This window comes from Paenibacillus oryzisoli (assembly GCF_001653565.1).
Taxonomy (GTDB): Bacteria; Bacillota; Bacilli; order Paenibacillales; family NBRC-103111; genus Paenibacillus_E; species Paenibacillus_E oryzisoli.
Genome location: NZ_LYPB01000091.1, coordinates 74,518 through 189,860, shown reverse-complemented (window position 1 = coordinate 189,860; position 115,343 = coordinate 74,518). Strand labels below are relative to the sequence as shown.

General features: G+C 44.4%; 91 protein-coding genes (1 of these 91 running past the window's edge). 69 read left to right on the top strand and 22 right to left on the bottom strand.

Features of this window, described 5'->3' with window-relative positions:
- From bshA to A8708_RS30910, 9 genes are all read left to right on the top strand, one after another.
- Positions 1–216 carry the final stretch of an N-acetyl-alpha-D-glucosaminyl L-malate synthase BshA gene (gene bshA / locus A8708_RS30950; protein ID WP_068670283.1) on the top strand. 957 nt of this gene lie to the left of the window's left edge, so the window shows 216 of its 1,173 coding nt (coding positions 958–1,173); its start codon lies off the left edge, out of view; the stop codon is at positions 214–216.
- A 21-nt stretch (positions 217–237) separates the two neighbouring features.
- Positions 238–1,530: a CCA tRNA nucleotidyltransferase gene (locus A8708_RS30945; protein ID WP_068670276.1), complete on the top strand. Its 1,293-nt coding sequence runs from the start codon at positions 238–240 to the stop codon at positions 1,528–1,530.
- 702 nt (positions 1,531–2,232) lie between these two features.
- Positions 2,233–3,201 carry a biotin--[acetyl-CoA-carboxylase] ligase gene (locus tag A8708_RS30940; RefSeq protein ID WP_068670274.1) on the top strand — a complete coding sequence of 323 codons (969 nt, stop codon included), beginning with the start codon at positions 2,233–2,235 and terminating at the stop codon, positions 3,199–3,201.
- Positions 3,202–3,491: 290 nt separating this feature from the next.
- Complete coding sequence (gene panB, locus A8708_RS30935) at positions 3,492–4,346, top strand: 3-methyl-2-oxobutanoate hydroxymethyltransferase (RefSeq protein WP_082927922.1); 855 nt, start codon at positions 3,492–3,494, stop codon at positions 4,344–4,346.
- A 24-nt stretch (positions 4,347–4,370) separates the two neighbouring features.
- Entirely contained in the window at positions 4,371–5,240 is an 870-nt protein-coding gene (gene panC, locus A8708_RS30930) for a pantoate--beta-alanine ligase (RefSeq protein ID WP_068670452.1), read from the top strand.
- A gap of 6 nt (positions 5,241–5,246) precedes the next feature.
- On the top strand, positions 5,247–5,630 hold the full coding sequence (gene panD, locus A8708_RS30925; protein ID WP_068670272.1) for an aspartate 1-decarboxylase: 384 nt from the start codon (positions 5,247–5,249) through the stop codon (positions 5,628–5,630).
- Positions 5,631–5,718: 88 nt separating this feature from the next.
- Entirely contained in the window at positions 5,719–6,315 is a 597-nt protein-coding gene (locus A8708_RS30920) for a tetratricopeptide repeat protein (RefSeq protein WP_068670270.1), read from the top strand.
- A gap of 90 nt (positions 6,316–6,405) precedes the next feature.
- The gene (gene dinG, locus A8708_RS30915) at positions 6,406–9,264 is read left to right on the top strand and encodes an ATP-dependent DNA helicase DinG (RefSeq protein WP_068670268.1); all 2,859 of its coding nucleotides are present in this window, start codon (positions 6,406–6,408) and stop codon (positions 9,262–9,264) included.
- 3 nt (positions 9,265–9,267) lie between these two features.
- Positions 9,268–9,888 (top strand): redox-sensing transcriptional repressor Rex, encoded by a 621-nt coding sequence (locus A8708_RS30910; protein ID WP_068670266.1) that lies wholly within the window; start codon positions 9,268–9,270, stop codon positions 9,886–9,888.
- A gap of 59 nt (positions 9,889–9,947) precedes the next feature.
- Here the strand turns inward: A8708_RS30910 and A8708_RS30905 are convergent, their stop codons facing one another.
- Together A8708_RS30905 and A8708_RS30900 are read right to left on the bottom strand one after the other, a co-directional pair.
- Positions 9,948–10,949: an inorganic phosphate transporter gene (locus A8708_RS30905; RefSeq protein ID WP_068670264.1), complete on the bottom strand. Its 1,002-nt coding sequence runs from the start codon at positions 10,947–10,949 to the stop codon at positions 9,948–9,950.
- Positions 10,950–11,008: 59 nt separating this feature from the next.
- Positions 11,009–11,635 carry a DUF47 domain-containing protein gene (locus A8708_RS30900; protein ID WP_068670262.1) on the bottom strand — a complete coding sequence of 209 codons (627 nt, stop codon included), beginning with the start codon at positions 11,633–11,635 and terminating at the stop codon, positions 11,009–11,011.
- Between the two features lie 258 nt (positions 11,636–11,893).
- Here A8708_RS30900 and A8708_RS30895 point away from each other — a divergent pair, with 258 nt between their 5' ends.
- The 8 genes from A8708_RS30895 (at position 11,894) to A8708_RS30860 (ending at position 20,275) form a co-directional block, all read left to right on the top strand.
- On the top strand, positions 11,894–13,189 hold the full coding sequence (locus tag A8708_RS30895; RefSeq protein ID WP_068670260.1) for an amidohydrolase: 1,296 nt from the start codon (positions 11,894–11,896) through the stop codon (positions 13,187–13,189).
- Positions 13,190–13,231: 42 nt separating this feature from the next.
- The gene (locus A8708_RS30890; protein WP_068670258.1) at positions 13,232–13,720 is read left to right on the top strand and encodes a cell wall elongation regulator TseB-like domain-containing protein; all 489 of its coding nucleotides are present in this window, start codon (positions 13,232–13,234) and stop codon (positions 13,718–13,720) included.
- A 156-nt stretch (positions 13,721–13,876) separates the two neighbouring features.
- Positions 13,877–14,413 carry a hypothetical protein gene (locus A8708_RS30885; protein WP_239696910.1) on the top strand — a complete coding sequence of 179 codons (537 nt, stop codon included), beginning with the start codon at positions 13,877–13,879 and terminating at the stop codon, positions 14,411–14,413.
- The gene (locus A8708_RS30880) at positions 14,406–15,911 is read left to right on the top strand and encodes an AAA family ATPase (RefSeq protein ID WP_068670256.1); all 1,506 of its coding nucleotides are present in this window, start codon (positions 14,406–14,408) and stop codon (positions 15,909–15,911) included. Before A8708_RS30885 ends, A8708_RS30880 begins: the two co-directional genes overlap by 8 nt.
- 200 nt (positions 15,912–16,111) lie before the next feature.
- Positions 16,112–16,984: a 3-hydroxyacyl-CoA dehydrogenase family protein gene (locus tag A8708_RS30875; RefSeq protein WP_068670254.1), complete on the top strand. Its 873-nt coding sequence runs from the start codon at positions 16,112–16,114 to the stop codon at positions 16,982–16,984.
- Positions 16,981–18,189, top strand: coding sequence for an acetate kinase (locus A8708_RS30870; protein ID WP_068670248.1), 1,209 nt, complete (start codon positions 16,981–16,983; stop codon positions 18,187–18,189). Before A8708_RS30875 ends, A8708_RS30870 begins: the two co-directional genes overlap by 4 nt.
- Before the next feature lie 65 nt (positions 18,190–18,254).
- Positions 18,255–19,550: an asparagine--tRNA ligase gene (gene asnS, locus A8708_RS30865; RefSeq protein ID WP_239696912.1), complete on the top strand. Its 1,296-nt coding sequence runs from the start codon at positions 18,255–18,257 to the stop codon at positions 19,548–19,550.
- A 38-nt stretch (positions 19,551–19,588) separates the two neighbouring features.
- Positions 19,589–20,275, top strand: a complete 687-nt coding sequence (locus A8708_RS30860; RefSeq protein ID WP_068670246.1) for a DnaD domain protein — start codon at positions 19,589–19,591, stop codon at positions 20,273–20,275.
- 14 nt (positions 20,276–20,289) lie between these two features.
- Here the strand turns inward: A8708_RS30860 and A8708_RS36265 are convergent, their stop codons facing one another.
- From A8708_RS36265 to A8708_RS30820, 10 genes are all read right to left on the bottom strand, one after another.
- On the bottom strand, positions 20,290–20,451 hold the full coding sequence (locus tag A8708_RS36265) for a hypothetical protein (RefSeq protein ID WP_204787680.1): 162 nt from the start codon (positions 20,449–20,451) through the stop codon (positions 20,290–20,292).
- A 128-nt stretch (positions 20,452–20,579) separates the two neighbouring features.
- Entirely contained in the window at positions 20,580–20,804 is a 225-nt protein-coding gene (locus A8708_RS36260) for a hypothetical protein (protein ID WP_204787679.1), read from the bottom strand.
- 332 nt (positions 20,805–21,136) lie between these two features.
- Positions 21,137–21,772 carry a methylthioribulose 1-phosphate dehydratase gene (mtnB, locus tag A8708_RS30855; RefSeq protein ID WP_068670245.1) on the bottom strand — a complete coding sequence of 212 codons (636 nt, stop codon included), beginning with the start codon at positions 21,770–21,772 and terminating at the stop codon, positions 21,137–21,139.
- Positions 21,769–22,431: a 2-hydroxy-3-keto-5-methylthiopentenyl-1-phosphate phosphatase gene (locus tag A8708_RS30850; RefSeq protein WP_068670244.1), complete on the bottom strand. Its 663-nt coding sequence runs from the start codon at positions 22,429–22,431 to the stop codon at positions 21,769–21,771. The genes mtnB and A8708_RS30850 overlap by 4 nt, the downstream gene beginning before the upstream one ends.
- Positions 22,428–23,696: a 2,3-diketo-5-methylthiopentyl-1-phosphate enolase gene (locus A8708_RS30845; RefSeq protein ID WP_068670242.1), complete on the bottom strand. Its 1,269-nt coding sequence runs from the start codon at positions 23,694–23,696 to the stop codon at positions 22,428–22,430. The genes A8708_RS30850 and A8708_RS30845 overlap by 4 nt, the downstream gene beginning before the upstream one ends.
- A gap of 54 nt (positions 23,697–23,750) precedes the next feature.
- Entirely contained in the window at positions 23,751–24,620 is an 870-nt protein-coding gene (proC, locus tag A8708_RS30840) for a pyrroline-5-carboxylate reductase (protein ID WP_068670240.1), read from the bottom strand.
- Positions 24,621–24,642: 22 nt separating this feature from the next.
- Positions 24,643–25,890: a glutamate-5-semialdehyde dehydrogenase gene (locus A8708_RS30835; protein ID WP_068670238.1), complete on the bottom strand. Its 1,248-nt coding sequence runs from the start codon at positions 25,888–25,890 to the stop codon at positions 24,643–24,645.
- 11 nt (positions 25,891–25,901) lie between these two features.
- Positions 25,902–27,605, bottom strand: a complete 1,704-nt coding sequence (locus A8708_RS30830) for a proline--tRNA ligase (protein ID WP_068670234.1) — start codon at positions 27,603–27,605, stop codon at positions 25,902–25,904.
- A 40-nt stretch (positions 27,606–27,645) separates the two neighbouring features.
- Entirely contained in the window at positions 27,646–28,746 is a 1,101-nt protein-coding gene (gene proB, locus A8708_RS30825; protein ID WP_068670232.1) for a glutamate 5-kinase, read from the bottom strand.
- A gap of 372 nt (positions 28,747–29,118) precedes the next feature.
- Positions 29,119–30,318 (bottom strand): pyridoxal phosphate-dependent aminotransferase, encoded by a 1,200-nt coding sequence (locus A8708_RS30820; RefSeq protein ID WP_275667946.1) that lies wholly within the window; start codon positions 30,316–30,318, stop codon positions 29,119–29,121.
- 155 nt (positions 30,319–30,473) lie between these two features.
- Between A8708_RS30820 and A8708_RS30815 the strand changes: the two genes are divergently transcribed.
- The 3 genes from A8708_RS30815 (at position 30,474) to A8708_RS30805 (ending at position 33,643) form a co-directional block, all read left to right on the top strand.
- A complete protein-coding gene (locus A8708_RS30815; RefSeq protein ID WP_068670230.1) occupies positions 30,474–31,004 on the top strand; it encodes a DUF1572 family protein in 531 nt (176 codons plus the stop codon).
- A gap of 109 nt (positions 31,005–31,113) precedes the next feature.
- The gene (locus A8708_RS30810; RefSeq protein WP_068670228.1) at positions 31,114–31,914 is read left to right on the top strand and encodes a carbon-nitrogen family hydrolase; all 801 of its coding nucleotides are present in this window, start codon (positions 31,114–31,116) and stop codon (positions 31,912–31,914) included.
- Positions 31,915–32,260: 346 nt separating this feature from the next.
- Entirely contained in the window at positions 32,261–33,643 is a 1,383-nt protein-coding gene (locus A8708_RS30805) for a glycine--tRNA ligase (protein WP_068670222.1), read from the top strand.
- Between the two features lie 77 nt (positions 33,644–33,720).
- On the opposite strand, the gene A8708_RS30800 is transcribed toward A8708_RS30805, so the two are convergent.
- From A8708_RS30800 to A8708_RS30785, 4 genes are all read right to left on the bottom strand, one after another.
- Positions 33,721–34,212 (bottom strand): cysteine dioxygenase, encoded by a 492-nt coding sequence (locus A8708_RS30800; RefSeq protein WP_068670221.1) that lies wholly within the window; start codon positions 34,210–34,212, stop codon positions 33,721–33,723.
- Positions 34,213–34,403: 191 nt separating this feature from the next.
- A complete protein-coding gene (locus A8708_RS30795; protein WP_068670220.1) occupies positions 34,404–35,297 on the bottom strand; it encodes a LysR family transcriptional regulator in 894 nt (297 codons plus the stop codon).
- A gap of 155 nt (positions 35,298–35,452) precedes the next feature.
- Positions 35,453–37,498 carry a Fe(3+)-hydroxamate ABC transporter permease FhuB gene (fhuB, locus tag A8708_RS30790; protein WP_068670446.1) on the bottom strand — a complete coding sequence of 682 codons (2,046 nt, stop codon included), beginning with the start codon at positions 37,496–37,498 and terminating at the stop codon, positions 35,453–35,455.
- Between the two features lie 11 nt (positions 37,499–37,509).
- Positions 37,510–38,526, bottom strand: coding sequence for an ABC transporter substrate-binding protein (locus A8708_RS30785; protein WP_239696909.1), 1,017 nt, complete (start codon positions 38,524–38,526; stop codon positions 37,510–37,512).
- 260 nt (positions 38,527–38,786) lie between these two features.
- On the opposite strand from A8708_RS30785, the gene leuC reads away from it, so the two are divergent.
- The 15 genes from leuC (at position 38,787) to gyrA (ending at position 63,014) form a co-directional block, all read left to right on the top strand.
- Positions 38,787–40,208 carry a 3-isopropylmalate dehydratase large subunit gene (leuC, locus tag A8708_RS30780; RefSeq protein WP_068670219.1) on the top strand — a complete coding sequence of 474 codons (1,422 nt, stop codon included), beginning with the start codon at positions 38,787–38,789 and terminating at the stop codon, positions 40,206–40,208.
- A gap of 69 nt (positions 40,209–40,277) precedes the next feature.
- On the top strand, positions 40,278–40,883 hold the full coding sequence (gene leuD, locus A8708_RS30775) for a 3-isopropylmalate dehydratase small subunit (protein ID WP_028554372.1): 606 nt from the start codon (positions 40,278–40,280) through the stop codon (positions 40,881–40,883).
- 263 nt (positions 40,884–41,146) lie between these two features.
- A complete protein-coding gene (locus A8708_RS30770) occupies positions 41,147–42,643 on the top strand; it encodes an N-acetylmuramoyl-L-alanine amidase family protein (protein ID WP_068670218.1) in 1,497 nt (498 codons plus the stop codon).
- Positions 42,644–42,711: 68 nt separating this feature from the next.
- Positions 42,712–43,299 carry a GerMN domain-containing protein gene (locus tag A8708_RS30765; protein WP_068670214.1) on the top strand — a complete coding sequence of 196 codons (588 nt, stop codon included), beginning with the start codon at positions 42,712–42,714 and terminating at the stop codon, positions 43,297–43,299.
- A gap of 26 nt (positions 43,300–43,325) precedes the next feature.
- Positions 43,326–46,064 carry an S-layer homology domain-containing protein gene (locus A8708_RS30760; protein ID WP_068670212.1) on the top strand — a complete coding sequence of 913 codons (2,739 nt, stop codon included), beginning with the start codon at positions 43,326–43,328 and terminating at the stop codon, positions 46,062–46,064.
- A 193-nt stretch (positions 46,065–46,257) separates the two neighbouring features.
- Complete coding sequence (gene nth, locus A8708_RS30755) at positions 46,258–46,929, top strand: endonuclease III (RefSeq protein ID WP_068670211.1); 672 nt, start codon at positions 46,258–46,260, stop codon at positions 46,927–46,929.
- A 25-nt stretch (positions 46,930–46,954) separates the two neighbouring features.
- A complete protein-coding gene (locus tag A8708_RS30750) occupies positions 46,955–47,230 on the top strand; it encodes a hypothetical protein (RefSeq protein WP_028554377.1) in 276 nt (91 codons plus the stop codon).
- Between the two features lie 87 nt (positions 47,231–47,317).
- Entirely contained in the window at positions 47,318–51,022 is a 3,705-nt protein-coding gene (locus A8708_RS30745; RefSeq protein WP_068670210.1) for a dynamin family protein, read from the top strand.
- A 263-nt stretch (positions 51,023–51,285) separates the two neighbouring features.
- Positions 51,286–53,136, top strand: a complete 1,851-nt coding sequence (locus A8708_RS30740; RefSeq protein ID WP_082927917.1) for an ABC transporter ATP-binding protein — start codon at positions 51,286–51,288, stop codon at positions 53,134–53,136.
- Positions 53,133–54,980, top strand: coding sequence for an ABC transporter ATP-binding protein (locus A8708_RS30735; protein ID WP_068670202.1), 1,848 nt, complete (start codon positions 53,133–53,135; stop codon positions 54,978–54,980). Before A8708_RS30740 ends, A8708_RS30735 begins: the two co-directional genes overlap by 4 nt.
- A gap of 675 nt (positions 54,981–55,655) precedes the next feature.
- Positions 55,656–56,471 carry a GDSL-type esterase/lipase family protein gene (locus A8708_RS30730; RefSeq protein WP_068670200.1) on the top strand — a complete coding sequence of 272 codons (816 nt, stop codon included), beginning with the start codon at positions 55,656–55,658 and terminating at the stop codon, positions 56,469–56,471.
- Between the two features lie 14 nt (positions 56,472–56,485).
- On the top strand, positions 56,486–57,448 hold the full coding sequence (locus A8708_RS30725; protein ID WP_204787678.1) for an ABC transporter ATP-binding protein: 963 nt from the start codon (positions 56,486–56,488) through the stop codon (positions 57,446–57,448).
- Positions 57,449–57,463: 15 nt separating this feature from the next.
- Positions 57,464–58,456 (top strand): ABC transporter permease subunit, encoded by a 993-nt coding sequence (locus A8708_RS30720; protein ID WP_082927916.1) that lies wholly within the window; start codon positions 57,464–57,466, stop codon positions 58,454–58,456.
- A 27-nt stretch (positions 58,457–58,483) separates the two neighbouring features.
- Positions 58,484–60,457 (top strand): DNA topoisomerase IV subunit B, encoded by a 1,974-nt coding sequence (gene parE, locus A8708_RS30715; RefSeq protein WP_068670199.1) that lies wholly within the window; start codon positions 58,484–58,486, stop codon positions 60,455–60,457.
- A 115-nt stretch (positions 60,458–60,572) separates the two neighbouring features.
- Positions 60,573–63,014, top strand: a complete 2,442-nt coding sequence (gene gyrA / locus A8708_RS30710; protein WP_068670198.1) for a DNA gyrase subunit A — start codon at positions 60,573–60,575, stop codon at positions 63,012–63,014.
- Here gyrA and A8708_RS35695 read toward each other — a convergent pair.
- Complete coding sequence (locus A8708_RS35695) at positions 63,005–63,172, bottom strand: hypothetical protein (RefSeq protein WP_157265131.1); 168 nt, start codon at positions 63,170–63,172, stop codon at positions 63,005–63,007. The two genes, gyrA and A8708_RS35695, sit on opposite strands and share 10 nt — an antisense overlap.
- 330 nt (positions 63,173–63,502) lie before the next feature.
- On the opposite strand from A8708_RS35695, the gene A8708_RS30705 reads away from it, so the two are divergent.
- Entirely contained in the window at positions 63,503–63,907 is a 405-nt protein-coding gene (locus A8708_RS30705; RefSeq protein WP_068670441.1) for a MarR family winged helix-turn-helix transcriptional regulator, read from the top strand.
- A 19-nt stretch (positions 63,908–63,926) separates the two neighbouring features.
- On the opposite strand, the gene A8708_RS30700 is transcribed toward A8708_RS30705, so the two are convergent.
- From A8708_RS30700 to A8708_RS30690, 3 genes are all read right to left on the bottom strand, one after another.
- The gene (locus tag A8708_RS30700) at positions 63,927–64,550 is read right to left on the bottom strand and encodes an RluA family pseudouridine synthase (protein ID WP_082927930.1); all 624 of its coding nucleotides are present in this window, start codon (positions 64,548–64,550) and stop codon (positions 63,927–63,929) included.
- Positions 64,551–64,640: 90 nt separating this feature from the next.
- On the bottom strand, positions 64,641–65,507 hold the full coding sequence (locus A8708_RS30695; RefSeq protein ID WP_068670196.1) for a class I SAM-dependent methyltransferase: 867 nt from the start codon (positions 65,505–65,507) through the stop codon (positions 64,641–64,643).
- A gap of 54 nt (positions 65,508–65,561) precedes the next feature.
- Positions 65,562–66,683 carry a peptidylprolyl isomerase gene (locus A8708_RS30690; protein ID WP_068670195.1) on the bottom strand — a complete coding sequence of 374 codons (1,122 nt, stop codon included), beginning with the start codon at positions 66,681–66,683 and terminating at the stop codon, positions 65,562–65,564.
- 182 nt (positions 66,684–66,865) lie between these two features.
- On the opposite strand from A8708_RS30690, the gene glgB reads away from it, so the two are divergent.
- From glgB to cls, 5 genes are all read left to right on the top strand, one after another.
- On the top strand, positions 66,866–68,872 hold the full coding sequence (gene glgB / locus A8708_RS30685) for a 1,4-alpha-glucan branching protein GlgB (protein ID WP_068670194.1): 2,007 nt from the start codon (positions 66,866–66,868) through the stop codon (positions 68,870–68,872).
- Entirely contained in the window at positions 68,815–69,963 is a 1,149-nt protein-coding gene (locus A8708_RS30680) for a glucose-1-phosphate adenylyltransferase (RefSeq protein WP_068670193.1), read from the top strand. Before glgB ends, A8708_RS30680 begins: the two co-directional genes overlap by 58 nt.
- Before the next feature lie 6 nt (positions 69,964–69,969).
- Positions 69,970–71,082, top strand: coding sequence for a glucose-1-phosphate adenylyltransferase subunit GlgD (gene glgD / locus A8708_RS30675; protein WP_068670192.1), 1,113 nt, complete (start codon positions 69,970–69,972; stop codon positions 71,080–71,082).
- Between the two features lie 50 nt (positions 71,083–71,132).
- Positions 71,133–72,569 (top strand): glycogen synthase GlgA, encoded by a 1,437-nt coding sequence (gene glgA, locus A8708_RS30670; protein ID WP_068670190.1) that lies wholly within the window; start codon positions 71,133–71,135, stop codon positions 72,567–72,569.
- 109 nt (positions 72,570–72,678) lie between these two features.
- Entirely contained in the window at positions 72,679–74,133 is a 1,455-nt protein-coding gene (cls, locus tag A8708_RS30665) for a cardiolipin synthase (RefSeq protein WP_068670439.1), read from the top strand.
- A 90-nt stretch (positions 74,134–74,223) separates the two neighbouring features.
- On the opposite strand, the gene A8708_RS30660 is transcribed toward cls, so the two are convergent.
- Positions 74,224–74,649: a VOC family protein gene (locus A8708_RS30660; protein ID WP_056620783.1), complete on the bottom strand. Its 426-nt coding sequence runs from the start codon at positions 74,647–74,649 to the stop codon at positions 74,224–74,226.
- Positions 74,650–75,057: 408 nt separating this feature from the next.
- Here A8708_RS30660 and A8708_RS30655 point away from each other — a divergent pair, with 408 nt between their 5' ends.
- From A8708_RS30655 to speD, 19 genes are all read left to right on the top strand, one after another.
- Positions 75,058–81,045, top strand: coding sequence for a polysaccharide lyase family 8 super-sandwich domain-containing protein (locus A8708_RS30655; RefSeq protein ID WP_068670188.1), 5,988 nt, complete (start codon positions 75,058–75,060; stop codon positions 81,043–81,045).
- A 216-nt stretch (positions 81,046–81,261) separates the two neighbouring features.
- Positions 81,262–82,230 carry an N-acetylglucosamine kinase gene (locus A8708_RS30650; protein WP_068670187.1) on the top strand — a complete coding sequence of 323 codons (969 nt, stop codon included), beginning with the start codon at positions 81,262–81,264 and terminating at the stop codon, positions 82,228–82,230.
- A gap of 12 nt (positions 82,231–82,242) precedes the next feature.
- On the top strand, positions 82,243–83,124 hold the full coding sequence (locus tag A8708_RS30645) for a MurR/RpiR family transcriptional regulator (protein WP_068670185.1): 882 nt from the start codon (positions 82,243–82,245) through the stop codon (positions 83,122–83,124).
- Positions 83,125–83,268: 144 nt separating this feature from the next.
- Positions 83,269–84,633: an extracellular solute-binding protein gene (locus tag A8708_RS30640; RefSeq protein ID WP_157265129.1), complete on the top strand. Its 1,365-nt coding sequence runs from the start codon at positions 83,269–83,271 to the stop codon at positions 84,631–84,633.
- A gap of 100 nt (positions 84,634–84,733) precedes the next feature.
- Positions 84,734–85,633: a carbohydrate ABC transporter permease gene (locus A8708_RS30635; RefSeq protein WP_068670183.1), complete on the top strand. Its 900-nt coding sequence runs from the start codon at positions 84,734–84,736 to the stop codon at positions 85,631–85,633.
- Positions 85,634–85,656: 23 nt separating this feature from the next.
- Positions 85,657–86,493 carry a carbohydrate ABC transporter permease gene (locus A8708_RS30630; protein ID WP_068670182.1) on the top strand — a complete coding sequence of 279 codons (837 nt, stop codon included), beginning with the start codon at positions 85,657–85,659 and terminating at the stop codon, positions 86,491–86,493.
- A 30-nt stretch (positions 86,494–86,523) separates the two neighbouring features.
- Positions 86,524–87,429 carry an N-acetylmuramic acid 6-phosphate etherase gene (gene murQ / locus A8708_RS30625; RefSeq protein WP_082927914.1) on the top strand — a complete coding sequence of 302 codons (906 nt, stop codon included), beginning with the start codon at positions 86,524–86,526 and terminating at the stop codon, positions 87,427–87,429.
- A gap of 158 nt (positions 87,430–87,587) precedes the next feature.
- A complete protein-coding gene (locus tag A8708_RS30620; RefSeq protein ID WP_338044250.1) occupies positions 87,588–88,487 on the top strand; it encodes a MurR/RpiR family transcriptional regulator in 900 nt (299 codons plus the stop codon).
- 173 nt (positions 88,488–88,660) lie between these two features.
- Positions 88,661–89,632 carry an ABC transporter substrate-binding protein gene (locus A8708_RS30615; protein WP_068670176.1) on the top strand — a complete coding sequence of 324 codons (972 nt, stop codon included), beginning with the start codon at positions 88,661–88,663 and terminating at the stop codon, positions 89,630–89,632.
- Between the two features lie 68 nt (positions 89,633–89,700).
- Positions 89,701–91,341: an AraC family transcriptional regulator gene (locus tag A8708_RS30610; protein WP_068670174.1), complete on the top strand. Its 1,641-nt coding sequence runs from the start codon at positions 89,701–89,703 to the stop codon at positions 91,339–91,341.
- Positions 91,342–91,428: 87 nt separating this feature from the next.
- Complete coding sequence (locus A8708_RS30605) at positions 91,429–92,412, top strand: sugar ABC transporter substrate-binding protein (protein WP_068670172.1); 984 nt, start codon at positions 91,429–91,431, stop codon at positions 92,410–92,412.
- 17 nt (positions 92,413–92,429) lie between these two features.
- Positions 92,430–93,848 (top strand): sensor histidine kinase, encoded by a 1,419-nt coding sequence (locus A8708_RS30600; protein ID WP_068670170.1) that lies wholly within the window; start codon positions 92,430–92,432, stop codon positions 93,846–93,848.
- On the top strand, positions 93,845–95,425 hold the full coding sequence (locus A8708_RS30595) for a response regulator (protein ID WP_068670168.1): 1,581 nt from the start codon (positions 93,845–93,847) through the stop codon (positions 95,423–95,425). The genes A8708_RS30600 and A8708_RS30595 overlap by 4 nt, the downstream gene beginning before the upstream one ends.
- Positions 95,426–95,520: 95 nt before the next feature.
- The gene (xylF, locus tag A8708_RS30590) at positions 95,521–96,597 is read left to right on the top strand and encodes a D-xylose ABC transporter substrate-binding protein (RefSeq protein WP_082927928.1); all 1,077 of its coding nucleotides are present in this window, start codon (positions 95,521–95,523) and stop codon (positions 96,595–96,597) included.
- A 112-nt stretch (positions 96,598–96,709) separates the two neighbouring features.
- The gene (locus tag A8708_RS30585) at positions 96,710–97,810 is read left to right on the top strand and encodes a sugar ABC transporter substrate-binding protein (protein ID WP_068670166.1); all 1,101 of its coding nucleotides are present in this window, start codon (positions 96,710–96,712) and stop codon (positions 97,808–97,810) included.
- A 93-nt stretch (positions 97,811–97,903) separates the two neighbouring features.
- Entirely contained in the window at positions 97,904–99,424 is a 1,521-nt protein-coding gene (locus tag A8708_RS30580; protein WP_068670164.1) for an ATP-binding cassette domain-containing protein, read from the top strand.
- A gap of 11 nt (positions 99,425–99,435) precedes the next feature.
- Positions 99,436–100,611 (top strand): sugar ABC transporter permease, encoded by a 1,176-nt coding sequence (locus A8708_RS30575; RefSeq protein WP_068670162.1) that lies wholly within the window; start codon positions 99,436–99,438, stop codon positions 100,609–100,611.
- 36 nt (positions 100,612–100,647) lie between these two features.
- Positions 100,648–100,974, top strand: a complete 327-nt coding sequence (locus tag A8708_RS30570) for a hypothetical protein (RefSeq protein ID WP_068670160.1) — start codon at positions 100,648–100,650, stop codon at positions 100,972–100,974.
- Positions 100,975–101,080: 106 nt separating this feature from the next.
- Complete coding sequence (gene speD, locus A8708_RS30565; protein WP_068670158.1) at positions 101,081–101,893, top strand: adenosylmethionine decarboxylase; 813 nt, start codon at positions 101,081–101,083, stop codon at positions 101,891–101,893.
- A gap of 93 nt (positions 101,894–101,986) precedes the next feature.
- Here the strand turns inward: speD and A8708_RS30560 are convergent, their stop codons facing one another.
- Positions 101,987–102,940, bottom strand: a complete 954-nt coding sequence (locus tag A8708_RS30560) for a serine hydrolase domain-containing protein (protein ID WP_068670156.1) — start codon at positions 102,938–102,940, stop codon at positions 101,987–101,989.
- A 230-nt stretch (positions 102,941–103,170) separates the two neighbouring features.
- On the opposite strand from A8708_RS30560, the gene A8708_RS30555 reads away from it, so the two are divergent.
- From A8708_RS30555 to A8708_RS30515, 9 genes are all read left to right on the top strand, one after another.
- A complete protein-coding gene (locus A8708_RS30555; RefSeq protein ID WP_068670434.1) occupies positions 103,171–104,295 on the top strand; it encodes a hypothetical protein in 1,125 nt (374 codons plus the stop codon).
- 20 nt (positions 104,296–104,315) lie between these two features.
- Positions 104,316–105,824: a glycan biosynthesis hexose transferase WsfD gene (gene wsfD / locus A8708_RS30550; RefSeq protein WP_068670154.1), complete on the top strand. Its 1,509-nt coding sequence runs from the start codon at positions 104,316–104,318 to the stop codon at positions 105,822–105,824.
- Positions 105,817–107,382, top strand: a complete 1,566-nt coding sequence (locus A8708_RS30545; RefSeq protein ID WP_068670153.1) for a hypothetical protein — start codon at positions 105,817–105,819, stop codon at positions 107,380–107,382. Before wsfD ends, A8708_RS30545 begins: the two co-directional genes overlap by 8 nt.
- Positions 107,379–108,629 (top strand): glycosyltransferase family 2 protein, encoded by a 1,251-nt coding sequence (locus A8708_RS30540; RefSeq protein WP_068670151.1) that lies wholly within the window; start codon positions 107,379–107,381, stop codon positions 108,627–108,629. The genes A8708_RS30545 and A8708_RS30540 overlap by 4 nt, the downstream gene beginning before the upstream one ends.
- Before the next feature lie 14 nt (positions 108,630–108,643).
- On the top strand, positions 108,644–110,734 hold the full coding sequence (locus tag A8708_RS30535) for a cellulose biosynthesis cyclic di-GMP-binding regulatory protein BcsB (RefSeq protein ID WP_068670149.1): 2,091 nt from the start codon (positions 108,644–108,646) through the stop codon (positions 110,732–110,734).
- Positions 110,731–111,585 (top strand): GGDEF domain-containing protein, encoded by an 855-nt coding sequence (locus A8708_RS30530; RefSeq protein ID WP_068670147.1) that lies wholly within the window; start codon positions 110,731–110,733, stop codon positions 111,583–111,585. Before A8708_RS30535 ends, A8708_RS30530 begins: the two co-directional genes overlap by 4 nt.
- 176 nt (positions 111,586–111,761) lie before the next feature.
- The gene (locus A8708_RS30525; RefSeq protein WP_068670145.1) at positions 111,762–113,081 is read left to right on the top strand and encodes a spore germination protein; all 1,320 of its coding nucleotides are present in this window, start codon (positions 111,762–111,764) and stop codon (positions 113,079–113,081) included.
- Between the two features lies 1 nt (position 113,082).
- Positions 113,083–114,171: a GerAB/ArcD/ProY family transporter gene (locus tag A8708_RS30520; protein WP_068670143.1), complete on the top strand. Its 1,089-nt coding sequence runs from the start codon at positions 113,083–113,085 to the stop codon at positions 114,169–114,171.
- A gap of 4 nt (positions 114,172–114,175) precedes the next feature.
- Positions 114,176–115,228 (top strand): Ger(x)C family spore germination protein, encoded by a 1,053-nt coding sequence (locus tag A8708_RS30515; RefSeq protein WP_068670141.1) that lies wholly within the window; start codon positions 114,176–114,178, stop codon positions 115,226–115,228.
- Positions 115,229–115,343: the final 115 nt, after the last annotated feature.

The following is a 115,343-nucleotide window of genomic DNA, read 5'->3' as shown; positions in this document are numbered from 1 at the left end:
GCTGAAGTCGGCGATACGAACCAAATGGCTAGTTATGCAATTAATCTGTTGAAAAATCAAGTGATGTATGAACAAATGGCACAGAATTGTTTGAATCGTGCGCGGTATACGTTCTGTAACGATATTACCACCGTTCAATATGAGGAGATTTACTATCGGGTGTTAGGACGGGAACTCCCGGAATCACATCGCATTGCAGCATCTTCGTGTCAATAAGGGTGCTAACTGGATAGGAGAATGAAGTTGGATGCAAGCAAGGGTATAAAAGATCCAGGTGCTGCGGAGGTATTGGGTAGGTTAGCGGAAGCAGGGTATGAGGCCTATCTGGTTGGCGGCTGTGTTCGAGATGCTGTCCTTGGTCGGTCGATCAAGGATATTGATATCGCTACTTCTGCTTTGCCTGAACAAGTGATGGAGATTTTCCATCGAACTGTACCAACGGGTCTTCAGCATGGCACTGTGACGGTATTGATGCCTCAGGGTATGTATGAGGTAACGACTTTCCGTAAGGAGGCAGCGTACGAGGGCTTTCGTCGTCCTGCCTCTGTTGCTTATATTTCGGATTTAACTGAAGATTTAAAGCGAAGGGATTTCACAATGAACGCGATGGCTATGAATGTAGCTGGTGTTCTGCAGGATCCTTATGGTGGACAAGCTGACCTGGCCGCTGGACTGCTCCGCTGCGTAGGTATTGCTGAGGAACGTTTTGGGGAAGATGCGTTACGCATGCTTCGCTGTATTCGGTTCGCCTCGACGTACGATTTGGAGATTGAGGCGAGTACTTGGCAGGCTCTGCTGGCGAATGCGCCACTGCTGCGCCATATCGCGATGGAGCGGGTGCGCAGCGAGCTGCAGCGCATGGTAGAAGGCCCCGCCCCTGCGCGGGCTGTGCGGTTATTACTGGCGAGCGGTCTGCTGGCCAACCTCAAAAAGCAGCTGCCGCTGCCTTATGAGGCCTGGCTCGCCTGGGACGACGCGCTGGACGTTGTCAGCGCGCTGGAGGAGCAGCATGACCGCTGGGCTATGCTGCTCATGCTTCTGGAGGTGCCATCGGACGTAGTCCGCGCGGCGCTCCAGGACTTGACCTTCTCCCGCGCCGATGGTACAGCGGTCGCGGAGGTGCTTGCCCTGCGCGAGGCGATTGCCGCGCAGGTGGCGGTGGAAGACCCGGCTCCGCTGGAGCGGGTCTGGAAGCTTGGCGCAGTGCGCCGCGGCGAAGCCGCAGCCCGCGCGTTATTGCGGCTGCTGCGCGAGCTGCCGCAGGTAGAGGGGAAGCGCGGCCGCTTGGCGCGCTTCTTGGAAGAGACCGCGCCGGCGCTGCTGCGGCGCGGGGAGGCATGGCTGAAGGAGGTCCCCTGCTTCAGCCTGAAGGAACTCGCCATATCCGGCCAGGATGTGGCGGTGGCTCTTGATCGGCAGCCAGGCCCATGGATGGGCAGGCTGCTGCAGGATCTGCTCGAGCGAGCGGCTCTCGGGGAAATCCCGAATGAGCGCGAGGCTCTGATTGACGCCGCGCAGGCTGCGAAGTAGCAGCGCTGTGCGGTTTTTCTTTTGAATGGCGGCTAGGATGGCCATGAAGTCATTCTTGAAACCGAATAACTGTTAAAACTACAGTTATTTTCATGGTTTTTCCATTATAATTGCATTTAACTGGAAAACCTCCAGTTAAATAGTGGAATTATTGAGGAAAAGGTAAGAAATAACCAAAATACCTACAGAAAATCCAGTTATTTTCGATTTTAATGCTTTTTCACTCAAAATACCTACAGAAAATTCAGTTAATTGAAAAGTATGGTGAACGTGAGGAAGTTAGGCATGTGTTTCTGAAGCAGCTAGTTAGTTTGGTTATAGTTAGAGGTAACTTGTATGCTGAAGCAGCAAGTATATCGAGTTTGAGGCATCTTGACATTGAAGTAGCTAGTATGTCGAGTAAGAGGTTTCTTGCACGCTGAAGTAGCTAGTATATCGAGCTAGAGGCATCTTGCACATTGAAGTAGCTAGAGTATATCGAGTGAGAATTTTCTTACACGCTGTGTAGCTAGTATCTCGAGTCAGAAATAACTGGACCTTTATAGATTCTTGGAAATTGAGTTATAAGTATCTGAAAGCTAGTCAGTCTAGATAGTTCAGTCAGGAATAGCTTCCTCGCTGAAGCAGCTGCAAAATTGAGTTAGAAATCAAGCGCACCCTGCGCTGCTATAGATTAAATTATAAGATTGCGAGTGAAATCGTATGAATGAACGAATTTTAGAGCTTTTTGAGGAAGCTCCGGAAACCTACGTATCGGGAGCGGAAATTAGTCGGCGGATCGGTGTGAGTCGAACGGCAATTTGGAAGCACATTGAGGAGCTTCGTGCGGAGGGATATGCTTTTGAAGCAGCTCCACGTAAGGGGTATCGTCTCATAAGCAGACCAGCGAAGTGGCAGCTCAGCAAATTAATGAGCGGGATGAAAACGAAGGTACTCGGTCAAAAAGTACATATTTATGATGAAGTCGACTCTACACAAACGATTGCACATCGACTGGTTGCCTCAGGAGCACCTGAGGGAACGATTGTACTTGCGGAGAGACAGACAGCAGGCAGAGGCAGAATGGGGCGCAGCTGGCATTCTCCTTCGGGCAAGGGGATCTGGTTGAGTCTTATTCTGACACCACGAATTCCGGTGTACTTCATGCCACAGTTAACGCTGCTTAGTGCGGTTGCGCTATGTCGTGCTATTCAAAAAGTGTGCCAAGTTGATATTGGCATCAAATGGCCAAATGATCTTCTGATTCATGGGAAGAAGGTTAGTGGTATTTTGCTGGAAAGCAGTGGCGAGGATGAGCGCCTTAAGTATGTGATTGCAGGAATTGGCATCAGCGTTAATTTGCTAGAAGAAGACTACCCCGAGGAGCTGCGCGCAAAGGCAACTTCTTTAGCAATTGAGTCTGGCGGCGAGGTTTCGCGCGAAGGTTTGGTACAAGCCTTTTTGTTGGAATTCGAGGAAATGTACGCGTTATATTTGGAGAAGGGTTTTGCCCCAATTCGGTTGCTGTGGGAGGCGTTGAGCGTCACCTTGAAGAGACCGATTCGGACATCAACACAGTCAGGCTTCATTGAAGGTATCGCAGATTCGTTGGATGATACGGGTGCTTTAACCGTGATAACCTCAGATGGTGAAAGGGTAAAAATTTATTCCGGAGACATTGAATTAAAGTAGTGGGAGTTATAGGGTATCCGCCAGAAGCAAGCTTTGGTATAATAGAACCATAAGGCGGTATCCTTATAGGAACTGCACTTGTAAGTTGACCTTGTACTTGTTCTTGCAACGACCTTGTACTTGTCTATGCAACGATCTTGCACTAACATGAAATAACTGAAACAAGATGTTGGATTCTGCTCTGAGCCTTACAGGACCGAGACAGAGGGATCATTGATTCTTTCTGCATGCGCTCCTTTTAGCTCTTAGCTAAAAGGTTTTTTATTTTATATGAGGAAGCTGGGATACCTGTGGAACAACGTAAAGCGCTAACGACAGCAAAGATGAGAAAAATGAAGGAAGACGGCGTACCGATTACGATGGTTACGGCCTATGATTATCCCTCAGCACGTTTGTCGGAGGAAGCTGGTATTGATGTCATTCTAGTCGGAGATTCACTAGGGAATGTCGTGCTAGGCTACGATTCTACGCTGCCAGTGACACTGGATGATATGGTTTATCATACACGTGCGGCAGTACGTGGTGCCGCGAACACGTTTGTGGTCGCTGATATGCCTTTTTTAACGTACCATGGCAGCTTGGATGCAACTTTACAAGGTGTTGGACGGTTGATGCGTGAAGGCGGCGCTAAGGCGGTTAAATTAGAAGGTGGGGCAGAGATCGCATCGACCGTCAAAGCGATTACGGAGGCGGGCGTTCCTGTCGTTGGTCACTTGGGATTAACACCGCAGTCGGTTCACCAACTCGGAGGTTTCCGTGTACAAGGGCGCAACTCAGAGCAAGCAGAGAAGCTGCTCAGTGATGCCAAGGCCATTGAAGAAGCAGGTGCGTTCGCAATCGTATTGGAACTCGTGACGGATGAATTGGCAGCATGGGTAACGAAGCAACTTTCTATCCCCACAATTGGCATAGGCTCTGGTGTGCATTGTGATGGGCAAGTGCTTGTATATCATGATTTGCTGCAGTATGGTTCTGACAGTGCTCCCAGAAAGTTTGTTAAAGCCTATGCCAATATCGGGGAAACTATCCGTGCAGGGATTGGCGAATATGTGAAAGAAGTGAAAGCGCGGACGTTCCCAGCGCAAGAAAATACATTTCATATGGACAACGATGTTGTTCAATATCTATACGGCGATAAGGAGTGATTGGTCATGGCAGCGATCCATACGATGGAAGTGGTTCAGACAATTGCCGAATTACGAGCTCGGATTAAAACCTATCGACGAAATAATGATCAGACGGTTGGATTTGTTCCGACGATGGGCTTTCTGCACGATGGACATGCGAGTCTTCTCCAAAAGGCTCGTTCACAAAGTGGATTAGTCGTGTTAAGCATTTTTGTGAATCCCTTGCAGTTTGGTCCAGGAGAAGATTTTGAACGATATCCACGCAATGAGGAACAGGACTTGGCGGTAGCTGAAGCGGCAGGTGTGGATATCGTATTTATGCCATCTGTAGACGAAATGTACCCAACGCCAACGCGCACGACCGTAAGTGTGTCGGAAGTGACGACAAGACTCTGTGGAGCTTCAAGACCCGGCCATTTTGATGGTGTCGCTACGGTTGTTAGCAAGTTATTCCATATGGTTCAGCCGGACCAAGCATTCTTTGGTTTGAAGGATGCCCAACAAGTGGCTGTGATTGAGCAGATGGTTCAAGATCTAAACCTACCCGTTGAGATCGTACCTTGCCCGACCTTGCGTGAGAAGGATGGTTTGGCGATGAGCTCACGTAATGTGTATTTGTCAGTAGAAGAGCGTCAGCAGGCGCTGGTTTTGTCACAGTCGTTACAGCAAGCGAAGACCTTCATCGACAATAACGTCTCAGGTTCCTTCACATCAGAAGAGCTGCAGAGACTTGTTAGCAAGCATATCCAAACGGCGCCACTAGCCGTAATTGATTATGTTGAAGTGTTGTCTTACCCTACTTTAGAGCCTTTTGAACATAGCCATTCTATTACTACTCTTATTGTTGCGCTGGCTGTGAAGTTTGGAAAAACCCGCTTAATTGATAATCTTATTCTACAAGTCAGGAAGTGACGTCTTATGTTCCGCACAATGATGAAAGCGAAGATTCACCGCGCCACTGTTACAGAGGCCAATTTAAATTATATCGGGAGTATCACGATCGATGAGGACTTGATTGATCTTGTGGATATGCTGCCCAATGAGAAAGTGCAAATCGTGAATAACAACAACGGTGCACGTTTGGAGACATACATTATTCCAGGGCCACGCGGCACAGGCGTGATTTGCTTGAATGGTGCGGCAGCTAGACTCGTTCAAACAGGGGATACGGTTATTATTGTTTCTTATGCCATGATGAGCGATGAAGAGGCGAAAAAGCATCATCCAACCATTGCCATTATGGGACCAAACAATACAGTTGCCCAATTGCTGAAGGAAGAAGAACATTCAACAGTTCTCTAAACGTGGCTGACTTCCCCTCCCATGCATGAAAACGTCCCTGTTTACAAAGAATGAGGGTAAGCTTTCGAAGCAAAGGTGGGGATGCCAAATGTTTAAGCATTTATTTTCCACAATGAATGAGGTTTTGGAAGAAATTCAAAAAGAATATCCGAACAGCGATGTGGAGAAAAAGGCCGAACTAGACGAACAATTGCAAGTATTAAAGACGATGAGTGATGAATTCATCGAGGCGTGGCTGCTTTTTGAGGAGAAACTGGGAAAGTTTTATGGGGCGGCGCCGATCAGCCCTACTCAAACCTTACATGATGAACTGCTGGAGCTCGACATGTCGGGCAAACAAACAGAAGAATTCATGCGCGGGCAAGGGTATTATAAGCTGTTCATGTATGATCAAGCGATCAAAGAATTCGAGGTCCTGATACAGCGGCAGCCAGATTTCTTACTAGCACGAGTGTACTTAGCAATGGGGCATTTGCGAAAAGGAGAGTTTGGCGATGCGTATCAGCACTTCAAATTCCTGCTGCCACTGACGGAAAATTCAAAGATGAAAGCTATTTCTTATAACGCTATGGGCTGTATTCAAGTGCAAAATCAGAACCTAGAGAAGGCTTTCGAATATTTTCAAAAGGCGTATCATACCGATCCCTCTTTCATGGAGCCACTAATCAATCTCGATGAGTCCTAAACCGAAACGGTAAAACAAGGTATTCCCTTTTCCTAATGGAGTTTGGTATGCTAGGAGAAGTGTAGGACGAAGGGATTGAAGATAGACGTTATGAAATTTGCAGTTTTGGATTTTGAAACGACAGGAAGTCAGCCTGGGGACGAAATCATACAGGTTGGACTCGTCATCATAGATCAATTTGAAATTACAGACAGGTATACTTCTCTGGTGAACCCAGGGATTAGTATACCTTCTTCGATTACAACGCTAACAGGGATTACCAATGAGATGGTGGCGGATGCACCGTCGCTCGATCAGGTGATGTCGGACATGTTTCCGCGCTTGTTTGATTGTGTACTTGTGGCGCATCAAGCCGCCTTTGATTTGTCTTTCTTGCAGCGTGGGCTAACGAGAACGGGGTATCCCCCTTTCTCGGGACGTGTTCTTGATACCATGGATATGCTCCGTATTCTGTTTCCGTCCATATCTAGTTTACAACTAAGCATGGTGGCGGCGTTGTTTGGTATTGACCATGAAAGACCGCATCAAGCCGATAGTGACGCAGAAGTTACGGCATTGATTTGGATCCACTGCTTGGATCGGTTACTGGGATTGCCTCTCTTAACAGTACAACGTTTAAATCAAATTTTCGAAAACGGTAACACGGATTTGGGCTGGTTTTTGGACGAAATATGCTTATATAAAGAATCAGTAACGAGTGTCGATATGGATACGAATCGCTACTTCCGTCAATTTACATTGAATGTGACGGATTGGGGCGAGGAAGATGAATTGCGCTCAGAATATCAGGTAACAGAAGCGTTGGGCGCTTCCTTTCAAGCATTTCAGCAAGGATTGAAGTCTGCACTTCAACAACGATTTGAAGTATACGAAGATCGTGAATCACAGGATCAAATGATTCTGGAAGTGGAGCGGTCACTAGAGGCTGATCAGCATCTGATGATCGAAGCGGGAACCGGTACAGGCAAATCTTTAGGATACTTGATTCCTGCTATTTATTACGGTTTGAAATACGAGAAGAAGGTCGTCGTTTCGACGCATACGATTAATTTGCAGGAGCAATTGCGTGAGCGGGATATTCCTTTGTTGAAAGAAATATTTCCTGTCCCGTTCAAAGCAGCTGTGCTCAAAGGACGAAGCCACTATCTGTGCCTTCGCAAATTTGAAACAAAGCTCACAACTAGAGACTATGAGAATGGCAGGGAAGATCCCATAACGGCCGCGCAAATGGTTGTATGGCTAAGTGAAACCGAGCACGGGGATGAGGAAGAAATCCATTTTGGCAATAAAGGAGCCCAGTTCTGGTACTCGGTTGCAAGTGATACGGATTCCTGTTTAAATCGGATGTGTCCTTGGTATAAGAAGTGCTTCTATCACAGAGCTCGTAATGACGCCAATACGGCTGATGTAATCATTACGAACCATTCCCTCCTCTTTACAGATATGAAGGCAGAGAACCGTCTTCTACCGTCTTACAAGCACCTTGTGATTGATGAGGCACATCACTTCGAAGAAGTGGCAAGTAAACACCTTGGGATTGAGCTGCATGCTTCAGCTTTTTACCATTCCTTATTATGGCTATATAAAGATAATCGAAGTGGGCAACTTCCGATGCTTCGTTTCCGATTGCAGAAATCGGATGAGGCTGGGGAGCGCGCAGCGGCATGGAGCCAAACGATTGATGGTCTGTTTCCGAAAATTATTTCAATCAAAGAGGACTGGGAACGTTTAAGTGAAGCGCTGTATGAATTGGTTTCCTCCAAAAGCGATCCTTCCCAATCCGAAACTTCGCAATATGTTCTGCGATTGAAGCCGGAGACACTGCCATCGAATTGGCGCGAGATGTTGATTATGGAGGATAACATTTATCTGAATGCCAACGAATTATTACGAACATTAGATAAATTGTTGAATGAGTTAAAAGAGCAGCAGGATGGACTTGGCGTGCAAGGGCTAGTCACCGATCTGAATGGGACTGTGAAAGAACTGTATGCCCATCGGGATGCGCTTCACTTCTTTATGAAAATGGCAGATGAAGGGTACGTGTATTGGGTTGAAGCCGGTACGTATGCCAAAGCGAAATCGGTTCAGTTGAATTCCGTGCCCACGGATGTCAGCGGGTTGCTGCAACAACATTTCTTTGAAACGAAAGACAGTATTATTCTGACGTCGGCTACGCTATCAGTGAATAAGTCGTTTCAATACTCAGCTGAGCAATTAGGATTATCTATTCCAGAGGACGAAGAGTCAGGTAAGTTGAAAACAGTACAGTTGCCATCTCCGTTTAACTATCGGGAGCAGGCACTGGTCGTCATTCCGAGGAATTTCCCTACGATTAAGGGAGCGGGAGATCCTGTTTTCATTGAAGCATTGATCAATTCTCTGAGTGATGTGGCTCTGGTGACGAAGGGAAGAATGCTGGTTCTATGTACCTCGAATCGGATGTTGAAACTTGTTCATGCTGGGATGAAAGAAAAGCTAAGCCCTCATGGGATCACAGTGCTTGGACAGGGTGTAGACAGCGGCAATCGCAGTAAACTGACCCGCATGTTCCAAGATAACAAAATGTGCGTGTTACTGGGCACCAGTTCGTTCTGGGAGGGTGTAGATATTCCAGGAGACGCGCTAAGTTGTCTCGCCATTATTCGACTCCCGTTCCAACCTCCGAATCACCCGCTTGTCGAAGCGAAGTGCGAGAATATTAAGAAGCGCAATGAGAATCCATTTATGAAGTTTTCTGTACCTCAGGCAGTTATTCGATTTAAACAAGGATTCGGTCGATTAGTTCGGAGAGCGTCTGACAAAGGGATCGTCATTATCTATGATACACGTGTTATTGAAACGTATTATGGCAAGCACTTCCTCTACTCGTTGCCTGGTCCGAAGATTGAACACATGACCTGCGAACAAATGCTGCCGAGGATCGAGGAATGGATGGGAGGGGCTTAATACGTGAAAACACAAAAAATTTCGGAAGCTGTTGTCCGCAGATTACCCATTTACTTACGCTATCTGAACGAGTTGCAAATGAATAATGTTTCCACGGTTTCCTCTCAGGATTTAGGTCAAAAGTTAGATCTGAATCCTGCTCAAATCCGGAAGGACTTAGCCTATTTTGGTGAGTTTGGCAAAAAAGGAATTGGCTATGATATCAATTATTTGATTGAGAAGATTCGCCAGATTCTTAAATTAGATCGACATATTCAAGTTGCGCTCGTTGGGGCAGGTAACTTAGGACGAGCACTTTGCAATTATAATACGTACTTACGTAATGATATGAAAATCGTGGCTGTATTCGATGCCATGCCTTCTAAGTCTGGCGAAGTGATTAATAACTTAGTTGTGCTTCCTATGGATAAAATGAAAACGGTCATGTCTGAGCTCGGTGTGCGGATCGGTATTATTACCGTTCCCGCGGCCGAAGCACAGAATGTCGCGAATGAATTCGTTGCTTGTGGCATCGAAGCGATCTTGAACTTCGCGCCAGTCATCATCAAGGTGCCAGCCGATGTGCGTGTACATTATGCAGATTTCACGACAGAGCTCCAAAGCTTGGCCTATTACCTGGATTAGCAATCAAAAAGGCACGACCCGCGCAGCTTCAGCGGGTCGTGCCTTTTTGTTATTTTCCATTACATGATTAGTCGGAATATCGCAAAGTACAGCGTGTAAGCAAGAATCATCGAGATTGGAATCGTAATTACCCAAGTAATCAACATGCGGCCTACAGTACCCCATTGTACATCATGGAAACGCATGACACTGCCTGTCCCGATAATCGCGGAAGAAATGACATGAGTTGTAGATAATGGTTTACCGATGAAAGTTGAGATTTGAATGACAATCGATGACGTTAAGTCTGAGGCAAAACCATTAATCGGCTCGATTTTAACAATTTTACCGGAGACAGTTTTGATAATGCGCCATCCGCCAATGGATGTTCCAAGGCCCATCGCAAGCGCGGCAGCAATCTTAACCCAAATCGGTACGTTCAAATCATCTTGTACGCCAGCAGCCACGAGACCAAAGACGATAATCCCCATCGCTTTTTGTGCATCGTTACCACCATGGGAATAGGAGAGTAATCCGGCAGAAATAATTTGCAGCGTACGAAACCCACGATTGAGTTTGGATCTAGAGGTATTACCTGTCCAAATTACAATATATTTGATCAAAACCATGATGAGATAACCTAGAGCGAAAGCGATAATTGGCGATAGAATAAGAATGATGATAATTTGTGTGAAACCACTCCAGTTAACACCACCAAAGCCTGCTCCAGCAATTACAGCACCAGCTAAGGCACCAAGCAATGTATGGGAGGAGGAAGACGGAATGGACAAGTACCATGTAAGCAAGTTCCAGATGATAGCTGCAAGTAAGGCAGCTATAACGATTTCAACCCCATTTTCGATCTTCGCCGGATTGGCAATACTTCCGCCTACCGTTTTGGCAACCTCAGAAGATACCATGGCACCAACGAAATTAAGTGAAGCCGCCATAAATATCGCGACTCGAGGGCTTAATGCTCGTGTAGAAATCGAAGTTGCAATCGCATTAGCTGTATCGTGAAATCCGTTGATGAAGTCGAATAGCAGGGCTAGTGCAACGATGATAATCAAATAAGTTAACATGATTTCCTCCTAGCGTTTTCCATTCGGAAAACTTTCTTCGTACGCACAGACATCCTGTCTTAAGAGTAACGAAGTACTACGCTGTCTAGAATGTTAGCAACATCTTCACAAGCATCGGTTGTTTCTTCCAAACGCTCGTAAATTTCCTTGAGTTTGAAATCTTCGTACGGGTCTTTGCGCGTGATGAAAATTTGTCGAATGCCTTCGCGCATCAAACGATCTCCATCATTCTCTAATTTATTAATAGCCACGGTGTGCTCCGGAATTTGCATATACTTTTTCTTAGCCAAAAGCTTAAAAGCGTCTAACATATGTTGACAGGAATCGACAATCACTCCTGAGAAATCTTGCATGTATGCATCCGTATGAGAAACACTCAAATAGTCGAAACGAGCAATTGTTGCCTCGATTCCGTCTGTGACATCATCCACTTTGGAAGCAAGAACCATAATATCTTCCCGATCAATCGGCGTGATAAATACTTTGTTCAAACCTCTGAAAATGTCGTGTGTGATGGAGTCTCCTGCATGCTCAAGATCATGAATCGCTTTGACATACTCAATTGGGGGCTTATCGCCCATCATAGCCGTACGGAACAATTGAGCTGTTTGCAAAGCGTTCTCTGCCGCACGAATGAGAAGTTGCAAGAAATCGACTTCGTTCTTTCTGGTGAATAACGTTGTCATAGAATCCTCCTAAATTTTACTATATGTACAAGTTTTTGAACGAATTTGCGTATCGAAATTGACCAAATTGTAGAAAAAACTCACAATGTTTAAAATAGCATACTCGTTAGGCTTAAAGCAACGAAAATTCCGTGACAATTTACAATTTCTTAACATCATATAATATGTGCAGAGCTTCCTTGATTTTACAAGCTTGAAGATGTAAAGTTTATGGAGCAAGGGCTGTTTATAGAATGAGCATAGAGAGGGTTTTTTACTATGAAAAAAACATTAATTTCAAATGGTATTTTTATTGCTAATAAGGAAGACAAAACATCGATTAAAGGCTGCATGGTTATTGAAGGCAGTCAAATTACATACATCGGAACAGAAGTGCCTGAGCCCTTAGAAAGCTATGACGAAGTGATTGACGGAACGAATAAATTGTATATGCCTGGACTTGTTAATACGCATGGACATGCCGCGATGTCCTTGCTTCGCGGTTATGGCGATGATCTTGCGCTGCAAGTATGGTTAGAGGAAAAAATGTGGCCGATGGAGGGGAAATTCACCTCGCAGGATGTTAAATGGGGAACGCGGTTGTCGATCCTTGAAATGATCAAAGGCGGGACAACGACTTTTGTCGATATGTACGACCATATGAATGAAGTTGCCTTGGCGGTAGAGGAGTCGGGTATGCGCGGAGTTTTGACTCGCGGTGTGATCGGACTATGTCCGCCTGATGTACAAACAGCTAAGCTGAATGAAGCCACTGAATTTGCTAAGAACTGGCATGGTAAGGCTGACGGACGCATTACTACGATGATGTCACCGCACGCTCCATACACATGTCCGCCAGATTACATCGAGCGTATCGTGCAAGCGGCACATGATCTCAATCTTCCTATTCATACTCACATGTCCGAAACACGACGTGAAGTCGAAGGTAATGTAGAACAGTATGGAGTTAGACCCGTGGCTCACTTGGAGAAGCTAGGCGTATTCTCACGCCCAACACTCGTTGCGCATGGTGTCCACTTGAATGATGAAGAGATAGCAATCCTCAAACAATATGATGTACGTGTCTCCCACAATCCTGGCAGTAATCTCAAGCTTGCGAGTGGTGTTGCCCGTCTGCCTGAGTTGTTGCGTTCAGGTGTTAAAGTTTCATTAGGAACCGATGGTGCGGCATCCAACAACAATTTGGACATGTTCGAGGAAATGCGATTGGCAGCTCTTATTCATAAAGGTGTAACGGGTGATCCATTAGCAATCCCTGCGAAGGAAGCCTTGTTGCTTGGAACTCGAATGGGAGCAGAATCCATTTGGTTAGAGGATGTTGGTTTACTCGAAATTGGCATGAAAGCCGATTTTATTGCGCTAGACATCGATCAACCTCATTTCCTTCCGAAAACGGACTTTGTTTCCCACATTGTGTACTCTGCTTGTGCGAAAGATGTTGTGGATGTCTGCGTGGATGGCACGTGGATTGTCCGTAAAGGTGAATGCCTAACGTTAGATGAAGAGAAAATTAAACGCGAATTTGAAATATGCTTCGATCGCCTCAAAGGCTAATGGGCAGGCGAGTATGTGGTTTTGGGGAGGTGCGCGGCGATTATGAATGCGAAGCGATCGATCACACTTGGCGTTTTCATCGTGGCAACACTAGGTGTTGTGCTTAGTCGATTCTATCTGAATGTGCAGAACGAGCATTGGGAAGAGAAACGTGTAGCTGTTGAGAAAGCTTTTAATGGAAGTATGATGACGAAAGCATCCAAGGTAGATTTTTTCTACGGAGATGAACCTCTTCAGATTGTATATGGGGAGAACAAGCTAGGACAAAGTCTAATTACTTGGGTATCCGCCGAAAATGTTCATTCCGAAATGACGGACGAAGCCTTCCCGGAAGAGCAAGTCCGCGCAGCTGTATTGAAAAAGGCGCCAAGCAGTGAGATTGAGCGAGTCATACCTGGCAAATTAGGAAATGACTATGTTTGGGAAGTATTTTATAAGTCGAAAGACGATAGAGGTACGCGGTATTTCTACGATTATTATAAATTCAAAGATGGTACTTATCTGGATACGTATCGGCTCAGCCTTCATTAAAAAGGTTGAGTTTTTTTATGTGAAAGGCTCTGAATAGATGACTTCTGTCTATTTCCACTGTTTACATAAGGCATATCGTATATATGTGGTGATATACTTATCGTATTGCTTTTGAGCCATACAAATACTTCACTACAGAAAGGTGGACGCCAAACGATGAAGATGAAACTGCGCGTTTTACCTGTTATTATGAGCGTCATTATTTCGGCAGGGGTACTGTTTGGGGGCTGGTTTGCCTATACAAGCTTTGCGATGGAAAATCCATTATCACATATAATTGATACTGCACCTGGTGTAACGAATTCAACGATGAAACTTTCTTCCAATCAAGTAGATATAGAATTGGCATTGAAGCCGGAAGCTAATTTAAGAGAAGTTGTACGATTGATTAAAGACGAAGGTGGATCGATTATCGGGAAACGAACGATGAATATTACCGTTAAGAATCAATCCTCAGACAAGCTGGATCAATGGTGGTCTAAAGCGTTATTTGAGGTAGCTCAAGCCATGGAAACGAAACATTATGCAGATATTCCTACAACGTTAGAGAAATATGCAAATGGTGTGCCAACGATGAACGTTGACAGCGAAATGGATGAGCACTATGTTTACATTCGATTAACAGATGGTAATGCGACGAAATTTATCATGCTGCCAAGAGTCTCCCAGATCGGAGTGTGGCCGAATGAGTAAAATATACAAAGAAATCGGCATTGGATTTATTCCTGTTCTATTGGTCTTCTTAGTTTTCCAAGGTATAAATGTGATTCCAATCTTATTTGTGAGTGTGCTAGGTGTTTCCTTATTCTATATGTTGAAAACCCGCGGCGGTATCGGAGCTGCTGCTGGCGGTGGAGATCGTAAGAGTAAGAATCGGACGCCGTCTTTTCTCACATTTGATGAAATTGGCGGGCAAGATCGGGCTAAGAAAGAATTGATGGAAGCACTCGATTTCTTGATTAAGCATGAGGAAATTAAGAAGTTGGGTATTCGTCCCCTTAAGGGGTTGCTGTTGACAGGGCCTCCTGGTACGGGGAAAACGTTGATGGCGAAAGCCGCTGCACATTATACGAATTCTGTTTATATGGCTGCTTCAGGTAGTGAATTTGTTGAGATGTATGTCGGTGTCGGAGCAAGCCGAGTCCGTGATCTTTTTAAAGAAGCTAGGGCTCGGGCACTTAAAGAGGGCAGGGATAACGCCATTATTTTCATAGATGAGATTGACGTGATCGGTGGTAAGCGGGATGGCGGTCAGCAGCGTGAGTATGACCAGACATTAAACCAATTGTTGACGGAGATGGATGGGATTCATACGAATGACGCGCCTCGTATTCTTATTATTGCCGCGACGAACCGTAAGGAAATGCTGGATAGTGCATTGTTGCGACCAGGGCGTTTTGACCGCCATATCGAGGTTGATCTGCCAGATAAAAAAGGTCGTTTGGCTATCCTGCATATCCATGCAAAAAACAAACCTTTAGGGGATGGCGTTACGCTGGATCAAACGGCTGATCAAACCTTTGGTTTCTCCGGTGCGCAGCTCGAAGGCGTATTGAATGAAGCCGCGATCTATGCCATGCGTGAAGATAAACCAGCGATTGAACAGTCTCATCTGGCTTCTGCCATTGATAAGGTGATGATGGGAGAACGCACAGATAAAGAAACGGCGAATGACGAGAAGGAACGAGTCGCTTATCATGAATTAGGTCATGCTATTATTGCTGAGCTTGTTCGGCCAGGTTCTGTTTCCCAAGTGACAGTAAGCCCACGTGGCAAAGCGTTAGGTTATGTGCGTCATAATCCGCCGCAGGATCATTATTTATATACGAAAGATTATATCGAAGATCAGATCATGATTGCCCTAGGTGGGGCTGCTGCGGAAGAGATGATTTACGGCGGACGAAGTACCGGTTCTCGCAACGATTTCGAACAATCGCTTTCTATGGTTCGTAACATGATGGATGCTGGACTTACCAGCTTAGGTATTATTGACCGTGAGATGGTGACGAAAGAACAACTGATGAAAGAAAATGCGGCCATACTAGACGCCCTAATGCTGCGTACGAAGAAAATGTTAGATGAGCAACGAAGTGTGTTTGAACATTCGTTCGCTATTCTGATGAAGGAAGAAGTACTTTCAGGGGATACTTTCCGTACATTATTTGACGCTTCTGTGTCACAAAGTGCATAATAATGACCGTTGGCCAATTAGGTCAGCGGTTCTTGGCTTTACTTCGGGTATGCAGGATACATATACTAATAATAAGATGATAATAAAATTCGATTGAAGCATCGACAAGATAAATACATGCTTAAGAATCAATAGCTAACATACTGGTAGCTGTGTGAGATACAGTAAGACAGACGTTCGGATGAAGGAGAAGACAAGCTATGATATTTAGAACAATAGGTGTAATTGGCGGAGGGACGATGGGGCAGGGCATTGCTGAAATGCTGGCAGCTCGTGGACTTGATGTTATTATTGCCGAGAAATCTACAGAAAAGCTTGATCGTGCTATTGAACTTATTACGGTCAGCTTAGATAAGCAAATTGAGCGTTGGGCCTTGACAGGAGCGGAGAAGAAATCCATCCTTTCGAAGATTAAGGGAGCCAATTCAATTCAGGACATGGCCTCCTGTGAGCTTGTCATCGAAACAATCTCAGAAGATTTGAATGCGAAGAAGCATGTCTTTTTTCAGCTTAATCAAATATGTTCACCTCACATCATCCTAGCAACGAATACTTCCACATTAAGTGTAACGGAGATTGCAGCCATCACAACGCATCCAGAGCGAGTCATCGGCATGCATTTTCTACATCCTGTTGCGAAGGTGAATCTTGTTGAAATTGTACGAGCGATGAAAACGTCGGATGAAACATATGATCGCACACGACAGTTCGTTGACGATATCCTCACCAAAAAAAGTATAAAAGTGAATGAATCGCCGGGTTATATTACGACGCGATTGATTTGTACGCTCATTAATGAGGCGCTGCATACCTTATCCGAAGGTGTAGCTTCTGCGGAAGATATCGATCAGGCAATGCGTATTGGCTATGAATTCAAGCATGGTCCACTTGAGATGTGTGATCGATTTGGACTAGATGCGGTATTGGCTGCACTTGAGGGAATGTTCCGTGAGTATGGAGATATTAAATATCGGCCATCGTATCTGCTGAAGCAAATGGTGCGTGCAGGTCATCTTGGGGCTAAGACGGGAGAAGGCTTCTTCCGTTATGACAAGGATGGTGATCGACTATGAACATTCTCGTGATTAATGCCGGCTCTTCTTCTGTCAAATATCAGCTCTATGATATGGAGAATGCGATTGTGCTTGCCAAGGGGAGAGTTGAGCGAATTGGCATGGATACCGCCATTCTGATGCACGAACCAGCCAATAAACCTGAATTTCATAAGGTAGATGAAATTTTGGAGCATACAACAGCTATCCGCAGAGTGCTAGATGTTCTCGTACATCCAGAGCATGGCGTGTTGAGCGCCATCTCGCAGATCGATGCCGTAGGCCACCGTGTCGTCCACGGCGGCGAATCGTTCAAGAGCTCCGTCCTCGTCACCGACGAGGTGAAGAAGGAGATCAGGCGTCTCTTCGATCTGGCGCCGCTGCACAACCCGGCGCATATGCTGGGCATCTCCGCGGTAGAAGCGAACATGCCTGGTGTTCCCCAGGCTGTCGTCTTCGACACCGCCTTCCATCAGACGATGCCGGCGAAGGCCTACCTATATCCGGTGCCTATGGCACTCTACCGGAAGCACAAAGTGCGGCGCTACGGTTTCCATGGTACGTCGCACAAGTACGTGAGCGAACGTGCCGCTGCCTTTCTAGGACGCCCGCTAGAGCGGCTGAAGCTCATTACCTGTCACATTGGTAATGGGGCTTCCTGCGCCGCAGTATGGGGCGGCCAGTCCGTTGATACGAGCATGGGGATGACCCCGCTCGAAGGTCTCATGATGGGCACGCGCAGCGGCGATCTCGACCCGGCCATCGTGCCTTACGTGATGGGCAAGGAGGATTTGACGATCGGCGAAGTGAGCTCCATGCTGAACAAGCATAGCGGTCTGCAGGCGATCTCGGGGATCTCCAGCGATATGCGGGAGATCGTGGAGGCAGTGGAAGCGGGCGATAAGAACGCTATCTTGGCTTTTGAGATGTATACATATCGGCTGCGCAAATATATCGGGGCTTATGCCGCGGCGATGAATGGCGTGGATGCGATTGTGTTTACTGCAGGTGTAGGCGAGAATTCCGCACCGCTGCGCAAAGCGGTATGCGAAGGCTTAAGCTTCCTTGGGGTCGATTTTGATGAAGGGGCGAATGGGCTTGGAAGAGGGATAGAAAAGCGAATAACCAAGCTAGGTTCCAAGGTTGAAGCACTTGTTATTCCAACGAATGAAGAATGGGTTATCGCGCAGGATACTTACAGTCTCTTGCAAGAACAGCCCGACTGACATTTTCGTGGAATTTATAAAATAGTGTACAATAGTAATGATCTTCAGTTCTAGGGAGGAAGGATATCCATATGAAAAGTACAATAGGTGAAGTTAAACATCATGTCGGCGAATCCGTAACCATTGGCTGTTGGCTAAACAAGAAACGTTCAAGTGGTAAAATTCAGTTTTTGCAGCTGCGTGACGGTTCAGGCTATATACAAGGTGTTGTTGTCAAAAGTGAAGTGAGTGAAGAAGCATGGGAAGCAGCATCGAAGCTCACCCAAGAAAGCTCTTTATACATAACGGGGAAAGTAAAAGAAGACACACGTTCCAAAGGCGGTTTCGAGCTCGATGTGACTGGCGTAGAAATCATTCAAATTACGGAAGAGTATCCGATTACACCGAAAGAGCATGGCGTAGATTTTCTTATGGACAATCGCCATCTGTGGATTCGGAGCCCCCGTCAGCGTGCAGTGCTTGTGATTCGTGCAGAAATTATCAAAGCGGTTCAAGGATTCTTCAATGACAGAGGGTTTCATTTGGTGGATCCACCTATATTGACGCCATCTTCTTGTGAGGGTACGACGAACTTGTTTCATACGAAATATTTTGATGAGGATGCCTTTTTGACACAGAGCGGGCAGTTGTACATGGAAGCAGCAGCGATGGCACTAGGCCGCGTATATTCCTTCGGTCCTACCTTCCGTGCAGAGAAATCGAAGACACGCCGTCACCTCATCGAGTTCTGGATGATTGAGCCAGAGATGGCGTTCGTAGATCATGTTGAAAACCTTGAAGTGCAGGAACAATTCGTATCCCATATCGTGCAAACCGTGCTGCAGAACTGTCAAGCTGAGCTTGAAACGTTGGAGCGGGATACTTCCAAATTGGAGAAAATTAAAGGCAGTTTCCCTCGTATCACTTACGATGAGGCTGTCGACTATTTGCAAAAGAATGGGCATGAATTCGCATGGGGAGAAGATTTCGGAGCTCCACATGAGACAGCGATTGCCGCTCAATACGAAACGCCTGTGTTTATCACCCACTGGCCAACGGAGATTAAGGCTTTTTATATGAAACCAGATCCTAGTCGTCCAGAAGTCGTTCTATGTGCCGATATGATTGCCCCAGAGGGCTATGGTGAGATTATTGGGGGAAGTCAACGTATTGATGACCCGGAACTTATGGAGCAGCGTTTCAAGGAACATGAGCTTTCGCAAGAGGCGTATCAATGGTACTTGGATCTTCGCAAATATGGAACTGTGCCGCATTCTGGCTTTGGATTAGGCCTAGAACGTACGGTGGCTTGGATATGTGGTTTGGATCATGTGCGTGAAACGATTCCATTCCCACGCTTGTTATACCGTCTATACCCTTAAATAATGGGATTGTCCATGGGGAGAAAGGGGAGAGACGTATGAGTACGCAATCGAATACACAGATGAAAGTCGAAGCAATTCTGTTGAACAGCTTTCTGGAGGGGAGTGTCGCGGTACCGAGTTTATTACTCAAGCATTATCGCGCACTGCTTTTGAGTGAAGTTGATGTCATGACACTGATACATTTCATTTCCTTTGTTGAAAAGGAAGGGAACACATTCCCGACGCTTGATGAAATTCAGGAACGGATGTCAGCTTCACAAGATGTCGTTATAGCCAGTGTGCAGAAGCTGATTCGGGAAAAGTTTATCGCGATCGATGAGGATACCCACGAAACAACTGGATTTCGAAGTGAGCAGTACAATCTAACGCCGCTCTATAAGAAGTTAGCCAAACATGTGGCTGAGCAGCAGCTAAGAGAGTTAGCAGAGTTGGCGACCAGTACGCAAGCGCCTAGCGATGATCGAGTTAAGAATATTTATACTACGATCGAAAATGAATTCGCAAGACCTCTAACGCCAATGGAGCTGGAAACGATTAGCAATTGGTTGGACAAAGATATGTACAAAGAAGAGCTGATCATGACCGCTTTGAAGGAAGCAGTGTTTGCCGGGAAAGTCCATTTCCGGTATATTGATCGGATTTTACTGGATTGGAGTCGCAATCGCGTCTCCACAGTGGATCAAGCGAAGGAATATTCGCAGCGGTTTAGGCAGTCGCGGTAAGATGAAGCCCATTTTTACTCCGTAAAGGAGGAAAATGGGCTTTTCTGTCGTTCGATTGGAGAGGGTGTGTGTATACCTACTAGAACCGGATCCTTAGCCGTGCTCATTCCCGCGCCTGCGCTTGCTCCCACTCCTGCACCGCCAGCACCTGTACCAGCACCTGCCGGCCCTGGCATCCGAACCCCAGTGCCCGCCCCCGCCAAAAATGCGAAAAGGCATCTTTTGGTTCACTAATCGAGCGTAAAAGAAGAAATGGATGCAAAAAGGCAACCTTTTTGGCTCTACAAGCTGATTTCTCCTTATTTCAGCATAAAAAAGTGCCTTTTCGCACTTTTGCGCAATAAAATCCATTGAAGAGCAAAAAATAAGTGCCTATTTGCACTTTTGCAAATACATTCACTCCATTGAAGAACAATAAAGGTGTTATTTGCCCCAACCGTATCCGTAACTTAATCCCCTTCACCGCAACCGCTACTGTAACTCCCGCTGCAACTCCCACTGCTACTGTAACTGCTACTGTAACTGCCACTGTAACTGCAACTGCTTCCGACTACTAAACCGCATACCGCTCTTCAAAACATTCACCATTACCTCGACCACCACCTGGCGAATCCCACTACCTAACTCCGAACCTCAGACTGGCCCAATACTCTCACACAAAGCAGTTAAGGAATGAGAGGACGCTATTTGAGCTCAAATAGCGAAATAAAAAAGTTGCGGAACGTGGTTTCTCTATTTCGCAACGAGTGCAAGTAACGCACTCGAAATAACAAAATAGCGTACTGACGTTCCACAACTAGATATAATTGGGAGATTCCCTTAATTGCACACTAGGAAGTCCCCAGTTGCACGTGGATAAAATTACTTCTTCATTACATGCAAGCGGTACACATATTCGAATAGGAATTCGAATGCCTCAAGATGCCGTTTGGCCTCAAAAGCATTCGCGCCCCAAGCGTAGATCCCATGCTTGCGAAGCACGATACCAGGAATACGTGGCACGATTGCACCTTCGACAAGCTCAGCAATGCGCGGGATCTCTGCATAGTTTGGCAAGATAGGAATCTCAATTTGAGCTTCTTCATCCCAAATATTGAACGCTTTGATGAGTTCAACGCCATCAACGGGTATGCTTCCGCGTTCAGCGTATAGTTCAGATGCTAGATTGTTATAAATCGTGTGCACGTGGAAAATGGCGCCAGCGCCTGTTAAACGATAAATCTCACTATGGATCAAGGTTTCCGCAGATGGCTTAAGGCTAGTAGCTTCTATCGGCAAGCCTTTCTCATTGACGAGAAGGAAATCCTCAGGAGTTTGAATGGATTTATCTCTTCCGCTAGACGTAATAGCGAAGGTGAAAGCGTTCGGTTCAAAGCCGCCAACACGGACAGATAAATTACCGCTTGTCGCTGGAAACCATCCGCGCGCTGCTAGATTTGTTTTGATGTCACGCAATTCAGCGAAAGCACGCTGTTTTTCTTCTAGTAAAATACTCATTTGACGGGTTCAGCCTCCAATTGCTTAATGATGTCGAAGAAAGATTCGAAGGGGTGGTAGGCGTAGCCAAGTTGTTCACAACGATCAATAAGATGCGATCTAGCAAAGATCGTATCCACTAGCTTTGCTCCTTCAAAGTCAGTAATGCTGTCTCCGATTATAATGCGTTCATAACGCTCGGGATCGTAGGAACGAATGATGCTTGTTTTGCACATGCCGCAGTCGGTTGTACAATGTGCATCGCACGGATTCGGCCATAGAATCTCAATGGTTTCCCCTTCGAATGAGCTAGCATTGCAATAAATATGATCCTCAGGAATAGCAAACGCGCGAAGCAGTGGATATATAAAGAAATCGATGCCCCCGCTTGTAATCAAAAGGGTAATTCCTTGCTCCTTGCAGTAAGAGACAAATTCTTCAAAGCCTTCACGGATCGTCGCGTTGTTAATCGCATAATCGACAATCTCCGCTTTGCGAGAAGTAGGGAGGAGGGCAAACATCGCCCCAACGCCTTCACGAATGGAGATTTGTTGTGTCACAATCCTCTCAACGATGCCTTCCCAACCCTCTGGATTGAAATGCTTCATAATGGCTACAATGTTATCGTTAACGGTGATCGTACCGTCAAAGTCACAAAAGATAATGCGTTCCTTGCTCATTCTCTAATCCCCCATGTGTCAATAGCTGATTGTAGCTCTGGATGTGATAGGGCGTATTCACGCAATGTCATGCCTTGTAAAGTTGCATCGATTGCTTGACGGAACGCATGTCCACCAGCAATCGTTCCCATCGGGTGACCGTGGATACCGCCGCCTGCGTTCACGATAACATCCTGACCGAAATCACGTAAGATGAGTGGCACTAGACCAGGATGGATACCCGCGGAAGGGACCGGGAAGCTAGGAGCTAATGTTAATTTTACATCAGACGGAGCCTGATACGTGTAATCTTTACGTAAATCCTGCGTTAATAACACATGCTTAATGGCCAAATTCTCTTCCTTCGGCATAACAACGGAGCCATAAGGAGAAGGGAATAACACCAAATCGGCACCCGCAAGGCGCATTAATTTGCCCAAGAGGACGGAAGGCGAGATGCCGTAGTGTGGCGATGGATACATAGCACCAGCCATAGCAGGATGTGCCATGATCGGAATGTTGATTTCCGGGTCTGCGCTTAATTCATGCAGCACATCGAAGCCGTATGCCAACACGTTAAATAACAAGGCATTGGCCCCTTCCGCAATGGCTTTCTTCGCTTGGGAAGCAAGTTTAGACGTTGAACCGGTCAAGTTTACAGCATAGAGCAGCTTCTGGCCCGTCTCCTTCGTGGCTTGCTCAGCTGCTTCAAGACAAATCGCAATGCGTTTTTCCATAGGTGTTAAAGGATTTTCGAATAAAATCTCATCGTCCTTGATCAGATCAACGCCACCAGCAGCCTGTAAGTAAAACTGTTCACGCAATGCAGGCAATTCATACCCGACAACGGATTTGAAAATGCTCATGAGCAGGGGACGGTTATGTACGCCAAGGAGATTGCGAACGCCTTGCATACCAAATTTCGGACCCGGGAACCCAGCTAAGAAATCAGAAGAGAAGGCAAGGTCGATCAGCTTGATTTTGCCATCCATAGAAAGCTTGCCGAATACCGTCACTAACAACGCGGGGATATCGCGGCTATAGTTCACATCGGGATAAGCGATCGTAATATCCGCATAGCGGCCCGAAATAGGTTCATCTGCCCCAGGCTCGTGGACTTCAACGGAAACAACCTTACCCAAATGCTTCTCCATCGAAGCTTTCTGAGCCTCAGGCAGCTCCGTCCAACTGCCAACAGTAAGGCCAACTGCGATGCCTGTTGCTTTTTTATGAAAATCGGCTTTCTCATCGAAACTCCGATACGTTGCTAAACAATATGAACTCATGATGCATCTTCACCTGCTTTAACTAGAATCTTAAATCATAGTCGAGAAAAAAGATTAGACCGATTTGCCTACAGGACTGTTAGGCGCGATTAGTTCGCCCATTTCTTTGGTGCGAGCAGCACAGTGCAATACAGCTTGGTGAATAGCCTCGTCGAAGTGATAGCGATCCAAAGCTTGAATAGCAGCATGTGTAGCGCCGTTAGGCGACGTCACTTTGCGGCGTAGTTCCGCAGGGTGTTCCTTCGTATTGTGCACCATGTGCGCGGCACCGAGCACCGTTTGAAGAGTTAGTTGATTCGCATCTTCTGGGGATAGACCGCCTTCGATGCCTGCTTTAATCATCGCTTCCATAAGGTAATACACATAGGCAGGACCACTGCCGGAAATACCAGTGAGGATTTCAAGTTTGTCTTCTTCTACAATCGTAACAGTTCCGACCGCTTCAAACATTTGGAGGGCAAGCTGCTTGAATGTATCATTAACCTTAGACGAGAAGCTCATTCCTGTCGCGCCTAATCCGATGGTGGAGGACGTATTTGGCATCGTACGAACGATTGGCGAGTTGGATTTCAGAAGTCTTTCAGCCTTCTCGATGGAAAGGCCTGCAATGACGGAAATTAACAGCTGTCGCTCGTTCAAAAGCGGGCCAAGTTCGGCAAAAGAAGACTCCACATCTTTCGGTTTCATGCAGAGAACAACAATATCGGCTTCTTGAATTAATATGCTTTTCGTCGCTTGATCGGAAGTGGCTTCAACGCCATACTCCGAACACAGGAAGGCCAAGCGATCCTGATTGGAGCGATTCATCATAGCAATATTTTGCGGGTCCGCGACTTTGGTTTGAATAAGTCCGCGTACGATAGCTTCAGCCATGGAGCCTGCGCCTACAAAAACAATTTTCATTTGCGATAACATGATTGACATCCGTTGTTCCTCCTCCTAAGGTTTATTCGCGTATTTGTCCGCTTCCGTAGACGCGGTATTTGGTTGATGTTAACGCAGGCAGCCCCATAGGACCACGTGCATGAAGCTTCTGTGTGGAGATACCGATCTCGGCACCGAAACCAAACTCAAAGCCATCGGTAAAACGTGTTGAAGCATTATGATAAACAGCAGCAGCATCCACTTCTTGCAAGAATTTCTCTGCATTCGCAGCATCTTCTGTTACGATACATTCCGAGTGCATCGTGCCGTAGTTACGAATGTGAGCTAGCGCCTCATCTAGATCCTTAACAACTTTGATGTTTAAAATATAATCCCCGTACTCCGTGCCCCAATCAGCTTGTTCAGCGACCAGCATGCTTGGTACCAGTTCTCTGGAACGCACGTCGCCTCTAAGCTCAACGTTAACCCCTTGGAATGCTTCAGCAATGGCAGCAAGATGTTTCTCAGCAATCGCTTCATGTACGAGCAACGTTTCCATACTATTACAAACAGATGGGCGCTGTGCTTTGGCATTAATCCCAATGCGAACAGCCATATCAAGTTGAGCACTCTGATCTATAAAAGTATGACACACCCCTGCACCTGTTTCAATGACTGGGACGGACGCGTTATTGACAACATTTTGAATAAGTGAGTGTCCGCCACGTGGAATTAGCACGTCAATGAGGCCATTCAGTTTCAGCATTTCATCGACGGAGCTGCGATCTGCGCTTAGGATTAATTGCAGGGCATCTGCCGGCAGGTCCGAACGCTCTAAAGCTGCATGCAGGACTTCCACAATTTTCTCATTCGAAAACAGGGCAGAGGATCCGCCACGCAGGACAACGGCATTGCCGGTTTTGAGACATAAACCTGCAGCATCGACCGTCACGTTCGGTCTCGCTTCATAGATAATACCGATAACGCCTAGTGGTACACGAATTTTACGAATTCGTAATCCATTAGGGCGATCGAAAGATTCGAGCATATCACCAATTGGATCAGGCAGCTCAGCAATTTGACGAAGGCCTTCGGCCATTGCCGCAATGCGCGTTTCGTTAAGCGCCAAACGGTCTAGCAGTGAAGCGCTGGTGCCTAGCTCTTTGCCACGCTGCAGATCCTTGCTATTAGCTTCAATGATCGCTTGTTGTTCCGTAATTAAGGCGTCTGCCATCAGCAATAAGGCTGTATTTTTTTGCTCAGTTGAGAGATTGCCCATTGCTTGGGCAGCTTGTTTGGCAAGCTTGGATTTGTTAATAACTTCACTCATGGGAAGACCTCCTAGTTGAAAAAGGTTTGGCAATGCGTTAACAATTGTTCCACGTTCAGCTCATAGGCAGAATCGCTGCGTCGTTCTTTACACTCGACCATTCGTTCGTTTGCCTTTTTACCTATAGTAAGTCGTAAGGGGAAGCCGAGTAAATCGGCATCATTAAATTTCACGCCAGGACGTTCCTCGCGATCATCCCAAAGGACCGAATAGCCCGCGCGAGTTAACGCGTGGTAGATTTCCTCGGATAGAGCCATTTGGGTTTCATCCTTAACTTGAACAGTTAATAGATGAATGGAATAAGGGGCCAGCGTCTTTGGCCAAATAATGCCTCGCTCATCATGATGCTGTTCAATGACGGCAGCTAACACGCGTGACACGCCAATGCCATAACAGCCCATAATCATGGGCTCGGATAGACCATTCTCATCAGTGTAAGAAGCACCTAGCCCCTCACTATATTTGGTGCCGAGTTTAAATACGTGCCCAACTTCAATGCCTTTTGCAAATGCGAGCTCATGTCCGCAGTGGATACAGGACTCACCCTGGCCGACATTGCGAATATCCGCATAAGTCAATGTACCAAGATCACGCTGTACATCCACGTGTTGTAGATGATAGTCGGCTTCATTGGCACCAACTACGGCACCAGCCAGCCCTTGAATCGAATTGTCCGCAATCACTCTGACGGAGGCTAGACCGATGGGTCCAATGAATCCAGCAACGGAACCTAATGCAGTAATTTCGGATTCTGTCAGCATGGTGATTTCATCCACACCAAGAACATGCTTTAACTTGATTTCATTGATTTCGAGATCGCCACGGAGCAGTACGATCACAGGTGTACCATCAGCTTGAACAGCCACTGATTTAATAATGTGCTGCGATTCAATCGAGAGGAATTGGCTTAATTGTTTGATGCTCGTTACACCTGGTGTATGAACTTTCGTAGGCTGTGCATGGGGTACATCAATGGATGATGTCCCTTTATTGGTAATGAGGCCGGCGGCTTTCTCCAAATTAGCTGCATATTGACAGGAAGGACAATGTACGATTGTATCTTCTCCGACATCTGCCAAGGCCATAAATTCGTGCGTATCCGTACCGCCAATGGCGCCAGAATCTGCTTCGACCGCACGGAACTGCAGCCCGCAGCGTGTGAAAATGTTGACATAAGCGTCATACATCGCTTGATAGCTAACATCAAGCCCGCTCGCTGAGCGATCAAAGGAGTAGGCATCCTTCATTAAAAATTCACGTCCACGCAGCAGGCCGAATCGTGGTCTGCGCTCATCCCGATATTTCGTTTGGATTTGATATAACGTGAGGGGTAACTTTTTATAAGAATGAATCTCATCTTTCACGAGTGTAGTAATCACTTCCTCATGTGTCGCACCTAGGGCAAACTCGCGGCCTCCTCGATCTTGGAGTCGCATTAATTCAGGACCGTAGACGTCCCATCGACCAGAGGCTTTCCATAATTCGGCAGGATGGAGGGCAGGCATGAGCATCTCTTGGGCACCTGCGCGGTCCATTTCTTCTCGTACAATCGTTTGAATATGTTGTAAGGCCTTAAGACCCGTAGGTAAGTAGGAATAAATGCCGCTCGATAGTTGACGAATGAGCCCTGCACGCAGCATAAGTTGGTGACTGACCGCCTCGGCATCTCCCGGTACATCTCGTAATGTTGGATTAAGTAATCGCTGTTGTCTCATGAGTAAGGGAGCACCTCGCTTTCTTCACATCGGTTAACAATTAAGTCAAAGGCACCCATTCATCTCGGTGAATGACCTCGATGCGTGTCACTTCGACGCGTTTCTGGACTTCGTCGGTCGAAAGGCCTGCTGCTGCTTGCACTTGCCAAGCCGCATAATTGACGACGCCGCGGCCCAGCAGGAGGCCTTCGCTGCAGATAACCTCGACCACGTCGCCGGGGTGGAAGTCGCCAACCACTGACGTGATGCCAGCGGGGAGGAGGCTCTTCCCTCCGTTGACCAAGGCAGCCTTCGCGCCTTGATCAACGATGATTTGCCCTTGGGGCAGCGAGTGGAAGCCGACCCACTGCTTCTTGACCGGCAGATTGTTCAGCGCCGTGTCAAAGTAAGTGCCCTTGCCAGTGCCGCCAACGGCAAGGTCCAGATCACCGGGCTCGAGTACACGCCCGATGAAGACTGGGACGCCCCCGCGCATCGCGATGCGTGCGGCCTCGACCTTAGAGCGCATGCCGCCGGTGCCGACCGCGCTCCCGGAGCCTCCAGCGAAGGAGAACAGCTCATCGCTGATGGCGTCTACGCGATCGATGCGCTGTGCGTTCGCATTCTTGCGAGGATCGTCCGTGTATAGGCCGTCCATATCCGTAATAATGATCAATTTGCTCGCTTTGACCAAATTGCCTACTAACGCCGACAACGTATCATTGTCGCCGAATTTCAGTTCATCCACCGAGACGGTGTCGTTCTCGTTAATAATGGGGACGACTCCGCGCTGCAGGAGCTCATCAATCGTCATCATCGCGTTCTGCACGCGCTTGCGGTTGGAGAAGTCGTACCGGGTCAGCAGAATTTGCGCCACGCTTACGCCGTGGGACGCAAATGCTTCATGGTACGCCTGCATTAAGAGCGCTTGGCCGACGGCAGCGGCGGCCTGCTTCTCGTGCAGCACCTTGGGTCGTGTACGATAGCCCAAGGAAGTGAAGCCTGCGGCCACTGCGCCAGAGGTTACGAGCAGCACTTGGCTGCCGCTGCGCTGCAATTGCGCGAGCTCCGCCGCAAAAAAACGTATCTTATCCGGGTTTAAACCACCCGTATCTGAGGTTAATGAGGAGCTGCCGATTTTGACTACGATTCGCTGAGTCATGTTCATCCCATCCTTCGATTTCCAACTATGTAGATACAAAAAAGACTCCCGTCCTTAAAACATAAGGACGAAAGTCTGTTGCTTCCGCGGTACCACCTTAGATTAGCGCATATCAAATAGAAGCGCTCTACTCTAGATTCCCTGTATAACAGTAGGGTTCTGTTCAACTCATCGTTGACGGTTCAGGGGCGGGTTCAGATTCGGTTCACGGCAAGCTCTCTCAGTCGGTGGAGCTTACTCCCTGGTTACGTGCGGTCACGATTCCTACTATTCCCATCATAACGTTGCTGTTTGAAATTTTGATTCTATCTAGAATAGCATGGTACGTGAGGCTTGTAAAGGAGAAAAAGACCAGTTTCCAGTACCATTTCCTTAAAAAAGGTTCAACTTTCCAATTCGCTGCACTGCCTCAGCTAACCGTTCTTCTGAAGATAGAAGCCCCAATCGAACATAACCTTCACCATGCGTCCCGAATCCAACACCTGGTGCTACGACGACTTTAGCTTCTTCCAAAAGCAAATCGGCGAGGCTCTGTGAAGAGTGTCCTTTGGGCACTGGCAGCCAAGAGAAGAATGAGCCTTGCGAGGGCTTAGCGTTCCAACCAATGCTTGCAAGTGTCGTGTACAGCGCATTCCGACGACTTTCATACACATCACGCAGCTCTGTCACACAATCCTGTGAGGCCGTTAATGCAGTAGCAGCCGCTGCTTGGATACCACCAAACAACGAGCAATAGTAGTGATCCTGCATTAGGTTAATGAGACGGATGACTTCTTTATTACCCAGGGCGAAGCCAACTCGCCAACCGGCCATGTTGTACGTTTTGGACAACGTATAGAACTCAATCCCTACTTCCTTCGCACCAGGAGTTTGCAGGAATGAGATGGGCTTCTGACCATCGAATCCAATTGCTCCATAGGCGAAATCACTAGCAACAACAACACCATTTTTCTCAGCAAATGCAACGGTTTCCTCATAGAAAGAAGCAGGAGCCGTAGCACCCGTCGGGTTGTTCGGGTAATTAATGAACATTAGCTTGGCACGGTCCAAGTCAGACTGTTTCAACTGCGAGTAGTCAGGCAGGAAATTATTTTCCTCACGCAGCGGCATGAAGGCCATTTCGGCACCCGCAAGTGCGACACCTGACCAATAATCTGGATATCCAGGATCGGGTACTAGGCAGACATCGCCTGGATTCAATAAGCATTGAGCAATTTCGATAAGTCCTGTTTTGCCGCCAAACAAGATGGCCACTTCTGTATCGGGATCCAAATCTACGTTGTGATCCTCTTTGTAACGCTGTGCAATCGCCTGTTTCAGGAATGGAAATCCGCTAAATGGCGGGTATTTATGATACAACGGATTTGCGGACGCTTCTTGGATGGAAGCCACAATATGTGGTGGCGTAGGACGGTCCGGATTACCTTGGCCCAAATTAATGACATCATGGCCAGCGGCGATTTGTGCATTTGCTTTGCCAACGAGCGTTGCGAAGAACTGTGTAGGTAGACCTTTCATTCTTTCAGCAGGTTGTATGGCAAATCGAGAAGATGTAGATGATACGTTTGTCACGGCTTAATTCACACTCCGGAGGTCGGGATTTTAAATGATACCCTAAATGTAACATGATTAAACTTTTTTTCATAGTCGATGAAAATAATCAATTGTACTTCATTTTGCCCTTGTCATATGATGGAAGCACACATACGTGAAGGAGTTGAATGAGGATGACAGATCAAGCTCATGTTGCCGATGTTTTTCTACAGGAATCCATACGTGCATTTCAAAGTATGAAGAAGCTCGGGGATCAAGCCTTCGCCCAGACGAGTGAGCTCTCTTTCCATCAGACTCTAGATGAAGAATCTAATTCCCTTGAAGTGATTATCAAGCATATGCATGGAAATATGTTGTCCCGTTGGACCGATTTCTTAACCACCGATGGTGAAAAAGAATGGCGAGATCGCGATAGTGAATTTGAAGGGGAGCGTCACTCCCGAGAAGAATTACTTGCTCTTTGGGAAGAGGGATGGCAGGTTCTGTTCGCGACATTGCAAACATTGACTGCTGAAGATGTGCTGTCACTCGTTAAGATTCGTGGGGAAAGCCATAGTGTTCTGCAAGCCATTCAGCGTCAAGTATCACATTATGGTTATCACGTCGGACAAATTGTGTTGCTCTGCAAACATTGGGCTAGTCACGATTGGCAGACACTTAGCATCGCGCGAGGTCAGTCCAAACAATTTAAACCTAAGTTATAGTTAGTGGCCGAATCGGAACAAAGGAACAAGAGAGTGTTGAGTTAGGCGCACATTTCGACTACTATGTACACATACATGCATTTTCTTGAATTGGAAGGAGTCTTCTGAAATGTCCCAATCCCAACTACTTAACCTTGCACTCATTCAAATGGATATTGCCATTGGTGATCCGGATAGTAATTTTGCTCATTTAGAAAAGCTGCTGCTTGAAGCCGTGAATGTGGAGCAGAAGCCAGATGTTCTTATTTTTCCAGAGATGTGGAATACGGGTTATGCATTAACTGAAATTCATCAATTGGCTGATGTGAACGGCGAGAGGACCAAAGTATTCTTAAGCACTTTTGCTCAAACACATCAGGTGAACATCATTGGTGGATCGATTGCAGATAAGAAAGAAGAACGTGTTCTGAATACGATTTATGCCTGGGATCGCCATGGTAACGAAATCGCGGAGTATTCCAAAATCCATCTCTTTCGACTCATGGATGAGGAGAAATTTTTGCATAGCGGGGAACAATTAGGCTTGTTTGAGCTAGAAGGGGTACCTGCTGGGGCGATGATTTGTTATGATATTCGTTTTCCAGAGCTGTCACGTAAATTGGCGTTAGATGGAGCACGCATTCTGTTCGTACCTGCAGAGTGGCCGCATCCAAGACTGCATCACTGGCGTACGCTTCTTATGGCACGTGCGATCGAGAATCAAATGTATGTCGTATCGTGTAATCGCGTGGGGACGAGCGGAACGACGAATTTCTTCGGTCACTCAATGGTTATCGACCCATGGGGTGAGGTGCTTGTTGAAGGTGATGAGAACGAGGCGATACTTCGAGCTACAATTGATCTCGAGGAAATTATCCGTGTACGGGGCAAAATACCCGTTTTTGAAGATCGTCGTCCCCATTTATATTAGGGAAGTTGATTTTTGTGTCGAAATTTTGTAAACTAAAACCAATTGAAAGATCAATTGTGGCTGTGAAGGATGAATAGTACTTGAAGCACTTCATGTTCAGCGAACTGGGGATGGTGAAAGCCCAGAATGAAGCTCAAGGAAACGGCTATCCGGAGCCAATACGATAAAGGGGATGCATACACGATTGTATGTATCAACTAGGGTGGAACCGCGGGTGCTCAAGCTCTCGTCCCTAGGCATTATTTGATGCCTTTGGATGTTGAGCTTTTTTGATGTTTGCTCATATCCAAACGGTTGTCATCGGGCGCAGTCCCACCAACTAGATAGTTGAAGGAGCGATTGAACAATGAGTGTAACAATGGAGCAAGTCGTCGCATTAGCGAAGCACAGAGGTTTTGTTTTCCCAGGTTCAGAAATTTATGGCGGTTTGGCAAATACGTGGGATTACGGTCCGCTTGGCGTGGAATTGAAGAACAATATCAAACGTGCTTGGTGGAAAAAATTCATTCAAGAGTCCCCTTACAACGTAGGTTTGGACGCAGCGATTTTGATGAACCCGCAAGCATGGGTGGCATCTGGTCACGTAGGGAACTTCAACGATCCGATGATCGATTGCAAAAGCTGTAAAGCCCGTCACCGCGCGGATAAATTGATCGAGAACAAACTGGCTGAGAAAGATATCGAAATCATCGTTGATGGTATGACGTTCGATGACATGATGAAGCTGATTGTGGAACACAACATCGTGTGTCCAGATTGCGGAAGCAAGGATTTCACAGATATTCGTCAGTTCAACCTGATGTTCAAAACGTTCCAAGGTGTAACAGAAGCAAGTTCTAACGTTGTGTATCTACGTCCTGAAACAGCACAAGGGATCTTCGTTAACTTCAAAAACGCACAACGTACGATGCGTAAAAAGCTGCCATTCGGTATCGGTCAAATCGGTAAAAGCTTCCGTAACGAAATCACGCCAGGTAACTTCACGTTCCGTACGCGTGAATTTGAACAGATGGAACTTGAGTTCTTCTGCAAGCCAGGTGAAGACTTGAAATGGTTCGAGTACTGGAGAAGCTTCTGTCATAACTGGTTGCTTACGTTAGGTGCTAAAGAGGAAAACCTGCGCCTTCGCGACCATAATGACGATGAGTTGTCTCATTATAGTAATGCAACAACGGATATCGAATACAAATTCCCGTTTGGTTGGGGCGAGCTTTGGGGCATTGCGGACCGTACGGACTACGATTTGAAGCAGCATATGGCGCATTCAGGAGAAGATTTCAACTACATTGATCAAGAAACGAATGAGCGCTATGTTCCTTACTGTATCGAGCCTTCCCTTGGAGCGGACCGTGTAACTTTGGCGCTGCTAATCGATGCATTCGAAGAGCAGAAGCTTGAAGGTGATGACAGCCGTACCGTGCTTCACTTCCACCCAGCATTGGCACCAATGAAAGCAGCGATTTTCCCACTTTCCAAGAAATTGAGTGAAGGTGCACAGGCTGTTTTCGCCGATCTTGCGAAGCACTTCATGGTCGATTATGATGATACTGGTTCCATCGGTAAAAGATACCGTCGTCACGATGAGATCGGTACGCCATTCTGTATCACGTACGATTTCGAATCCGAGACGGATGGTCAAGTAACGGTACGTGACCGTGATACCATGGAACAAACACGTATGCCGATTTCGGAATTGAAATCCTTTATCGAAAATGCGCTGCAATTCTAATCTTTGATGAAATAGAAAACAAATGGAAACCCCTTGTGAGCGCGTCATTAGGACGCAAGCGCGCAAGGGGTTTTTCGTTAGATAACATAATCTAAGACATCACTATATGGTAAGTAACGTCGAACTTCACGCAGCGGTGGTGTATATACATGAATTGAAATCGCCGGCTCATGAAAAGGATTACTTAATTGGTGGATTTGCTCAGCAGGCGCAGTGAAATATTCCCCCGATTGGATGAAGTCATCCTTATGAGCAACAGGATAGCCCTCTGAATCTAACGAGAAGGTTGAATTCACCAAGGAACCTAAGACAAGATAAGCCGCCCCAACGGACAAGCCGTGATTATGGATGGCTGTTGAGCGGGAAGCCGGAATGTGGATTACGATAACTTCCAGATCGGGTGAGCTAAACACCACATTTCTGCCATAAGGCAGCTGTGTTGGCTCGGTTTTGAAGTCTGGAACGAAAGATAGATTTCGCTCTATGGATTGCAGGGCTTCCACTAATTGTTCCAGAGTAGGTGCATGCAATTTACAGAATGTCTGTTCAATTGCGGGGATAAGCGTCATTGGCATCTCGCCTCCTAGGCATACTTATCTCTTTATCAAATATTATTTGAGGAAGGATAAGTTTTGTTTATATAATATGCCTCGGTGCGTCAAATGGTTAGGGATAAATGAAAGAAGTTGAAGCGGAGATCATCCAATAATAAATGATTTAGGACGCAAAGGGACTATTCCTTTTGACAGTGGAGGTTATGCTAACGAATGGTTTGCATAACCTCTTTCATTGTGGAGACAAAGGCTTCGGCTGCTTTGGAAATATAGCGACCTTTGCGATAGGCGATCACCAGTTTGCGTGTAGGTCTGTCTTCTAAGATGACGTTTACGGGAGAAAGTTCGTGTAAACTTCTTTTGGAAATTAAATATGGAACGAAGGCAACACCCATTCCAGCGGCAACAAGCGATTGCACAGTTTCCATATTACTCGATTCGAAAACAATATTCGGCGTGAAACCAGCTTCTTGGCACAGATCTAGGGTCAACTTACGGAAGCCTTGTCCTTTCTTCAATGCGATGAAACGTTCCTTTTCCAGTTGAGAGATCCGTACAGGCTCCTTGCTTGCTGCTAGCGGATGCAGCGGCGGAACGGCAAGGATAATTTCTTCCTCTAACAACGTCTCATAGACGAGAGATTCTTCTCTTAAAGGCAAAGATAGAAGCGAAATATCGGTTTGACCATTCACCGTTAAGGTTTCCAGGTTGGATGACGTTTCCTCAACTAGCGAAATTTCGATATCCGGATAGGCTGCTTGAAACACAGGTACCACGAAAGGCAAAATCGTTGATCCTGTAATTGGCATAGAGCCGATCACGAGGCGGCCTTTTTTCATTTGCGAAATGTCTTCCATTTCTTTTTTTAGTCCCTCGATCATATCGAGAATCTTTTGGGATTTCTCGACAAACAGAGAGCCTGCGTGGGTTAGCTCTACAGAATTCGTGCTGCGTTGAAACAAAAGAACACCAAGTTCTTTCTCAAGCTTAGACAATTGTTGGCTTAATGAGGGTTGAGCTATATGTAACTTCTCCGCTGCACGTGAGAAATTTCGTTCTATCGCGATCTGGATGGCATACTGTAATTGACGTAATTCCATGCGAAGAAATATCTCCTTTATTCATGTCTTGATGGTTATCATAACAAGCTTTTTGGGGCGAAACAAGGTGAACATAGGAATTACTAACCATAAAAGGCAATGAAGTCTGGTAGTCACCAGTTTCATTGCCTTTTATGGTTATAGGTTATTTCATGTTACTTGCGAACTGTACTTCTATACATAAGGAATAATAGATACGGAGCGCCTATGATAGCTACAACGATACCTGAGGGGATCTCTTTGGGGATTAGAATCGTTTTCCCTATAATATCTGCCAAAGTGAGTAGGAAAGCCCCTAAGATGGCAGAAAGGACAACAGACTTCTGATGATGCTGTCCCATGAAAAGACGAACAGCGTGTGGTGCGAGCAAGCCAACAAAGCTTACAGTTCCAACTGCCGCCACCGCAATTGCGGCAACAAACACACCGATTGCAGCGGAAACTAGTCTCGTTTTTTGTAACTTCAGACCTAATCCAATAGACACGTGGTCACCGAAAGCTAATAGATCGACACGCCGCCCAAGCAACCAAGCGCTTGGAACTAGAATGACGGTTGTTATCAGAAGTTGGATGACCTCTTTCCAACCTCTAGAATAGGTACTGCCAGCTAACCATGTAAGAGCAGGAGCGGCACCTAGTTTGGATTGGATCACAAGAAATTGAATGACAGCCGAGCCGATTGCAGAAACAGCTATTCCGACAAGAATAAGAACAACGGGATTTAGCCCCTTTTTCCAAGCGAGCGCATAGACGCTGCCAGCGGAAATGAGTGCTCCGACAATAGCACCAATAGGTACTAAAGTTGCTGACGCAGTTGGCCAAATCGTCAATACAAGCAAGGCACCCATTCCGGCACCAGATGTAACGCCAACGACGGATGGGTCAGCAAGTGGATTACGTACTGCTCCCTGCATCATGGAGCCAGCAACGGCCAAGGAGGCCCCAGCGAGCGCAGCAACCAGAATGCGAGGTAGTCGCAAATTCAGAATGACGTTACGCGCCATTTCTTCGCCTTGCCCTGTAATTACAGCGATAACGCTGGATATTGGGATATGCAAAGCACCAGCTGTTAAGCCGAATAGCACCAAGAGAAGTAGAGCTATTGCAGATACCACGACGATGATGGGATAAGGAATTTTCGTACCAACGTAACCGACGCTCATAGAACTGCTCTCAGCGGAAGCTTTCATTCGCGAGCCGCGAATGGCAAGCCAAATTAACCATGGTGCACCTATCAGTGCTGTTACGGAACCTGCAGGGAGCTCGCCAAGTGTACTGCGGAACATTTTGGCAATGGTATCCGCTCCAAGCAGGACTGCTGCACCCCAGATCGCACTTCCTGGAATCAACAGTCGATGTCGTTGCAAGCCAATTAAGCGAACGAGATGAGGTGCGATTAGCCCTATAAAACCAATAGGTCCTACAACACTAACAGTCACACCTGCCAGTAGAATCGCTGCAGCAAGAGCAACTAATCGAACTAGGTTAATATTCTCTCCTAATGAAATAGCAGTTTCTTCACTCAGAGCTAGCATATCTAGCTTTTGATGAAAGAGAAAGGCAACTACGAGTCCAATGCAAATCCAAGGGAGTGCAAATCGGACACCTTGCCAATCGTTCTGTCCTAATGCACCTGAACCCCACATGAATAAGCCATTGGTGGCATCCTCGAACATAATCTGCAAGCCGTTAGTGAAAGCTGAGAGTACGAGTGTTACGATCATACCGGCAAGTGCCATGCGTAAAGGCGAGCTTTTGCGGCCGCCTGACATGTAGTAGGCCATAACGGCTGCACCACAAGCCCCAACTAATGCTAGAGGTAGAGCGTGATCCGATTTCAAGGCCGGGAAGAAAACAGCAGCCAGCACTATAATGAAATAGGCACCCGCATTCAAACCTAACGTGGAAGCGGAGGCAAGCGGATTACGTGTGACAGTTTGCAGTAGTGCACCAGCAACAGCTAGTGCTGCTCCTGCAAGTATTCCCATCACTGCGCGCGGCATGCGAAGCCCCCGCACCATTAAATGGTCGGGGGTATCTTGTGGAGATATCAAAGCTTGTATAACCGTATGAACGGTAATGTTCGCTTCTCCTTGCGTTATATTGAGAAAAAGCAAAAGGAGGAGAGCGAGCCCCCCACCTCCAAATACAAGAAGTGATTTCCACTCGATATTAGCGAAACGGTTAGTTTTCGATGTCATCGCTGATTGGATCATTTCGTAAGTGCAGCAGCAGTTAACTCAGCGAATAGTTTGGCAGATAGAGGTCCGCCGAAAGTCCATGTGTTACCTGGAAGTTTAAATGTTTTGTTGTCCTTCACAAATGAAAGACCTTTCCATACGGCGTTGTCTTTCAATTGTTTCTCGAATACGTTATCCGCATCTTGAACAATGTAGAAGAAGTTTGCATTTTGAACAGCAGGTAAAGCTTCTACTGAAGCAGTTGAGAAGCCATAAAGCTCGAATTTAGTGGACTTAAATACATTCTTCAAACCAATACGTTGCATAATCTGAACGACCATGGAGTTATCAGTGAACATGCGTAGAACAGCATTGTTTTGATTGCTGAACGCTTGTGTTAAAGCGAACTCAGCGCCATCTTTTTTCGCAGCAACTAATTTCGCTTTCGTATCTGCGTACGCTTTGTCGAGATCAGCAAGGACTTTGTCACCTTCCGTTTTCTTACCTACGATATCTGAAATTGTTTTGAATGTTGTTATCATATCCGAATATTGATCGCCTTTACCTTCAGCTGGGTAGGATTCGAATGCGATCGTTGGAGCAATCTTGGAAAGAGCTTCATAGTTCTTGCTTGAACGCAATGTGCTAGTAATGATTAGATCTGGCTTCAAACCAGTGATTGTTTCTAGATTAGGTTCTTGACGAGTTCCTACATCAACAACCGAAGCATCTAATGCAGGCTTAATATTTACCGCACCAAGGTAACCTTTATTGTCAGCTTGCCCTACAGGTTGAAGGCCAAGTGCTAACACGTCCTCTGTGTAAGCCCACTCTAATGTTACAATACGTTTCGGTGTACCTTTAATTGTCGTTGTTCCTAGAGCATGTGTTATTGTCTTATCTGCTGCTGGCGTTGCTGTTGGTTGAACGGTTGCTGCTGGAGCAGGTGAAGCCGTTGACGAAGATGAGTTCGAAGTTCCGCATGCTGCTGTAACGAAAAGTAACATAAGTGAAAGCGTGAAAGTAACTGGTTTAATAAGTTTACGCACAATAAATCCCCCTGATATTATGTATTCAAATATTTGGTGTATCGATGGCCAATTCGATACCGCTAGGAGAATGATAATCATTATCACTTAATATGTCAACAACAATCTGCAAATAATTAACAACTCCCCTTGCTATATAGGAGTTATCTATCAAGCTTATAGTTATTATATCTTGGAACTATTACGCGATTCGTGCTAAAGTACGTTATGAGGGTAAGACATTAGCAAACTAATGCGGATAATGACAAGAGGTGACTGGTATGAGTAAAAAGACAATGTTCGAGAAGATTTGGGATAATCACGTTATTAACCAGGAAGATGGCAAGCCTAGCGTTATTTATATTGATTTGCATCTAGTACATGAAGTAACTTCACCACAAGCTTTCGAAGGGCTTCGCATGTCCGGTCGTAAAGTTCGTCGTCCTGATTTAACTTTCGCAACTATGGATCATAACGTACCAACGAAGGATCGTTTCAATATTACAGATCCAATTTCGAAGCAACAAATCGATACACTTTCACAAAACTGCCGTGATTTCGGCGTTACACTTTTCGACTTGGACAGCCTAGATCAAGGTGTTGTTCACGTTATGGGGCCAGAACTTGGTCTTACACACCCAGGTAAAACAATCGTATGTGGCGATAGCCATACTTCAACACACGGCGCATTCGGCGCACTTGCTTTCGGTATCGGTACAAGTGAAGTTGAACACGTTATGGCGACACAAACACTTCAACAATCCAGAGCGAAATCCTTGGAAGTTCGCATCAATGGCAACTTGAAACCAGGCGTTACTGCGAAGGATTTGATCCTTGGTGTTATCGCAAAATACGGCACAGACTTTGCAACAGGCTATGTTATTGAGTATACAGGCGAAGCGATCCGTGGTCTTTCCATGGAAGAGCGTATGACTGTTTGTAACATGTCTATTGAAGGTGGAGCTCGTGCTGGTCTAATCGCTCCTGATTCAACAACATTTAACTACCTGCGTGGTCGTGAATATGTACCTCAAGGTGCTGATTTTGACGCAGCGGTAGCAGAGTGGTCTAATCTTGTAACAGATGAAGGCGCTACCTATGACTGGGTATTGGAATTCGATGCAGATACATTGATTCCACAAGTAACCTGGGGTACGAGCCCTGGTATGGGAACTAGCGTTACTTCCTTGGTTCCAGATCCACAAAGCTTCGAAACAGAGAACGAACGTAAAGCTGCTGAAAAAGCGCTTGAATATATGGATTTAACACCAGGAACACCGATGACGGAATTGAAAGTGGATTATGTCTTTATCGGTTCTTGTACAAATGGACGTATCGAGGATCTTCGCGCAGCAGCTAAGATTGCGCAAGGTTACACCGTAGATCCTAGCGTAACAGCTATTGTTGTTCCAGGTTCAGGCCGTGTTAAAATTCAAGCTGAGAAAGAAGGTTTGGACAAAATCTTCTCCGACGCTGGATTCGAATGGCGTGATGCAGGTTGCAGTATGTGTTTGGCAATGAACCCAGACGTACTTCAACCAGGACAACGTTGTGCATCCACTTCCAACCGTAACTTCGAAGGGCGTCAAGGCCGCGGTGGACGTACGCATCTTGTTTCCCCAGCAATGGCTGTTGCTGCAGCGATCAAAGGTCATTTCTACGACGTTCGTGACTGGGAAATCAAAGAATACCAACAAGCTTAATTTCGGTAAATTGAAGTAATGTTTATGATGCTAGTTTTGCTGTAGCAAAACTTTAAGGAGAATGAGAACATGGAAGCTTTCAAACAACATACAGGTCTAGTAGGCCCTGTTGATCGTGTAAACGTAGATACAGACGCAATTATCCCTAAGCAATTTCTTAAACGCATTGAGCGTTCAGGTTTCGGTCAATTCCTTTTCTTCGAGTGGAGATGGGATGAAGCAGGTAACGTGATCGAGAATTTCCCATTGAATCAAGATCGTTATCAAGGCGCTTCCGTCCTTATTTCCAGAGCGAACTTTGGTTGCGGATCATCTCGTGAGCACGCGCCTTGGGCGATTCAAGATTTCGGATTCCGCGTTATCATTGCACCTTCCTATGCAGACATTTTCTATAACAACTGTTTCAAAAACAGTATTCTGCCAATCAAATTGTCGGAAGAGCAAGTTGAGGATCTATTCCAACGTACTGCGAAGCACGAAGGATACAAATTGAATGTTGATCTAGAAAACAAAAAGTTGACTGATGAGTACGGTCTTGAAATCCAATTTGATTTGGATGAGCACCGTCGTCAATTCTTGCTGCAAGGTTTGGATGACATCGGATTGACACTTCAACACGAAGCGAAAATTACGGCATATGAACAAGCTCACCAAAAGCGTTTAGCTTACAAGTAAGTAAATACCAGAAGACGTAGTCCCTCGGGGCTGCGTTTTTTTGTGTTTTCATTTTAAATTTTCTACATAAATCTTGCAACTTTTGGCAATTTGTTTCGTCTAATAGATTACTAGAATGTCGAAGTAAAGGAGGTTGTGCTGTCAGGTAGAGGTTAATTTTGCTATAATAGATAGGAAGTTGATAGTTTCGTAGAATTTGCTGATTGGTTGCGTTCCTACATCCCCCGAAATCCCCCAATTCCGACATTACATAGAGGTGAATGATGAAATTTCCTGCATTTTGTTTGTTTTTGCTCGCATGTTTGTTGCTGCTGCCTACTACCGCCTTTGGAGCTGAAGCGTCAAAACCGATTAAGCTTTATATGAATGAGAAACAGCTTGAAGTCCAAGGAGTTCAGCCGCGCATTGTCAATGATAATACAATTGTTCCTGTTCGAATAATTGTCGAACAAATCGGTGCCAAAGTCAGCTGGGACGAAGCTACAAGCAAAGTAACCATCGTGAAGGATAAAGTGAATATCCAACTCGTGATTAACAATGTAACCGCACTTATTAATGGTAAGAAAGAAACACTAGAAGTAGGTCCAAAGATAGAAAATGGCTCAACAATGCTTCCACTGCGTTTCATTGGTGAAGTATTGGGTATTGAATTTAAGTGGGATGGTGCTACATCATCTGTGCATATGTTCAAACCAACGGAATCAGATTCAAAGCCAGTTACAGCTCCTGTTGATGTTGGTGGAACTGACGGTGGTACATCCAATCCAGAGACCAAGCCTCCGGGAACTAAGCCTACTACTGGGACGGGTACAGGAAACGGATCTGGAACAGGTACAAGCTCTGGGAACGGATCAGGAACTGGAACAGGTGCAATCACACCAGACCCATCTGTACATGTGATAACCTCAATTTCACTTTCTGAAACAGAGCTTACAGTTGTTGCAAAGGATGGGACCATAAGTCCGAAAGTCTTAACGTTATCTAATCCTTCTCGTCTCGTGTTTGATTTCCCTAACACCATATTAGATGAGTCCTTGCAGAAGCTTCTTGTTAAGAATTCTGGCGAATTGCCATCCAAGCAACCGTTAGTATCTAAAGTGCGATTTTCAAATTTCAACGATAATCCGGCTACCGTTAGAATTATTCTGGATTTAAACGCGCCAACAGAGTATCAGACAATTCCTTCTAAAGTTACTAATCAATGGAAGGCTTCGATCGGCGCGAGGAAATTAACTGTAATTATTGATGCTGGTCATGGAGACAACGATCCTGGCGCACTATCCATTACAGGGAAGCATGAGAAGGAATTTACGCTCTCTACAGCGAAGAAGGTAGAGGCACTATTAGCGAAAGATAAGCGGATGCATGTTCTGATGACCCGTTCTGATGATACTTTTATCCCATTAGACGATCGCGTTTCTTTTGCCAATGATATTTCAGCAGACCTTTTTCTATCCATTCATGGGAATAGTGCCAAAGCAACAGTATCAGGAACGGAAACTTACTATAACAGGCCAGAGAGCTTAGATTTCGCCAATGTGATTCATAAGTACGCAGTTCCAGCTACTGGCTTTGCTGATCGAAAGGTTCGTCAAGCTGATTTCCGCGTTATTACCAAAACGAGTATGCCAGCAGTCTTGCTTGAAGTTGGTTATTTGTCCAATAAGAATGATGAATCTGCCATGTACAAAGAGGCATTCCAGGACAAATTAGCTGCTTCACTTGTTGCCGCTATTAAGGAATATTTGAACCTTAAGTAAACATGTAGACCCTCAAGCGGATCAATATAGGCTAGCCTGTCTAGGCATAATGCTAAGGAGTGAAGAAGATGAACAAAACAAAACGCCTAGTTCAAGGAGCACTCCTTGTAAGTGCCATCACATTAACTGTTACAGCTTGTGGCCAGAAAATGCAATTAACTGGGGCCGCAACTACGACACCGGAAACAACAGCTACACCGATTGCAACAACTCCCATTCAAACGGTTACACCGAAACCTTCAGTAGCACCTCTGAAACAGTTGCAGGTCAAGGCTTATTACAGTGACCAAGATGAAATGAAACTTGTTGAAAAAGTAGTTACCGTACGCGTAGAGAAGGATTCGGAGGCGTATGAAGCAGCGCTCAAAGCACTTCAGAAAAGTGAAGATCCAAAGGCTATTCCTTTATTCGAGGATATGAAATTCAATAGTGTGAAATGGGATGCTGCCAAAGGTGAAATAAAACTGGATATGACATTCGGTCCCAAGACACAATTAGGTGCTCCTGGGGAAGAGTTATTCCTACAAGCACTGAAGAAAACGATGTTCCAATTCCCAGAAGTAAAAACATTATATGTACTTAAAGACGGCAAACAAGTAGATAGTTTAATGGGACATGTGGAGCTTCCTTACCCAATTAAACGCCCTACCAATTAGGAATTGAAGAGGAGTTAACTTAGATTATGAAAAATAAGCAATTGGCGAGTGCTATCGTAAGCTCACTAATCATCACAAGTCTAGCAGGTACGCCAGTCCTTGCAGCATCCGTGAATAATTCAACGACTACGTCGACTTCAACAACAACTGCGAATTCGAATGTTCGTCTATCGTTTAACGATGTGAGTAGTAATTATTGGGGGATTCGTCACATTTCCAAGCTTGCCTTGGAAGGTGTTATTGAAGGAGTTGGTGATGGCATCTATTCGCCAGAAACGTCAGTAACCCAACAAGATGTACTCATTATGGCTACACGGATGATGGGATTACAATCCGAAGTCGATAACTTGAAATCTGACACCGTTTTTCCAGGATTCTTGTTAGTTGATAATTATGCACGCAACTATGTAGACGTCGCAGAAAAAAAGGGTTTGATTTCATGGGAACAAGAAAAATTAAAAAATCCAGGGGCTACTACAGCTGTTAAATGGGGACAACAAAAAGCAACGAGAGAATGGGTAGCTGAAGTCGTGATTCGCGCTATTGGTAAAGCGTCACTTGCAGAAAGCTTATCGGGCAATGCAACTTCTTTCACGGATAATACACAAATTAGCAGTAGCGCATTAGGTTTCATCAATGCAGCTGTAGCTTTGAAAATTGTAGATGGATTCGAAGATGGATCATTTCAACCAAAGGGTGCGGTAACACGTGCACAAATGGCAGCCTTCTTAAGTCGTTCGCAGAAAGATTCGACTACTTTGCCAGAGCGCGCTAAGAAGGGTTATATGACTAGCCTAACGAGCGAAAGCATTGGACTCATGGATAAAGACGGAAATACAAGTACGTATAAGATCTCAGCGAATACCGTGTTTTTCGGGAATAAGAATGATCAAGCTATTTCATCAAAAGAATTACAAGAAACATATGAAATCTCCATTGTACAAGTAAATGGTACAGCATATTACGTGGAAATTCTTAGTGATAAACTGCACATGGACATTCATGAAGGTCAATTATTGAAGCTTAATTTAACAGGGATGAAAGCAACCTTAGATGATTATGAAAGCTATGACTTAGCTTCGGATGTTACTGTAACAGATGCTGATGGGCGAGGACTTAGCTTGGGTGAAATCGTTACAGGAAGCACGATCCAAATTCGTAAAAGTCAACTTGTAGACAGCGACAAATATACATCTATTATTGTGAAACAAGTACCGGTGAACAAAACAGCCCTCGGCGATATTCAAACGTTGAATAAAGAAGCCATGCAATTGACGTTGCTTCCGTCCGAAACAGGTGAACCTGAGACTTTCGGTTTCTCCAGTAATGTAGTTGCGACACTTGCGGATAACACTTTAATTAGTATGGATGCCATCCATGTTGGCGATACGGTAGAATACACGGTCAAGAATAGTGAGATTGTAAAAATTATCGTTAAGAAGCAAGCTGATGTTGGAACGAGTGTAGAAGGGACGTTCAAACAATTTACGGACGATCATTCTACGATTTTAATCAATAAAACATCGGGCAAGACAGTAGATGCCTTTGAATTGAGTAACAATGCTAGTGTTGTTATTGATGGATTAACGAACGCAAGTATGTATGATCTGGCTGCTGGTGATCAATTAAAGCTTGACGTGCTGAATAATAAGGTTACAAAGATTACGGTAATTAATCGATCGATTGAGAACTTATACTTTGCCAAAATTGTCAGCTATCAGGACTCATCCAAATTTTTATCAGTGATTGATAATGCTGGAAACCCAAATGCTTATATTCTAACTGATGGTATTTCAATCACGTTTAATGGCAGCAAACTGCCGTTTAGTTCTTTCAATAGTGTTTTTACCCCTGGCAAATATGTGGATGTCTTGGTTTCTAACAAAAAGGTGTTAAGTATTCAAATGTCCACACAGTTGGACGGTGTTTTAACACAATTGAATTTACAGACGAATGATGTCACATTGAAAACGGATAGTGGTCAAAGTTTAACGTTTAAACTTAACTACACGCCGATCGTTGAACTTGCTAATAAGCCGAACAGTACACTCGCTGATTTGAAAGTGGGAGATAAAGTAAGTCTGCTGCTTAGCTATGATCAAACGACAGTAACTAAAATCGTTACAACGAATACGACCATATATAAAACTCTACTAACCAATGCGAATTTGAAACAAGCTACGGTTATGGACACCAATAATACGAACTATACGATCCCATTAGATGGAATTTCTCTAGTGAAAGCCGATGGTACTAGCGCAGTGTTCGCTGATCTGGCGATTGATGATTATGTGAAACTGACATTCAAAGGGCTGACGATCACGAAAGCAGAGTTAATTACTCCGATTCGTGGTAAAGTAACAGCTGTGAATGCGGCAGGTACAAGCTTGACTGTTCAAGATTTTACGGGTAAAAGCCAAGTCATTAATGCAGGCAGCAATTACAGTGTGAAAGTGAACGGTGGTGCAGACTTGAGCTTCTCCTCCATTAAAGTGGGGGATCGCGTTCAATTGATGAAGGATATCAATGATAAAATGCTTATCCAAGTAGCTACTCTTTCTAAACGTGAGTTTGATCAATATAGCTCTACGTTGAACCAAGTGTATGTGAAAGCTACGAATACAGGTGATCGTACTGCGTACAATGTATTCCCGAGAGCTTACTTCCATACGGGTTCCACAGTTGTTCCGTTAACCTCTTATGTAACTGGTGATCAATTGAATTTGTATATCCTTGATAATAAAATTGTTGAAATTGAAAAATAGAAATTTGAACAAATGTTAGGGGAAAACCGTCTGTTTTGAGAAGCTATTGGTCTCAAACAGACGGTTTTTTCTGTTTTTCAAAAAAAAATGTTTATTTTTTAGAAAATGTTCGCATTTTGACGCTTTCAAGGATTGATTCTGACCTAACAATTCGATAAACTGGAGAATATTACGACCGTAAGGAAGATCAGCTATGACACAGAAGACAGTAAGACATATTCTCGATACGATCGGTGAGCTATACCCGGATGCACATTGTGAGTTGAACCACAGTAATCCATTTGAATTAACGATTGCTGTATTGTTATCAGCTCAGTGTACGGATGAAACCGTGAATAAGGTTACTAAAGACTTGTTTGCGAAGTACACCTGCCCTGAAGACTACTTGGCTGTTCCGTTAGAGGAATTGGAGCAAGACATTCGGAGGATTGGACTGTTTCGTAACAAGGCTAGTCATATTCATAAGCTGTGTCAGTTGCTACTGGACAAGTTCGGTGGTGAAATTCCTGAGAAACATGAGCAGTTAGTTGAATTGCCAGGTGTAGGACGTAAGACGGCGAATGTCGTTGTATCGAACGCTTTCGGCGTGCCGGCCATTGCGGTTGATACGCATGTGGAACGAGTCTCTAAGCGATTAGGACTTGTAGACTGGGACGATTCCGTGCTGGAAGTTGAAAAGAAGCTCATGAAGAAAGTACCTCGAGACGAATGGACGCAAACACATCATCGGCTTATATTCTTTGGTCGATATCACTGTAAGGCACAGAACCCCAATTGCGCGTTCTGTCCATTATTGGACAAATGCCGTGAGGGGAAGAAACGTATGAAACCACAGCCAACTAGGAAAACTATTACAAACAAATGAAATGCTGACAAAGGATGGGATAGAAATGAAATGCATCGCCGTATATACGAATAGCTTCGAATTGTTCTCCGATATTTATGAGCAAGTCATCAATACGCCGCTCGCTGATAATGAGGAAAAAGTCATTGAAGGTGTAACAGTCAGTGAATCCGGTGAGGTTCCTCAGAATTACATAGACAAAATGAAAACAAAATCCGAGGTTGTTGTGATGAAAGTGAAGGATTCGGATATTACGATTCTTCAACATCGTGACGTTTTTGAAATTTTCCTTCCGGAAAAAGAAAAAATCGCCCTCACGTAAGTCCAGAATCTCCCATTGGGAGATTTTTTTTCTGTATAGCTGAGAGGTAGTAAGAAAGAACAGATCATAGAGGAGCGGAATGAACGAATGACGCAATTAGTAGCTGGAAGCATCACGGTCATGCCGGATGCACTTAAGAAGATGGGGCAAGTGCTGGGTCATGCAGGTGATGGTGATAATGCCATCAAAATGGGGCAATTGCTGGATAAGCTGGATAGTGGACGGATGAATATTGCGTTCTGCGGACATTTCTCTGCTGGAAAATCAACACTTATTAACCAGTTGTGCGGGCATGCCTTATTACCCTCGAGCCCGATTCCAACGAGTGCTAATATTGTTAGCATTCGGAATGGGCAACCAGGTGCGCATGTGATGCACCGGAGTCTAGAAGGGAAGGTTATTCCACAGGAGAAGGCGACAACCATTCCTCTCAGCGAGTTAGAGGCTTATTGTGTGAATGGAACGGATATTGAAACGGTTGAAATTACGTACCCGATTCCTTTTCTTGGTGAAGATACAGCTTTGTTGGACACTCCAGGCATTGATTCAACTGATGATGCGCATCATCAATCTACCGAATCTGCTTTGCATTTAGCTGATGTGGTTTTCTATGTCATGGACTATAACCATGTGCAATCGGAAGTGAATTTAGCGTTCACAAAGAAGATGAAAGAGTGGGGGAAACCGCTATACCTTGTTGTGAATATGATTGATAAACATAAGGAATGGGAGCTTCCTTTTGAACAATATCAGAGTGGAACGAAACAAGCTTTCTTAAATTGGGGTATTGAGCCCGATGATTTGTTGTTTGTGACGATGAAGGAGCCAGCACACCCGCATAATGAGTACGCTAAGCTGCAATGGCTGCTAAGTCGTTTAATTGAACGTGGCGATCTCTTGCGAAGCTATAGTATTGATGCTTCTGCACGTTACTTAGCAACAGAACATAGCAAATGGTTGGCGGAGCAACATGAACCACAGAAAGCGGAGTTGCTGGAGGCGATGAACGAGGAAGGCAATGTTGACGATGTTCAATTGTTGGCAGCTGCTAAGCAAGCAGAACTGGCGGCATTGAAAAACTTGCCTGAATTATTAATTACAGAGCTTCGAAAAGATGTTGGCGCTATTATTGAGAATGCGAATATTACGCCTTCATTAACAAGGGATTATGCAAATGCTTATCTGGAAAGCCGTAAACCAGGATTTAAGGTTGGATTTTTCTCGAGTGCAGCGAAGACCGCTGCAGAGCAAGAGAAACGGCTAACCGTGTTTCAGGCCGATTTGGCAGAGCAAGTAGAAGCACAATTGGATTGGCATTTGCGAGATGCCCTGAAAAAGGCAGCAAACGAGCAAGGTCAACATGATGTTGGGTTAATTGCACAGATTGAAGCGTTGAAAGTTGAAGTTACTGGCGCTTTGATCGGTTCACAGGTAAATACAGGTGCGACGTTTGGCGGTGAATATACGCTGAACTACATGAAGCAGCTTGCTGGAGAGCTGAAGCTTCAGTATCGCAAACAGGCGTTTGCGGTGATTGATATTATCGCGGCCGCGGTCCGCGATAATTCACGTGCAGCCGCCGCTTTGCTAGCGGCTGAGCTGCAAGCCCTGAGCGGCCGGCTGAGCGCCAGCCGCGAGCTCGCCCGCCTCGAGGAATCTGAGGCGGCAGCAGAGACCCAGCTGCTGCGCTTTGCCAGCTGGGCAAGACCTTCTGCGCCGGCGCTGCCGGATGCGCAGCTCTTCACGGCCATGGAGGAGCCGGCAGCAGCCCCGCAAGGCGGGGCTAACCTGCACGTGACCTCCATGGGCACGATCCTGCAAGCCGCGGCGAATGCGACGGCGGCAGCAGGCACGGACTCGGCTGGCCCCGCAGTGGCAGCCGAGTCGGCGTCATCCGTGTTCACCTCGGGTGAACACGGCAAGCGCATGGAGCGCAAGGCTGCCGACTTGCAAGCGGCCTCCGCTCTCATCGACGGGCTGCCGTCGATGCGGTCACTCGCGCGTTCCATGCGCGAGAAAGCGGACCGTCTGCGGCAGCGGACGTTCACGATTGCGCTGTTCGGAGCGTTCAGCGCGGGTAAATCATCGTTCGCCAATGCGTTGATTGGCGAACGCGTTCTGCCAGTGTCGCCGAACCCGACGACGGCGGCAATCAATAAGATCATGCCGCCAACAGAAGGCTGGCCGCATGGCACGGCTAAGGTCAAGATGAAGAAAGCAGACGCGATCTTGGAAGATGTGTTGTACTCGCTTCAGATTCTTGGCGTCGAGGCGTCAGATATGACTAGCGCACTGAAGCGAATCAGTCAGCTTTCACCTGCGGATGTGACGGCCAAAGGAAAACCGCATTTCTCTTTTTTGAAAGCCGTAGAGAAAGGTTGGGAAGCAGCCTCAGGTCAGTTGGGAAGTGAACTCCGGATCACGAAGGATGAGTTCTCAGGTTATGTCGCGGAAGAACATAAGTCCTGCTTCGTAGAATTTATTGAATTATACTATTCGAATCCATTGACGGATCAAGGTATCATTTTCGTTGATACACCAGGGGCAGATTCCATTAACGCTCGACATACAGGTGTCGCTTTTAACTATATTAAGAATGCAGATGCCATCCTCTTCGTCACTTATTATAACCATGCTTTTTCCCAGGCAGATCGCGAGTTTCTGCTTCAGCTTGGCCGTGTTAAGGATAGCTTTGAAATGGATAAAATGTTCTTCGTCGTCAACGCTTCTGATTTGGCGGCAAGCTCTGAGGAGCTTGCGGGAGTTGTGAAGCATGTGGAAACGAATTTAGTCCAGCATGGCATACGCCATCCGAGAATTTATCCGATTTCCAGTTATTTGGCGGCTGAAGGTAAGATCAATGGTAATGAAAGCTTAATCGTACAATCAGGGATTCAGCCATTTGAACAGCAATTTGTTCAGTTTACTTTGAATGAACTCAGTGATGTGGCTATTCATTCGGCTAATCTAGAGCTTCATCGTGCAATTAGCACCATGCAGAAGTGGCTGGAACGAGCACAATCAGGCGAGGAAGAACGTAGATTGCAACTTATTAAGTTGGATGCGTCAGAACAACAGGGCTTAGATCTACTAGATGACACACGCTATGATGCTGAGTTAAAGGAATTGAAAAAAGAAATTCAAGAGTTGATGTACTATGTCAAACAACGAACGATGTATCGCTTTGGCGAGCTCTATAATTTCGCATTCAATCCATCCACGTTCCGTGATGAGGCTAAGGACCCTAAAGCAGCTATTCAATTCGCATGGAATGAACTGTTGCGGATGATTGGGCACGATTTATCCCAAGAAGTACTTGCAACTACACTTCGTGTAGAGAATCGTATGAATCTCATCTCCACCAAGCGGATGAATCGCTGGGGCGAGGAGCTGAGCTTGCTGTTAGAAGGGTTTGAGAAGGCTTCTTATGAGTCAAATACGTTTGTGACGCCAGAGGTAACAACGAAGTTAGAAGCATCCGAAGTAAGCTTGAAGCTGCTTCAAAGTTATTTTAAGAATGCGAAGCAATTTTTTGAAGGTGATGGCAAAAGTAAGCTAAAGGCCGAATTAGAGAATCGGATTAATGCGCCGGTTATTGCTTTTATCGAAACACAAACGCATGAACTTGAACAAGCTTACGGCATACAGCTAGAAAATTGGTTGATTTCTCAGAAATCGATCATGGACCAACAGGTGAAAGAGCATGCAGAGGGGCTTCGAGATGCACTCCAAATGAAGATTGATTTGGATGAACTTATATCTAAACAGCATCAGTTGAAGGCGTTTGTTTAGCTGTTAAACAAAAGGGTGACTAGGTTCTTCGGAACTTAGTTGCCCCTTTTTTTGGATTGCTCATGTAAGGGCTTTCAATGGCGGGTATCCCGATGATTTAAAAGAATAGGGGGGATTACTACACGAATTTGTGAATTTATGCCTAATTAAGCGTTTAAATCCGAGTATCCTCGAATTGCTCACATATAGTGATGGTGTTAAGATTCATAAAGTGTTCACACATTATAAGCGTTTCAAATCTATCCTTTTAAGGAGGGCCCAAAGTGGATGTATTCAGGCAACTGAAGCCATATTTTTGGCCAGAGAAAAAACTGTTTTTTGGAGCAATTGCATGTCTTGCAATCGCTACCGCGCTCGGCTTGGTGTATCCCAATTTACTTCGCTATTTAATTGACGAAGTGATCACCAAGAAGCAATTTGACTTAGTTCCACGATTGGCACTATTTGTTGTTATTGTCGTTTCTATGAAAGGGATGTTCCAGTTTCTACATGGTTTGTGCGGGGGTCGCTTAGGAAACCGTGTTGCATACCACTTACGGAATGCGCTGTACAACAAGCTGCAGTATTTATCATTTCAGTACTATGATCAAGCGAGGACAGGAGATCTGATGTCAAGATTGACAGCCGATCTAGAAGCGATTCGCCAGTTTATTGGTTTTGGCTTCGCACAGATTCTGAACGTTTTGTTAATGCTTGTTTTTGGTATGGCGATGATGTTCTCTATCTCTTGGAAGTTAGCTTTACTTACAATGATTACGATGCCATTTCTAGCATTTACTGCCGTTCGCTTTGAAGGTAAAATTCACCCGGCTTTCCGGATGGTGCGTCAGTCTCTGAGCACGATGACGACTGCTGTTCAAGAAAATATTACAGGTGTTCGGACCGTTAAATCTTTTGCTCGCGAACCGCATGAAATTACCAAGTTCGCAGAACGCAATGAAGATTACAAGTCCATGAATATTGGATCGTCAGGGATTTGGGCGAAGTACTTCCCGATTATGGAGATTCTAGCGAACTTGAGTGTCGTTATACTACTTGGTGCTGGCGGTTACATGGTTATTGATGGGTCGATTTCACTAGGGGATTTGGTAGCATGCTTTAGTCTTATTTGGTACATAATCGGGCCGATGTGGGGACTTGGTTTTCACATTAATAACTTTACACAAACAAAAGCTTCTGGTGAGAAAATCCTTGAGGTTCTGCATCACTATATGCATGTCAAAGATAGCGATACCGCTGCGGCCTTGACCAAGGTTGATGGTCATGTACGTTTTGATCACGTAACGTTCGCTTATCCAGAGAAACAACCAGCATTGTATGATTTTTCATTAGATGCGCCTCCAGGTTCCGTTATTGGTCTTCTAGGAAGCACAGGTTCCGGTAAAACAACGGTGATCTCTCTCCTCATGAGAGCTTATAATGTCAAAGAAGGCAAGGTAATGCTGGATGGAAAGGATATTCGTTCCTTACAGATTGAAAGCTACCGAAGCCAAATTTCAACAGTTTTCCAAGAAACGTTTCTATTTTCTTCTACAATACGCAATAATATCGCTTACGGTCGCAAAGATGTGACTATGGATGAAATTATTCGGGCTGCGAAACTAGCGAAAGCGCATGATTTCATTTCAGAACTTCCTGAGGGCTACGACACCTTAGTTGGTGAACGGGGACTTGGACTTTCAGGGGGACAAAAACAGCGTATTGCGATTGCTAGAGCTTTGATCAAAGATCCGAAAATTCTCGTACTAGACGACGCCACAAGTGCAGTTGACATGGAAACAGAGCATGAGATTCAAGCTGGTTTTGGTGAAGTTATGGCAGGTCGAACAACTTTCATTATTGCCCACCGAATTTCTTCATTGAAACACGCGGATGAAATCATTGTCCTGGATAAAGGGCGCGTCATTCAACGAGGTAAGCATCAAGAATTACTGCAGCAAGATGGCTTGTACCGTCAAACGTATGATATTCAATATGCGGATGGTCCACAAAACCAAACTGCTCAGAACCAAGCAGCGGTTACTCGAGAAGAGGGGACTTCTGCAGACTCAGAAGTTTCCGAAGGCAATCCAATAACCCATTCCTCCAAGCCAGAAAGAAGGTTGGCAAATTGAGTAATCCATCGAAACAAGCTGAGGCGGCTGCGCCGAATCCAGATTCACAAACTGGCAATCGCTTCGTCTATCAAGATGATGAACTGATCGAAAAGCCGTTTGACTGGGGCCAATTAAAACGCTTGTTTGGCTATATGAAACCTTATCGTAAGCAAATGCTGCCTATTATTATTACTATGATGCTATTAGGTGCGATTACGAAGTTGACAGTACCACTACTCATTAGTAAAGCAATTGATAATGCGATTATCCCAAAAGATAAGAACCTGCTCTTTCTCATTGTTGGCATCATGTTAGCTGTTTATCTCATTCAATGGTTAGCCAATACATTCCGCATTAAGTTTACGAACATGATTGGACAACGTGTTATCTATGATCTTCGCCATGACCTTTTCAGTCATATTCAGAAGCTCTCATTCCGATTCTTTGATACACGACCAGCGGGATCAGTCCTTGTTCGTGTTACGAACTATGTGAATTCCTTGCAGGATTTATTTACGAACGGTGTCGTCAACTTATTGATCGACGTTGTTCAACTTGTAGGTATCATCATTATTTTGCTCTCATTTAATTTTAAATTAGGTGCTTCGATCATTGTAACGGTTCCGATTATGTTTATCATCTCGACGAAACTGCGAACCAAAATTCGCCGCTCATGGCAAGATGTTACGATGAAGCAATCCCGATTGAATGCCCATTTGAATGAGTGTATTCAAGGCATTAAAGTGACACAGGCCTACACACAGGAGAAAGAAAACATTCAGTTCTTCTCCAAAATGAATATGACCAATCGATTATCTTGGAACCGAGCATCCATGCTGAATCAATCTTTTGGACCTCTTATTGAAATTACCGGTGCGATTGGGTACTTTATCTTGTTCTGGTTAGGCGCCCATTTGATTCAAACGGGAGAAATCAGCGTTGGTTTACTCGTTGCGTTTGCGACTTACATCGGTTATTTTTGGGAGCCGATTACACGTTTGGGGCAAATGTATTCGCAGTTGTTAATTGCGATGGCTTCAGCGGAGCGGATTTTTGAATTCATGGATGAGAAACCAACGGTTGCAGAAATCGAGGGTGCCAAAGATTTACCTACTGTACAAGGAAATGTGAAGTTCAAAGATCTTGTATTCGAATATGAGCCAGGACGTCCAGCATTGAACCGAATTAACTTGGATGTAACTGCCGGACAATCCATCGCTTTGGTCGGTCATACCGGATCGGGGAAAAGTACGATTATGAACTTACTTTGTCGCTTCTATGACCCTAACGAAGGGGTAATTGAAGTCGATGGATACAACATTCGTAACGTCACAATTCACAGTCTTCGCTCTCAAATCGGGGTCGTACTGCAAGATACGTTTATTTTCTCGGGCTCGATCCGTGATAACATTCGATTCGGTCGCCTAGATGCTACGGACGATGAAATCGAAAAGGTAGCGAAGGCTGTTCATGCACATGACTTCATCTCCAAGTTGCCTAATGGCTACGATACAGAGGTGCAGGAGCGCGGTAACGTCCTATCAATGGGGCAGCGCCAATTGATTTCGTTTGCCAGAGCATTGCTAGCCAATCCTCGCGTACTTATTCTGGATGAAGCGACAGCAAGTATTGATACGGATACAGAGCTCAAAATTCAAGAGGCTCTGAAGACACTATTGGCGGGTCGTACTTCCTTTATCGTCGCACATCGCTTGTCAACGATTCGCAATGCTGACAAAATCGTTGTACTTGATCACGGACGGATGATGGAAATTGGCAATCACGATGAGCTTATGAAGGAGCAGAAGATCTACTACGGTTTGATTCAAGCTCAGTACAAATTTTTACAAGACGCTGTTTAAGAAAAGAAGAAGCTGCTTAGCCACTTGAAGTGGTTGGGCAGCTTTTTGTCTTGAGAAGGAAAATCGAATTTTACATTGAGAATTATTATCAAATAAAGGGGGGCTTAAGAAGGGGAGAATAGCTCAGCTCATCTGCTAGAATTTAGCCCCTGTAGTCAATTGGCCACTAACATTCTATCTTGTGGCACAATATGCCGCACGAAAAATGTAATAGGTAGCACACTGTAAGTCGATAAAATCGACTTGCAGGGAAGAATTAGAGCTGTGAGCACTCTGTAAGTCGATAAAATCGACTTGCAGGGAAGAATTAGAGCTGTGAGCATGCAGTAAGTCGATAAAATCGACTTACTGGGAAGAATTAGAGCTGTGGGCACTCTGTAAGTCGATAAAATCGACTTACAAGGAAGAATTAGAGATGTGAGCACACTGTAAGTCGATAAAATCGACTTACAGAGGAGAATTAGAGATGTGAGCACACTGTAAGTCGATAAAATCGACTTGCAGGGAAGAATTAGAGCTATGAGCACTCTGTAAGTCGATATAATCGACTTACAGGTATAAATTGCAGCTGTGAAAGCGCTGTGCTCGCCTAATCTGGACAATGTTTGCAAAATTTGACGAGAAGCTATACTCTTAAATTGGAAATATGCCAAAGATTCGCAGGAGGGGACAGCATTGAAATCATCTCGCTTCATCTGGGGTGCCATTGGTTTGACCGCGTCAATTTCTACAATTGTTTTCGCTGTTGGCTTTGCGTACGCGGCGAATCAAATATGGTTTCCTAAGGCATCTGGAGACTTGCAACTCGCGACTCCAGCACCTACGAAACCATCGGTTATTGAAAGCAGCTCCAAGCTGCAAATTGTCGCTTTAGGAGATTCTCTAACAGCTGGAACTGGCGACAATACAGGTAAAGGCTACGTTGGACGTGTCCGTGAAAAGTTAGAAAAAGCAAGTGGAAAGCCAGTCTTTGTACTTAACAATCTCGCGATCCCTGGTTACAAAAGCGATCAATTACTGACTGATTTAGCATTGAAGAAAACACAAGATGCGCTAGCACAAGCAGATATCATTTTGCTTACGATCGGTGGAAATGATATTTTTGCAGGAGGGGATGGGCTTTTTAAAGGTGATAATCAAACTGAATTTAATCCTGAGGCAGCTGAGAAGCGGGTAGATCCAGCACTAGCCAAGATGGAGAAGATTATTGCGGCGATCAATCAAGCCAATCCGAAAGCAACGCTCTTATATATTGGTTTATATCACCCTTTCCTAGATCTTGATCCATCAAGACAGGGTTCTTTAACCGTGCAGCGCTGGAATAACGGCGTGTTTAAACTGACGAATCAATATCCGCAGATGCTCATTGTTCCTACCTACGACCTATTTGAGCAAAATTTGATCAAATATTTATCATCTGCCGATCATTTTCATCCGAATGGGGATGGGTATGAGCGAATCGCGGATCGGATCGTCCAAATTTTAAAATAGGGAGGACCCTTGGTATGGCTATAGCTGCAACGCCTAAAATTGTTTTGTCTGTCAATAATCTTAAAAAAAGCATTAAAAACAAAGAGATTATTAAAGGCATTTCTTTTGACGTATATGCGGGTGAAATATTTGGTTTCCTTGGGCCTAATGGCTCAGGCAAAACGACGACAATACGTATGCTCGTAGATTTGATTCGTCCTACGGAAGGTACTATACATATCTGTGGTTTTGATGTGCATAAGGAACATGATGAAGCGATGAGAAAAGTGGGTTGTATCGTTGAAAATCCTGAACTTTACTCCTATCTGACAGGGTGGGAGAATCTCGAACATTTTGCTCGCATGCTTCCTGATGTGGATGAGAATCGGATTAGAGAAGTCGTGGAGATTGTTTCGATGGATGCGCGCATTCATGATAAAGTACGAACCTACTCACTTGGCATGCGTCAACGATTGGGGATTGCTCAGGCTTTATTAGGGCGACCAAGTCTTCTGATTCTGGACGAGCCTACCAATGGACTTGATCCTCAAGGTATCAAGGAAATGAGGGAGTTTATACAACGACTAGCAGCGGATGGACTGAGTCTATTCGTTTCAAGTCATTTGCTTAGCGAACTTCAGCAGATGTGTGATCGCGTAGCGATTATTAGTCATGGCGAGGTGATTCAAGTAGGTGCAGTAGATGAACTCATTGCTCAAGGTGGCAGGGTCGTATGGACGGTTTCACCAGGTGAACAAGCACACCGCGTACTGCAATCATCTGACGTAGTGCTTTCAGCGATCGCAGTTGAGTCGGATAATATGACTAACTTACCCCCAACGGTAATGCAGATTTCAACACAAATGAATCAAGAAGACATTCCTAAGCTTAATCAACTCCTCATCGAACAAGGAATTAGTTTATATGCCGTAGAAATAAAAAATCCAACACTTGAAGATTTGTTCTTGCGTCTAACTGAAGGGGAACGAATTGAGTAGGAGAAGGTGAATGAATTGACAGGACTCTATGCTTTAGTTAAAAATGAAATGATAAAAATGATTAAGAAAAAGCGATTTTATGTCATTCTACTTATTCTTCTTGCTTTAATTCCCATGTTCACTTATGCTCAAATGCGAGTTGCTCAACATACGCAGAAGCAATTTGGTACATCGGATTGGAAGGCGGATCAGCGTCAGAAGGTGACCGATTGGGAGAAACGTCTCAGTTCGGCACGAACACCAGATGAGTGGAAGCAGCAATTGCGTGTTCAAATTCAAATTGCGAATTATTATTTAGAACAAGACGTGAATCCAAGTTCGCCGAATGCGGTTACATTTACACGTGAATTTGTGAAAAATGCGGTGGGATTATTTATTCCGTTGATTATCATGGTCATTTCAGCAGATATCGTATCATCCGAGCATTCTACGGGGACTATTAAATTATTGTTGACAAGACCGGTCAGGCGTTGGAAAATCCTATTGAGTAAATTAATTACCGTGATCTTCTTTACTTCACTGACTGTGTTGTCGACGGGATTGATCTGTTACTTGATTTCTGGTGTAGTATTTGGTTACAACGGGTGGAACATGCCGATCTTCACAGGCATACAGTTATCAGGGGCAGATGTCGATTTTAGTCGTGTTCGCGCCGTAGATCAGTGGTTTTTTCTCTTAATGGAATTCGGCTTAGTATGGTTTACAGCGATCGTAGTAGCGATCATGTCGCTCATGCTTTCTGTACTAATTCGATCAACCGCAGCAGGTATGGGGGTCATGCTTGCCGTATTAATATCAGGAACCATTCTATCCAACATGGTTTCCTCGTGGGAAACGGCTAAATATTTGTTTATGGTCAACTTGGACCTTACCAAATATTTAACAGGAGGCATCCCACCGATTCAAGGTATGGATTTAGGGTTCTCGCTTAGTGTGTTAAGTGTATGGACTATACTAGCGCTTATCGTTTCGTTTACGGTATTTTCGCGCAAAGATATTTTAAACTAGAGATTAAAGAGATAAAGGAGGGCTCCAATGGCTGAGCAGCTAGAATTTGCGAAAGGGAAAGCCCCGACTCCCACGACAGATTACGAAGCAGATGATATTCAAGTCTTGGAAGGGCTTGTTGCTGTTCGTAAAAGACCAGGGATGTATATTGGCAGTACCAGTTCTTCAGGTCTTCATCATTTGATCTGGGAAATCGTAGATAATGCAGTCGATGAGCATCTGGCAAAACATTGTTCCAAAATTAATGTCACGATACATAAAGATCAATCGGTAACTGTCCAAGATAACGGCCGCGGTATTCCTACAGGTATGCATAAGACAGGTGTGCCAACGCCTCAAGTTGTATTTACTATTCTTCACGCAGGTGGTAAATTCGGCGGTTCCGGTTATAAGAAATCTGGCGGATTACACGGGGTTGGTGCATCTGTAACGAATGCACTCTCCGAGTGGTTGGAAGTAGAGATTAACCGAGAGGGCAAAGTGCATAAGATGCGCTTTGAGTATTGGGTTGATGACAAAGGCATTGAGCATGTCGGTGAACCGGTCACAGGACTTGAAGTAATCGGCAACACGAATCGCACAGGAACGAAAGTAACATTCAAACCAGATAAACGCGTCTTCCAAGGTGGAACGACGATTAACTACGATACGCTTGCTGAGCGGCTGCAGGAAATTGCATTCCTGAACTCAGGACTTCAAGTAAACCTCAAAGACGAACGCACAGATAAAGTAGACCAGTTTCAATATGAAGGCGGTGCTAGCCAGTTCGTAGCCTTCCTAAACGAAGAGAAGACCGTGCTGCATCCTGTCATTCATTTTGCCTCGGAGAAGGACGAAATTGAAGTTGAAGTTGCACTCCAATACAATGATGGCTATACGGAGACGATAGCATCGTTCGTTAACTCAATACCAACTCGCGGCGGCGGAACGCATGAGACAGGTTTTAAGACAGCGTACACGCGTGTCATGAATGAATATGCCCGTAAAGGGGGCATTCTCAAGGAAAAGGATAAAAATCTCGATGGGACGGATCTCAGAGAAGGTATGATGGTTGTCATCAATATCAAAATGGGTGATGTTGAATTCGTAGGTCAAACAAAGGATCAATTAGGAAGTGCTATTGCACGTAGTGCCGTGGACGCTGTTGTATCCGATAAAATGACCGTTTTTCTTGAAGAAAATCCGCAAATCGCCCAAATGATGCTGAAGAAGGCCGTACAAGCATCAAGAGCGAGAGAAGCTGCACGTAAAGCGCGTGAAGAAATTCGCAGCGGCAAGAAAGGCAAGAGCGAGAGCTCGAACCTGAATGGAAAGCTTACACCTGCGCAATCCAAGGATTTGCAGCGGAATGAACTATTTATCGTGGAAGGCGACTCCGCTGGCGGATCGGCGAAACAAGGGCGGGATTCCAAGCATCAAGCGATATTACCGCTCAAAGGCAAGCCGATGAATCCAGAGAAAGCAAAGCTCCTTGATATTTTGAAAAATGAAGAATACAAAGCCATAATTGCTGCGATTGGAGCAGGAGTTGGCTCGGAGTTCGAAGCAGAAGAGACGAATTATGGCAAAATTATTCTAATGACAGATGCCGACACGGATGGTGCACACATTCAAGTGCTGCTGCTAACGTTCTTCTATCGTTATATGAAGCCATTGATTGATGCTGGCAAAGTGTATATTGCGCAGCCTCCACTGTATAAAGTGACGAGAAAAGGTAAAAATGGTGGTCATAAATACGCTTGGACGGATGATCAGCTGCAGGGTGTCGTGAAAGAGCTTGGTAAGAACACAGAGCTTCAGCGGTATAAAGGATTAGGTGAGATGAATCCGGATCAATTGTGGGAAACGACGATGAATCCAGAAAGTCGAACACTGCTCCAAGTGCAGATTGAAGATGCAGCCAAAGCAGAACGACGTGTGACAACATTAATGGGCGATAAAGTAGATCCACGTAAGAGATGGATTATCGAAAACGTTGATTTTACGGAATATGTTGAGTAATTAAAATAAACGACTACGTCGTCCTCTAAGGACGAGAGCGTTTATCAAAAATATAGACAACTTATTATGTGAAACATATAAATTGTTATATTTCAAAAAGAGTGGTGACGAGAAAGTGAGCATTTTAGAAGAGTTTTTACCAGCCTTTCTGGAGGAGATCGTAGGTGATCGCTTCGGTCGGTATTCCAAATATATTATTCAAGACCGTGCGATACCGGACGTAAGAGATGGCTTGAAGCCAGTTCAACGTCGTGTGTTGTATGCGATGTATGACTCCGGCAATACGCCAGATAAGCCATACCGGAAGTCTGCCAAAACCGTCGGGGATGTGATGGGTAACTATCATCCACATGGTGATTCGTCGATCTATGATGGTATGGTTCGTATGGCACAGCCATGGAAAATGGGTCACACGCTCGTCGATGGACATGGTAACTGGGGTTCCTTAGACGATGATCCGCCTGCAGCTATGCGATACACAGAAGCGCGTTTGTCAGAAATTGCGATGGAATTACTGCGCGATATTGAGAAGCGCACGGTCATGTTCAAAGATAATTTCGATAATTCAACCAAAGAACCAGTTGTCCTACCTGCACGCTATCCGAATCTGTTAGTTAACGGCGTTAGCGGTATCTCTGCAGGCTTTGCTACGGAAATTCCGCCTCATAACCTACGTGAAATTATTGACGCTTGTATGGCGATGATCGATACACCGGAAATCACGGTTGAAGAGTTAATGACGATTGTCAAAGGACCTGATTTCCCTACTTCAGGGATTATCATGGGAGAAGAAGGCATTCGCGAAGCTTACCGCACGGGTAAAGGTCGTATATATATTCGGTCCAAAACGGCGATCGAAGAGATGCGCGGCGGCAGACAGCAAATCGTGATTACGGAAATCCCTTACCAAGTGGTTAAATCCCGGTTAGTGACGGCGATGGAAAATATCCGTTTGGAGAAAAAAATCGAGGGTATTGCCGAAGTGCGGGATGAAAGCGGACGGAATGGGCTTCGTATTGTGATCGAGCTTAAGAAGGAAGCGGATGCACAAGGGATTTTGGCTTATTTGCTGAAAAAAACGGATCTGCAAGTTACGTATAACTTCAACATGGTTGCGATTGTGAATAAAGCACCTCGCCAGCTCGGTATACGAGAGATTCTGGAAGCTTATATTGAGCACCAGAAAGAGGTCGTTACATTCCGCTCCCAATATGAATTGGAAAAAGCGGAAGATCGTGCACATGTCCTCGAAGGACTTGTGAAAGCACTGAATATTTTGGATGAGGTTATTGCCACAATCAAAGCATCGAAGAATCGGCAGGACGCTCAAAATAATCTCGTAGAAAAGTTTCATTTTTCGGAAAGACAAGCTGATGCGATTCTCGTCCTGCAATTATACCGTTTAACGAATTTGGAAATAACAACGCTGGAGAAAGAACTGAAGGACGTCCAGAAAACAATTGCCTATTTGCGCGGAATTCTGGGCAGCTTGAAGAAGCTCCTGGGTGTGATTAAAGATGAGATGGGCGAGATTCGCAAGAAATATGGAATCGATCGCCGCTCGGAGATCCAAGGAGAAGTCGAAGAACTGAAAGTGAATCTTGAAGTTCTTGTAACAGCGGAAGATGTGCTTGTCACCTTGTCCAATGAAGGCTACTTGAAACGTACAAGCAAGCTATCCTTCACGCGTTCAGGTGGTGAGCTTGAGAATACGGGCATGAAGGAAGGCGATTACCTTCGTTTCTTGCTGGATGTCAATACGATCGAGAGCTTGCTGATTTTCACGAAGAAGGGGCAATACTACTTATTGCCTGTCCATCAAATTCCGGAGTATAAGTGGAAAGACAACGGAACAGCGATCGTGAATGTCATCCCAATTGCCAAGGAAGATCGCATCGTGAATGTCATTCCTGTGAAGGGCTTTGAGGATCCGACGAAGTCACTCGTGTTCGTTACACGAAAGGGTCAAGTGAAGCGGACTGAGCTGAAAGAATACATGACGAATCGATCTAATGCGATCGTTGCGTGTAAGCTTAGTGAGCAAGATGAAGTGCTGCATGTTCAAATGAGTGACAATACGAAGGAAATTCTTCTCGTCACGAAACAAGGCATGAGCATTCGCTTCCGTGAGGAAGAAGTAAACCCGATGGGCCGTGCAGCCGCAGGTGTTCGCGGCATCCAGCTCAAGGATGACGATGAAGTCGTGTCAGCTGAGTGGATCTATGGGGATGAAGGGGAAGTACTGGTGATCTCGGACCTCGGGTATGCGAAGCGATCTCTTGTGGTGGACTATCCAATTCAAGGTCGCGGCGGTAAGGGGATAATTACCTTCGAGTTCAAAGAAGGTAAGCGTGTCAGACCGAACGGTTCAGCGTTAATCCGGACTTTCATTGTGAAAATGGATTATTTAATTACGGCTGTTATGAGTAATGGCGAGAAGTTGCGATTCTCAACCGAGACAGCTCCGTTAGAAGATCGTAAAGCTCAGGGTAAATCGCTCATTCCTGTGACGAAAACAGAATCGATTGTAGAGATTCTGCGTTTTCCTCAATCGTAACTAACGGTTGGAGGATCCAATTTCTCAATTAATGCAAAAGCTAACTCTAATAAGACCCACAGGGGCATCGGTTCGTCTAATCGATCCAGCCACTGTGGGTCTTTTAGCATTCCGGCTTCCAACGCTTTGCGGCCTAGCTCTACTTTCCAAGCTTCCAATGCAATCACTCCTTGAACGTAAGTTGACAGCCATGCAGGTTAAATTTCTCTGGCGTGAAAGGGATACGTCGTAATTTCAAGGGAGCATGACACCTTCGATTAGTATATGTATGTACTGGGCAACTTGTTAAAAGAAGTCGATTCACTTGTCATTCTACACAAGACTAGACAAACTATGGGAAGGCTCGACAACAGGTATCAGCAAACCACAGCATGTCCATGAATCTCGCAATTTTTGTAAGAAAATATTAATGGCATTAATCTTTAAAGTAGAGAAAAGGCATGCTATACTTGCTGTAAATAGGTGAAAATGGAAGTGAGTTGATGAGGATGTATTCCGATGAATTCGGAAAGCTATGGCTAAAATTATCGAAGGAATTGAAAAATCAGATGGAGGTAGGCTTAGCTCCTACGATTACGGAAGGACAACTGAATGTGCTTGAATTGCTCCTAATCCATGAACGTATGAAGCCTTCGGATTTAATCGAGTATTTATCCACGACACCTGCGGCCGTTACAACCTTGCTAGACCGGATGGAAAAAGCGGAGTTGATTACCCGTGTGCGCGATGAGAAGGATCGCCGTATCGTTTGGATTAATGTCACGGACAAAGGAAAAGCGGAATGCGAGAGAGGCCGTGGAATCCGTGAAGAACTGTTGGATTCGTACCTGAATCGCGTTTCCGCTCATAATCAGAAATTGCTTATTTATTTATTGGGCAAGGTTGCCAATTAATTGGAGTCTCATCATTCCTTCATAGCTCGGGAATGGTGAATTGATTCCAAGGTCGCTGTTCTGGCGGCAGCGATCGGAAATGCATGTTCTCCTTGAGCACAGGATGCTCAAAGGATAGTGCCGTCGCCCACAGCGCGAGCTGTTGGCCAGGTTTGTTGACAGCGCTGCCGTAGCGCTGGTCCCCATACAGCGTGCAGCCAATGGCAGCCAGCTGCACGCGGATCTGATGCGGCCGCCCGGTATGCAGCTTGATCCCAATCAAGCTGAGCCCGTCTTGGCTGCCGAGCAGCTTGTAGTCCAGCACCGCCTCCTTGGCGTCCTGCTGGCCTGCCTTGACCACGCTGACGGTATTCGTCCGCGTATCCTTCCACAGCCAGTGGCGCAGCGTAGCGGCCGGCTGGGAGGGTTTACCGTGCACGACAGCGACGTACGTCTTGTCGAGCTGCCTTGTTCTGACCGCGTCTGAAAGTCGGGACGCGGCTTTTGATGTTTTGGCGAAGACCATCACGCCGCCAACGGGACGATCCAAGCGATGGACAAGCCCGAGGTAGACATTGCCGGGCTTGTTATACCGCTCCTTGATGTCCGCCTTCAAGGCGTTCAGCAAGTCAAGATCACGTGACTCGTCTTCCTGCGTAGGCATGTTGACGGGCTTCTCAACCACGAGAATGTGGTTGTCTTCGAAGAGAATCGGGATTTGCGATGCACCGTAGTCATCCTTGAATGCCACCGCTTACGCCTCCCAGCGTCCCAGAATTCCGCAAGGAAGCATAAGACCGGAGTGTGTGATCGGAAGTCCGATTTCACCGCTGGAGATCGTTCCGCCATGCTTGTCTTTCATCGCCATGGTCAAAATATTCTGAAGCACAGTAGCCGAGATGCCTGTCGTATAGGAATTGATTAACAGGAACAACGGGTTGTCCGTCAAAATTGACTGGCAAGTCTGGATGAAGGGAAAGAGATCATCTTCCAGTTTCCAAGTTTCACCGTTAGGCCCACGTCCATAAGAAGGTGGATCCATAATGATCGCATCGTACTTGCTGCCGCGGCGTTGTTCTCTCTGCACGAATTTGAACACATCATCCGTAATGAAACGAACAGGCTTGGAGCCCATGCCGCTAAGATGCAAGTTTTCCTTCGCCCATTGTACAACACCTTTAGATGCATCGACGTGGCATACTTCCGCGCCAGCGTGTGCGCAAGCCAGTGATGCTCCGCCAGTGTAAGCGAACAAGTTAAGTACTTTAATCGGACGACCAGCACCTTTAATCTTGTCCATCATCCATTTCCAGTTCACCGCTTGCTCAGGAAAGAGTCCCGTATGTTTAAAGCTAGTTGGTTTAATATAAAAAGTTAGCTTCTGATCATACGTAATCGTCCAACGCTCAGGGAGCTCAGCATGCTGCTGCCACCCACCGCCGCCGCTGGAGCTTCGGTGATAATGCGCATCCGCTTGACGCCAAGCTGGCGTTTCTTTCTGTAGGGGCCAAATAATCTGTGGGTCGGGTCTGCGAAGCACAATCGTACCCCACCGTTCAAGCTTTTCGCCGCCGCCCGTATCGAGCAGCTCATAATCGACCCAGTCTTTTGCATAAAACATGTTGCAATCCATCCTTCAACTTGATTTCTTCACTAAACAACCATTGTACACCATTTATTGACCTAAATCGATCTTTTCAATCAGAGTAGGCAGCTCTTTTTCCACGAATTGTTGGTATTGTGCCTGTTCAGCCGACGCACGCAGCGAATCTTTCACTGCAGCAAGTGGTTTAACAGAGCGAGAATCAACTTTGATCACATGGTAGCCAAACTCCGTTTCGACAGGATCGCCAATCACACCAACTGCTTGTGAGATCGCAGCGTTTTTGAAACCTTCAACCCATTGACTCACATCGGCATCCGCATAAAGGCCACCGTTATCTTTCGATCCTGGATCTTCAGAGTATTGCTTAGCAAGCGCAGCGAAATCTCCGCCATTTTTGAGCTTCTGTTGAATATCCTTGGCAAGTGTTAGCGCTTCTGCTTTCGTGCGAAGAGCTTTGCCCGCTGGGTCCGTAAGTCCGATCAAAATATGACGTACAGATGCGATCGTGAATGCATCTTTATTGGCAGCAAGTGCGGCATCATACTGGGATTTCAATTGATCGTCCGTAACGCTGGACTTCAAGTAATTAGTCGCAGTCATACTGCCGACAAGAAAGTACTGAAGTTCAGTTTCAGTCACTTTTGCGTTTTTCAAATCGGTTTGAAACTTATCACTGCCCATTTGCTGCTTCCATGCAGAAACCTGTCCAGCAGCACTCTTTTTTGCAGCTTCTTGGTCAGCTTCAGACGCGCGACCATAGAGAATCCGGTTCGTCACTAATTCTTTCAGAACACTTGTCTGATAGTCGATATTGTCTTTAGAGCTTGCAAATGCACTATCTAACAGTGATTTGAGGTTAAAAACCACATCGAACTCAGCTTTCGTCACCGTTCCGCCTGTGTAAGTTGCAACGACTTGGTTCGGATTGTTGCCGATCCAAATGGTACTTGTTGCATCATCCCACGTAACTTTTTTGCCAAGGGAGTCGCTCATAAAACGCAAGGGAACATAAGTATCCCCTTCATAAATAAATCCTTTCGCGCCAGTTGGCGCTTTCTCGACACCATCAAACATGTACGTCAGATTACGGAAAGCAACTTCGATTTGTGTACCAGCTGCAAATGCTACAGTTCCACTTAAAACTGAACCAATGGTTAAACCTACGATAAGTCCTTTTACTTTGTCCTTCATTATGAGTGATCCACCTTTCATATCATGTCCTACCATTAATTCACCGAAGGTTTAGAGATTTCCTTTTTTTTATTCAGAATGAATTGAAGGAATTCATTACCTCTTTGTTGTATTTGTAGAGGTAGAGTCGTTTCATTACACGCATCTTTGGGTAAAGACATGTCGAAATAAGGGGGGATAATGTGGGAGCAAATGTTGGTATACCCAGCTCCGAGGATTTATTTCTGCTTCATGAAGGATCCCTTTTCCACAGTTATCGTATCTTAGGGGCACATGTTAGCAAAGAAAAAGGGCATGAAGGTGTTCGATTCGCCGTTTGGGCACCGCATGCGAGATTCGTGTTTGTCCTTGGTGATTTCAATGATTGGCAATCCGGCGAGCATACGATGGAAAGAATTAGTTCATTAGGACTTTGGATGGTGTTCATTCCAGAAGCACGTGAAGGCGACTATTACAAGTTCGAAATCCATAGTCAGACAGGGCAGATTTTGTTAAAAGCTGATCCTTATGCCTTCTATTCTGAATTAAGACCCGGTACGGCATCACGGGTTGTTGATTTAGAGGGGTATGATTGGCAAGATCAAGCTTGGCAACAGCAGAAGAAGGAAGTTCCCGCTTATAACAAGCCGCTATCCATTTATGAGGTACACTTGGGTACTTGGCGTAAGAAAGATCGTACAAGTGAGGAACTCTATACGTACGAACAATTAACCAACGAATTGGTGGATTATGCCGCTGAAATGGGGTATACCCATATTGAAGTCATGCCCCTTGCGGAGCATCCCTTCGATCGTTCTTGGGGGTATCAAGCAACGGGATACTTTTCAGTGACGAGTCGTCACGGAGCACCCAAAGATTTCATGCGTTTCGTAGATCGCTGTCATCAGAAGGGAATCGGGGTCATTATGGACTGGGTCCCAGGCCATTTCTGCAAGGACAGTCATGGACTCCGCCAGTTTGATGGCTTGCCTCTATATGAATATGAAGACCCTCGCAAAGCAGAGAAGCTGGAGTGGGGGACACTTACTTTCGATTTCGGGAGACCAGAGGTTCAGAGTTTCTTAATTTCAAATGCGTTATTTTGGATGGACATGTATCATATGGATGGGATTAGGGTGGACGCTGTTGCTTCTATGCTGCATCTTAATTTCGGCAGATGGGATGAGGAACCGATCTTTAATCAACATGGCGGCGATGAGAATTTGGAAGCTGTTGCGTTCATTCGCAAGTTAAACCAAGTTATATTCTCCTATTACCCAGACGCGCTGATGATGGCGGAAGACTCCACGGATTGGCCGCTTGTGACAGCTCCTGTGCATGAAGGTGGGCTTGGGTTCAACTACAAGTGGAATATGGGTTGGATGAACGATATGCTTAAATATATGAAACTGGATCCCATCCACCGCCGATATAATCACAAGCTGATTACTTTCTCGTTCATGTATGCGTGGAGTGAGAATTATGTACTCCCCTTGTCGCATGACGAGGTCGTGCATGGGAAGCGTTCACTCCTGCATAAGATGCCAGGAGACTATTGGCAGAAATTCGCTAATCTGCGGGTATTATATGGCTATATGTCGGGGCATCCAGGGAAAAAGCTGCTCTTCATGGGAAGTGAATTCGGTCAATTCGATGAATGGAAGGATCTCGAAGAGTTAGATTGGTTTCTTCTTGACGGCTACGAGAAACACGAGCAGATGCATCGATATGTGAAGTCGTTGAATCAATTTTATTTGAGCGAACCGGCTTTGTGGCAGCTGGATCATGATCCAGTAGGTTTTGCATGGATTAATCCCCATGACGAGAGCCAAAGTGTTGTCACCTATATGCGAAAAGGGAAATCGCCGGAGGATGAACTTATCCTTGTGTGTAATTTTACACCCGTTGTTCATCCGGATTATCGAATCGGCGTTCCGAAATTAGGACTGTATGAGGTAGTATTTAATAGCGACGCGACAGAGTTCGGTGGTTCCGGTCAGGGGAATACACTGCCAATCACAAGTAAAGCAAGTTCCATGCATGGCTTGCCATACAGTTTATCGTTATGTATTCCGCCGCTTGCGGCTGTCTATATCAAGTGTGTGAGTGAATTCCAATCAGAGATTGATGAAGGTGAAGGGGGAAATCAAATATGCGCAGTAAAGAATGTGTTGCTATGCTCCTCGCTGGAGGAGAAGGGCGAAGATTAGGCGTACTGACGAACAATTTAGCTAAGCCAGCTGTTCACTTTGGCGGCAAATATCGCATCATTGATTTTACTCTCAGCAATTGTACGAATTCCGGGATTGATACAGTAGGTGTACTTACGCAGTATCAGCCGCTCGTGCTTAATACGTACATTGGTATTGGAAGCTCTTGGGACCTTGACCGCAAGTATGGCGGCGTAACTGTGCTGCCGCCCTTCATGGAGCAAAAAGGCGGAGATTGGTACAAAGGAACTGCAAACGCGATTTATCGGAATATCGGCTTTATTGAGCAGTATGATCCCGAATACGTCTTGGTCATCTCGGGTGACCATATTTATAAAATGGATTACGATCTCATGCTCTCCTATCACAAAGAGAAAAAAGCGGATGCAACAATCGCGGTTATCGAAGTGAAATGGGAAGAGACAAGCCGATTCGGCATCATGAGCGTAAATGAGAAGCAAGAGATTACGGAATTCGCTGAAAAGCCGAAGGAAGCAAACTCTAACTTGGCTTCTATGGGGATTTACATTTTTAACTGGAAGGCCTTGAAATCGTATTTGCTTGAAGATGAGGCGAATCCTGAATCTAGTAAGGATTTCGGGAAAGATATCATTCCTATGATGTTGAAAGATGAAGCGAGAATGTTTGCTTATCCATTCCAAGGCTATTGGAAGGATGTCGGAACCATTGATAGTTTATGGGAAGCTAATATGGACCTTTTAGATGACAATAATGAACTTAACTTAAATGATAAAGATTGGCGTGTATATTCACAGAATCCGTACCAACCTGCACAATACGTAGCGCCAACGGCAAATATTAAACGTTCATTGGTGAATGAAGGTTGTGCGATTTTTGGAGATGTTGATCATTCTGTTCTCTTTTTCGGCGTGCAAGTCGGTGAAGGCAGCCAAATTAAGGATTCCGTCATTATGCCGAATGCCAAGATCGGTAATAACGTAACGATTATCAAAGCCATTATTGGTGAGAATACAGTCGTTGAAGATGGTGCAGTTGTTGATGGCAATGGTGAAATTGTACTTATTGGCGGTAACGAACGGGTAACAGGCTACGCTAATCAGAAGGGATGATATCAGATGAAACATGTGATGGGAGTCATTAATTTAGTCAATGAACCGGATGATTTGGAGGAACTGACTTATTTCCGCTGCCCGGCATCTGTGCCTTTCGGCGGTCGTTATCGGTTAATCGATTTTGCATTGTCCAATATGGTGAATTCCGGAATTGATAATGTGGCTGTATTCACACAGCACAAATATCGTTCACTGATGGATCATCTGGGATCTGGTAAAGAGTGGGACTTGGATCGTAAGCGTGGGGGACTTTTCGTTTTGCCTTCTGTATTGGATGAGCCGACGGGGATCTCGCGCGGAGATTTGTACCAGTTCTATAGTCATCGAGACTATTTCTACCGAGGTAAAGAAGAGTTCGTAATCATTTCCCGCAGTCACATGGTGTGCAATCTGGATCTGAACGATGCTGTTCGTTACCATGAAGATATGCAAGCGGACATCACTGTCATTTATAAACAAACGGATGAAGAAATTCATGGTAAATTCCGCCGTATGGCTGTTAAGGAATCAGGTCAGGTGACGTTAATGGAAGATCACACAGGCCGTCTGCGGACAAACAACATCTCCATGGAAATGTATATCATGAGCAAGGCTTTACTATTGGATATGGTGGAATCCTGCTTAGCGCAAGGGTATGACCATTTGGTACGTGACGGTATTATGAAAAATATTGATAAACTGAGTGTGTACGGCTATAAGTTTGAAGGTCATTTGGGCATTGTGAACTCCATACAAGGCTACTACAAGCACAGCATGCAGCTGTTGAACCCAGCCATTTGGCGGGAGCTGTTCTTCCAAAAGAACAATCTCGTCTATACCAAGGTCAAGGATGAGCCGCCTGCGAAATATATGGAAACTGCTGCTACCAAAAATACACTAATCGCGAATGGTTGCCAAATTGAAGGAAAAGTAGAGAACAGCATACTATTCCGCGGAGTGAAAATCCGCAAAGGCGCTTACGTGAAAAATAGTATTATCCTGCAAAACTGCGAAATCGAGGAAAACGTAATTATCGAGAATTCTATTCTAGATAAGGATGTCTTCATTAGCCGTGGTCGCGTATTAACGGGTGACAATAAAGCACCATTCATTGCAGCGAAAACCAAAGTGATCTAATTGCAATGTGGTATTAGATCAGGTTCGAGCAAAGTTGAAGGAGTGGCATGATGAGAATACTGTTCGCGGCTTCGGAGGCCGTTCCTTTTATAAAGACAGGTGGACTCGCTGATGTGATCGGCTCCTTACCCAAGGAGCTGACACGTCAAGGACTTGATGTGCGGGTTATTTTACCCAAATATGGTGATATTCCAGCTAAGTATCGGGATGAGATGTCACAACTGGCATCATTTGAAGTGCAATTGGGTTGGCGTAAGCAGTTTATCGGAATTGATATGCTTGTGCATGAAGGGGTTACCTTCTATTTTGTCGATAATGAATTTTACTACAAGCGTCCTGGTATTTATGGTTACGGGGATGAGGCGGAGCGGTTTGGTTTCTTCTGCAAAGGGGTCATTGAGGCCCTGCCGTACTTGGATTTCAAACCCGACGTGATCCATTGTCATGATTGGCAAGCGGGCATGATTCCTGTTCTACTGAAGGCGCACTATCTCCACTTGCCTTTCTTTAGCCAAATTAAGACGATGACAACCGTACACAATTTGAAATACCAAGGTGTATTTGGTCAAGGCGTGTTTAAGGATTTGTTCGGTTTGTCCGATGATCACTTCTCAGGAACAGCCCTAGAGCTTCATGGAGGCGCAAGCTTCCTGAAGGGTGGACTGCTCTATGCTGATCAGATCACAACGGTTAGTCAGACGTATGCAGAAGAGATCCAAACACCGTATTACGGCGAGTTCCTGGACAGCTTGCTGCGTCACCGCAAAGATCAATTAACAGGTATCGTGAATGGGATTGATTATGACATCTTCGATCCAATGACGGACAAAAATTTGGTTGTGAATTACCGGGATTCTTTATCGAAGAAGACACAGAATAAGACAGCGCTTCAGGAGCGTCTAGGACTTCCTGTGAGTGGTGATATTCCGATGATTGTACTGGTCACTCGTCTTGTCCAACAGAAGGGTCTAGATCTGATACAGCATGTGCTCCGTGAAATTCTTGCCTTGGACATCCAGCTCGTCGTTCTTGGAACTGGCGAACCTGTTTATGAACAAATGTTCAGGAACGCTGCCATCACGCACCCGACTAAGGTGTCAGCTCATATTTATTTTGATGAAGCGTTAGCACATCAGTTCTACGCGGCGTCCGATCTCTTCTTAATGCCATCACAATTCGAGCCATGTGGCATCGGACAGTTGATTGCACTGCGCTATCGTTCCGTGCCAATCGTACGTGAAACTGGCGGTCTGAAGGACACCGTACAGCCTTATAATGAGTTTACAGGGGAAGGCACCGGGTTCTCCTTCACGAATTATAATGCGCATGATATGCTGCATATCATTAGAAGAGCGGTTTTCTTTTACAAAAATGATCGTGATAGTTGGTTGAAAATTGGGAACAATATGAAAAAAGGTGACTTTAGCTGGCGCAAATCGGCACAGCAATATATCACGCTTTACAACCAAATGACTTCTCACGTATAGGAAGAAAGCCTCTAAATTCGAAAGAATGAGGAGGCTTTTTTCGTTATCTAGAAAATTCAGGTATAATAGACATAGACGAGTAAAGAGAGTTGGAGTGGTAGGGATGGGCATGGATTGGGTTTCTCATGTATTGACGTTGTTGTTCGTCGTAAATATTTTATTGGCGCTTACCGTGGTATTCTTAGAAAAGCGTAATGTGGCTGCCACATGGTCATGGTTAATGGTGTTATTATTCATTCCTATTCTAGGCTTTCTCTTGTATGTGATGTTGGGACAAAACTTAAGCCGCCGAAAGCTGTATAAATGGAATAAGCGAATGCAAGAGCGGATGCAGACTGTGATTGGCGAGCAGCGGCAGCAGCTTATGGAGGGGACTTTTCCCTATATTGATCCGATGGTTATGGAGTATCGCTATTTAATTTATTTGAATGTTGCTACGAATGATTCATTTCTGTCGCAAGATAACGACGTACACATTTTCACAGATGGGGTCGAGAAGTTTAATGATTTGATTGACCGAATGGAAGCTGCCCAGCACCATATTCATATGCAATATTATATTGTGAAAAATGATACCTTGGGCCAGCGGATTATGGAAGTGCTCACACGCAAAGCGAAACAAGGGGTAACCGTGCGGTTTCTCTACGATGATATTGGGTCACGTACGTTAAAGGATTCTTTTTTCAAAGACTTCAAGCAGGCTGGTGGTCAAAAGGCGGCATTCTTTCCGTCAAGTATTCCTTTTCTTAATTATCGTGTGAACTATCGAAATCATCGCAAGCTTGTGATTATTGACGGTCAGGTTGGCTATATTGGCGGATTCAATATTGGGAATGAGTATCTGGGCTTGGATCCGAAATTTGGTTATTGGCGGGATACCCATCTTCGATTGTCGGGCAGTGTCGTGAGGGCGTTGCAATCACGGTTCATCCTAGATTGGAACCTGGCCTCGACAGAAACATTGGACGTTGAAATGACGTATTTCCCTGCGATTTTGGAGAAAGCCAAGCAAGGACATGTTCCCATGCAAATTATTGCAAGTGGTCCGAATGAAACTTGGCCGCACTTTGTATACACATTTCTGAAGCTGATCCATCTGGCCAAAAGTCGAATATTGCTGCAAACACCTTATTTTATTCCCGAAGAAAGTATGTTGAATGCATTACGAATTGCAGCGTTATCGGGGATTGATGTCAGAATAATGATTCCTGAGAAGGCTGATCATTTATTCGTGCATTGGGCTTCCTTGTATTATGTGGGTGAGCTGTTAAGGGCAGGCGTGAAATGTTATTTGTATGATCACGGATTTCTACATGCCAAAACAATTATCGTCGATGGCAAAGTAGCCTCCGTCGGTACTGCGAATTTCGATATTCGCAGTCTAAGGCTTAATTTTGAGACGAATGCACTGATGTTTCATGAAGAGACGGCATCGAAGCTGGAAGAGACTTTCTGGATGGACATGGCGGGGTGTATGGAGTTGACGCTCGAGGAATATGAGAAGCGATCGCTTCGCATCCGATTCCTGGAATCAATTTCGAAGCTGATATCACCTATCTTATAGGGGAAAGAAGAAGGATTCCGTTAACTCACTTGAAGAAAGTGAGTTCTGGAATCCTTTTCATTTGCCAGACCTATGTGTGCGTAGTGATTATTAGAAACTTTCACCACTGTCAAGATTGAACTGCCAAAGAATGCCAAACTTGTCCTCAACTTGGCCATACAACTTGCTCCAGTCCGTTGCTTGAAGCTCCATGCCAATTTTTCCGCCTTCTTTGAGCTTATGGAAAGCATTTTGGATTTCATCGGCGTTAGCGCTAACGTAGGAAAGACTAATATTGTTGCCTACTACATAGGGCATACCAGGGAAAACATCAGAGAACATGAGCGGGCTTCCGTTAATATCTAGACGCGTGTGCATAACGCCATTCTTAGCTTCCTCAGGAAGCGGATAGTCAGGATGTGCTGGCATATCGCCGAATGTAATGATTTTGGGAGTGGGCAAATTAAATACTTCAGCATAGAAAGTCACAACTTCGCGCGTGTTTCCTTGGAAATTCAAATAAGCATTAATTGACATGACCATTCTCCTCTAATTGTGAAATTGGGACAACCTCCTATATTCTACCACTGGGTACGTAGAAAATCCACCAGACCAAAAGGTTCAATATTAGGACATGATCATGACATTGCAGTGGCGTTATGCCAAGGGGTAGTGGATAGGCATGAGTATCATAATTAGAATGCCCAAATATTATTATCAGCTGCCATTGTCATGACTAAAAAAGCGAATTTACAAGAGGAGAAGCCTTGCTGCACAAGGACTTCTCTTTTTTAAATAAAGGATTGTTTGTTACAAGAATTGGTCATTGTCAGAAGATGAGCGTTCCTAGTAGGATACGTACATAGCAGGCAACTGTTGTGCTTACATCCATGACATACAACAAGTGCAATGACAGAAAAAGTCGAATCGGAGGAGGAATAGTTATTGTTACAAATTAAAAAAAGTTTAGCCATGTTTCTCAGCATCGTCATAGCGCTTAGTTGTTTTGACTTTGTGCAGCCGATTGCACTAGCTGCCGATTCAAACAATATGATTCTGAAAGGAGGAGGTTTTGAGCCGGATGAAATCAATCCAGCCGATACGACTGATGTCTTTGTACAAGGTCGACCCATGACGGCCACGGTTGGAAAAGAGTGGAAGCTCGGTAAAAATCATGGCGCAGTTAACTTATCCTCAGCTACCTACGATACAACCCAGAAAACAGAAGGAACTCAGTCTCTTCACGTACAGTACATACAATCCGTCGGCTATTTAGAGAAAATCACTGATTTGCCCGCGGTAGCCAATGGCAAGTACACCCTTTCAGTGGATGTCAAAACAGGAGCCAACACTTCAACAGTGCAATTACGTACCGAGTTTGTAAAGAGTGATGGCACTTCAACAGGAAGTGCCAGCCCTGATCGCATAAATCATGCTACAATAACGGCTAATCAGGGTTGGAAGACATACACGGCAACCTTTACAGCGCCAAATAATAATGAAATCACTGGAATTAAATTTATATTTGTAACAAGTACGCGAACAACTACCCCATGGAACACAGGCGAATTCTGGCTAGATAATCTCGTGATTAAACCTGTTCCGACGGCTGTTGATACTGTGAACTTGGATGCGTCGACACTTACTATTCTGACAGGTACCGAGCATTTGTTGAATGCTACGATCTCTCCTATGAGCGCTTCCAATAAAGCGGTCATATGGTCCAGCTCTGATCCTTCGATCATCTCAGTCGATAACAATGGTTTGGTAAAAGGTTTAGTTGATGGCACCGCGACAATTACAGTAACTTCCGTTGAAAATCCAGATAAGACAGCCACCTGTATAGTTACGGCTAGCAGTCATGTAACGGGTCTTAGCCTTGACCAGACTGCAGTGACGATTGCGCAAGGCAAAAATGTTGTACTCCAAGCAAGTCGGACACCCATCAATGCAAAGGATCCAATCCAATGGTCGTCATCTGACGAAAGCGTTGCCACAGTGAAAAATGGTGTAGTTTTTAGTAAAGGCGCGGGTACCGTAACGATTACGGCGACTTTTGGTGCCTATTCAGCCTTTTGCCAGGTCACTGTTACGGCGTATTCGGAGGATGAATTTGACCGTATGCGTAAACGGTGGTCAGATTACATATTTTATAAAGACTATGACGTAACAGATCCAGAAATCAAAGCCATAATTGATGAAAGAGTGGCTAGAGGACAAATGTATTGGGAGAAAATGAACAAAAGTGCCAATACCGTCTCCCAGCTCTGGACTGATGCGGATATTGGCAATCGCTCAAGAGAGTTCCAGATGTACTATAAATTTCTGTTAGACATGTCCGTGGCTTACGTTGCGGAAGGATCACCACTCCAATACAATGCGGACTTATATAGGGACATTATTTTTGGATTGGAGTGGATGGACAGTACACTGTTCACGACGAGTCCCAAATGGGCGATATCCAACTGGTGGGAAAGAGATATCGGCATGCCTAAGGAAGTGAACAACATCGTAACGCTGCTCTACGATTACCTGCCGCAAGCCAATATCAACAAGTATATGGCTAAGGTGAAAGTGTTCTCACCGAAAGCGGATACCGTTGTAACTGGAGGCAACGCTATCGCGGCTAATCGCGTAGACAAAAGTTTAATCGTTATGATGCATGGCGTATTAACCAAAGATTCTGCCCGAATCACGGAGGCTTCCAGCAAGCTGCTTAATTCGAGCAGCCAGGTTCTTGAACTTGTTACAACCGGCACTGGCATCTATTATGACGGTTCATTCATTGAGCATAGCAACGTTCCGTACACGAACAGCTATGGGACCGAAAGCCTTCGCGGCATCAGTGAAATTTTGTATGTAATTGGCGATTCAGCCTATGGGCCTAACGAGACCGATGTTAGCCGCGTATATCAAGCAGTTGATACCGCATACTTGCCTCAGATGTACAAGGGGATGCTGTTGTATTCAACCTGGGGACGGTCGGCATCAAGGCAAACCAAAGCTGTTGAAGGAACTAGCGCAAATTCACACATCAAAGGGTTGATTATGCTTGCGCAATCGGTCAATGTTTCACTGGCAACCCACTTTAAGGCAGCTGCGAAGTCACATTTACTTGCTAACCCGAAGCTGTTGGAAACGAAAAGCCTATTTGACAGACAGTTATTTAAAAGTGTGCTGCAGGATCAGTCAATCACGCCGGAAGCGGAAGCAACAGGTGCTTTCACCTTCAATCGTATGGCTCGTACAACCGTGAAGAGAGACGAATATTTGTTTGATGTGGCCATGTACAATTATAGGGTAGCGTCGTTTGAAGCGGGTAATCAGGAAAACAGACGGGGTGCACATACATCGGACGGTTTTACGTATCTGTATAATAATGACATTATGCAATTTGCGGAAAATTACTGGGCTACGGTTGACTATAAACGACTGCCAGGGACTACGGTTGATACCAAACCGATTGAACAAATCGAGGTTCTAGGAACAAGCGGAACAAGTTCCTCTGTTAACCCCAATATGAGATGGGTAGGAGCTTCAAAGTTGGATGGTTATGCGGTGGCAGGTATGGCCTTGGATAAAACGGACCTCCAGGATAATACAAAAGGCACTAACGCCAAAGATATGGATTTGAGGGCTAAAAAATCATGGTTCATATTTGATAATGAAATTGTCGCGCTAGGTGCAGGAATTACCAGTACCAAAGGTCGCTCTGTAGAATCGATTGTAGAGAACAGGAGGCTTAATTCTGCAGGCAGCAATACCTTTGTCGTTGATGGCGTGACCAAATCTTCTGCATTAGGCTATAGCGAAACTGTTGAAAATCCAAAATGGGCTTATCTCGAGGGCAGAGTCGAGGGTTCCGATATTGGTTATTACTTCCCAGTTAACTCCAATTTAAACGTATTAAGAGAATCACGTACAGAATCATGGAAGACAATAAACGATAACCCTTCCATGTTTTATGATGATACGCCTGTAACGGATAATTACTTGACCATGTATGTCGACCATGGAACGAACCCTAATGGATCCTCCTATGAATATGCCTTACTTCCCGGTATGAATTCCCAAGAGGTGGCGGCATACGCGGAAGCCCCGAAATTTAAAGTGCTGTCTAATACGGCAGATTTGCAAGCCGTTAAGCACGACGCCTTGGGTATTACTGCTCTTAACAACTTTGCGCGGATGACAAAAAGTGCAGGTGGTGTTACTGTCAGCGATGAAGGGTCTGTTATTGTTCGGGAATATGCGGATAACACCATGAAAATTGCCGTGATGAACCCAACAGTAAATGGCAATAAAGAACTAACTGTCACTGTTGACCGCAAGGCTCTGGGCGTTATTGCCAAAGATGATAACATTACCGTTGAGGAGACAGAGCCACAAATCGTGATTAAAATAAATCCGGAACTACATGCGGCCCAGTTCCAAAACACGTGGACGATCCACTTGGCTATCGCACCGAAACCAGTGGAATCAGTGGTCTTGGACACAACTGCCAAAGTATTGGGCGTTGGCGATGCTGTTCAGTTGCAAGCCGAAGTGCTGCCTGGGGATGCTTCCGTTAAAACGCTGGAATGGTCGTCGGACAATGAAGGTGTGGCAACTGTCAATGAAGATGGGCTTGTTACAGCGGTGGGAATCGGTACGGCAGAGATTAGAGCAACATCGACTGCTGATAACGCCAAATATGACGTCCGCTCGATTACGGTAACAGATTTGACCACAGCCGTCATACCTGAAAACGGCAAATTAACTGTAAGCTTTGGCGAATTGCCCACTGATATTTTGAAAAGCTCATTTAGCGGAACGTTTACGGTGACGAAAGATGGCGTTGCAACGGAATCGCCATTATCTCTTCAAACGATGGTTGTTAATGAAGATAAAACCATTACGTTTGGTATTGACAGTGTTCTGCCAGATTATATAAGCGATACGGAGCTTCTGGTACTAATAAAATATGTGGCAGGCACGGAGAAAACAGCGAGTTTTACGGTAAACAGGTTAATTGTGCCAGCGGCCCCTGCCGTACAGACAAGAGCAGCCAATAATGTGACAGAGACTTCTGCGAGGATCCAAACGGAAATCAGTAGCGTCGGCAGTAGTCCGATTACGGTTACTGGCGTAGTATATGGAACTACTCCGAATCCGGATGGCAGTGAGGGGAACGTGGCGATCAGCGGCGCAAGCAGTCCACTGGTGTACTCGTTTGACCTTGCGAACTTAATGCCTGATACGACGTACTATTTCCGAGCCTATGCCACTAACGTTGTGGGAACGACCTATGGAAGCGAGATGACGTTCAGGACAGTAGCGTTCGATAGTACGCCTCCGACGGGGACACTGAGCATAAACGGAGGAGCGGCCATAACGAGTACAACATCGGTCACTTTGGCCGTATACAGCTCCGATGGAGCAGGTTCAGGAAGTGTACAGATGCGTTTTTCCAATGACAATGCTACTTGGAGTTCCTGGGAGGCGGCAGCTGGAACGAAAGCGTGGTTGCTTGCATCGGGAGATGGCGCAAAGACGGTATATATGGAGTTGAAGGATGCGGTAGGCAATGTTACGACTATTCCTCTCACAGCTTCTATTCAATTGCAAATACCTGTATCGGGAAGCAGCGATGATGATACAGGTACTGATCCTCAGACTGAAACGATCCATGTTGGGGGTGGCAAAAGCGATGACGGTTCTATCGTGATAGCAGTTGTCATCAACCGCACGCCGGATGCAAATGGACAGAAGCGCGATGAAGTCAATTTGACATCTGAACAAATGGGCGATACGATCGCTCAACTCGCAGCAGCAGGCTCCAACTCGGCCAAAATCGTCATTCCCGATGAGAAGGACGAGGTTGTGGAATTGAATGTGAAGCTCCCCAAAGCGTCGACCGAGCAATTAGCCAACGCAAACGTAGGGCTCGAAGTTGTTACGGGCAACGCGCGGATTAATATTCCTGGCCGCTCGCTACAAGGGCTTGGCAATGATACCTACTTCCGCGTTGTACCGATCAAAAAGAAAGAAGAGCACGATGCAGTCGAACAGCGTGCAAAAACTGAGCAAGCCGTGCTCCTCATCGCAAAATTGGGAAGCGCCGAAGTGATCGGTCGTCCGATGATGATTGAAACGAATCTGCAGGGTCGCACAGTAACGCTGACGTTGCCGCTCGGCGACGTGGCGCTTAGCGATGAGCAGAAGAACGATCTAGGTATTTACATTGAACATAGTGACGGCACAAAAGAATTCGTTCGAGGAGATATTGTAAAGTTTGACCAAAACGGCCAACTCGGCATTCGCTTCGCGGTGAACAAATTTAGTACATTTACGATTGTGCAAATAAAGGGTTGGAACGCTGCGGCGGCAACACCGGTCAAGCAGCGCAATGCTTATATGTCTGGTTATCCTGATGGCACATTTGGAGCTGAAAGAAGCATCACCCGTGCTGAAATGGCAACGATATTGACCCGTGTATTCGATAAGACGACAACGCAAGCAGGCATCGCCTACACGGATGTAGAATCGACACATTGGGCGAAGGACGCGATTGATCAAGTGGCGAGAATGGGGTTGATGTCAGGCTATCCAGATGGCAGTTTCAAATCTGAACAATCAATCACGCGCGCGGAGATGGCGAGCATCGCAGCCAAGCTGTTGACGGTGAAGCCTGACGCAGTCGGTGGAAGCTTCGCAGACGTGGTCGATCATTGGGCGCAAGTGGCGATTAAAGAAGTAAAGGCAGCTGGAATTATCAGCGGTTATGCGGATGGAACTTTCCGCCCGGAGATGAGATTGACTCGTGCGGAAGCCGTAGTCATGATCAACAAACTACTCGGTCAAGAGCCATTATCTGGCACGAAAGCCAAATGGTCTGATGTAACGGAGGAGTTCTGGGCGTTTAAAGAAATTCAAGCGGCTTCTGTTCATTAGGTAATCGTATATATCAAGCTGAATCCTCTTCTAGAAGGCTAGTGCTGACTGGGAGAGGATTTTGTGAGTTCATGGTCAATGATTAATCCTCAGTGACAACTGAATTCGTCGAATTTTAAAATATCGTTTCAATAAAAATTAAAAAATATTGACATTAAATTTTAACTCGCATATAATTTGACTATACTAATACTAACTACTTGGAGTGATCCTATTATGCCTTATATCATTGGGATTGATGGGGGCGGAACGAAAACGACATGTGCCTTCCAGCGAGTAGAGAATTATAATCATCTAATGAGATGTCAAAGCATTATTGTCGGTGATGGTACGAACGTACTGACTGTTGGTGTGGAGACAATGAAAAAAAGGCTGCATTCTCTCATAAATGAGGGTCTGAAGGTTCATGACATCCAGCCCAGTGAAGTTATTGGGATTTGTGCAGGCATTGCCGGTACGCGTTTAGAAAAGGATAGACTATCCGTTGTACTGGAGCTGAAACAGATTGCCAAGGAATTACATCTACATGAGGATATTGGCATCACTGTAAAAAGTGATTTATTGATCGCCCTTCGTGGGGCGATGCATCCTGAGAATCAAGAAGGCATACTCGTTATCTCGGGAACAGGATCTAACGCGATTGGGTTGTCACGGAATGGGGATTTAGCTTTTAACGGGGGATGGGGGCACATTTTAGGTGATGAAGGAAGCGGTTATTCGATTGGACTCCAAGCGCTTAGTGCTGTCTGTAAAGCCTATGATTGCAGGGAATCTCCTACACAATTAACCGGGATGATTTTAGCAAGATTACAGCTAGCAACGGAACATGACCTCGTGCAGTATATTTATCGTGACGTTCCGAATAAGCAAGTGATTGCCAGCTTAGCTAGACTGGTCATTGAATCGTCCATAGAATTAGACCCGGTAGCAGTGAATATCTTAAAAGAAGCAGGTAATGAGCTTGTTGACTTGGTACGCGGGTTACGAAGAAAATCAGACGCCTTCCATGAATTAACGCCGGTCACGGTTGCAGGATCAATCTTTATGTACTCGGATATTGTTAGGAACCAGTTCATGGAGGGTTTGAAGGTGCATAGGCTGGGCTGCTATCAACCTGCGTTCGCAGATCCTGTGAATGGCGCTGTCATCGTAGCCATGGAAGCCATTACTAAACAGCACCTATAAGGAGGTAAGTTTATGGCAAACCACCTTGCCGAATCTCTGACAGGCGGTTTGATAATGCTGAAAGAAATTGCGGAGCAATTACCGCTTTCCGAGCGCAAAATAGCCCTTTATATCATGGAGAATCCCCAAGAGGCCATACGCAGCACAGCCAATGAGTTGGGTGAATTAAGCGCTACAAGTGCATCAGCGGTTATCCGGTTATGCAAGTCGTTGGGACTCAGTGGATTTCAAGAGTTAAAGCTACGAATAGCTGGGGATATACGCAATACATCAGAGACAGATTTTACAGACTTTATTTCCCACGAAACACAGCAATCTATTGTACAAAAAATGACAAACAACAGTATACGCTCCTTGCAAGAAACCGCAGAGATTATGAATTATGAGGCGTTGGCACGAGCAGTCGAAGTTATAAAGCAAGCAGAAAAAATTCACTTCTATGGCATTGGGGCATCTGGCGTCATTGCGCAAGATGCTCATATGAAATTCGTACGGATTAATCCATTCACCACATCCAGCTCAGATTATCATTTATCTGCCATGCTGGTAACGCAAACGAGACCGAAAGACGTAGTAATCGGCATCTCATTTTCGGGAGAAACGTTCGAGGTAAGCAAGGTATTGGAATTAGCTAAGCAAAAAGGTGCGACAACCATCAGCCTAACCAGTTACGGTTTATCACCCCTTAGTGAAATGGCGGATATTAATTTGTATGTGTCGCCTAAGCAAGAAGAGGTTTTTCGTAGCGCAGCAACATCATCGCGACTTGCTCAGTTGCATGTTATTGACATTTTGTTCATCTCTGTACTTACTGCTGATTATGATACATCAATTGAATTGCTGGACGAGGTTCGACTAGGCATACAATTTGTTAAACAGCTTTCTAAAAAGTAAAAGAATACAAAAAGAAGGCTTTCGAAGCTTCTTTTTATATATAATCCTTAGTATTTTCATGCGAATACTTAGGATGTTAACTTACAGCTGAGATTCTTTCGCACAATGATATCATCCATTCTATTTAAAAAGGGGATCAATGGTATGAAAATGAAGTCAATTAGTGCAAGTCTTATGGGCGTTATGGTAACTGCAGGATTAGTAACGGCGTGCGGTACGGCTGAACCGAACAAAGAGGCAAGTCCAAGTCCAGCTGTATCCTCTGCAAAACCGGCCGAAACGGCCAGCGCGAAAGAATTGACAGGTGAGTTTGAAATTCAATACTTTGTCGGTGGCTATGGCGATGCTTGGTGGAAACAATCTCTTGACGAATTTCAGAAACTGAATCCGAAGCTGAAAATTACACAAACAGCGGGACCAACGATTAATGAGCAGATGAAACCGCGTTGGATTCAAGGTAACCCGCCAGACTTGGTATTTATCAATGGAGCAGGCTCCAATGCAAGACAGATGTTCCTTGATAATCAATTGATGGATTTAACCGATTGGCTCAAGGATGCGAAGAACGTCGATGGTGAGAAAATCACGGATGTTCTGTTCAGTAAACCGGAAGAGTACCAACCAGGCAAAGCTTTTACCTTGCCGATTGTATTCGGATCCTACGGAACTTTCTATGACAAAGCTGAATTGCGCAAGAACAGCTGGAATGAGCCGAAAGATTGGGCTAGCTTCACAGACACTTTGCAAAAGATTAAAGATTCCGGCAAAATGTCACCGTATATCCATACAGGGGTTTATCCACAATATATCATTGGCGGTTTGCTGAATTCGGCGATTGTCGCAGCGAATGGCAGCGACCCATCCATTATTAACAAGATCAACTCGCTTGAAGCGGGTGTATTCAAAAGTGCTCCTGTCATGAAAGCTCTCGATAAATTGATTGAGCTTAATACAAAGGGATTTATCGACGGTAGTGCAGCAGCTCTTAATCATACAGATTCGCAAATGCAATTCCTGCAACATAAAGCAGCTTTTATCCCGAATGGCCTATGGATTGAAAATGAAATGAAAAAGGATATCCCGACTGGCTTTGAATTCGGCTTCATCCCTTCTGTGGTTCAAGATAAAGGTGGCAAACCTATTATTATTCCTTCAACAGCGACGATGGGTATCGCGAAAAAGGCGAAAAATCCAGATGTGGCAAAAGCGTACTTGCAGTATGTATTCACGAAGAAGCAAGCCGTTGCTTGGGCTGAATTGACAGGCTCCATACTCAATGTGAAAGCGGATTTGAACAAATCAGATAAAGTAAGTTCACTTGTGAAGCAAGCTAGCGCGTACTTCTCTGCGTCAGATGTGATCATTGCACCGGTTCCTGTTCTTGCAGAAGAACTGTTCAAGATTGAAAAAGATGCTACGTTAGCTTTGGTAACTGGCAAAATTACGAAAGACGAGTGGGCAACACGTCTGGAAGAAGGCGCAGCGAAACAACGTGATAAAGCGAAGTAAACTTAGATAAGCCAAGAAGGGATGGATACTTCACTTCATTAACCTGAGAGAAGTATCCATCTTGCTTTTGGAATGACAACCTGATTGGAGGCATGGAGCAATGAAATTGGGATCTAACCTGCAGCGGAAACTATTTGTCGCATCATTCATTTTGCCAACACTGATCCTGTATTGTATCTTTCTCGTGTACCCGATGATGAAGGGGATTTACTTGAGCCTCTTTGATTGGTCGGGCGGTTCAGAGACGTACAATTTTATCGGATTTGATAATTATAAGCATATGTTCCACGATGAGGTTATCCCGAAAGCGATTCGTAACGATTATATTCTAGTCTTTGGCAAAGTAATTGGTTTTATGATTCCCTCTTTACTGCTGGCGGTTGCACTCACGCGATTCAAAATCAAAGGAGCTGGCTTCTACCGTTCTGTTTTTTTTATCCCGAATGTCATTTCGGTCGTTATCGTGGGTGTTCTGTGGCGGTTTATTTATAATCCAAATATCGGATTTGTGAACTCCTTTATTTCGAGTGTTACTGGAAAATCTTTCGAGTTTGCCTGGTTGGGTGGAAAATGGTCGATCTTCGCCTTATTGCCAACATCCATTTGGGCGGGTATCGGTTTTACGATTATTTTGCTTATCGCAGGCATACTCAGCATTCCTGAATCCTTATATGAATCTGCGAACATCGATGGAGCCGAGCATTGGCAGCAATTTTGGAAAATTACACTTCCCTTGGCTTGGGAGCAAGTCCAAACTTCTGTTATCTGGATTGTCACAACAACGCTCAGTGGTTCCTTCGTCATTGTCAGCATTATGACCTTCGAAGGCGGTGTGGATAATGCAACACAAGTCATGAGTTCCTATTTATATGCGCAAGCTTTCCATTACGGTAATTTCAGTTACGGAGCAGCAATCGGGGTATTAATCCTTGTCATTGCTTTAATTACAACCATCACGCTCCAGCGTCTGATGAAGAGAGAAACCATCGAATTGACCTAAGATGAGCAGGAGATGAACGGTAGATGAGACAAACTAGACTACAGACCTGGAGTATGACAGTCATTCTCGGCATTTGGTCCCTATGCGTGATGTATCCGTTATTTTGGACGGTTATTGCTTCGTTAAAGGATAATAAGCAGTTCTTGTTAGGTCATCCCTGGGCGCTGCCGAATTTCCCTTTACTTTGGGAGAATTATTCTTATGTATGGCAGAAGTATAAATTCGGCAATTATTTCATCAATTCCATTAGTGTAACAACCGTCAGCACGATTGCTGGTGTGTTATTGTCAGCGACTACAGCCTATGTCATTGCGAGGTTTGCTTTTAGAGGGAGTAACCTGCTCTTTCTTTCCTACTTGGCATATAAAATGATACCGGCATTTCTAGGCATTATTCCGCTCTTCTTCCTTATGAATGATCTTCATTTGACCAATACGCTCAGCGGGCTAATGTTGATATATGCGATAACCGCCGTGCCATTCGGTGTGTTCATGCTGGTTGGCTTCTTCAAAACGCTTCCTAAAGAGCTGGAAGAAGCAGCGGCTATCGATGGTGCCAACCATTACGGCACATTCTTCCGTGTCATGCTTCCGTTAGCAAAGCCTGGCCTCGTGTCACTGGCTATTGTGACGGTCCTGAATATTTGGAATGAATACATTATGGCCCTGGTCTTCATTAGTACACCTGGGAAATATACCTTGCCTGTTGGGATTGCCGTTATGCAGGCCGAGATGCAGTATCGGACCGAATGGGGCCCATTGTTCGCAGCGTTAACGATCGCCATGGTACCTGTGCTGCTGTTCTATTTTATCTTCCAAAGGCAGATTACAGGTGGCATGACCGCAGGTGCAGTGAAATAAATCCGGATGAAGGGAGTTTACGAAAACACCATGAACCATAAATTAACGACTGAACAACGAAATGAGCGAAGTGAACAGTTAGATCAACTAAGCGCACGCGAGATTATTACTTTGATGAATGAGGAAGATCAGAAGGTGCCTTTAGCAGTAAAACAGGCTCTCCCACAAATTGAACGCGCTATTGAGGCTATTGTTAACAAGATGGCAAACGGTGGCCGATTATTTTATATCGGAGCTGGAACGAGTGGAAGGCTGGGGATCTTGGATGCAGCGGAATGCCCGCCTACATTTGGCACGGACAAAGAGCTTGTGACAGCGATTATTGCCGGGGGCTCCCAAGCTATATTTGAAGCAGTAGAGGATGCCGAGGATAATGGCGAAGTAGGAAGAGATGAAGTACGAACACGTTTGCATAGCGGGGATGTCTTGGTTGGGATAGCAGCAAGCGGCAGAACGCCATATGTACTTGGGGCTGTTCAAGAGGCTAAGAAGCTGGGAATATTGACCGTTGGACTTTCGTGTAATACAGCTACGCCTTTAAGTCAATGGGTTGACTATGCCATTGAAGTGAGCGTTGGACCAGAAGTCGTGACGGGCTCCACTCGCCTTAAAGCGGCAACTGCTCAAAAACTAGTGTTGAATATGATGTCAACAGCTACGATGATTCGTCTAGGTAAAATATACAAGAATCTGATGGTTAACGTTCAGGCGACTAACGACAAGCTTCGTCATCGTGTTATTAATATCGTCATGGAAGCAACACCCACGACTGAAGATGAGGCACGTCGTTACTGCGATTTAGCTAAAGGCGATGCGCGCGTGGCAATCCTCATGCTGCAATGCAAGGTTGACTATTCGACAGTGGTGCAAGCTTTGGATAAGTCTGGTGGACATTTTGGGAGAGCAAGAGGCCAATTGATGGTTCAAGGAAAGTGAATTACTGCATGGAAAGAGCTGCCAATTGGCAGCTCTTTGTGTACGCCAAGCAGTGGCAATCTCTCTAAAGATCAGCTCCCATTGTATGTTTTTTCCAAAGACGCTTCGTTCATGGTATGATTGAAGGCGTAGTTAAGGTCAATCCACCATCGAAGGGAGTGGGAACCATCTCGGATAACCATCTTGCAAAGTCGCTATCAGGCGGCCTAATTATGCTTCAAGAAATTGCAGAGCAATTGCCGCTTTCTGAGCGTAAGATTGCCCAATATATTATTGAAAACCCTCATGAAGCTATCCGCTGTACAGCGAATGAGCTGGGGGAACTAAGCTCAACAAGCGCGTCTGCCGTCATTAGATTGTGCAAATCAGCTGGACTCAGTGGGTTTCAGGAATTAAAACTTCGAGTAGCCGGAGATATACGCAATGTAAGTGAAACTAGCTTTTCGGATATACAACCCAACGAGACACAGGACGCTATTGTTCAAAAAGTGACGAATAGTAGCGTTCGAGCGTTACAGGAAACCGCTGAAATACTAAATTATGAAGCTCTTGCCCAAGCGGTTCTGGCTCTGCAGCAGGCGAAAAGCATCCATTTCTTCGGTATCGGCGCTTCTGCAGTCATCGCTCAAGATGCCCAGCTGAAATTCGTTCGTATTAACCGATTCACGACGGCACATACGGACTTTCATACCTCGGCCATGTTAGTATCGAAGTCATCCATAGATGATGTAGTCGTTGGTATATCTTTCTCGGGCGAGACCTACGAAGTGGGGAAAATGCTAGAGTTAGCCAAAGAGAAAGGCGCAAAGACTATAAGTCTGACGAGCTACGGATTGTCTCCAATCAGTGAGATTGCCGATATTCGTTTATACGTGTCTGCCAAACAGGAAGAGGTTTTTCGAAGCGCAGCCACTTCTTCGCGTCTCGCACAGCTTCATCTCATTGATATTTTGTTTATGTGCGTTCTAACTAGTCAATACGATGAATCCATTAAACAGCTGGATGAAGTGCGTATTGGCGTTAATTTTGTGAAGCAGCACACGTCTTTAAGAAAATAGTGAATTCAAGCTCAATGCGCATACCGTATTGGGCTTGTTGAATTCTCCAAACTATGCAATCGTGCGGTTGAAAGAAAAAAAGTCAGCATTTTTACGTATTCACAAATGACGCATTGTCCTATATACTCCTAGATATCGATAATGATTATCAGTATCATCTAGGGGGATTTATTATGATTCAAGCAAGAAAATTAGTTAGTTTCGCAGCAGTTTTACTCGTGTCTTCATTATTCCTAGCCGGTTGTGGAGCTGGTACGGATACGAAAAGTGCAGCATCGCCTGCAAGTACAACACAAGCCGCAGAGACAGCTGCAGCAAAAGCACCGCAAGAACGTATCCTGAAGGATGCTATGGGTCATGAAGTGAAAATTCCTGGTGAGGTTAAACGTGTCATTGCTCCTTTCCTCGAAGATGGACTAACCGCAATCGGCATTAAGCCTGTCGCACAATGGTCCGCAGCTGGCGAACCTCAGCAGTATTTGCAAAATGTATTAAGCGAGGTTCCTGTATTGGACATGGCAGGTGGACTTAAACCTGAGCAGACGTTAAGTCATAATCCAGATCTCATTATTCTAGCAGCACCAACCTACATGAAGAATGGGACTTATGAGGATTTCTCCAAAATTGCTCCTACTTACGTCTTATCTAATGACGAGAATGACTGGCGCGGAAATGTTGCCAAACTAGGCGAAGTGCTGGGTAAAGTCAAGGAAGCTGAGCAGGCAATTAAGAAATATGATGAGAAGTTAGCGGCTTCTAAAGATAAGATTCGCACAGCTGTTGGGGATAAATCGGCCGTATTATTCCAATCCGCCAATGAAAAAGGATTTAAATTATTCGGTGCGAATTTCTATAGCGGAAAGTTACTGTACCAAGGCTTTGGATTTAAACAGCCGAAAATGCTAAAGGGAGACTATGATACATATGCCTTGGAAACGCTGGCGCAGCTCGATGATGTTGATTACATTTTCGTGCTATCTGGCAAAGGTCGTGCGAAACCTCCCTTGGATAACCCATTGTGGCAGCAATTGCCCGCGGTAAAGCAAGGTCATGTGTATGAAGTGGATTCGGGTCACTGGTTCAATCAAAATGTGATCGCCAATCAATTAATTATTGATGATGTTCTAAGTAAGCTAATCAAATAAACCTTGTAATGACGGGGGATTCCCTCGTCTTTTACGCGTTTAATTCGATAAACAGGGAGCGAGCATAGATGAACGAAGAGATCACTCCTTCAGAAGTAGAAGACGAGCATCCCTATAACACTTTGTGGTACAAGTTGACGAACATTGAACGAATTGTGATAAAGGATTTGCAATGGCCAGTTGAACGAGATTTTATTAAGGCAGACTCACTTATGCTAGTCATCTCGGATACGACGGAAGGCCGTTTGGTCATCAATGGTCAATACTTCGCATTGCGAGTAGGCACCGTGTTCATTTGTAAGCCAGGACAACTTATTGAAGTAGGTCTGCCTAAAGACGAAGATCATGGGGTTTATGTACTTCGGTTTCAAGCAGCAGCTATAGCGCATAAGAATGCCGCTGAGCCGAGTATCCAATCTGTCAACACGTTCCCAGGAGAAGGCGAAGCGATTCATCTTCCCGTATCTACGGTCATTCCACTCGTCAGAATGATTGTGACTCATTGGGAGCAAGGTACCATCGCAGATCGTTTCCGGGCAGAAGCGGGCTTCTATGAGCTGCTTAGTCTGGTTTTGCAAAATGAAGAACACAAAACCTCAATTGCGTTGGAATACGCGAAGTTCATGTTAGAACGGGACTACACGGAAGAAATTACGATCGAAGCTTTGGCAGCAAGAGCTGGTTTAAGCCGGTTTCATTTTATGCGATTATTTAAAGAAAAATTTGGTAAAGGCGTTATTGAATACGTTACTGAATTACGGTTAAGTAAAGCGAAGGAACTCATGCGTGAGCTCCCGAATGCCTCCATTCGCGATATCGCTTTTCAAGTAGGGTATAAGAATGAGATTTATTTCAGCACTAATTTTAAGAAACATATGGGTATGGCACCAGCGGTGTATTTGAAAAATACGAAGATGAAAGTCGCCGCGTACAGTTGGGTAAATATTGGACAATTACTGGCACTTCAAATAATTCCATATGCCGCGCCGATGGATCATTATTGGACTGATTTTTATCGAAATAAATATGCTTATGATGTAACGGTTCCGTTGAGTCATCATTATGATTTCAATTTAACGGCTTTGCGGCAGTCAGCACCTGATTGCATTATAGGCATTGACGCCTGGATTCCTAAAGATGAGCAAGTGAAACTTACAGAAACTGCTCCGACTTTATTTTTACCATGGGATCGTAACTGGCGGGATCATTTGAACCACATTGGCAATTTCCTAGGTAAATCGAAAGAGGCAGTGAAATGGCTGCACAGCTACGACCTGAGGGCTGCAGAATTAAGAGAGAACGTTAAGCTAACGATTCAAGAGGATAAAGTGTTAGTCATCACGGTTCATCACAACGAAATACTCGTGTGGGGACGGCTTGCTGGAACGGTGCTGTATGATGATCTGGGAGTAAGCCCAGCGATTCAGTTGGATCAATTTCAGTGGACGAAGTCCGTGAAAGTGCTGGAATTAGCGGAATTTGAGGCTGATCAATTAATTCTGAATATTTGCAAGGATCCCATTTCCCAAGCGACGTGGGCAGATCTTGCTAAACAGGGGGAGTGGCGAAATCTATCAGCAGTAAAGAAGGAGAGGGTTCATTTTACCCCTGGATATGCGGGTTGGGAGGCACCTTGGAATGAACATACGGCCTTCAATCATGAGCGCCTTTTGCAGCAGATTGCACAAATTCTACTTCCAGCAACATAATTGTTGCTGGATTTTATTTTGATTCTATTCGAATATCCGAAATCATGATAAAATTACTGGAAATTGGAAGAGTTTGTGGGTGAACGTATGAAGAAATTGATTGGGATTGCGATTATTGCCAGCAGTTTTGTTGCGTTGTCATTTTCTTTGTACTATATGCTCAAGATTTATCAAAGCGATTTGAGTATGTCTACGGCGGGCGAGCCTATGCTGAATGAACATATTGAACGCATTGTGATTATCTCGCAAGAACAAGGCAGCTTCATGATGAATGCCATTCAGAAAGGGGCTCGCGAGGCAGCAGAGGAACATCAGATTCAAATTGATTTCTGGGGGGTATACCGTTCGAACTTGGAAGGGTTAATCAAGCAGATTGATATTGCAATCGCTTCCAAAGCGAGTGGAATCGTTGTAGAAGGTGTAGATCACCCGGATTTTGATCTCATGGTAAAGAAGGCGACAGAGAAAGGTATACCTATAATAACCATCAATTCTGATGCTCCTAGCAGCTTGCGCAAGTCTTATATTGGTTCCGATCATTATCAAGAAGGGATTATTATGGGGGAGTATATTGCGACCCAGTTGAATGGCAAAGGTGTAGTCGGTGTTATTAAAAACCTTTCTTCTCCCTCAACGGATGATCTGAGATTAAAAGGTCTGACGGAAATTTTTCGGAAATACGAGGGGTTAAGGGTTGTAATTGCAGCTAATGATCCTGAAATGTCGCATCCGAAGATGCAAACGAATGATATTTTGAATCACAATCCGAATGTGACAGCTTTTGTCGGTTTAACCTCAGAAGCTGGCGAGAGTATCGTTCAAGCTGTACATGCGCGTTCACGAACCAAAGAATATCCGATTTTCCAATTCGATGATTCTCCGCAAACGATGATGCTTATTAAGAATGGGCAGGTGAAAGCAGGACTCTCGCAACATTATGAAGACATGGGAATTCTAAGTGTTAACTTAATGAAACGTTGGTTAGATGCGGCACAGCTGCCGCTCGAGAACAGCTACTTCACGCCTATTAGTATTGTGACTTCAGCGGGAGAAGAGGAGAAAGCGCCCTGAAAACCATTCGAAGTAAAATGATGATGTTATCTATTTTGATTTGGGTCATTATGGCTATTATTTGGCTCTCCATGAGCATCTATAATCAGCGGACCGTTGAAAAGTATAATGAGATCCTACAGCGCTATATGCAAATGAATCAAGCCTCGCAATTAAGCCAGCAATCCTTAACCACATTGAATAAATATCGGATGTCACCCACATTAGAAAGCATGAATCAGTATCTTTCGGATATCAGCTCTTTACTTCGAACGAAGACAGAGATGAGTTGGTTGCGAAATACGAGCAACACGATGCTCCTCAACAATTTGCAGAACATGCTGGAAAGTCAAGCAGAAGCGATGGATTTGGCTGTTCGTTTTCAAAAGGATAATGATGAAGAAAACGCAGCCAAACAATTTGACGAGGCATCCAATATATCCAAATACATTTCAGAAGCGACCCTCACCTTAATTAGCGGTGAACAAAACACCTACGATGCCTTTTATAGAAAGATTATTAAACGAAGTGAAAATATAAAGAACATGGGACTCTGGACCTTAGCACTCGTTTCTTTGCTATTATTGCTGTTTTCCTATCGATTTGTTGACAGTGTGACACAGCCATTGCTGAAACTAACGCTGTCTGCACGCGAGTTGTCACGAGGGAATTTCAAGAATCCCATAGATTTGGGAAATAACGATGAAATATCCTTTCTAGCTATAACGTTGGAAAGCATGCGTCTGAAGATCGGTCATTTTATCGATGATATTCAAAGTAAAGCCCAATTGGAATACGATCTGCATCGACATAAGCTCATGCTAAAGGAAAGTGAGTTGAAGAGTTTACAGAGTCAGATCAATCCACATTTTCTTTTTAATACGTTAAATATGTTGTCGAAGGAAGCTTATTTGGCTGGAGCGGATAAAACAAGCGAATTAATTAGCTCTGTCGCTGGTATGCTTAGATATAATCTCCGTAAGTTGGATAGCCGTGTATCCTTAAAGGATGAGCTCGAGGTGCTGGAGGAGTATTTAACGATACAGAAAGCTCGTTTCGGCGATCGTTTGCATGTCATCCGTGAAATTGATGAGTCTCTACTAGGGATCGAGCTTCCTATTCTTGTATTGCAACCGCTTGCAGAGAACGCGTTTATTTATGCTATTGAACCTGCTGAAGAGGGCGGGACGCTCACGATTCGAGTCAAGCAGGAAGAGAGACACATCCTTGTTCAGGTACAAGACACAGGGCAGGGCATGGATGGGGAGCAATTGCATAAACTTTTATCTCATACCGAGAATTCGGTTTATAAAGGGCATTCAACAGGATTAGGAATTTGGAATGTGATTCATCGCTTACAGCTGTTTTATGGGGTTGAAGAGGTTATAGAGATCGAATCCCATCCAGGAGCTGGTACTTGTATTACATTGAAGTTGCCAAGGGGGCAAGCTATATGATTCGTATGCTAATCGTAGATGATGAACACATTGAGCGGATTGCATTGCAAAGGATTATCGAAGAAGGTTCGCCAGACGTAGAGGTCGTAGGCCAAGCGGCGAATGGCAGGGAGGCCATTGAAGCAGCTGAACGTTTACAACCAGATCTGATCACGATGGATATTAAGATGCCAGGTATTAATGGACTTCAAGCGATAGAGAAGATTAGGGAGTCTAATCCAACAGTTAAGTTTATAGTCGTAACTGCATTTGACACATTTGAATTCGCGCAGCAAGCCATTAAGTTAGGCGTTTATGATTATATGCTGAAACCAAGTCGGATTTCTGTCGTGCTCGAGACGATTGGACGGGTAGCGAATGAGATACTAATGCTGCAACAAGAGTTGGTGACCAGAAGCTTAGAACGAGAGCGGCTGCAGAAAATGACACCTCTCGTAGAGGCGGATATTGTAGAGCAGTTGCTATTTGATTATGTACAATCGACGCCACTGCCTGGAATGATCGATTTAGTTGGCTTTCCGACAGGGCGAGACGGCTTCGTAATGACCTTGCAGTTCTCACCTAGTTCTGCTTCGGCAGAAGAAGGTCAGTTGCGTCATTTGGATGATGTTTACATGCAAATAAATGAGCTGTCACGGGGTATGTCCAACCCGATTTGGTTAGGGAAAATGTCAGGCAATCAGGTGCCTGCCATTATTTTTCTGGATGGTGAGTTCTCCTATCGTGCACAAGCCATAGGTGTTGCAAAAAAATGGATCCAAGCTTTGGACGGGAAGCATGGATTTCGTCTGTTTATAGGCATTGGCGGTGTACGTAAAGACGTGCGGGACATGCGGAAATCGTATCAGGAAGCTTTATTGGCTTCGATGGATCAATCGCTGCTTGCTCGTTACTGTTTGTATGAGAATTTGACACAGGATGAGATTCAGGCTATTGGTGTTCGTAATCTTGAGATGGAGAAGATCGTTCTGGAAGAGATCAGACGGGGAAATCTAGATGGGGCTGGAGATCAGATTGCCAGAATGATTGATGTGTTCGAAGGGAGTGGGCAAGGCGTTGGGCTGTCGCAGCAGCGAATTTTTGAAGTGTTGATTGTTGTGACCCGCATGTTGCAGGATATGGGGATGGAAGTTTGTACGCCGTATTTTCCATATTCAACGACAAGTTATATGCAACTGAAAGCGGAAGCCCGCATGTTGATTCATCATTTAGTTCAGGTTGGAGACGTTGTTGAAACGGATTTACTCCAAACGATGAAGCTATATATCCAGGCGCATGCGCATGAGGACTTATCTTTGGAGCGGATTGCTGCTACGGTTGATCGAAATCCTTTCTATGTTAGTAAACTGTTCAAAGAGCATTTCGGAATGAATTATATTGACTTCCTCACCCAATATCGAATTGAAATGGCCAAGCAATTGATGCAAGAAACAGATAAAAGTCTTAAGGAAATTACATTTGAAGTGGGATATAACGATCCGAATTATTTTAGCCGCGTCTTTAAAAAGTTGGTTGGCCATTCACCTACGGATTATAGGAAAATGCTAATTCGACCAACGAACAAGAAGCACAGTTGAGTTAACACGTATGGATTCATTATTAGGATGATAACGATTAGGAGGGGTTTGTGCTGAAACCAGTCAGAATCAGGAGTGGCGTGCTCGGCATCCCTATGATTATTGCCTTCATGCTATCTGCTTGCTCGTTCATTGGAACGAGTAGTCGGCCAACAGATCATGCTAGCCAACAAATCGATAGTAAGCCAAGCCCCCATCGGATTGTACAATCCGAACGCAAAGTAGTGGTTGGTTTATCGATCGATACCTTGCTGGAAGAAAGGTGGCAGAAAGACCGTGATTTGTTTAAGGCTGCGGTTGAAAAGCTCGGTGCGCGTATTGAGGTTCAAGCTGCGAACGGCGATGATGCTTTGCAGCTTGCACAAGCGGAGAGCTTGATTTCGCGTGGCGTAGATGTGTTGGTTGTCGTGCCGCATAATGCGGAGATATCCGCAGCAATTGTGGAAAAAGCGCACAAATCAGGCATTAAGGTCATTTCATACGATCGTTTGATTGTTGGGGCTGATGTTGATCTCTACGTCTCTTTCGACAATGAGAAAGCTGGTGAATTGCAAGCAAAAGCGATCGTAAAGAAGGCACCGAAGGGGAATTATGTCTTAATTGAAGGCGCGGATACGGACAATAATGCGCATATGTTCAAGAAAGGCCAAATGAACATTCTGAAACCTCTCGTTGAGAAAGGTGACATTAATATTGTATTTGATCAAGCCACGAAGGAGTGGAAGCCTGCGAATGCCCTGGCCAACATGGAGCAGGCGTTGATTGCCAATCAGAATAAAGTAGATGCAGTAGTTGCTGCAAATGACGCTACAGCTGGCGGCGTGATTCAAGCCTTATTGGCTCAGAAGATGGCCGGTCGCATCCCCGTTTCGGGACAAGATGCTGAGCTTGCAGCTGTGCAGCGAATCGTCGAGGGGACGCAAACAATGACCGTATATAAGCCTATTAAGAAGCTTGCCGAGACTGCGGCTGAGCTTGCTGTGAAGATGGCGAAGGGTGAAAATGTCCATGCGGATAAAAAAGTAAACAATAAGAAAATTGACGTACCGTCCATTTTGCTCGAACCCATTGCCGTCGATCAGTCGAATATGGATGCCACCATTATTGCGGATGGATTTCATCTGCGAGAAGATGTTTATAAAAATGCGAATCAAAGTCAAATGACAAAATAGTATAGCAATGTTAAAAAAAGTGCTAATTTAAAGCGGTTACATTGGAAAATCCCGGTGATATACTCAGTTTGTAGTTGGCGCAGAGCCAAAACAAATGAGAGGGGTATTTCAAATGAAACGTAGTGTGAAAGCGATTTCTTTGATGTTGGTAGTCATGTTCCTAGCTGTAATGGTTGCAGCCTGTGGGAACTCTGGCAGTTCGAAAGTGAGCGTCGGTATTGTATTGCCTACCAAAGATGAACCAAGATGGGTTCAAGATGAGCAACGTTTCAAAGATGCCTTGAAAGGTTCGAAATATACAACAGAGATCTTATTCAGCCAAGGTTCTTCAGCGAAAGAAAAAGAAAACGTAGACGCGTTAATCGCAAAAGGAATTAAAGTGTTAATTATTTGTCCGCAAGATGGGGATGCAGCAGCAGCTGCCGTAGAATCAGCTAAAAAAGCAGGAATTCAAGTCATCTCGTATGACCGCTTGATTACCAAAACAGATGCTGTTAACTACTATGTGACTTTCGACAGTATCGCTGTTGGTAAAGCGCAAGCACAATACCTCGTGGATAAAGCGAAACCAGGTCAGCCATTGTACTTGTACGCAGGTGCTGCTTCGGATAACAATGCTTTCTTGTTCTTCGAAGGCGCATGGCAAGTGCTTCAGCCGAAAATTGCCGATGGCACTTTCAAAATTGCGAACTCCAGTGAGGCAACTGCTTTGAAAGGAACGGCCAAACTATCACGCGAGCAAATGAGTAAAATTATCGGTCAAGTTACGACAAACTGGGATGCGAATGAAGCCAAAAACAAAGCACAAACCCATTTAACAGCTGCTGCTGCAGATATGAAGGGTGACGTTGCCATTCTTGCTCCTAATGATGGAACAGCTCGCTCCATCGCAGACGTTTTCGCATCAGATAAAGCGGTTACGAAATTCCTTGTTACCGGTCAAGATGCTGAGAAAGCTTCGATCCAATATGTCATCGACGGTAAACAATCCATGACTGTGTTCAAGGATGTTCGTACACTCGTGAAAGACGCAATGGGTATGGCTGTTGCGATCTTGGACGGCAAAACACCTGAAACTACGGGATCTTACAACAATGGCAAAATTGATGTCAAAGCCAAGCAAACGAATGTCATCGTCGTGGATAAAGCAAATGTTAAATCTGCACTCGTAGATTCGGCGTACTATCAAGCATCCGATTTCAAAGGCTTGTAAGTATAAGATCACATAGCTTGGAAGGAATAGTGATAGATTCGTCTATCACTATTCCTCTATTCCAAGAGTCGGTTGGCTAAGGAGAGCTAGAAGATGAGCAAATATCTCTTAGAAATGAACAACATTTCCAAAGAATTCACAGGGGTGAAGGCTCTTGCGAATGTTAACTTTAAAGTGAATACAGGGGAAATTCATTGTTTGGTAGGCGAAAATGGTGCAGGTAAGTCGACCTTAATGAAAGTGCTTAGCGGTGTATACCCATACGGCACTTATTCCGGGGATATTGTATTTGAGGGCAAGGTTCAACAATTCTCAAAAATCAGTGACAGTGTTAAGACGGGCATAGCCATTATTTATCAAGAGTTAGCACTATTTCCCGATCTTACGGTGTACGAGAACATTTATGCAGGGAATGAAGTGAGAAAAGGGATGATGGTTGACTGGAATCAAACCATTCGTCAAGCCAAAGACATGCTTCAGAAGGTGAAGCTGGATGTGAATCCAGAGGTTCTCGTTAAAGATTTGGGAGTCGGGAAGCAACAGCTTGTTGAAATTGCCAAAGCTTTAAGCAAGGATGTGAAGCTGCTCATTCTGGATGAACCGACAGCTGCGCTCAATGAGAAAGAAAGTGAGAACTTGCTGGATCTGTTGCGCGAACTCAAAAAGCAAGGCATTACGAGCATTATGATTTCTCATAAGCTCAAAGAAGTGACGGCGATTGCGGATCAACTTACTGTTTTACGGGATGGCAGAACGATATGTACGTTGGATGCTGCCAAAGGCGAGATTTCGGAAAGTGTTATCATCAAAAACATGGTAGGTCGCGAGATTGACGATATATATCCGAAGCGAACAACAAAGTCTTTCGGAACGAACATTCTTGAGATTCAAAACTGGACGGCGTATGATCCGCAGTTGGGTCGGGACGTCGTGAAAGATGTGAATTTGCATATTAAAAAGGGTGAAATTGTTGGTATTGCTGGATTGATGGGTTCTGGGCGAACGGAATTGGCACAAAGTATTTTCGGGAATCCCAAAGCGTATAAGCTTCGTGGTGACCTCCTTATAGAAGGTACGAAGCAAACGTTCAAGCATCCGAAGGATGCCATTCAAGCAGGTATTGCCTATGTAACGGAAGATCGCAAAGGGGACGGATTGTTCCTAATCCAAGATATTAAGCAAAATATTGCGGTTGCTAACCTGCAACAGATTTCTGATAACGGCATCATTAATCATAATGAAGAAGTGAAAATTTCCAATCACTATAAGCAATCCTTAAATATTAAAGCGCCTTCCGTGGAGCAAATTGTTGGTCATTTAAGCGGGGGAAATCAACAGAAAGTATCACTCGGCAAATGGTTATTTGTGAATCCGAGCCTGCTCATCTTAGATGAACCTACGCGCGGCATTGACGTCGGGGCCAAATATGAAATTTATACAATCATGAATGGGCTAATCAGTGATGGAATGAGTATTATTATGATCTCATCGGAGCTTAGCGAGGTCTTGGGGATGAGTGACCGTGTCTATGTTATGGCGGAAGGCAAAATAAAAGGCGAGCTATCCATTGAGGAAGCGGATCAAGAACGAATCATGAAGCTTGCGACGCAATAGGAGGAAGACCCGTGCAATTTTATAGTGAAGCGAAATCGCTAATTAAAGTGAATATTCGAGAATATGGCATGTACATTGCCCTATTCATCATCATGCTGACGTTTTCCATCATGACAGATGGATTGTTCATGTCATCCCGCAACATAAGCAATCTGATTGACGCTACGGGGTATATTGCGGTTCTTGCCGTTGGAATGACGCTTGTCATTGTTATTCGACATATTGATTTGTCCGTTGGATTTGCCGCGGGGTTTCTAGGCGCAATTGCTGCGGTACTCCTTTCACAAGCGGGAGTTCCATTCTATATCACGATTCCCATCATTCTCGTATTGGGTATTATTGTAGGGTTATTCAATGGGCTGTTAGTTGCACAGTTCGGTATTCCGTCCTTTGTGGCTTCGTTAGCGGGCATGTTAATATTCAGAGGCGCATTGCTGCGCGTAACAGAAAAAACAGGAACGATTATCGTGAAAGATGAGCATTTCAATGCCATCGGGAATGGCTTCATCCCTGCGATTACCAAGGTAGGAGGATTAAATCTACTCTCCTTACTTGTAGGAGCAGTTATGATAATTCTGTACGTTTATAGTGAATTTTCGAAACGAAACAACAAGCTGAAATACAATTTTGAAGTTGTTTCTACCAATATTTTTACTGTGAAAGTTATTTTCGTCTCGGCAATCATTGCGTATATCACGTGGATTTTAGCTGGTTATAACGGCTTTTCCTGGACGGTCATCGTGGTAATGATTGTGGTGGCTGTGTACCACTTCTTGACAACTTCGACGGTATTAGGCAGACACATTTATGCAGTCGGCAGTAATCCAGAAGCAGCGAATTTGAGTGGAATTAGCGTGAAGAAGATTACGTATATCGTATTTGGATCAATGGGGATGCTATCAGCACTTTCTGGGATACTCTTTACTGCACGGCTGCAATCTGCAACAACGACTGCAGGCACTTTGTTCGAGCTTGATGCGATTGCTGCGGCATATGTTGGGGGTGTCTCTGCAGCAGGCGGCGTTGGCAAAGTAACGGGTTCTATTATCGGTGCCGTTGTCATGGCATCCTTATCGAGTGGCATGAATCTCATGGGAATAGGTATTTCATATCAATACATGATTCGTGGGGCGGTATTAGCCATAGCGGTTATTTTCGATGTCGTTACGCGAAAGAAGAGAGCTTGATGGATAGAGGGCGTCGGTGCAAAGGGGGGACAGATGATGGCCATTTACACGCCACACGGCCTCGAAATAAGCCTGGCCGTTGCAATTGGATTTGTATTGACGGGGTGTAGCGGTGTAGCTGCTTATTTGGCCGCTCGCTTCATAGCGTCAGGTGTAACTATCTTCTTTAGTCTCGGGTTCACAATACAGTCTCCCATCTATATAGGAAGTCCGATAAGTTCAGCGGAAAGAAATTTCTACAATGCTTATCGTTATCATGCCAGGCAAGTGGGCAAATCGATGAGTCTGGAACTGTCGAACGACGAATTGAAAGAAGCTTACTGGGGTAAAACCTATCGTGAATATGACGCTGTTCGTAGATGATGTATTTGTTAGCATGGAATAAAAGCGAGTCCGACATACCATCCTATGTGTAGCTGTTTAATATTTATGTAAATAGTGTAATGGATACACATAGGGGGGAATTTACTTGAAACTAACTTCGGAGCAGATGATCACTCTGCATGGCTTTAATAATTTAACCAAATCCCTAAGTTTTAATATGTACGATATCTGTTTCACCAAAACAAGAGAAGAGCGCGAAGCCTACATAGCTTATATTGATAAGCAGTATAATGCGGATCGATTAACGGCTTTATTGAAAACAGTTGCCGACATTATTGGGGCGCACGTCTTAAATATCGCTAAACAGGACTATGTTCCTCAAGGGGCTAGCGTAACCATGTTAGTATCAGAGGGTCCTATCGAACAGGAGCCGAGCGAATCATTCGAAGAGTCGCCTGGTCCGCTGCCAGATGCGGTTGTTATGCATCTCAACACGAGTCACATTACCGTCCATACGTATCCCGAATATCACCCGGATGAGGGAATTAGTACGTTCCGAGCTGATATTGATGTATCCACATGTGGAGAAATATCTCCACTCAAAGCCTTGAATTTTCTTATACGATCTTTCGATAATGATATCCTGACGATGGATTACAGAGTCAGAGGGTTTACGCGTGATATCAGTGGTCACAAGCTATTCATCGATCATGAGATCAGCTCTATTCAAAACTACATCCCTGAGGATATTCAAGATTTATATCAGATGATTGATGTGAATGTGTATCAGGAAAATATTTTCCATACCAAATGCAAACTTCGTGAGTTTGATTTGAACAACTATTTATTCGGGTACACGAAAGATACGCTCAGTATAGAAGAACAGCTGGAAATCGAGAAAAGCGTCAAATGGGAGATGGACGAGATCTTTTATGGGAAGAATATGATTTTTAACTGAGGATAGAAAAGGGTTTGGAGGCAGGATCCCCTGCACCAAACCCTTTTTGAATTGGATTCTGTCTATGGATTATCTACAGATACTGGTTGAATATCATTTTATAAGTTCCATCAGATAAGGTGCCACGGATTGGCGGAACACTCCCAGAGGAATTTTACTCTTCTTTCGTTGGTCATTGGTCAATACAACTACGACTTCAATTGAAGGGAGGATATAAATGCACTGGCCTCCGAATCCATACGCGTTAAAATAAGGTAGCTGGGGAACGTCCCCGTCGTTACTATTACGATCTGGATACGTGTCAGTCCACCAATGCCAGCCATAGCTGCCGCGGCGAGGCGACTCCGCTCGAATCGCGGGTTGTGTAGAACGGGCGATAAGCTCTGAGGAAATCAATTGAGTTTGTCCCCATTTTCCTTGTTGCAGGTAGAGATGACCAAATTTGAGCATATCTATGGGACGAAGGGACAAACCGAAGCCGCCTGTATGGATGCCCTGAGGATCTATTTCCCACTGATACGATTCAATGCCAAGCGGCTCGAATAAGGTTAGCTCGGCAAAACGGGCAACGGACATGCCTGTAGCTTGAACTAGAATGGCAGCTAACAACTGGGAACCCCCGGAATTGTATGACATTTTCGTACCGGGTATATCCGATAAAGGTTGATCCAAAACGAAATCTATCCAGTTTGGCGTTCTTGTCATCTTTGGAAATGAATTCTGTCCACCAAATTCTGTCCAATCCATGCCGGATGTCATCGTTAATAGATGTAGCAGTGTTATTTCACTCTTATGTGATGCTGTATCGTATGCAAGTTGAGGAAAATAAACAGATGCAGGTGTTTCAGGGGCAGGTAACAGTCCCTGATCCATAGCGATACAACAGAGTGCAGAGAGGACACTTTTGGTACAAGAATTGATTTTGGCAACAGTTTCAGCGAAGTGTGGCTCGCGGTATTGCTCGAAAATAAGCTGCCCACGTTGACTGATTAGGCAACTTACAAGATTGGCTGGTTTTAATTCTTCAGTTAAATTTGAATAGTTCATGACATCCTTCTTTATATTGCGACATTTTTCTTGGATTAGGGAGGATTTACCTTTTGATGGGCTAGTATCATATGATAAACTAACTAGGTTCACTCACGTGCGTAACATAACCTCAAGATGAAGAGATTCCACCTCAGATGTAGTGTGTAGTCTTTTTATCATTTTCTAATAATACCATTATCCGGTTTTTCTGGAAACAATTGTGTTAGGAGTTGCTGGAATCCATGCAAATGAGTAGGAATCTAGTACGAATCAGCCTTGGTTTGATTGGTATCTATGTGATCTATGTTGTGATTCATTATATGTTCGGAGACACTCCGAGACTACAGCGGCAAGTCAGCAGTCAGTATGGTCAGATCATGCAAGTGACGGATAATCGCAACATGTTATTGGGGTTTATAAGGGACAAGCTCACGAGCAAGCATGGTGTTTATACGAATTTGAAGGATACCGATCAGTTGGGAGCTGCAGCTTCAGGCCATGAAGTTCTAAGTGAATCCGCGGGTATCCTTATGCGTTACTATGCGCTAACTGGTCAGAGAGAGAAGTTTGATGAACAGTGGCAGCAAGCTAAACTAGTATTTGATACGCCCTACGGGTTCAGTTATCGATACAGTCCCAAACAGAACAAGCAATATCCCATGAATGCAATTGTAGATGATTTGCGTATCGTCAGGGCACTTGATGAAGCTTCCGTCGCATTTGGAATAAAGAGTTATAGAAAAGAAGCAGAAGCTTATGGTAAACGAGTCTACCAGTACAATGTTGAGAATGGGCAATTGCGAGACTTCTATGATCCCACGTATAAAATGACAAATTCATTCCTCACCTTGTGTTATATCGATGCAGCATCTTTGGAGCTTGTACCGATATCTCGCAAGAAGAAGGCGGCACTTGAAACTAGTATGCTGCAAATTGCCCAAAAAGGATACTTGTCAGATTCGTTCCCCTTTTACCAAACTCGCTATGACTTTGATAAGAAAGACTATCAATCGGAAGTCATCAACACGGTTGAATCGTTGTTAACGATTCTGAATCTAGCTGAGGTTAAGTTGGAACAGCCAGCTAGTATCCAATATATCAAAGCTCAAGTCAAAGCAGGAACTTTATTCGGTCAATATAATCAGGATGGGAAACCATTAACCGAGGTAAGATCAACTGCCATTTATGCGATTGCAGCCATGATTGGATCGGTTATCAAAGATCAAGAGTTGTATACCGATAGTATTCGCAAGATGAATGAATTTCAAATCCATAATCCACAGAGCCCTCTGAATGGTGGTTTTGGAGATGTCAATGTCGCACAAGCCTATTCCTTTGATAATTTGATGGCACTTCTAGCCTACACGTACTGATCAGAAAGGAGTGCGATCACATGTGGAACCATCGTTACATCCAAAAGTTGCTGCGTTATTTGTCTCCAGCTAGTTTCGCTGCGATAATGATATTTCTTATAACAGTGATCGCACTGTTTACACCTCCCTATATCGGGATGGCTGATAATGGGGATTATTTTCGAATATTGTACAGTAACGGTCTGTATTTCAATGACCCAAATTATACGAATAATTACCTTGGTCATTTCGTTAAAAATTACGGTGTGTATCAATATTTTAACGAGAATGGTGCTACATTATTTTCTTCACAATCCATGTTTATTAAAGCATCCCTCCTAATCAATTTTTTGCTTTTTGATTCTCATATTTTTGATATTCGATTTCAAGCTGGAATGTACCTAATTTTATATGCATTTGCTATTTACTTATTTGTAGAGGCACTTACTTGGAAAATGTCCAAGAAAAGAGGTTATTTAGTTTCGTTACTCATCATTTTTGTTTTGGGTGATACGGGATATACGGCCTATTTTAATTCTTTTTATAGTGAGAGTATCGTACTCATTATGACAATTTTTATGGTAGCCGCGGGCATATTACTTTATCGGAAACGTTATAACGATTATTTAATGGTAGCTGTATTTGTTGTCAGTGCTATCTTCTTGACAACAAGTAAGCAACAGAATGCTCCTGTCGGAATGATTATTGCGGTTTTTGGCGTTTTCTTTCTTTTCATTCGTAAGACGAGATCTTTTCGTGCAATTACGGCAACTTTATTAATCGCAGTATTTGGTATAGGTATTGGTAGTTATGTACTTATTCCTCAGGAATTTGTAAATATCAATAAGTACCACGCGATGACACGCGGTGTGATGATGGGTTCAGTGAACCCTGAGAAGACACTCGAAAGCTTTGGAATAGATAAGCAGTTTGCAGTTCTTGATGAGACCTTATATTACAATCCTTACTCGTCAGCAGCAGTGGATTCAAATCTTATGCAAGAAGAGTTTTACAATAAATATACTGTGGTGTCAATTTTGGTTTACTACGTATTACATCCTGATCAAGCTGGTAAAATGCTCAATTTGGCTGCCCAAGATGCCTTTAGTATTAGACCACATGCGATGGGAAATTATGAAGCGTCGACTGGGAAACCATTCGGATCACAAACCATTTTTTTTTCGAGCTACAGTTTATTGAAATTGTGGTTAGCTCCTAAAACATTTGGATTCGTAATCCTCTGGGTACTTATTATTATAGGACTTTATATGCCTTCTTTTGTGAAATCCATCAAGTTGAGACAACGTAGGAATGCTGTTAGATTGCCATTAATACTAATGATGATCACGATTGGTCTCTCAGGGATTTTCGTTTCAATTGTTGGAGCAGGGGACGCAGATCTTGCCAAGCATGAATTTTTATTCACTCTAGTATTCGATCTCGTTACACTTATTACAATATGTGATTTAATTGCTAAGAGATTATGGATTCAGGAAGTTGAAGAAGACGCAGACATTAAGGCTATGCAAGGAGGTGAGTTTCGTGCATAACCAGCGATTCAAAGTTTCAATTCTTTTCATTTTATTTATCTATTTAGTTATGTTCTGCCATCCGAGTGTTACTTCTGCTGATCAAACAGAGAAGACTGCTGTCCTTCTAGTTTATGACAGCCTTGCTAAAGGCACACCAAAAGAAGGAAATGTCGAGGCTATTCAACGGTTATTAGGTTCTTTTGGCGTTCAAGTTACAGTGACATCTTACGATAGTTACAAGAAAGGGACGCTCGTTAAATTCAGTAAAGTTATTATGATTCGAAATATAGATGATATTACACCGCCGATAGATTTATTTAAGCAGGATATGATTGAGTATGTAGGGGAATATATGCATATAGGGAATGAACTCCCTGACAATATCCGACAGGATATGAATCTGGAAGATGTTCGGTTAGATCAAGATAGTATAAAACTTTCGATTGGTGATTTTTCTCAAAATTCTATTGCAGCCAGTAATCTTGCCTTAATAACGAAATTTACGGGTACTGCATTTGGTCAGATAACATCAGAAAAGGAGAAGATGACTTCACCATATGGTGTTATAAACGGTAAATACGCTTATATCCCTTACATGGATAAGGGGAATTTAAGCGAGCAAGCAGCAGCTTACGTTCTGAGGGACTGGTTGTCTTTTAAGAAGGAAACACATAGTTATGTATTGTTTAATGAGATATACCCCTTTTCTAATCTTGATATGCTAAACGAGATGGCGGATCGCCTATATGAAGCAGGGATTCCCTTCATCGTCAGCGTTCAACCTGTATTAAATAACTTAGAATTCCCTGCAAATCAGCGCTACTTGGAAGCAATTAAACATGTACAATCGCGAAATGGAAGCATTGTTGTTAATGCACCTGTTGTTAACTCAACAATCAGCCAGGATGTAACAGTATTAAAATCACAAATGGGCTCTTTTCTAAATGCTTTGGCAACCTACGGAATAGTTCCATTGGGTATAGGAACTGAACTTTATTGGACTTATGACCAACATTACATTGGTAATGGGTTATCGTTTTTTCAATCAGGCATTATATTTCCAAATCAGCGCATCATGTATCGAGCACAAACTTCAATCTCAAGTGCATTTTCATTGGCCATGTATACTATTCAGGCAAAAGAAATCAGCGACTATGTCTTGACTACTAAAATGATGGCTCCTATGCCATTGGATACTGCAATTGTCTATCCTTTTCCTAAAAATCGACAAGAATTGAATGTCACTGTGGAAACTTTACTAACAAATTGGACAATATTCGCCGATTATAAGAATCAACAGCATGATGTACGTACGGACACCAATGAAATGTCCTCACATAACGGCCATTTGCAAATCAACGGACAAGCCATCGCACTAAACAATACGATTGCTGAAATCGACTCCGATCATGCTTATGTGCAAGAAGTGAAGAAAAGCTTTACAACCTTATTCTCCGTTCAGAATAATATTTTTATTGTCCTCATTCTAGTAACGCTTCTTATTTTCATGGTATTTCTTATTATTGGGTATCGCATGTATAAACGAAAATTCACCCATCAGGGAAGGTCATTATGACAGTTGCAGATATTTTGATGCTAATTTCCGTCTTCTGTATTTGGTCACTCTTATTGGTTAATGTAATTCTGATCGTTGCAGGCTACTTATACTATATTCAAATTGAGAACAAACCTGTTGCACCTATACCAGGTGAATATCCATTTGTTAGTATTATGGTCCCCGCACACAATGAGGCGAAGGTTATAACGAAGACGGTTGAATCTTTGCTTGCGCTCTCGTATCCGCATGATCGTTATGAGATTATCGTCATTAATGACAACTCCTCCGATAATAGCAGTGTTCTGTTAGGGAACCTCCAAACGAAGTACCCTAGTCGCAATTTGATCATTTTGAACACGGATAATGTGATCGGTGGCAAAGGGAAGTCTAATGCTTTGAATTTGGGATTTAAACTAAGTAAGGGTGAGCTTATTGCCATCTATGATGCAGATAATACCCCCGAGAAAACAGCATTAACGTATCTTGTATCTGAAATTACGAACGATGCAACTTTGGGAGCTGTAATTGGGAAATTTCGAACCCGTAATCGGGATGCAAGCCTACTGACTCGCTTTATTAATATTGAAACCTTATCATTTCAATGGATGGCCCAAGCAGGCAGATGGAAACTATTCAAGTTATGTACGATTCCTGGTACTAACTTTATTGTCCGGCGGTCGATCATTGAACATATGGGTGGATGGGACGTAAAAGCAATTGCAGAGGACACGGAAATTAGTTTCCGCATTTATTTAATGGGATATAAGATTAAGTTTCAGCCAAAGTCGGTTACTTGGGAGCAAGAGCCACAAACTGTTAAGGTGTGGTTTAAACAGCGAACCCGTTGGGCTAAGGGAAATATTTATGTAATTGTCAAAAATATTCCGCTATTGTTCAAACGTTCAGCTCGAAATATCCATTTTGATATTTTTTATTACTTATCGATTTATGTGCTTCTGTTAACTTCATTAGTCATGTCCGATTTACTTCTTATTTTGCATGCATTGGGTTACGTAAGTACAACGATAGCAAGTTTTAGCTCCTTCTTGTGGGGTCTGGCTATTATCTTATTTATTCTTGGGACATTTATTACGTTGGTCACAGAAAAAGGTGAAATGAAGCTTTCGAATGTATGGATTATTATGCTCATGTATGTATCTTACTGTCAGATGTGGATGGTTGTTGCTGCATATGGCATGTATGCATATTTGAAGGATTTGGTTTTCAAACGAGAAGCCAAATGGTATAAAACCGAAAGGTATTAGATTGGGGAGAATTTATGAAAAAACGATGGCTGTTGATTACGACCGTTTGTTTTGCACTCCTGTTTAACACGTTAAGCTCAAGTGCAGTGGCTGAAGAACTTTCACCAACTGGGAATAAACAATACCAAACTAATTTTGCTGACACGTCGTTGCTTGGAGGCGTAACCTATACATCGCAGTATTTTCAGATCGAGGATTATTGGGACGTATCGAGTGTTGAAGTTCATCTCGACTATGAGATTTCAAAGCTCCTGCAGAATGAAAGATCAAGTGTGACCTTATCGATTAACGGTAATCCGTTTCACTCATTCCGACCTCTGATGCAAGAGACGAAACAACAACAGTTGACTGTCCTTGTTCCTGTAGCGTACCTTGTGAAAGACGTGAATACACTGACTATTCAGGGGAACTTCGAAACAACTTTGCCACTTGCCGTCAATGCATGTTTGCCAACTGCTACGCGAGACAACTGGTTGCAAATTTCCAAAACCTCCCGAATTTCTGTGAATTACGCTAACAGGGCTATTCAGAAGAGTATTCGAGATTTTAACGAGCATTTTATCGGGTTGGATACGATCAAAGAAGGGCTGAATGCGATCTTAATCTCAGAAGGAGAAAGCAACTTGGCCGTGCTTGAAGCGGCTACTTATGCGCTCTCTGGATTTGCCAAGGTGAACCCTCTATCGGATAAAGGGATTCCTATTGCCACATACAACACGGATAGTATGAAAACCAAGCAAGCCTTTATTTTCATTTCTTTTTATAATGATCTGCCTGAAGAAGTGAAGTCAACGATTCCAGCGAATGACTTGGATAGTAAAGCAGTTATTAAGTTGACAACATTTGCTGGAAAACCGACGTTGGTGGTCACTTCATTGGACACTGCTTTACTTGTAAAAGCAGGACGATTCATTGGAAATCAGTCGTTACTTAGTCAACTCGATACGGATACGAAAGTGGTCGATGCTACAACTGAGGTAGAATCCCCGACAGTGAGTATTAGCCGGAACATCACGTTAACGGAAACGGGTGATAAAATCGTAGGCGACCGTCATCGGGAGAAATTTTATTTCGTTTCACTCCCCGGGAATCGTTCAATCGCAGACGCGAGCAAACTCAGCATCAAGTATCGGTATGCCAAAAATCTAGACTTTGATCGTTCTATGGTTACGATCCTAATAAATGATACGCCAATCGGCAGCAAGAAATTGTCTACGGAGCTTGCAGATAATGATCATATGGATATTGCAATCCCAAAAACATTAAATATTAGTGGAAATTTTACAGTAAAAGTTGCTTTCGATTTGGAACTTAAAAATGCAGGCTGTATTGAGAATCAAGAGCAGATGCCCTGGGCGTTTGTGGACAAGGATTCTGTGTTACAGCTAAATACCAAAGATAAAGCGGACATGCTGTTTAATAATTACCCATATCCCTTTCTGCGAGATGGCAGTTACAATCAGTTAGCTGTCGTATTGCCCAAGGAGCATGATACCTACATATATCAAACGATTTCCAACATTTTTAATTTATTAGGGCGTTATGCACAGACCAATACGGGTGAAGTGCTATTTTATCAAGACAATGTAGCTGCTTCACAACTGAAGAACCGTGAGATCATTGCCATCGGCAGCTACCAGAATAATCAAGTTATTCGTTCAAATAATGATAAGCTATATTTTCGATATGATAGTAGTGGCAAAGGCTTTGTCTCCAATGAAAAAATGAGCATAGAAGCTAATTATGGTACTCGCATTGGATCGCTGCAATTGATTGATTCGCCTTACGGGAACGGCTTCGGTCTGCTCGCCGTAACAGGGGCCAGTTCAGAGTATGCCTATTTGGCCTCTAAACTTATCGGCTCTGAGGGGACGTTGTGGAAAGTATTCGGTGATGGGGCGGTAACGGATATTGATGGCCAAATCAATGCGTTTCGATTCAAGAAAATAACGACGACTGAACCATCTACGGTATTGAGCGATGTCATGGATCGCAAAGATGTTCTGGGCTTTATGATTGCTGTTGTCCTAGTTGCCTTATTGGTTATACTCTCCCTAATCTTGCTCCTTCGTAAATACCGTAAGAAGCGGAGGGATCGTCTATGAGGCGTATACAAAGCAATCTGGTTTCGGATGGCGCATTTATATTGCTGATCATTGTCTGTTTCGTTTGTATTGTATTTACCGCGGGCAATCCGAACCTATATATTCAGAATATTATTTTCCTTAACCTCGCTTTCCTAATAGCGATCGTAACCTACTTTACAAACGTTACAACCGGTTTGATTCTCAATATTCTTTTCATCTTCGGTTACGGTACATTTACACTGTATCAAACCGTTGTGGTAGGTGGAGTCGTTGGACCTCAGAATTACTTCTGGCTCATTATGACACCCCTATTTACGATTTCAACGTGGCTGCTTACTTATGGAAATCACCAGCTACAGTTGGAGAATGAACAATTGCTGAAGGCTAATAAATCGCTCGCAACGGTTGATGCCAAAACCAGCTTAAAGAATACGTTTTCGTTCCAATCCGATGCGACCATCTTCATGGCACTTTCAGTTCGCTATCACATTCCATTAACTCTCCTGGTTTTCAGTGTGAAATATTGGGATGAGATTCGGCGTATTATTGGTGAAGAGCAACTGATGGAGGCCGTGCTTGATCTATCGCAAATGAGTCAAACAAACATTCGTACGAATGATTCACTCTATCTGCTCAACAAAGAGAACCCCATGTGGGGCATGTTATTATTCACAGACCGTCCTGGCGCATCTATCGTCATTGAGCGATTGAGAAATAGCGTTGAGCAGCGAAACAGGGATGAGTACAGAGAGAAATACCGGGTCGAACTTATCTTGAAGATGGGCGCGATTGAGTATGATGCGAAGGAAGTTCCGAACCCATTGGAGTTTATCACGCTTGCAAAGAAACAGTTGGAATTTGACGTCTAAATTAAGCATCCATTTCCTAATCCTTCAATAAGGCACAGATCTCTTTATATGAGATCTGTGCCTTATTTCGTTGTCATTCATTTTATAAAATGAATTGAAATGATTAACAAAACAGAACTAAGCGAATACTATTTGTGATCTGCTTCAACGATAGAAATCGGAACGGAGGAAACGCGTTGTCGATTGAGACCAGTTTGAAATATCATTTTGAACAGGACAGAGAGTATATTTCCCGCAAACTATGGATAGGTAATGATCAGATAACCCTTCTAGGATTAAGGACAATGGTGAATTTCCCACTATCACTTACCATGGTGCGTGAGCAATTACATACGGTTGATGATAATAATTCAATTCAAGATAGGCTGAGTGGACTTGGTCACAATATCTCCAAATTTCCATTGGAGGAATATATTTCTGAAATATTAAATGGCATGCTCATTGCTATTCATGATCCTTCTGGTACTTCGATTTGTATCATCCCGGTTGGACAACCTATTAACCGTTCAATAAGGGAGCCACTTACTGAAAATGTGGTCAGGGGATCAAGCAGCGCTTTTAACGAGGATATTGAACTAAATATAGGTCTGCTTCGGAAACATATCAATTCAAGTGATTTGCAGATTGCAACTTATAGATTTGGTGAGGTATCCAAAAATTGCGTAGTATTGTCCTATTTGAATAGGAAGATTGATCCTTCACTGCTTAGATCTATCATCGATGCGATCGAGTCGAGCTTAAATAAGGAAATTAGCAATATGCAACAATTATCCAGGATGTTTGGATTCTCAGATTATACACTGGTTACCCGTTACAATACCACGGAACTGCCACAGAGTGCAGCACAAGCATTGAAGAATGGGAGAGCGGTCATTTTCATTGAGCGATTGCCATTTGCACTGGTATTACCCAGTATTGTTTCGGATCTATTCGAGATAACAGATGATTCCAATCACCCGCCAATATTTGCCATGATGCTAAGCTTCATTCGTATCGTCGGTGCGCTAGTAACCCTCATTATTCCTGGGTTGTACGTGGCATTAGTTTCTGTTAATCCGGATGTACTGCGGTTTGAGTTAGCCCATTCTATTGCGCGGAGTCGTGTGGATGTACCTTATCCCGCAATTGTAGAGACCTTATTATTGTTGTTTATCTTGGAATTAATAATGGAGGCAATTATCCGGCTTCCGCCTAGTATCGGACCGACGCTTACCATGGTAGGCGGTATTGTACTCGGCCAAGCTGTCGTAGAGGCGAAATTAGTAAGCAGTTTACTCATCATTGTATTGGCGGCTACGACAATTTCCAATGCAACGGTGGTTGGTTATCAGAATTCACTCACGATACGAATGTTTAAATATGTGCTACTAATTCTTTCGGCCGTCTTTGGTGTCCTTGGTCTCCTATTCGGGATCGTCATTATTTGCTCCTATTTGGCAGGCGTAAAATCATTTGGGATTCCGTATTTGCAATTGAAATATCCAGAAGGTGAATGAGATGTTCAAAAATTTGCAGGTTGCAGTCTTCTATATTATTACGCATCTAGGGTTGGTTTTCTTTGTGTATCCAACAGATGTTATCGCCAGTACGCGGGAAGCACATTGGGCACCTGTTCTAGTAGGGTTCATCATCCATATAACTGTCATCTTCATATATCTGAAGGGTCTTAGTTATCATGGCAGCCAAAACATCATTCAAATATTGGTCAACAAGAGTAAAATCATTGCTTGGTTGACGCTATTCCCAGTCTTTCTATACTTGACATTGGTTATCGTGATAACAAGTAGGGCGTATGCAGAAATCATCTCGATCGTGATTCTCGCAGATACGCCGATCTGGATCCTCATGTGTCTATTGTTGGGGATACCCGTATTTATGGTAATTCATGGTGGGATCAAAGCTCTATTAAGAGCAGGGATCTTATTGGGGATCTTGTTTCTACCTCCCATGCTTTTCGTGATGTTGTCAGCTTTCCAAAATGTTGACATCTATTATTTACGTCCATTTATTCCTAAGGATCCCACGAAGCTATTCTCATTTGTAACCCATTTATCTTATTATAAAAGTTTGTTTGCATTCGCAGGCGGCTTTATATTTCTGGGGTTTATTCCATCTGTCTTGACGTATAAACCCAAAGCCATCTACCTCAGTAGTTTAGTCGTATTCTTATTTTTCCTCCTTTCGATTTACATTCCTATTCTGACATTAGGGGAAGAAACTGCAAGACAGCTCCTTTTCCCTTTCATTTTTACCGTAGATACGATTGAAATAAACTGGCTGATGTTCGATCGGATCACAATTTTTTTTCTATTAAGCCAAATTGCGTTTGTCATGCTTTTTATTGCGATGACCCTTTGGCAAATTGCCTGCTTAATGAGAACTAAAGTGAAGAAAATCCCGAACCCCTATCTGTTGGCTGCTATTGCACTTGTCGTACTTCTCATTTGCTTATGTATTCCGGAGTGGGAGGATTTAGAAAGACTCTTGAAGTGGAATTCCTTTCTTCGGTTATATGTTTCCCTTGTCATCCCAACAGTGATTTTCATTATGGGTTACCAACATCATAGACAAGTCAGAGAAAGTTGAAGTGATGCGCATGTTGAAGTGGATCGTTGCAACATTATTGATGCTAATTCTTAGCGGATGTTGGGACAACAAAGATATTAATCATCGCTCATTACCGATTGCTATGGGGGTTTCATACCATGAAGGCAGTTATACCGTTTATTTGGATATTCCCAAAGTAAGTACGAAAGATTCGATCGAGGTCGTCTCCGGAAGTGGGAACACCATTAACGAAGTTATTGATCACATTAGTATGAATATGGAAACCGAAATCGATCTTCTTCACTTAAAAATCATTATCGTCGACAAAGAGTTTGCCAAGACAGGTCTCAATGATGGTGTCGCGAGTTTAATTCGATCTAGACATGTCTCACCGAAAACATTGTTCGTGATATGTGATGACTCGCCAGAACATTTTTTTCGTAAATTGGATCAGAATGCAAACGATGGGACGATGATTTATAATTTTTTTCAAAAGAATAGTGGTTTAAACCCAGAGATTGCCTATACCCAAACGTGGAAAATATTTCGGAGCATTCATTCCTTCACGAATGATGTCGTGATTCCCATAATCAAATCAGGTAAAACAACAGCCATCGAAAGCACAGGTTCTGCAATCATGAAGAATGGGAAGATGGTAGGGCGCCTCACGAATGAAGAAACACTGCTGCTCAATGTTTTTAATGGAAAGCAAACGCAGGGGAAAATCGAAGTGACGGGCAAGGCTACGGTTCAAATCGTAAGTAATAAGTTTATTCATCGGAGTTCGTTCATAAATAATGAACCTTTGTTGAAGAGTAAATTAAAATTAAAGGTAATTTTACTGGATACACAAGCAAATTCATCTCCAGCTACTATCAAAGAGGAATTGAATAAGCTGGTGATCAGACGATTTGAAAGGTTTTTTGAGAAAATAAGGCTCGGAGGAGCAGATGTTCTAGGGATAGGTCAATATTTCCGCGATGAGTTGACACGCTCGCAATTGGAGGGGTGGCGAACGAACTATTTTCCAAATGTAAAAATTGAATTGGAAATTACTACGTCGATTCGGAACACAGGGAATTTGAAAGGAACTTAATTCATACCAGTTGGAAACATAGAGGCGGCGATTTTAATCGCAGCTTCTATTTTTTTGCGCCACGCATGGCGATTAACTAGGCGGTGAAAGTCCGTTGTGGGGGCTTGCTGTTGCC

Excerpts from the sequence above, each read along its gene's own strand:
- A8708_RS30945 (WP_068670276.1), top strand. The coding sequence starts at position 238 with ATGAAGTTGGATGCAAGCAAGGGTATAAAAGATCCAGGTGCTGCGGAG.
- A8708_RS30940 (WP_068670274.1), top strand. The coding sequence starts at position 2,233 with ATGAATGAACGAATTTTAGAGCTTTTTGAGGAAGCTCCGGAAACCTAC.
- panC (WP_068670452.1), top strand. The coding sequence starts at position 4,371 with ATGGAAGTGGTTCAGACAATTGCCGAATTACGAGCTCGGATTAAAACC.
- panD (WP_068670272.1), top strand. The coding sequence starts at position 5,247 with ATGTTCCGCACAATGATGAAAGCGAAGATTCACCGCGCCACTGTTACA.
- A8708_RS30920 (WP_068670270.1), top strand. The coding sequence starts at position 5,719 with ATGTTTAAGCATTTATTTTCCACAATGAATGAGGTTTTGGAAGAAATT.
- dinG (WP_068670268.1), top strand. The coding sequence starts at position 6,406 with ATGAAATTTGCAGTTTTGGATTTTGAAACGACAGGAAGTCAGCCTGGG.
- A8708_RS30905 (WP_068670264.1), bottom strand. The coding sequence starts at position 10,949 with ATGTTAACTTATTTGATTATCATCGTTGCACTAGCCCTGCTATTCGAC.
- A8708_RS30900 (WP_068670262.1), bottom strand. The coding sequence starts at position 11,635 with ATGACAACGTTATTCACCAGAAAGAACGAAGTCGATTTCTTGCAACTT.
- A8708_RS30895 (WP_068670260.1), top strand. The coding sequence starts at position 11,894 with ATGAAAAAAACATTAATTTCAAATGGTATTTTTATTGCTAATAAGGAA.
- A8708_RS30890 (WP_068670258.1), top strand. The coding sequence starts at position 13,232 with ATGAATGCGAAGCGATCGATCACACTTGGCGTTTTCATCGTGGCAACA.
- A8708_RS30885 (WP_239696910.1), top strand. The coding sequence starts at position 13,877 with ATGAAGATGAAACTGCGCGTTTTACCTGTTATTATGAGCGTCATTATT.
- A8708_RS30880 (WP_068670256.1), top strand. The coding sequence starts at position 14,406 with ATGAGTAAAATATACAAAGAAATCGGCATTGGATTTATTCCTGTTCTA.
- A8708_RS30875 (WP_068670254.1), top strand. The coding sequence starts at position 16,112 with ATGATATTTAGAACAATAGGTGTAATTGGCGGAGGGACGATGGGGCAG.
- A8708_RS30870 (WP_068670248.1), top strand. The coding sequence starts at position 16,981 with ATGAACATTCTCGTGATTAATGCCGGCTCTTCTTCTGTCAAATATCAG.
- A8708_RS30860 (WP_068670246.1), top strand. The coding sequence starts at position 19,589 with ATGAGTACGCAATCGAATACACAGATGAAAGTCGAAGCAATTCTGTTG.
- A8708_RS36265 (WP_204787680.1), bottom strand. The coding sequence starts at position 20,451 with ATGCCAGGGCCGGCAGGTGCTGGTACAGGTGCTGGCGGTGCAGGAGTG.
- mtnB (WP_068670245.1), bottom strand. The coding sequence starts at position 21,772 with ATGAGTATTTTACTAGAAGAAAAACAGCGTGCTTTCGCTGAATTGCGT.
- A8708_RS30850 (WP_068670244.1), bottom strand. The coding sequence starts at position 22,431 with ATGAGCAAGGAACGCATTATCTTTTGTGACTTTGACGGTACGATCACC.
- A8708_RS30845 (WP_068670242.1), bottom strand. The coding sequence starts at position 23,696 with ATGAGTTCATATTGTTTAGCAACGTATCGGAGTTTCGATGAGAAAGCC.
- proC (WP_068670240.1), bottom strand. The coding sequence starts at position 24,620 with ATGTCAATCATGTTATCGCAAATGAAAATTGTTTTTGTAGGCGCAGGC.
- A8708_RS30835 (WP_068670238.1), bottom strand. The coding sequence starts at position 25,890 with ATGAGTGAAGTTATTAACAAATCCAAGCTTGCCAAACAAGCTGCCCAA.
- A8708_RS30830 (WP_068670234.1), bottom strand. The coding sequence starts at position 27,605 with ATGAGACAACAGCGATTACTTAATCCAACATTACGAGATGTACCGGGA.
- proB (WP_068670232.1), bottom strand. The coding sequence starts at position 28,746 with ATGACTCAGCGAATCGTAGTCAAAATCGGCAGCTCCTCATTAACCTCA.
- A8708_RS30815 (WP_068670230.1), top strand. The coding sequence starts at position 30,474 with ATGACAGATCAAGCTCATGTTGCCGATGTTTTTCTACAGGAATCCATA.
- A8708_RS30810 (WP_068670228.1), top strand. The coding sequence starts at position 31,114 with ATGTCCCAATCCCAACTACTTAACCTTGCACTCATTCAAATGGATATT.
- A8708_RS30805 (WP_068670222.1), top strand. The coding sequence starts at position 32,261 with ATGAGTGTAACAATGGAGCAAGTCGTCGCATTAGCGAAGCACAGAGGT.
- A8708_RS30800 (WP_068670221.1), bottom strand. The coding sequence starts at position 34,212 with ATGACGCTTATCCCCGCAATTGAACAGACATTCTGTAAATTGCATGCA.
- A8708_RS30795 (WP_068670220.1), bottom strand. The coding sequence starts at position 35,297 with ATGGAATTACGTCAATTACAGTATGCCATCCAGATCGCGATAGAACGA.
- fhuB (WP_068670446.1), bottom strand. The coding sequence starts at position 37,498 with ATGACATCGAAAACTAACCGTTTCGCTAATATCGAGTGGAAATCACTT.
- leuC (WP_068670219.1), top strand. The coding sequence starts at position 38,787 with ATGAGTAAAAAGACAATGTTCGAGAAGATTTGGGATAATCACGTTATT.
- leuD (WP_028554372.1), top strand. The coding sequence starts at position 40,278 with ATGGAAGCTTTCAAACAACATACAGGTCTAGTAGGCCCTGTTGATCGT.
- A8708_RS30770 (WP_068670218.1), top strand. The coding sequence starts at position 41,147 with ATGAAATTTCCTGCATTTTGTTTGTTTTTGCTCGCATGTTTGTTGCTG.
- A8708_RS30765 (WP_068670214.1), top strand. The coding sequence starts at position 42,712 with ATGAACAAAACAAAACGCCTAGTTCAAGGAGCACTCCTTGTAAGTGCC.
- A8708_RS30760 (WP_068670212.1), top strand. The coding sequence starts at position 43,326 with ATGAAAAATAAGCAATTGGCGAGTGCTATCGTAAGCTCACTAATCATC.
- nth (WP_068670211.1), top strand. The coding sequence starts at position 46,258 with ATGACACAGAAGACAGTAAGACATATTCTCGATACGATCGGTGAGCTA.
- A8708_RS30750 (WP_028554377.1), top strand. The coding sequence starts at position 46,955 with ATGAAATGCATCGCCGTATATACGAATAGCTTCGAATTGTTCTCCGAT.
- A8708_RS30745 (WP_068670210.1), top strand. The coding sequence starts at position 47,318 with ATGACGCAATTAGTAGCTGGAAGCATCACGGTCATGCCGGATGCACTT.
- A8708_RS30725 (WP_204787678.1), top strand. The coding sequence starts at position 56,486 with ATGGCTATAGCTGCAACGCCTAAAATTGTTTTGTCTGTCAATAATCTT.
- parE (WP_068670199.1), top strand. The coding sequence starts at position 58,484 with ATGGCTGAGCAGCTAGAATTTGCGAAAGGGAAAGCCCCGACTCCCACG.
- A8708_RS30705 (WP_068670441.1), top strand. The coding sequence starts at position 63,503 with ATGTATTCCGATGAATTCGGAAAGCTATGGCTAAAATTATCGAAGGAA.
- A8708_RS30700 (WP_082927930.1), bottom strand. The coding sequence starts at position 64,550 with ATGCCTACGCAGGAAGACGAGTCACGTGATCTTGACTTGCTGAACGCC.
- A8708_RS30695 (WP_068670196.1), bottom strand. The coding sequence starts at position 65,507 with ATGTTTTATGCAAAAGACTGGGTCGATTATGAGCTGCTCGATACGGGC.
- A8708_RS30690 (WP_068670195.1), bottom strand. The coding sequence starts at position 66,683 with ATGAAGGACAAAGTAAAAGGACTTATCGTAGGTTTAACCATTGGTTCA.
- A8708_RS30680 (WP_068670193.1), top strand. The coding sequence starts at position 68,815 with ATGCGCAGTAAAGAATGTGTTGCTATGCTCCTCGCTGGAGGAGAAGGG.
- glgD (WP_068670192.1), top strand. The coding sequence starts at position 69,970 with ATGAAACATGTGATGGGAGTCATTAATTTAGTCAATGAACCGGATGAT.
- glgA (WP_068670190.1), top strand. The coding sequence starts at position 71,133 with ATGAGAATACTGTTCGCGGCTTCGGAGGCCGTTCCTTTTATAAAGACA.
- cls (WP_068670439.1), top strand. The coding sequence starts at position 72,679 with ATGGATTGGGTTTCTCATGTATTGACGTTGTTGTTCGTCGTAAATATT.
- A8708_RS30660 (WP_056620783.1), bottom strand. The coding sequence starts at position 74,649 with ATGTCAATTAATGCTTATTTGAATTTCCAAGGAAACACGCGCGAAGTT.
- A8708_RS30650 (WP_068670187.1), top strand. The coding sequence starts at position 81,262 with ATGCCTTATATCATTGGGATTGATGGGGGCGGAACGAAAACGACATGT.
- A8708_RS30645 (WP_068670185.1), top strand. The coding sequence starts at position 82,243 with ATGGCAAACCACCTTGCCGAATCTCTGACAGGCGGTTTGATAATGCTG.
- A8708_RS30640 (WP_157265129.1), top strand. The coding sequence starts at position 83,269 with ATGAAAATGAAGTCAATTAGTGCAAGTCTTATGGGCGTTATGGTAACT.
- A8708_RS30635 (WP_068670183.1), top strand. The coding sequence starts at position 84,734 with ATGAAATTGGGATCTAACCTGCAGCGGAAACTATTTGTCGCATCATTC.
- A8708_RS30630 (WP_068670182.1), top strand. The coding sequence starts at position 85,657 with ATGAGACAAACTAGACTACAGACCTGGAGTATGACAGTCATTCTCGGC.
- murQ (WP_082927914.1), top strand. The coding sequence starts at position 86,524 with ATGAACCATAAATTAACGACTGAACAACGAAATGAGCGAAGTGAACAG.
- A8708_RS30615 (WP_068670176.1), top strand. The coding sequence starts at position 88,661 with ATGATTCAAGCAAGAAAATTAGTTAGTTTCGCAGCAGTTTTACTCGTG.
- A8708_RS30610 (WP_068670174.1), top strand. The coding sequence starts at position 89,701 with ATGAACGAAGAGATCACTCCTTCAGAAGTAGAAGACGAGCATCCCTAT.
- A8708_RS30605 (WP_068670172.1), top strand. The coding sequence starts at position 91,429 with ATGAAGAAATTGATTGGGATTGCGATTATTGCCAGCAGTTTTGTTGCG.
- A8708_RS30600 (WP_068670170.1), top strand. The coding sequence starts at position 92,430 with ATGATGATGTTATCTATTTTGATTTGGGTCATTATGGCTATTATTTGG.
- A8708_RS30595 (WP_068670168.1), top strand. The coding sequence starts at position 93,845 with ATGATTCGTATGCTAATCGTAGATGATGAACACATTGAGCGGATTGCA.
- xylF (WP_082927928.1), top strand. The coding sequence starts at position 95,521 with ATGATTATTGCCTTCATGCTATCTGCTTGCTCGTTCATTGGAACGAGT.
- A8708_RS30585 (WP_068670166.1), top strand. The coding sequence starts at position 96,710 with ATGAAACGTAGTGTGAAAGCGATTTCTTTGATGTTGGTAGTCATGTTC.
- A8708_RS30580 (WP_068670164.1), top strand. The coding sequence starts at position 97,904 with ATGAGCAAATATCTCTTAGAAATGAACAACATTTCCAAAGAATTCACA.
- A8708_RS30570 (WP_068670160.1), top strand. The coding sequence starts at position 100,648 with ATGGCCATTTACACGCCACACGGCCTCGAAATAAGCCTGGCCGTTGCA.
- A8708_RS30560 (WP_068670156.1), bottom strand. The coding sequence starts at position 102,940 with ATGAACTATTCAAATTTAACTGAAGAATTAAAACCAGCCAATCTTGTA.
- A8708_RS30555 (WP_068670434.1), top strand. The coding sequence starts at position 103,171 with ATGAGTAGGAATCTAGTACGAATCAGCCTTGGTTTGATTGGTATCTAT.
- wsfD (WP_068670154.1), top strand. The coding sequence starts at position 104,316 with ATGTGGAACCATCGTTACATCCAAAAGTTGCTGCGTTATTTGTCTCCA.
- A8708_RS30540 (WP_068670151.1), top strand. The coding sequence starts at position 107,379 with ATGACAGTTGCAGATATTTTGATGCTAATTTCCGTCTTCTGTATTTGG.
- A8708_RS30535 (WP_068670149.1), top strand. The coding sequence starts at position 108,644 with ATGAAAAAACGATGGCTGTTGATTACGACCGTTTGTTTTGCACTCCTG.
- A8708_RS30530 (WP_068670147.1), top strand. The coding sequence starts at position 110,731 with ATGAGGCGTATACAAAGCAATCTGGTTTCGGATGGCGCATTTATATTG.
- A8708_RS30520 (WP_068670143.1), top strand. The coding sequence starts at position 113,083 with ATGTTCAAAAATTTGCAGGTTGCAGTCTTCTATATTATTACGCATCTA.
- A8708_RS30515 (WP_068670141.1), top strand. The coding sequence starts at position 114,176 with ATGCGCATGTTGAAGTGGATCGTTGCAACATTATTGATGCTAATTCTT.